The sequence below is a fragment of the Erwinia typographi genome (assembly GCF_000773975.1).
Lineage (GTDB): Bacteria > Pseudomonadota > Gammaproteobacteria > Enterobacterales > Enterobacteriaceae > Erwinia > Erwinia typographi.
The window spans coordinates 57,672-162,437 of the sequence record NZ_JRUQ01000051.1 but is presented as its reverse complement, the minus strand read 5'-3'; the positions used below and the strand labels follow the sequence as shown (position 1 = coordinate 162,437).

The 104,766-nt window shown below is 54.1% G+C and carries 105 protein-coding genes and 10 tRNA genes (1 of these 115 cut by a window edge); 58 read left to right on the top strand and 57 right to left on the bottom strand.

Going from position 1 to position 104,766, the window contains the following annotated elements; translation table 11 throughout:
* Positions 1-47 precede the first annotated feature (47 nt).
* The 22 genes from NG99_RS18780 to sdhC all read right to left on the bottom strand — a co-directional run bounded on the left by NG99_RS18780 (position 48) and on the right by sdhC (position 19,900).
* Positions 48-123: transfer RNA gene (locus NG99_RS18780), tRNA-Lys, on the bottom strand.
* A gap of 148 nt (positions 124-271) precedes the next feature.
* Positions 272-347, bottom strand: a tRNA-Lys gene (locus NG99_RS18775).
* A gap of 92 nt (positions 348-439) precedes the next feature.
* Positions 440-515, bottom strand: a tRNA-Lys gene (locus NG99_RS18770).
* 164 nt (positions 516-679) lie between these two features.
* Positions 680-1,498, bottom strand: a complete 819-nt coding sequence (cpoB, locus tag NG99_RS18765; protein WP_034896225.1) for a cell division protein CpoB — start codon at positions 1,496-1,498, stop codon at positions 680-682.
* Between the two features lie 9 nt (positions 1,499-1,507).
* A complete protein-coding gene (gene pal / locus NG99_RS18760; RefSeq protein WP_034896222.1) occupies positions 1,508-2,026 on the bottom strand; it encodes a peptidoglycan-associated lipoprotein Pal in 519 nt (172 codons plus the stop codon).
* Between the two features lie 44 nt (positions 2,027-2,070).
* Positions 2,071-3,363, bottom strand: coding sequence for a Tol-Pal system beta propeller repeat protein TolB (gene tolB / locus NG99_RS18755; RefSeq protein WP_034896220.1), 1,293 nt, complete (start codon positions 3,361-3,363; stop codon positions 2,071-2,073).
* A gap of 121 nt (positions 3,364-3,484) precedes the next feature.
* The gene (gene tolA, locus NG99_RS18750; protein ID WP_034896217.1) at positions 3,485-4,690 is read right to left on the bottom strand and encodes a cell envelope integrity protein TolA; all 1,206 of its coding nucleotides are present in this window, start codon (positions 4,688-4,690) and stop codon (positions 3,485-3,487) included.
* A 28-nt stretch (positions 4,691-4,718) separates the two neighbouring features.
* Complete coding sequence (tolR, locus tag NG99_RS18745; protein ID WP_034896214.1) at positions 4,719-5,150, bottom strand: colicin uptake protein TolR; 432 nt, start codon at positions 5,148-5,150, stop codon at positions 4,719-4,721.
* A 14-nt stretch (positions 5,151-5,164) separates the two neighbouring features.
* Positions 5,165-5,851, bottom strand: coding sequence for a Tol-Pal system protein TolQ (tolQ, locus tag NG99_RS18740; RefSeq protein WP_034896212.1), 687 nt, complete (start codon positions 5,849-5,851; stop codon positions 5,165-5,167).
* Positions 5,848-6,252 carry a tol-pal system-associated acyl-CoA thioesterase gene (gene ybgC / locus NG99_RS18735; protein ID WP_034896208.1) on the bottom strand — a complete coding sequence of 135 codons (405 nt, stop codon included), beginning with the start codon at positions 6,250-6,252 and terminating at the stop codon, positions 5,848-5,850. Before ybgC ends, tolQ begins: the two co-directional genes overlap by 4 nt.
* 214 nt (positions 6,253-6,466) lie before the next feature.
* On the bottom strand, positions 6,467-6,760 hold the full coding sequence (gene ybgE / locus NG99_RS18730) for a cyd operon protein YbgE (protein ID WP_034896204.1): 294 nt from the start codon (positions 6,758-6,760) through the stop codon (positions 6,467-6,469).
* Positions 6,760-6,870 carry a cytochrome bd-I oxidase subunit CydX gene (gene cydX / locus NG99_RS28370; protein ID WP_072017617.1) on the bottom strand — a complete coding sequence of 37 codons (111 nt, stop codon included), beginning with the start codon at positions 6,868-6,870 and terminating at the stop codon, positions 6,760-6,762. The genes ybgE and cydX overlap by 1 nt, the downstream gene beginning before the upstream one ends.
* 14 nt (positions 6,871-6,884) lie before the next feature.
* The gene (gene cydB, locus NG99_RS18725; RefSeq protein WP_034896201.1) at positions 6,885-8,024 is read right to left on the bottom strand and encodes a cytochrome d ubiquinol oxidase subunit II; all 1,140 of its coding nucleotides are present in this window, start codon (positions 8,022-8,024) and stop codon (positions 6,885-6,887) included.
* Positions 8,021-9,604, bottom strand: a complete 1,584-nt coding sequence (gene cydA / locus NG99_RS18720) for a cytochrome ubiquinol oxidase subunit I (protein ID WP_034896198.1) — start codon at positions 9,602-9,604, stop codon at positions 8,021-8,023. The genes cydB and cydA overlap by 4 nt, the downstream gene beginning before the upstream one ends.
* Before the next feature lie 620 nt (positions 9,605-10,224).
* The gene (gene sucD / locus NG99_RS18715; protein ID WP_034896195.1) at positions 10,225-11,097 is read right to left on the bottom strand and encodes a succinate--CoA ligase subunit alpha; all 873 of its coding nucleotides are present in this window, start codon (positions 11,095-11,097) and stop codon (positions 10,225-10,227) included.
* Entirely contained in the window at positions 11,097-12,263 is a 1,167-nt protein-coding gene (sucC, locus tag NG99_RS18710; RefSeq protein ID WP_034896192.1) for an ADP-forming succinate--CoA ligase subunit beta, read from the bottom strand. The genes sucD and sucC overlap by 1 nt, the downstream gene beginning before the upstream one ends.
* A 105-nt stretch (positions 12,264-12,368) precedes the next feature.
* On the bottom strand, positions 12,369-13,592 hold the full coding sequence (gene odhB / locus NG99_RS18705; RefSeq protein WP_034896189.1) for a 2-oxoglutarate dehydrogenase complex dihydrolipoyllysine-residue succinyltransferase: 1,224 nt from the start codon (positions 13,590-13,592) through the stop codon (positions 12,369-12,371).
* Between the two features lie 14 nt (positions 13,593-13,606).
* A complete protein-coding gene (sucA, locus tag NG99_RS18700) occupies positions 13,607-16,414 on the bottom strand; it encodes a 2-oxoglutarate dehydrogenase E1 component (protein ID WP_034896186.1) in 2,808 nt (935 codons plus the stop codon).
* A gap of 268 nt (positions 16,415-16,682) precedes the next feature.
* Complete coding sequence (locus NG99_RS18695) at positions 16,683-17,399, bottom strand: succinate dehydrogenase iron-sulfur subunit (protein ID WP_034896183.1); 717 nt, start codon at positions 17,397-17,399, stop codon at positions 16,683-16,685.
* A 16-nt stretch (positions 17,400-17,415) separates the two neighbouring features.
* Positions 17,416-19,182, bottom strand: coding sequence for a succinate dehydrogenase flavoprotein subunit (gene sdhA / locus NG99_RS18690; protein WP_034896180.1), 1,767 nt, complete (start codon positions 19,180-19,182; stop codon positions 17,416-17,418).
* A complete protein-coding gene (gene sdhD / locus NG99_RS18685) occupies positions 19,182-19,529 on the bottom strand; it encodes a succinate dehydrogenase membrane anchor subunit (protein WP_034896177.1) in 348 nt (115 codons plus the stop codon). Before sdhD ends, sdhA begins: the two co-directional genes overlap by 1 nt.
* The gene (sdhC, locus tag NG99_RS18680; RefSeq protein ID WP_034896175.1) at positions 19,523-19,900 is read right to left on the bottom strand and encodes a succinate dehydrogenase cytochrome b556 subunit; all 378 of its coding nucleotides are present in this window, start codon (positions 19,898-19,900) and stop codon (positions 19,523-19,525) included. Before sdhC ends, sdhD begins: the two co-directional genes overlap by 7 nt.
* Positions 19,901-20,536: 636 nt before the next feature.
* Between sdhC and NG99_RS18675 the strand changes: the two genes are divergently transcribed.
* Positions 20,537-21,817 (top strand): citrate synthase, encoded by a 1,281-nt coding sequence (locus NG99_RS18675; protein WP_034896172.1) that lies wholly within the window; start codon positions 20,537-20,539, stop codon positions 21,815-21,817.
* A gap of 436 nt (positions 21,818-22,253) precedes the next feature.
* Positions 22,254-22,499 (top strand): hypothetical protein, encoded by a 246-nt coding sequence (locus tag NG99_RS18670; protein ID WP_034896169.1) that lies wholly within the window; start codon positions 22,254-22,256, stop codon positions 22,497-22,499.
* A 22-nt stretch (positions 22,500-22,521) separates the two neighbouring features.
* Here the strand turns inward: NG99_RS18670 and nei are convergent, their stop codons facing one another.
* The 11 genes from nei to NG99_RS18615 all read right to left on the bottom strand — a co-directional run bounded on the left by nei (position 22,522) and on the right by NG99_RS18615 (position 31,805).
* Positions 22,522-23,313 carry an endonuclease VIII gene (gene nei, locus NG99_RS18665; RefSeq protein WP_034896166.1) on the bottom strand — a complete coding sequence of 264 codons (792 nt, stop codon included), beginning with the start codon at positions 23,311-23,313 and terminating at the stop codon, positions 22,522-22,524.
* 18 nt (positions 23,314-23,331) lie between these two features.
* Positions 23,332-23,976 carry a pyroglutamyl-peptidase I gene (pcp, locus tag NG99_RS18660; protein ID WP_034896164.1) on the bottom strand — a complete coding sequence of 215 codons (645 nt, stop codon included), beginning with the start codon at positions 23,974-23,976 and terminating at the stop codon, positions 23,332-23,334.
* Positions 23,977-23,983: 7 nt separating this feature from the next.
* Complete coding sequence (locus NG99_RS18655) at positions 23,984-24,973, bottom strand: DUF979 domain-containing protein (RefSeq protein ID WP_034896163.1); 990 nt, start codon at positions 24,971-24,973, stop codon at positions 23,984-23,986.
* On the bottom strand, positions 24,973-25,701 hold the full coding sequence (locus NG99_RS18650) for a DUF969 domain-containing protein (RefSeq protein WP_034896162.1): 729 nt from the start codon (positions 25,699-25,701) through the stop codon (positions 24,973-24,975). The genes NG99_RS18655 and NG99_RS18650 overlap by 1 nt, the downstream gene beginning before the upstream one ends.
* Positions 25,702-25,777: 76 nt before the next feature.
* Positions 25,778-26,515, bottom strand: coding sequence for a 5-oxoprolinase subunit PxpA (pxpA, locus tag NG99_RS18645; RefSeq protein WP_034896160.1), 738 nt, complete (start codon positions 26,513-26,515; stop codon positions 25,778-25,780).
* Positions 26,505-27,437, bottom strand: coding sequence for a 5-oxoprolinase subunit PxpC (gene pxpC / locus NG99_RS18640; protein WP_034896159.1), 933 nt, complete (start codon positions 27,435-27,437; stop codon positions 26,505-26,507). The genes pxpA and pxpC overlap by 11 nt, the downstream gene beginning before the upstream one ends.
* On the bottom strand, positions 27,431-28,087 hold the full coding sequence (pxpB, locus tag NG99_RS18635; protein ID WP_034896158.1) for a 5-oxoprolinase subunit PxpB: 657 nt from the start codon (positions 28,085-28,087) through the stop codon (positions 27,431-27,433). The genes pxpC and pxpB overlap by 7 nt, the downstream gene beginning before the upstream one ends.
* Positions 28,088-28,209: 122 nt before the next feature.
* A complete protein-coding gene (locus tag NG99_RS18630) occupies positions 28,210-28,953 on the bottom strand; it encodes a type 2 GTP cyclohydrolase I (RefSeq protein ID WP_034896156.1) in 744 nt (247 codons plus the stop codon).
* A gap of 126 nt (positions 28,954-29,079) precedes the next feature.
* Entirely contained in the window at positions 29,080-30,501 is a 1,422-nt protein-coding gene (phrB, locus tag NG99_RS18625) for a deoxyribodipyrimidine photo-lyase (protein WP_034896153.1), read from the bottom strand.
* A 20-nt stretch (positions 30,502-30,521) separates the two neighbouring features.
* The gene (locus NG99_RS18620) at positions 30,522-31,478 is read right to left on the bottom strand and encodes a YbgA family protein (protein WP_034896150.1); all 957 of its coding nucleotides are present in this window, start codon (positions 31,476-31,478) and stop codon (positions 30,522-30,524) included.
* Between the two features lie 120 nt (positions 31,479-31,598).
* Positions 31,599-31,805 carry a YbfA family protein gene (locus NG99_RS18615; RefSeq protein ID WP_034896149.1) on the bottom strand — a complete coding sequence of 69 codons (207 nt, stop codon included), beginning with the start codon at positions 31,803-31,805 and terminating at the stop codon, positions 31,599-31,601.
* Positions 31,806-32,136: 331 nt separating this feature from the next.
* Between NG99_RS18615 and kdpE the strand changes: the two genes are divergently transcribed.
* Positions 32,137-32,820, top strand: coding sequence for a two-component system response regulator KdpE (gene kdpE / locus NG99_RS18610; RefSeq protein ID WP_034896146.1), 684 nt, complete (start codon positions 32,137-32,139; stop codon positions 32,818-32,820).
* Positions 32,821-32,915: 95 nt separating this feature from the next.
* Here the strand turns inward: kdpE and pgm are convergent, their stop codons facing one another.
* On the bottom strand, positions 32,916-34,556 hold the full coding sequence (gene pgm, locus NG99_RS18605; protein WP_034896144.1) for a phosphoglucomutase (alpha-D-glucose-1,6-bisphosphate-dependent): 1,641 nt from the start codon (positions 34,554-34,556) through the stop codon (positions 32,916-32,918).
* 30 nt (positions 34,557-34,586) lie between these two features.
* On the bottom strand, positions 34,587-35,141 hold the full coding sequence (seqA, locus tag NG99_RS18600; RefSeq protein WP_034896265.1) for a replication initiation negative regulator SeqA: 555 nt from the start codon (positions 35,139-35,141) through the stop codon (positions 34,587-34,589).
* A 247-nt stretch (positions 35,142-35,388) separates the two neighbouring features.
* Between seqA and ybfF the strand changes: the two genes are divergently transcribed.
* The 4 genes from ybfF to fur all read left to right on the top strand — a co-directional run bounded on the left by ybfF (position 35,389) and on the right by fur (position 38,061).
* Positions 35,389-36,153: an esterase gene (ybfF, locus tag NG99_RS18595; protein WP_034896142.1), complete on the top strand. Its 765-nt coding sequence runs from the start codon at positions 35,389-35,391 to the stop codon at positions 36,151-36,153.
* Between the two features lie 147 nt (positions 36,154-36,300).
* Entirely contained in the window at positions 36,301-36,582 is a 282-nt protein-coding gene (gene ybfE, locus NG99_RS18590) for a LexA regulated protein (protein ID WP_034896141.1), read from the top strand.
* A gap of 161 nt (positions 36,583-36,743) precedes the next feature.
* Positions 36,744-37,274 carry a flavodoxin FldA gene (fldA, locus tag NG99_RS18585; RefSeq protein ID WP_034896139.1) on the top strand — a complete coding sequence of 177 codons (531 nt, stop codon included), beginning with the start codon at positions 36,744-36,746 and terminating at the stop codon, positions 37,272-37,274.
* A gap of 343 nt (positions 37,275-37,617) precedes the next feature.
* Complete coding sequence (fur, locus tag NG99_RS18580) at positions 37,618-38,061, top strand: ferric iron uptake transcriptional regulator (protein WP_034896137.1); 444 nt, start codon at positions 37,618-37,620, stop codon at positions 38,059-38,061.
* Between the two features lie 73 nt (positions 38,062-38,134).
* Here fur and NG99_RS27685 read toward each other — a convergent pair whose 3' ends face one another.
* The 6 genes from NG99_RS27685 to nagE form a co-directional block, all read right to left on the bottom strand.
* Positions 38,135-39,670, bottom strand: coding sequence for an RICIN domain-containing protein (locus NG99_RS27685; RefSeq protein WP_052130778.1), 1,536 nt, complete (start codon positions 39,668-39,670; stop codon positions 38,135-38,137).
* 204 nt (positions 39,671-39,874) lie between these two features.
* On the bottom strand, positions 39,875-42,532 hold the full coding sequence (locus NG99_RS18570) for a beta-N-acetylhexosaminidase (RefSeq protein WP_034896136.1): 2,658 nt from the start codon (positions 42,530-42,532) through the stop codon (positions 39,875-39,877).
* Between the two features lie 24 nt (positions 42,533-42,556).
* Entirely contained in the window at positions 42,557-42,748 is a 192-nt protein-coding gene (chiQ, locus tag NG99_RS18565; protein WP_034896134.1) for a ChiQ/YbfN family lipoprotein, read from the bottom strand.
* A gap of 29 nt (positions 42,749-42,777) precedes the next feature.
* On the bottom strand, positions 42,778-44,193 hold the full coding sequence (chiP, locus tag NG99_RS18560) for a chitoporin ChiP (protein ID WP_052130777.1): 1,416 nt from the start codon (positions 44,191-44,193) through the stop codon (positions 42,778-42,780).
* Positions 44,194-44,660: 467 nt separating this feature from the next.
* Positions 44,661-46,328, bottom strand: a complete 1,668-nt coding sequence (gene glnS / locus NG99_RS18555) for a glutamine--tRNA ligase (RefSeq protein WP_034896132.1) — start codon at positions 46,326-46,328, stop codon at positions 44,661-44,663.
* 154 nt (positions 46,329-46,482) lie between these two features.
* A complete protein-coding gene (nagE, locus tag NG99_RS18550) occupies positions 46,483-48,507 on the bottom strand; it encodes an N-acetylglucosamine-specific PTS transporter subunit IIBC (RefSeq protein WP_034896130.1) in 2,025 nt (674 codons plus the stop codon).
* A gap of 335 nt (positions 48,508-48,842) precedes the next feature.
* Between nagE and nagB the strand changes: the two genes are divergently transcribed.
* The 12 genes from nagB to NG99_RS18490 all read left to right on the top strand — a co-directional run bounded on the left by nagB (position 48,843) and on the right by NG99_RS18490 (position 55,695).
* On the top strand, positions 48,843-49,643 hold the full coding sequence (gene nagB, locus NG99_RS18545) for a glucosamine-6-phosphate deaminase (RefSeq protein ID WP_034896127.1): 801 nt from the start codon (positions 48,843-48,845) through the stop codon (positions 49,641-49,643).
* A gap of 29 nt (positions 49,644-49,672) precedes the next feature.
* Positions 49,673-50,821 carry an N-acetylglucosamine-6-phosphate deacetylase gene (gene nagA, locus NG99_RS18540; protein ID WP_034896125.1) on the top strand — a complete coding sequence of 383 codons (1,149 nt, stop codon included), beginning with the start codon at positions 49,673-49,675 and terminating at the stop codon, positions 50,819-50,821.
* A gap of 7 nt (positions 50,822-50,828) precedes the next feature.
* The gene (gene nagC, locus NG99_RS18535; protein WP_034896122.1) at positions 50,829-52,049 is read left to right on the top strand and encodes a DNA-binding transcriptional regulator NagC; all 1,221 of its coding nucleotides are present in this window, start codon (positions 50,829-50,831) and stop codon (positions 52,047-52,049) included.
* Positions 52,049-52,834, top strand: coding sequence for an HAD-IIA family hydrolase (locus NG99_RS18530; protein ID WP_052130776.1), 786 nt, complete (start codon positions 52,049-52,051; stop codon positions 52,832-52,834). Before nagC ends, NG99_RS18530 begins: the two co-directional genes overlap by 1 nt.
* Positions 52,835-53,116: 282 nt before the next feature.
* Complete coding sequence (asnB, locus tag NG99_RS18525; RefSeq protein ID WP_034896121.1) at positions 53,117-54,784, top strand: asparagine synthase B; 1,668 nt, start codon at positions 53,117-53,119, stop codon at positions 54,782-54,784.
* A 218-nt stretch (positions 54,785-55,002) separates the two neighbouring features.
* Positions 55,003-55,079: transfer RNA gene (locus tag NG99_RS18520), tRNA-Met, on the top strand.
* A gap of 8 nt (positions 55,080-55,087) precedes the next feature.
* Positions 55,088-55,172: transfer RNA gene (locus NG99_RS18515), tRNA-Leu, on the top strand.
* Between the two features lie 24 nt (positions 55,173-55,196).
* Positions 55,197-55,271, top strand: a tRNA-Gln gene (locus tag NG99_RS18510).
* A 36-nt stretch (positions 55,272-55,307) separates the two neighbouring features.
* Positions 55,308-55,382, top strand: a tRNA-Gln gene (locus NG99_RS18505).
* Between the two features lie 39 nt (positions 55,383-55,421).
* Positions 55,422-55,498: transfer RNA gene (locus tag NG99_RS18500), tRNA-Met, on the top strand.
* Positions 55,499-55,505: 7 nt separating this feature from the next.
* Positions 55,506-55,580 (top strand) — tRNA-Gln (locus tag NG99_RS18495).
* 40 nt (positions 55,581-55,620) lie between these two features.
* Positions 55,621-55,695, top strand: a tRNA-Gln gene (locus NG99_RS18490).
* A 207-nt stretch (positions 55,696-55,902) separates the two neighbouring features.
* Here NG99_RS18490 and ubiF read toward each other — a convergent pair.
* Positions 55,903-57,081, bottom strand: a complete 1,179-nt coding sequence (ubiF, locus tag NG99_RS18485; RefSeq protein ID WP_034896119.1) for a 3-demethoxyubiquinol 3-hydroxylase — start codon at positions 57,079-57,081, stop codon at positions 55,903-55,905.
* 114 nt (positions 57,082-57,195) lie between these two features.
* Here ubiF and miaB point away from each other — a divergent pair, with 114 nt between their 5' ends.
* The 9 genes from miaB to NG99_RS29355 all read left to right on the top strand — a co-directional run bounded on the left by miaB (position 57,196) and on the right by NG99_RS29355 (position 66,551).
* Positions 57,196-58,620, top strand: a complete 1,425-nt coding sequence (miaB, locus tag NG99_RS18480; protein ID WP_034896116.1) for a tRNA (N6-isopentenyl adenosine(37)-C2)-methylthiotransferase MiaB — start codon at positions 57,196-57,198, stop codon at positions 58,618-58,620.
* A gap of 211 nt (positions 58,621-58,831) precedes the next feature.
* Positions 58,832-59,893, top strand: a complete 1,062-nt coding sequence (locus tag NG99_RS18475; RefSeq protein WP_034896114.1) for a PhoH family protein — start codon at positions 58,832-58,834, stop codon at positions 59,891-59,893.
* Positions 59,890-60,363, top strand: a complete 474-nt coding sequence (gene ybeY / locus NG99_RS18470) for an rRNA maturation RNase YbeY (RefSeq protein WP_034896112.1) — start codon at positions 59,890-59,892, stop codon at positions 60,361-60,363. Before NG99_RS18475 ends, ybeY begins: the two co-directional genes overlap by 4 nt.
* A gap of 91 nt (positions 60,364-60,454) precedes the next feature.
* A complete protein-coding gene (corC, locus tag NG99_RS18465) occupies positions 60,455-61,333 on the top strand; it encodes a CNNM family magnesium/cobalt transport protein CorC (protein WP_034896110.1) in 879 nt (292 codons plus the stop codon).
* A gap of 7 nt (positions 61,334-61,340) precedes the next feature.
* Complete coding sequence (lnt, locus tag NG99_RS18460) at positions 61,341-62,873, top strand: apolipoprotein N-acyltransferase (protein ID WP_034896108.1); 1,533 nt, start codon at positions 61,341-61,343, stop codon at positions 62,871-62,873.
* Positions 62,874-63,305: 432 nt separating this feature from the next.
* Positions 63,306-64,208: an amino acid ABC transporter substrate-binding protein gene (locus NG99_RS18455; RefSeq protein ID WP_034896105.1), complete on the top strand. Its 903-nt coding sequence runs from the start codon at positions 63,306-63,308 to the stop codon at positions 64,206-64,208.
* Between the two features lie 199 nt (positions 64,209-64,407).
* Complete coding sequence (locus NG99_RS18450; protein WP_034896104.1) at positions 64,408-65,148, top strand: amino acid ABC transporter permease; 741 nt, start codon at positions 64,408-64,410, stop codon at positions 65,146-65,148.
* Positions 65,148-65,825, top strand: a complete 678-nt coding sequence (gene gltK, locus NG99_RS29360) for a glutamate/aspartate ABC transporter permease GltK (protein ID WP_034896102.1) — start codon at positions 65,148-65,150, stop codon at positions 65,823-65,825. The genes NG99_RS18450 and gltK overlap by 1 nt, the downstream gene beginning before the upstream one ends.
* Positions 65,826-66,551 (top strand): amino acid ABC transporter ATP-binding protein, encoded by a 726-nt coding sequence (locus NG99_RS29355; protein ID WP_034896101.1) that lies wholly within the window; start codon positions 65,826-65,828, stop codon positions 66,549-66,551. It begins immediately after the preceding gene.
* 35 nt (positions 66,552-66,586) lie between these two features.
* Here NG99_RS29355 and NG99_RS18435 read toward each other — a convergent pair whose 3' ends face one another.
* Complete coding sequence (locus NG99_RS18435; protein WP_034896099.1) at positions 66,587-67,069, bottom strand: zinc ribbon-containing protein; 483 nt, start codon at positions 67,067-67,069, stop codon at positions 66,587-66,589.
* Positions 67,070-67,281: 212 nt separating this feature from the next.
* On the opposite strand from NG99_RS18435, the gene leuS reads away from it, so the two are divergent.
* The 17 genes from leuS (at position 67,282) to lipA (ending at position 85,188) form a co-directional block, all read left to right on the top strand.
* A complete protein-coding gene (gene leuS / locus NG99_RS18430; RefSeq protein WP_034896098.1) occupies positions 67,282-69,864 on the top strand; it encodes a leucine--tRNA ligase in 2,583 nt (860 codons plus the stop codon).
* Positions 69,865-69,878: 14 nt separating this feature from the next.
* Positions 69,879-70,475, top strand: a complete 597-nt coding sequence (gene lptE / locus NG99_RS18425; protein WP_034896096.1) for an LPS assembly lipoprotein LptE — start codon at positions 69,879-69,881, stop codon at positions 70,473-70,475.
* Entirely contained in the window at positions 70,472-71,503 is a 1,032-nt protein-coding gene (gene holA, locus NG99_RS18420; RefSeq protein WP_034896094.1) for a DNA polymerase III subunit delta, read from the top strand. The genes lptE and holA overlap by 4 nt, the downstream gene beginning before the upstream one ends.
* On the top strand, positions 71,496-72,149 hold the full coding sequence (gene nadD, locus NG99_RS18415) for a nicotinate-nucleotide adenylyltransferase (protein WP_034896092.1): 654 nt from the start codon (positions 71,496-71,498) through the stop codon (positions 72,147-72,149). Before holA ends, nadD begins: the two co-directional genes overlap by 8 nt.
* A gap of 341 nt (positions 72,150-72,490) precedes the next feature.
* A complete protein-coding gene (locus NG99_RS18410) occupies positions 72,491-73,894 on the top strand; it encodes a UbiA family prenyltransferase (RefSeq protein WP_034896090.1) in 1,404 nt (467 codons plus the stop codon).
* A complete protein-coding gene (locus NG99_RS18405) occupies positions 73,895-74,233 on the top strand; it encodes a DMT family transporter (RefSeq protein ID WP_052130774.1) in 339 nt (112 codons plus the stop codon). It begins immediately after the preceding gene.
* Positions 74,234-74,360: 127 nt separating this feature from the next.
* Positions 74,361-75,845 (top strand): hypothetical protein, encoded by a 1,485-nt coding sequence (locus NG99_RS29350; RefSeq protein ID WP_157032653.1) that lies wholly within the window; start codon positions 74,361-74,363, stop codon positions 75,843-75,845.
* A 277-nt stretch (positions 75,846-76,122) separates the two neighbouring features.
* A complete protein-coding gene (locus NG99_RS29345) occupies positions 76,123-76,440 on the top strand; it encodes a site-specific integrase (protein ID WP_157032652.1) in 318 nt (105 codons plus the stop codon).
* A gap of 148 nt (positions 76,441-76,588) precedes the next feature.
* Entirely contained in the window at positions 76,589-76,906 is a 318-nt protein-coding gene (gene rsfS / locus NG99_RS18385; RefSeq protein WP_034896084.1) for a ribosome silencing factor, read from the top strand.
* Positions 76,907-76,909: 3 nt separating this feature from the next.
* Positions 76,910-77,380, top strand: a complete 471-nt coding sequence (rlmH, locus tag NG99_RS18380) for a 23S rRNA (pseudouridine(1915)-N(3))-methyltransferase RlmH (RefSeq protein WP_034896082.1) — start codon at positions 76,910-76,912, stop codon at positions 77,378-77,380.
* A gap of 33 nt (positions 77,381-77,413) precedes the next feature.
* Positions 77,414-79,318, top strand: a complete 1,905-nt coding sequence (gene mrdA, locus NG99_RS18375) for a peptidoglycan DD-transpeptidase MrdA (protein WP_034896081.1) — start codon at positions 77,414-77,416, stop codon at positions 79,316-79,318.
* 2 nt (positions 79,319-79,320) lie between these two features.
* Entirely contained in the window at positions 79,321-80,433 is a 1,113-nt protein-coding gene (gene mrdB / locus NG99_RS18370) for a peptidoglycan glycosyltransferase MrdB (protein WP_034896079.1), read from the top strand.
* Between the two features lie 11 nt (positions 80,434-80,444).
* A complete protein-coding gene (rlpA, locus tag NG99_RS18365; RefSeq protein WP_034896076.1) occupies positions 80,445-81,566 on the top strand; it encodes an endolytic peptidoglycan transglycosylase RlpA in 1,122 nt (373 codons plus the stop codon).
* A 139-nt stretch (positions 81,567-81,705) separates the two neighbouring features.
* Positions 81,706-82,914 (top strand): D-alanyl-D-alanine carboxypeptidase DacA, encoded by a 1,209-nt coding sequence (gene dacA, locus NG99_RS18360; RefSeq protein ID WP_034896075.1) that lies wholly within the window; start codon positions 81,706-81,708, stop codon positions 82,912-82,914.
* Between the two features lie 144 nt (positions 82,915-83,058).
* Positions 83,059-83,322, top strand: coding sequence for a DUF493 family protein YbeD (gene ybeD, locus NG99_RS18355; RefSeq protein WP_013201269.1), 264 nt, complete (start codon positions 83,059-83,061; stop codon positions 83,320-83,322).
* 81 nt (positions 83,323-83,403) lie between these two features.
* On the top strand, positions 83,404-84,063 hold the full coding sequence (gene lipB, locus NG99_RS18350; protein ID WP_034896070.1) for a lipoyl(octanoyl) transferase LipB: 660 nt from the start codon (positions 83,404-83,406) through the stop codon (positions 84,061-84,063).
* Between the two features lie 159 nt (positions 84,064-84,222).
* Positions 84,223-85,188, top strand: a complete 966-nt coding sequence (gene lipA / locus NG99_RS18345; RefSeq protein ID WP_034896067.1) for a lipoyl synthase — start codon at positions 84,223-84,225, stop codon at positions 85,186-85,188.
* 103 nt (positions 85,189-85,291) lie between these two features.
* On the opposite strand, the gene tatE is transcribed toward lipA, so the two are convergent.
* From tatE to NG99_RS18315, 6 genes are all read right to left on the bottom strand, one after another.
* Positions 85,292-85,498, bottom strand: coding sequence for a twin-arginine translocase subunit TatE (gene tatE, locus NG99_RS18340; protein WP_034896065.1), 207 nt, complete (start codon positions 85,496-85,498; stop codon positions 85,292-85,294).
* 132 nt (positions 85,499-85,630) lie between these two features.
* Positions 85,631-86,401: an amino acid ABC transporter ATP-binding protein gene (locus NG99_RS18335; protein WP_034896062.1), complete on the bottom strand. Its 771-nt coding sequence runs from the start codon at positions 86,399-86,401 to the stop codon at positions 85,631-85,633.
* Positions 86,398-87,372, bottom strand: coding sequence for an amino acid ABC transporter permease (locus NG99_RS18330; RefSeq protein WP_034896060.1), 975 nt, complete (start codon positions 87,370-87,372; stop codon positions 86,398-86,400). The genes NG99_RS18335 and NG99_RS18330 overlap by 4 nt, the downstream gene beginning before the upstream one ends.
* On the bottom strand, positions 87,369-88,256 hold the full coding sequence (locus NG99_RS18325) for an ABC transporter substrate-binding protein (protein ID WP_034896058.1): 888 nt from the start codon (positions 88,254-88,256) through the stop codon (positions 87,369-87,371). The genes NG99_RS18330 and NG99_RS18325 overlap by 4 nt, the downstream gene beginning before the upstream one ends.
* Before the next feature lie 20 nt (positions 88,257-88,276).
* On the bottom strand, positions 88,277-89,071 hold the full coding sequence (locus NG99_RS18320; RefSeq protein ID WP_034896055.1) for a deaminated glutathione amidase: 795 nt from the start codon (positions 89,069-89,071) through the stop codon (positions 88,277-88,279).
* A 2-nt stretch (positions 89,072-89,073) separates the two neighbouring features.
* Positions 89,074-90,033: a substrate-binding domain-containing protein gene (locus tag NG99_RS18315; protein ID WP_034896053.1), complete on the bottom strand. Its 960-nt coding sequence runs from the start codon at positions 90,031-90,033 to the stop codon at positions 89,074-89,076.
* 136 nt (positions 90,034-90,169) lie between these two features.
* On the opposite strand from NG99_RS18315, the gene NG99_RS18310 reads away from it, so the two are divergent.
* Positions 90,170-91,519, top strand: coding sequence for an aminotransferase class I/II-fold pyridoxal phosphate-dependent enzyme (locus NG99_RS18310; RefSeq protein WP_034896050.1), 1,350 nt, complete (start codon positions 90,170-90,172; stop codon positions 91,517-91,519).
* On the opposite strand, the gene NG99_RS18305 is transcribed toward NG99_RS18310, so the two are convergent.
* From NG99_RS18305 to NG99_RS30500, 5 genes are all read right to left on the bottom strand, one after another.
* Entirely contained in the window at positions 91,509-91,937 is a 429-nt protein-coding gene (locus NG99_RS18305) for a GNAT family N-acetyltransferase (protein WP_034896045.1), read from the bottom strand. The two genes, NG99_RS18310 and NG99_RS18305, sit on opposite strands and share 11 nt — an antisense overlap.
* 419 nt (positions 91,938-92,356) lie before the next feature.
* Entirely contained in the window at positions 92,357-92,566 is a 210-nt protein-coding gene (gene cspE, locus NG99_RS18300) for a transcription antiterminator/RNA stability regulator CspE (protein ID WP_004156612.1), read from the bottom strand.
* A gap of 150 nt (positions 92,567-92,716) precedes the next feature.
* Positions 92,717-93,289 carry a lipid IV(A) palmitoyltransferase PagP gene (gene pagP, locus NG99_RS18295; RefSeq protein WP_408606416.1) on the bottom strand — a complete coding sequence of 191 codons (573 nt, stop codon included), beginning with the start codon at positions 93,287-93,289 and terminating at the stop codon, positions 92,717-92,719.
* Between the two features lie 378 nt (positions 93,290-93,667).
* A complete protein-coding gene (locus tag NG99_RS29340; RefSeq protein WP_157032651.1) occupies positions 93,668-93,931 on the bottom strand; it encodes a hypothetical protein in 264 nt (87 codons plus the stop codon).
* 24 nt (positions 93,932-93,955) lie between these two features.
* Complete coding sequence (locus NG99_RS30500) at positions 93,956-94,039, bottom strand: small membrane protein YohP (RefSeq protein WP_456297742.1); 84 nt, start codon at positions 94,037-94,039, stop codon at positions 93,956-93,958.
* Between the two features lie 335 nt (positions 94,040-94,374).
* Between NG99_RS30500 and NG99_RS18290 the strand changes: the two genes are divergently transcribed.
* A complete protein-coding gene (locus NG99_RS18290; protein WP_034896040.1) occupies positions 94,375-94,620 on the top strand; it encodes a hypothetical protein in 246 nt (81 codons plus the stop codon).
* A gap of 88 nt (positions 94,621-94,708) precedes the next feature.
* On the opposite strand, the gene NG99_RS27680 is transcribed toward NG99_RS18290, so the two are convergent.
* Positions 94,709-95,443, bottom strand: a complete 735-nt coding sequence (locus NG99_RS27680) for a hypothetical protein (RefSeq protein ID WP_052130773.1) — start codon at positions 95,441-95,443, stop codon at positions 94,709-94,711.
* Positions 95,444-95,878: 435 nt separating this feature from the next.
* Between NG99_RS27680 and NG99_RS18280 the strand changes: the two genes are divergently transcribed.
* The 11 genes from NG99_RS18280 (at position 95,879) to NG99_RS18230 (ending at position 103,072) form a co-directional block, all read left to right on the top strand.
* Complete coding sequence (locus NG99_RS18280; RefSeq protein ID WP_052130772.1) at positions 95,879-96,799, top strand: sigma 54-interacting transcriptional regulator; 921 nt, start codon at positions 95,879-95,881, stop codon at positions 96,797-96,799.
* A 153-nt stretch (positions 96,800-96,952) separates the two neighbouring features.
* Complete coding sequence (locus NG99_RS18275; RefSeq protein ID WP_034896037.1) at positions 96,953-97,183, top strand: hypothetical protein; 231 nt, start codon at positions 96,953-96,955, stop codon at positions 97,181-97,183.
* A gap of 82 nt (positions 97,184-97,265) precedes the next feature.
* The gene (locus NG99_RS18270) at positions 97,266-97,637 is read left to right on the top strand and encodes an EscI/YscI/HrpB family type III secretion system inner rod protein (protein WP_034896035.1); all 372 of its coding nucleotides are present in this window, start codon (positions 97,266-97,268) and stop codon (positions 97,635-97,637) included.
* A gap of 8 nt (positions 97,638-97,645) precedes the next feature.
* A complete protein-coding gene (sctJ, locus tag NG99_RS18265) occupies positions 97,646-98,425 on the top strand; it encodes a type III secretion system inner membrane ring lipoprotein SctJ (RefSeq protein ID WP_034896032.1) in 780 nt (259 codons plus the stop codon).
* Positions 98,426-98,428: 3 nt separating this feature from the next.
* On the top strand, positions 98,429-99,037 hold the full coding sequence (locus tag NG99_RS18260; RefSeq protein ID WP_034896030.1) for a hypothetical protein: 609 nt from the start codon (positions 98,429-98,431) through the stop codon (positions 99,035-99,037).
* Positions 99,003-99,635, top strand: coding sequence for a type III secretion system stator protein SctL (gene sctL / locus NG99_RS18255; protein ID WP_034896028.1), 633 nt, complete (start codon positions 99,003-99,005; stop codon positions 99,633-99,635). Before NG99_RS18260 ends, sctL begins: the two co-directional genes overlap by 35 nt.
* Positions 99,636-99,714: 79 nt before the next feature.
* The gene (locus NG99_RS18250) at positions 99,715-99,942 is read left to right on the top strand and encodes an HrpF protein (RefSeq protein ID WP_034896026.1); all 228 of its coding nucleotides are present in this window, start codon (positions 99,715-99,717) and stop codon (positions 99,940-99,942) included.
* Positions 99,929-100,324, top strand: coding sequence for a type III secretion system chaperone family protein (locus NG99_RS18245; protein WP_052130771.1), 396 nt, complete (start codon positions 99,929-99,931; stop codon positions 100,322-100,324). The genes NG99_RS18250 and NG99_RS18245 overlap by 14 nt, the downstream gene beginning before the upstream one ends.
* A 13-nt stretch (positions 100,325-100,337) precedes the next feature.
* A complete protein-coding gene (gene sctC / locus NG99_RS18240; protein ID WP_072017615.1) occupies positions 100,338-102,455 on the top strand; it encodes a type III secretion system outer membrane ring subunit SctC in 2,118 nt (705 codons plus the stop codon).
* Positions 102,456-102,473: 18 nt separating this feature from the next.
* Positions 102,474-102,752, top strand: a complete 279-nt coding sequence (gene hrpT, locus NG99_RS30010; RefSeq protein ID WP_232298341.1) for an HrpT family type III secretion system protein — start codon at positions 102,474-102,476, stop codon at positions 102,750-102,752.
* Positions 102,749-103,072, top strand: a complete 324-nt coding sequence (locus NG99_RS18230; RefSeq protein WP_034896024.1) for a hypothetical protein — start codon at positions 102,749-102,751, stop codon at positions 103,070-103,072. The genes hrpT and NG99_RS18230 overlap by 4 nt, the downstream gene beginning before the upstream one ends.
* A 68-nt stretch (positions 103,073-103,140) precedes the next feature.
* Here NG99_RS18230 and sctU read toward each other — a convergent pair whose 3' ends face one another.
* The gene (gene sctU, locus NG99_RS18225; protein WP_034896022.1) at positions 103,141-104,226 is read right to left on the bottom strand and encodes a type III secretion system export apparatus subunit SctU; all 1,086 of its coding nucleotides are present in this window, start codon (positions 104,224-104,226) and stop codon (positions 103,141-103,143) included.
* Positions 104,226-104,766 carry the 3' portion of a type III secretion system export apparatus subunit SctT gene (sctT, locus tag NG99_RS18220; protein ID WP_034896020.1) on the bottom strand. The gene runs 263 nt beyond the window's last position, so only the last 541 of its 804 coding nucleotides appear in the window; the start codon falls outside the window, past its right edge — the gene reads right to left on this strand; it ends in the stop codon at positions 104,226-104,228. The genes sctU and sctT overlap by 1 nt, the downstream gene beginning before the upstream one ends.

Sequence of the window (104,766 nt, the reverse complement as noted above, 5' to 3'; positions counted from 1 at the left end):
ACGAATCACAGATAGCAAAAAAGCGCCTTTAGGGCGCTCTTCAACATTGGTGGGTCGTGCAGGATTCGAACCTGCGACCAATTGATTAAAAGTCAACTGCTCTACCAACTGAGCTAACGACCCGCATCAAGCGGTAACTGCTTTTCTGTCTGGATAGTGCTGGAGCGTACTGGCTCAAATCATTCACGCTTAACACTGAATGACGGGTTCATTAATGGGGGCGTACAGGTTCAAATCCTTTACGATTCGCACTGCATGACTGATTCATTAATGGTGGGTCGTGCAGGATTCGAACCTGCGACCAATTGATTAAAAGTCAACTGCTCTACCAACTGAGCTAACGACCCGCATCGAGCGGTAACTGCTTTACTATCTGGTTAGTGGTGGGGCGTGCAGGTTCAAATCCTTTACGCTTAACACTGCTGACTACTTTAGTTAGTGGTGGGTCGTGCAGGATTCGAACCTGCGACCAATTGATTAAAAGTCAACTGCTCTACCAACTGAGCTAACGACCCACTTTTGCGCTGTCAGAACCTTTTCATATATGTCCCGGCAACGGCGGCATATATTACTGATTTACCGATTCAGCGCAACCACTATTTTTAGATAACCCGTTCAACTGTCTACCTTTCGTCCGTCTGGGCCAGAAATGCGACGATATCTGCTCAAAGGCTGCCACTTACAGCGCGGCAGCGCGTTTTGCAGCACTTTTCGCCGCGTCGGTGTTCGGATAAAGTTTGGTCACCTGCTGGTAAACGGCTTTCGCTTTCGCTGTATCGCCCTTCTCCTGCATGATCACGCCCACCTTATACAACGCATCGGCACTCTTCGGGGATTTCGGGTAATTTTTGACCACGGTGGCAAAGTAATACGCCGCGTCGTCCTTTTTGCCTTTGTTGTAATTCAACTGCCCCAGCCAGTAGTTAGCATTCGGCTGATAGGTTGAATCCGGATACTTCTTCACAAAGGCCTGGAAAGCCGTAATAGCCTGTTCGTTCTGCTTTTTCTGCAGAACCAGCGCAACTGCCGCGTTATAATCCGTATTGGCATCCCCGCTTTGCACCGGCGCCGCAGAAGCACCAGAACCTGCGCTGTCGCCGTTCGCGGCATTATCGGCTGCTGCCCCACCTGCAGCCGCTGCGGCATCACCAGATGCCCCCTGAGCCGCCGCGCTGGCATTGCCGCCGCCGCTGCTCAGCGTATCAAGCTGCTGGTAGATGTTTTTCTGACGCTCAGTGACCTGATTCAGCTGATACTGATTTTCCTGAATCTGTCCGCGGAGTGAGTCGATATCGCGCTGCGTGTCGGAGAGCTGCTGCTGGAGTTGCTGAAGAAGCTGTCCCTGAGCATTGGAAATACGCTCAAGAGTGGTGACGCGGTCTTCGACCGAGCCTGAGCCAACGTTACTGATTGACGCCTCGGCATTAGCGGCCCAGGGGGCCGCTACGCCAATCAGTAACGACAGACCCACTGCGTGAAGTCTGAAGTTACTAATCATGTGATTCTCTTAGTATACCAGCACGGCACGACGGTTTTTAGCATAGGCTGATTCGTCGTGACCCAGTACAGCTGGCTTCTCTTTACCGTAAGAAACGATAGAGATCTGGTCAGCAGAAACACCTTTACCCTGCAGGTACATTTTCACAGCAGAAGCACGACGTTCGCCCAGGGCGATGTTGTACTCTGGCGTACCGCGCTCATCCGCATGACCTTCAACAGTCACTTTGTAAGATGGGTTGTTACGCAGGAAAGTTGCGTGAGCATCCAGCATCTGTGCGAACTCAGACTGGATGTCATACTTGTCCAGACCGAAGTAAACGATGTTGTTTTTCTGCAGTTCCTGCATTTGCAGGCGAGCCTGCTCATCAGAGGACATGTTACCGCTGTTCATGCCGCTGTTTGCGCCGTCGCCCATACCGTTACCGCTGGTCTGGTCGTTGTTATTGTTTTTGTGTGAGCTACAAGCAGCCACTGCGATTACTGGCAGTGCCAGCATTAAGCCTTTAAGCACTTTGTTCAGTTGCATTTCTACAATCCTATTATTGTTTGCCATACATATTTACACATGCATCACAGATACGGCGACCAGGCAGGGAATTTGACCTGTCCATCAGTTGCCGGAAGACGCGCTTTGAAACGCCCATCGGTCGAAACCAGCTGCAATATGGATCCCATCCCCTGAGTAGAGCTGTAGATTACCATGGTGCCGTTTGGCGCGAGGCTTGGCGTTTCATCCAGGAACGTGTCCGTTAATTGTTGAACGGCTCCCGTTTCCAGATCCTGTCTGGCGACGTGTTGCGCACCGCCATTGGTGCTAATCATCACCAGTGATTTACCATCAGAGCTTACATCCGCATCCTGATTCTGAGAACCTTCCCAGGTCAGACGCTGTGGCGCACCGCCACCTGCACTGATTTTATAAATTTGTGGACGGCCCGCCTGGTCGGAGGTATAGGCCAGGCTCTGGCTGTCCGGGAACCAGGTCGGTTCAGTACTGTTATAACGCCCGTCGGTCAGTTGACGAATCTGACCAGACCCCAGGTCCATCACGTACAGGTTCAGACTGCCCGTTTTAGACAGCGCGAAGGCCAGCTTGCTGCCGTCCGGGGAGAAAGAAGGCGCACCGTTGTGACGCGGGAAAGAAGCAACCTGTTTGATTGCGCCGTTCGCCAGAGTCTGAATAACCAGCGCCGACTTGCCGCTCTCGAAGGTGACGTAAGCCAGCTTGCTGCCGTCCTTCGACCAGGCCGGAGACATCAGCGGCTGCGGGGAACGGTGAACGGTGTTCTGGTTGTAACCATCGTAGTCAGAGACGCGCAGTTCGTACGGGAACTGGCCGCCGTTGGTCTGCACCACGTACGCAATGCGGGTACGGAACGCGCCTTTAATACCGGTTAGCTTCTCAAACGCTTCGTCACTGGCGGTATGAGCCGCATAGCGTAACCACTGTTTGGTTACTTTATACTGGTTCTGCGCCAAAATAGCACCCGGATTACCGGAGGTATCTACCAGTTGATAAGAAACCAGGTAGCTGCCATCAGCGCCAGGCTGTACCTGCCCAACCACTACAGCATCGATGCCCAGCGCGGTCCAGGCAGCAGGCTGCACTTCGGCGGCGGTTGTTGGCTGCTGCGGCAGACGTGCGCGATCCAGCGGATTGAATTTACCACTGTTACGTAAGTCGGCAGCAACAATGCCGCCAATATCTTCAGGAGCGGCGCCCGGACCATCCCATTTGAATGGCAACACGCCGATAGGACGTGCGGTGTTCACCCCCTGGGTAATTTCAATGCGAACTTCTGCATGTGCCACGGCGACAAACAGCAGTAAAAAACTCATTGCTACACGAAATGCCTGCTTCATCTTTTCTCCCTTATCTGAACGCGACGTCCACGATAATTAGCAGTGTTCGAACGAACCAATAATGCATCTATAGAGTACGGCATGTAGACCTTAGTTCAACATGCCGGATGTTACCGAATTCTTATGGCTTGAATTCTAACGTTGCATCTTTCACCGCCTGATAAATCTCTGCACTAGGTGGTTTCGGAATCCTTGCCATACGGGCGGCGTTGATCGCGGCCTGGCATAGCGCAGGATCGCCACCTGACTGCACGGCGGAGATTAACAGCCCGTCCGGCGCCAGCTTGATGCGAACATCACAGGTTCTGCCTTTAAACGTATCCGAGTCATAAAATTTACTCTGGATCGCGCCCTGAACCTGCCCAAGGTAGCTGTCAATCGCCGCCCCGGAGGCGCCTGATTTCTTCTGGTTTCCCTGCCCTGCTGCTGCGCCACCGGATTTACCCTGCTTAGGCGCGTTCTTGCCAGAGCTGAGGCCTCCCAGTAAATCGTCAACATCGCTGGTTTCTTTAGCGGCATCCGCCGCCGCTTTTTTCTTCGCATCTGCGGCAGCTTTGGCTTTAGCCGCCGCGTCGGCCTTCGCCTTCGCGCTGGCTTCCGCTTTGGCTTTGGCCTCTTCCGCTGCCTTCGCTTTCGCATCGGCGGCAGCCTGCGCCTTCGCTTCCTGCGCCGCTTTCACCTTAGCGGCTTCGGCTGCGGCCTGTTTGGCTTCGGCATCGGCCTGCTTTTTGGCCTCCGCAGCCACTTTTTTAGCCTCGGCTTCGGCTTTTTTCTGCGCATCTGCCGCCGCCTGTTTGGCTTCGGCTTCCGCTTTTTTCTGCGCCTGCGCCGCAGACTTAGCCTGCGCGTCAGCCTCGGCTTTAGCATCGGCCTTGGCCTTAGCGGCGGCGACTTCAGCCTGCTTTTGCTGCTCCTGCGCCTGCTTAGCCGCTTCCTGGGCTTTTTTCTGCTCTGCCGCCTGTTCGGCCGCCTGCTGCTTCGCGTCCTGCTGCGCCTGCAAACGCTCCTTTTCCATCTCTTTCAACTGCTGCTGCTGAGCGGCCTGCTTCTGCTGAAGCTCCTCAGCCTGCTGCTGAGCCTGTTTTTTACGCTGCTGTTCGGCTCGCTTGCTGTCGCTTTGCTGATTTTGCTGTCGGTTATACTGATCGACAACCGCGCCCGGATCGACCATGACGGCATCGATATCACCTCCGCCGCCGCCGCTGCTGGCGTCGATGTGTTCGTCAAACGAGCTCCAGATCAGTAACGCAATCAAAATGATATGCAGGATGACTGAAAAGATAATCGCTCGTTTTAACTTATCGTTTTGCTCGGTTACCTTCGACACTCTCGATTCCCAAAACGGTTCGAATAAATTAAATCGGCTGCGTCATTAATCCGACAGACTTCACGCCGGCCTGATGCAATAAGTTGAGCGCCTTAATGATCTCGTCGTAAGGCACGTCTTTCGCTCCGCCGATCAGGAATACCGTCTTCGGATTCGCTTCAATACGGCGCTGGGCTTCGGCCACGACCTGCTCAGGCGGCAGTTGCTCCATCCGGTCGTGATCGACCACCAGGCTGTACTGACCCACGCCCGCCACTTCGACAATCACCGGCGGATTATCGTCGCTGGATACAGTTTTTGAATCTGTTGCGTCCGGCAAATCCACTTCCACGCTCTGGGTGATAATCGGTGCGGTTGCCATGAAAATCAGCAACAGCACCAGCAGCACGTCAAGCAGGGGAACAATGTTGATCTCGGACTTCATGTCACGGCGCCCGCCGCGACCACGAATTCTGGCCATGCGTACCTCAGCTGTTACTTGGTGTTCTCGCTGGAGAACGCCTGACGATGCAGAATAGCCGTGAACTCTTCCATAAAGTTATCGTAATTCTGTTCCAGCTTATTCACGCGCTGATTCAGGCGGTTGTAAGCCATTACGGCTGGGATAGCGGCGAACAGGCCGATCGCGGTGGCGATCAGCGCTTCGGCGATACCCGGCGCCACCATTTGCAGCGTGGCCTGCTTCACTGCGCCCAGCGCGATAAAGGCGTGCATAATGCCCCATACCGTACCGAACAGGCCGATATAAGGGCTGATGGAGCCGACAGTTCCCAGGAAAGGAATGTGCGTCTCTAATGCTTCCAGCTCACGGTTCATCGAAATGCGCATCGCGCGCGTCGCCCCTTCAACCACCGCTTCCGGCGCGTGGCTGTTAGCGCGGTGCAGCCGGGCAAATTCTTTAAAACCCGCATAGAAAATTTGTTCTGAGCCGCCCAGTTCATCGCGACGGGCCTGGCTTTCCTGATACAGACGAGACAGTTCGATCCCCGACCAGAACTTGTCTTCAAATGCATCAGCTTCACGCCCGGCGGCATTCAGGATGCGCGTGCGTTGAATAATGATTGCCCATGAGGCGATAGAAAAACCAATCAAAATCAACATGATAAGTTTGACCAGAAGGCTAGCCTTCAGGAACAAATCAAGAATGTTCATGTCAGTCACTGCTTGAACTCCGCGACAATAGACTTGGGAAGCGCAATCGGCTTCATTAGATGTGGATTAATGCAGGCAATCAGCACTTCCGCTTCGTTCAGCGTCCGTCCCTCTGCATTCACAATACGTTGTGCGAAAGTCATCGTCGTTCTGGTCATACTGATGACCTCGCTCTGCACTTCCAGAAGATCGTCAAGGCGTGCAGGTGCAAGGTAATCGACCGTGATCCGACGCACGACAAACGCGACCTGCTGTTCCAGCAGCGCCTGTTGCGTAAAATGGTGCTGACGCAGCATTTCAGTTCGTGCCCGTTCATAAAAAGCGACATAGCTGGCGTGATAAACCACACCACCGGCATCGGTGTCTTCGTAATAAACACGAACCGGCCATCGAAACAGCGTTGTACTCACTCTACATCCCGGTAATACTTTTAAACGTTGCTACTATACGCAAGAGCAAACGCCTTTGGAATGGATTGCCAGAGGGTAGAGAAAATAATTATCGTTTGGAAACAACTCGGAAGGTTTAAGGATAATTCTTAGACATTTATTGACACAAACAGACCTTAAAAAGGCTTTCTGTTGGCTTTGTCGGTAAGGCGGAGAGGACCTCCGCCAGGAATAGTCAGAAAAAGAAGAAGTACAGGCCGGCGATCAGCACACACCAGGCAGGAAGCGGAGAGAAAAAAGCCTGCCAGCGCAGCCGATGAGGCCGAAAACCAACGCCGTGGATAACGCCAGTACAGACGGCCCACATCATCAGCAATCCCTGCCAGATCTCCAGCGAGCTGCTGTTAGCCGCGAACCGCTTTGGCTCCCAGAACATACAGCCCGCCAGCAGCAGGGCCATCAGCAAAGAAAGAGCCCTTAACGGGCTCTTGTCCATCCACTGATAGAGGCGTGAAATCCCCTGCCCCATCACGATTTTTCTTTCGCTTCGCTTTCTTCAATATGCTCCAGCGCCAGCGCGGTAATCACGCCAAAGGCGCAGGCCAGCAGCGTGCCGAGGATCCAGGCAAAATACCACATTGTTCAGCTCCTTATTAATAGAGAGAATGGGTGTTGCTTTCAATCTGCTCTTTGGTCAGACGACCGAACATTTTGTAGTAACACCAGGTTGTGTACGCCAGGATAATTGGCACGAATATGATGGCGGCAACGGTCATGATCTTCAGCGTCAGCAGGCTTGAAGTGGAATCCCACATAGTCAGGCTCATGCCTGGCACCGTGCTGGAAGGCATGATGAACGGGAACATAGCCACGCCCGCCGTGAGGATCACGCAGGCCAGCGTCAGCGAAGAGAACACAAACGCCCACGCGCCTTTTTCCATCCGCGAACAAAGGATCGTCAGCAGCGGCAGGACTACGCCCAGTGCCGGGATGGCCCACAGGATTGGCGTCTGGTTAAAGTTGACCAGCCAGGCACCGGCCTCACGGGTAACTTCCTTGCCCAGCGGGTTCGACGCCGCATTGTGATCCAGCACGCTGGTGACAACATAACCATCAATGCCGTAGACCAACCACACGCCAGCCAGCACAAAGCACACCATCATCACCAGCGAAGAGATCTGAGCCGCGGCGCGGGTGCGAACGTGAAGATCGCCTACCGTACGCATTTGCAGGTAGGTCGCTCCCTGGGTCAGAATCATCGTCAGGCTGACAATACCGGCCAGCAGCGCGAACGGGTTCAGCAGCTGGAAGAAGTTGCCGGTGTAGAACAGGCGCAGATATTCATCCATATGGAAAGGCACGCCCTGCAACAGGTTGCCGAAGGCCACGCCGATCACCAGCGGCGAGACAAAGCTGCCGATGAAGATCGCCCAGTCCCACATGCCGCGCCAGCGCATATCTTCAATCTTGGAACGGTAGTCGAAGCCGATCGGACGGAAGAACAGCGAGGCCAGCACCAGCACCATCGCTACATAAAAGCCGGAGAACGCGGCGGCATACACGGTTGGCCACGCAGCAAACAGCGCCCCGCCAGCGGTGATCAGCCATACCTGGTTACCGTCCCAGTGCGGCGCGATGCTGTTGATCATAATACGGCGCTCGGTATCGGTGCGGCCCAGAATACGGGTCAGCATCCCCACGCCCATATCGAATCCGTCGGCCACGGCGAAACCAATCAGCAGCACGCCAATCAGCACCCACCAGACGAAACGCAACAGTTCATAAGTGATCATTGAAGGGCTCCTGTCTTCACGTCGCGAGCAGCAATGCTGGATTGTTCATAGTGATAGCGTCCGGTCTTCAGGCTGCTTGGCCCAAGGCGCGCGAATTTGAACATCAGATACATTTCGGCCACCAGGAACAGCGTGTACAGCCCGCAGATCAGCAGCATTGAGAACAGCAGATCGCCTGCGGTCAGCGAGGAGTTCGCTACCGCCGTTGGCAGCACCTCACCAATCGCCCACGGCTGACGGCCATACTCGGCAACAAACCAGCCGGACTCAATCGCAATCCACGGCAGAGGAATCCCGTACAGCGCGCATTTCAGCAGGAAGGTATTTTTGCCGATGCGGTTGCGAATGACCGTCCAGAACGAACAGCCGATGATCAGTAGCATCAGTACGCCAGCGCCCACCATGATACGGAAGGAGAAATAGAGCGGAGCGACGCGCGGGATCGAGTCTTTCGTTGCCTGCTGGATTTGCGCTTCGCTGGCATCCGCCACGTTTGGCGTGTAGCGCTTAAGCAGCAGTCCGTAGCCGAGGTCCTTTTTAACGCCGTTGAATTCACTACGAAGAGCAGGATCTTTGTTGCCCGAGCGCAGCTGTTCCAGCAGGGTGTAAGCCTTCATGCCGTTGCGGATGCGCACTTCATGCTGGCCCATCAGATCTTTGAGGCCGGTTACCTGCTGATCCACCGAACGGGTGGCGATCAGCCCCAGCGCCCACGGGATCTGGATAGCGTATTTATTTTCCTGCGCTTCCTGATCGGGAATGCCGAACAGCGTAAAGGCCGCCGGTGCCGGCTGAGTTTCCCATTCGGCTTCAATCGCTGCCAGCTTGGTTTTCTGCACGTCGCCGATCTCATAACCAGACTCATCGCCCAGCACAATTACCGAGAGAATAGCCGCCATGCCAAAGCTGGCCGCAATGGCAAACGAGCGTTTAGCAAAGGCCAGATCGCGCCCGCGCAGAAGGTAGTAGGAGCTGATACCGAGGATAAATATTGCGCCGCAGGTATAGCCCGAGGCGACGGTGTGAACGAATTTAACCTGCGCAACCGGGTTGAAGATCAGCTCGGAGAAGCTGACCATTTCCATCCGCATGGTTTCGAAGTTGAAATCCGAGGCGACCGGATTCTGCATCCAGCCGTTCGCCACCAGAATCCACAGCGCGGAGAGGTTTGAGCCCAGCGCCACCAGCCAGGTCACCGCCATGTGCTGAACTTTACCCAGGCGATCCCAGCCAAAGAAGAACAGCCCGACAAAGGTGGATTCGAGGAAGAACGCCATCAGGCCTTCAATGGCCAATGGTGCGCCAAAGATATCCCCGACGTAGTGAGAGTAGTAGGACCAGTTAGTTCCGAACTGGAACTCCATAGTCAGCCCGGTAGCCACGCCCAGCGCAAAGTTAATACCAAATAACTTGCCCCAGAACTTGGTCATATCTTTATAGATTTGCTTGCCGGACAGCACATACACCGTTTCCATGATCGCCAGCAAAAACGCCATACCCAGCGTTAACGGGACAAACAGGAAATGGTACATAGCGGTCAGAGCAAACTGTAAGCGCGACAGTTCGACAATATCCAACATCTTGACTCCTTGCTCCTCACTCGAGGGTGGTGACACAGTAAGAGCGGCCGGAGGGCCGTGAAACAGGTCAGTACCAGTATCTTTTTAGTAAATACAATCCACGTCGACGTCTAAAAACAACAATGACAGTCGAATTAAACGTTAGAAATTAACAAATATAACAAAATATCAAACTTAACCAGCGCATTCGCCATGCCGTTATACACCGTTGAAACACAACAAATTGTGATGCTACATCTGGTTTAATTATTCAGATCAAAATCTTTTGGAATTTGATAGAAACGGCAGTATTGATGTAGAGCAATTTAATCGAAAAACGCTTTTTTTATCCAGCGTTAACAATTGCTATAGATCGCAATTTCTTGATCTAAATTAAAGTTTATTAAGCTACTAATGTGGTAGATGAGTATGTTTGTTAATTTATTGTATTAATCGGAGTTTTGATTGAAATAATAAAGTAATAAATGCTGGTAAAATTTAACTGCGCAGGCTACCCCCTAATCTTAGTCAGGTTTTTCAGCTTTGTCTGGTGGCGTGGCCGATCTGCCTCATTTTTTTTGTTCGACGCATAAAAAAGGCCACCCGAAGGCGGCCAGTAAAGGTCTGTCAGACACAGCTTATTATTGAGGCAAAATCGCTTTTACCGCGTCGCCAATGTCAGCAAGGCTACGAACCGTTTTCACTCCTGCCGCTTCCAGCGCCGCAAACTTCTCGTCTGCCGTACCTTTGCCGCCAGCGATGATCGCGCCAGCGTGACCCATACGCTTGCCTTTCGGCGCGGTCACGCCAGCGATGTAACCCACCACCGGCTTGGTCACATGCTCTTTGATAAAGGCGGCGGCTTCTTCTTCAGCGCTGCCGCCGATTTCGCCGATCATCACGATCGCTTCGGTCTGCGGATCTTCCTGGAACAGCTTCAGGATATCGATAAAGTTAGAGCCAGGGATCGGGTCGCCGCCGATACCCACGCAGGTAGACTGGCCGTAGCCGATGTCGGTGGTCTGCTTAACGGCTTCATAAGTCAGCGTACCGGAACGGGAGACGATGCCGATACGGCCCGGCTGATGAATATGGCCTGGCATGATGCCGATTTTGCATTCGCCCGGGGTGATAACGCCAGGGCAGTTCGGGCCAATCATGCGCACGCCAGCTTCATCCAGCTTCACCTTCACGGTCAGCATATCCAGCGTTGGAATACCTTCGGTGATGGTGATAATCAGTTTGATACCGGCGTCGATCGCTTCCAGAATCCCATCTTTACAGAAAGGAGCCGGAACGTAGATCACCGAGGCGGTCGCGCCTGTCGCTTCTACGGCTTCACGAACGGTATTGAATACCGGCAGACCCAGATGCTCGGTGCCGCCTTTACCCGGAGTGACGCCGCCAACCAGCTGCGTGCCATAGGCCAGCGCCTGTTCGGAGTGGAATGTCCCCTGCCCGCCGGTGAAGCCCTGGCAGATGACTTTGGTGTTTTTATCGATCAAAATAGACATTATTTCCCCTCCGCTGCGGCCACAACGCGCTGCGCTGCGTCACTCAGGCTGGTTGCTGCAATGATATTTAAACCGCTGTCCGCCAGTTTTTTGGCGCCCAACTCGGCATTGTTCCCTTCCAGACGCACCACAACCGGCACGCTGACACCCACTTCTGCCACCGCGCCGATGATGCCATCAGCAATCAGGTCGCAGCGCACGATGCCGCCGAAGATGTTCACAAATACCGCTTTCACCGCGTCATCAGACAGGATGATTTTGAAGGCTTCCGTAACGCGCTCTTTGGTTGCGCCGCCGCCAACGTCGAGGAAGTTGGCAGGCTGTCCGCCGCTCAGCTTCACGATGTCCATGGTGCCCATTGCCAGGCCTGCGCCGTTAACCATACAGCCGATGTTCCCTTCCAGCGCCACATAGTTCAGTTCCCACTGCGCAGCGTGCGCTTCACGGGAGTCTTCCTGGCTTGGGTCGCGCATTTCGCGCAGCTCTGGCTGGCGGAACAGGGCATTGCCATCGGCGCCCAGCTTGCCGTCCAGGCAAATCAGATCGCCCTGTTTGGTGATCACCAGCGGGTTAATCTCAACCAGCGCCAGGTCACGCTCAAGGAACAGATTCGCGAGGCCCATAAAGATTTTGGTGAACTGACCAACCTGCTTGCCGGTCAGGCCCAGCTTAAAGGCCAGCTCGCGGCCCTGATAAGGCTGCGGTCCGGTCAGCGGATCGAGCGCCATTTTATGAATCAGGTGCGGGGTTTCTTCCGCCACTTTTTCAATTTCCACGCCGCCTTCCGTCGAGGCCATAAACACCACGCGGCGAGAAGCACGGTCAACAACCGCGCCCAGGTAAAGCTCTTGATCGATGTCGGTTGCCGCTTCAACCAGAATCTGGTTTACCGGCTGACCGCCTGCGTCAGTCTGATAGGTGACCAGGCGTTTGCCCAGCCAGTGCTCGGCGAAAGCGCGGATATCTTCTTTGCTGTTCACCACTTTCACACCGCCCGCTTTGCCGCGGCCTCCGGCATGAACCTGACATTTCACTACCCACGGGCCGGCGCCAATCTTTGAGGCGGCTTCTTCTGCTTCGCGTGGCGTGGTGCAGGCATAACCGGTTGGTGCCGGTAAACCATACCGCGCGAACAACTGTTTTGCCTGATATTCGTGTAAGTTCATGATGTTCTATCCATTCAGGTCGGAAAAAACTTGGCCCGGTCAGGCGGGTTGCCAGGACCGGCCACACATAGGGTGGATGCGACGCTAAGCCGCATCCAACAGGGATTAAACGTCCAGCAGCAGCCTTGACGGATCTTCCAGCAGATCTTTGATCGCCACCAGATAGCTGACGGATTCTTTACCGTCGATCAGCCGGTGATCGTAAGAGAGCGCCAGATACATCATCGGCTGGATCACTACCTGACCATTGACCGCCATCGGACGATCTTTGATCGCGTGCATACCAAGAATCGCGCTCTGCGGCGGGTTGATGATCGGCGTGGACATCAGCGAGCCAAACACGCCGCCATTGGTAATGGTGAAGTTACCGCCGGTCAGTTCGTCAACGGTCAGCTTGCCGTCGCGGCCTTTTACCGCCAGCTCTTTGATTTTCTTCTCAATGTCGGCCATACCCAGCGCATCGACATCTTTCAGCACTGGCGTTACCAGCCCACGCGGGGTGGAAACGGCGATGCTGACGTCAAAGTAATTGTGGTAGACAACGTCTTCACCGTCGATCGACGCGTTAACTTCAGGGAAGCGTTTCAGCGCTTCAACCACCGCTTTCAGATAGAAGGACATGAAGCCCAGACGCACGCCGTGACGCTTTTCAAACGCTTCGCCATACTGCTTGCGCAGGTTCATGATCGGCTGCATGTTGACTTCGTTAAAGGTAGTCAGCATGGCGGTGCTGTTTTTCGCTTCCAGCAGGCGCTCGGCGATGCGTTTACGCAGGCGGGTCATCGGGACGCGCTTCTCGCTGCGGCCAGCCAGTGCAGGCGCAGGAGAGGCTGAAGCCGCCGCCGGCGCTTTAGCCGCTGCCGCTTCCGGTTTCTTCGCCAGATGCTTTTCCACATCTTCGCGAGTTAACCGTCCGCCGACGCCGGTGCCTTTGATGGCCGCCGCATCGAGATTGTGTTCAGCAATCAGGCGACGAATTGCCGGGCTGAGCGCATCGTTGCTCTCTTCTTCAAGCGAGGCGTTCTGACGCTGAGCCGGAGTTGACTCTTTCTCTTCCGGCTTGGCAGAGCTGACCTTGCCGGTGCTGTTCCCCTCTTTCAGGCGACCCAGCGCCTGACGAGAAGTGACCGTTGCGCCTTCATCTTCCAGGATAGCTTCCAGCACGCCGTCGGCTGAGGCTGGCACTTCCAGGATCACTTTGTCGGTTTCGATCTCTACCAGCACTTCGTCGCGCTGGACAGAGTCACCTGGTTTTTTGTGCCAGGTTGCCACGGTGGCATCGGCAACGGACTCAGGCAGGTCGGGAACGATGATATCTACGCTACTCATTATTTTTCCTTGAATTAATTAACGTTCAGCGCGTCATTTACCAGATCTTGCTGCTGCTGCTGGTGAACGGACATATAGCCAACTGCCGGCGATGCTGAGGCGGGGCGGCCGGCGTAACGTAATGAAGCCCCAAAAGGAACCACTTCGCGGAAGTGGTGCTGACTGCAGTACCATGCGCCCTGATTAAGCGGCTCTTCCTGGCACCAGACAAAATCATGCACATGCGAGTACTGCTGCAATGCATCCTGAACCGCTTTGTGCGGGAACGGATACAGCTGTTCAATACGCACGATAGCGACATCGGTCTGCTCGTTCTTGCGACGTTTTTCCAGCAGGTCGTAATAAACTTTACCGGAGCACAGCACCACACGCTTCACGCCTTTCGGATCAAGCTGGTCGATTTCGCCAATAGCAGGCTGGAAGCCGCCCGTTGCCAGCTCTTCCAGCGTCGAAATAGCCAGCGGGTGACGCAGCAGAGATTTCGGCGACATCACCACCAGCGGACGGCGCATACCGCGCAGCGCCTGACGGCGCAGCATATGGTAAACCTGAGCCGGCGTGGACGGCACGCAAACCTGCATGTTCTGCTCTGCGCAAAGTTGCAGATAGCGTTCCAGGCGCGCGGAAGAATGCTCCGGTCCCTGCCCTTCGTAGCCGTGCGGCAGCAGCATCACCAGGCCGCACATCCGGCCCCATTTCTGCTCGCCAGAGCTGATGAACTGGTCGATAACCACCTGCGCGCCGTTGGCAAAGTCGCCAAACTGCGCTTCCCAGATGGTCAGCGTTCGCGGTTCCGCCGTGGCATAACCATATTCAAACGCCAGCACCGCCTCTTCAGACAGCACGGAGTCCCAGACTTTGAAAGTGCCCTGGCTGTTGTGCACATGCATCAGCGGGGTATAGGTAGAACCGTTGGCCTGATTATGGATAACGGCATGGCGGTGGAAGAAGGTGCCACGGCCCATATCTTCACCGGAAAGACGGCACGGAATGCCTTCATCCACCAGCGTAGCGTAAGCCAGGTTCTCCGCGGCACCCCAGTCGAAGGCTTTTTCGCCCGCGGCCATTTGAGCGCGATCGTTGTAGATCTTCGCCACGCGCGACTGCATTTCAATCTCTTCCGGCACGGTGCTGATGCGCTTAGCCAGCTCCTGCAAACGCTTCAGGTCGAGCGTTTCCTGATAGCTTTCATCCCAGTCATGGTTCAGATACGGCGACCAGGTAAAGGAGTGCAGGCTCATCGGACGCCATTCAGGCACCACGCATTCGCCGGCATCCAGCGCGTCGCGGTACAGGTTGACCATTTCCGTGGCATCTTCCAGGCTGGCTACCTTTTCACTTTCCAGGCGATCAGCATAGATTTTACGCGGCGTTGGGTGCTTCTTGATCTTCTGATACATCACCGGCTGTGTGGCGCTCGGCTCGTCCGCTTCGTTATGGCCATGACGGCGATAGCAGACCAGATCAATGAAGACATCACGCTTGAAGGTGTTACGGAAATCCAACGCCAGGCGGGTAACAAAGGCTACCGCTTCCGGGTCATCAGCGTTGACGTGGAAGATCGGTGCCAGCACCATTTTACCGATATCGGTGCAGTACTCGGTCGAACGGGCATCTTTCGGATTGGAAGTAGTGAAACCAATCTGGTTGTTGATGACGATGCGAACGGTTCCGCCCACTTCATAGCCACGCGCCTGCGACATGTTCAGGGTTTCCTGAACCACGCCCTGACCGGTTACCGCGGCATCACCGTGAATGGTAATAGGCAGCACTTTGTTGCTGCCCGGCTGGTCAAGACGATCCAGACGCGCGCGCACAGACCCCATCACCACCGGGCTGACGATCTCCAGGTGCGACGGGTTAAACGCCAGCGCCAGGTGAACCATGCCGCCTTCGGTTTCCACGTCCGAGGAGAAGCCCATATGGTACTTCACGTCGCCAGTGCCGAGATGCTCTTTGTGCTTGCCGGAGAACTCGTCGAACAGATCCTGCGGCTTTTTACCCAGCACGTTGATCAGCACGTTCAGGCGGCCACGGTGAGCCATGCCCAGAACCACTTCACGCGTGCCGCTCTTGCCAGCATGGCGGATCATTTCGTTCAGCATTGGCACCAGCGCATCGCCACCTTCCAGCGAAAAGCGTTTCGCGCCGGGGAATTTCGCGCCGAGGTAACGCTCAAGCCCTTCCGCTGCGGTCAGCTGCTTGAGGAAACCTTTCTTCTCATCCGTCGAGAAGGAGGCCTGCCCGGCCACCGATTCGATGCGCTGTTGGATCCAGCGCTTCTCTTCGGTGTTGGTGATGTGCATATACTCAGCGCCGATCGAACCGCAGTAGGTCTGCTTCAGCAGGGCGAACAGATCCGCCAGCTTCATGGTGTCTTTGCCAAACGCAAAAGAACCCACGTTGAAGGTTTCCTGGAAATCCGCTTCGGTCAGATCGTGGAAACCAGGGTCAAGATCCGGCACGGATTCCTGCTGCCACAGCCCTAACGGATCGAGGTTGGCCAGCTGATGCCCTCTGAAGCGGAAGGCGTTAATCAGCTGAAGCACCTTAACCTGCTTGGCGTTGGTGTCGGGGTCGCTGACGGAAGAGGCATAGCGAGTGGCATCTTTCGCCAGACGGCGGAAGTACTCGCGAGTGCTCGAGTGGAATTGTTCAGGTCTAACCCCAGTACCAGGAAGCTGCTGAAACAGCGATTTCCAGGCAACGTCAACAGAGTCAGGATCGGTTAGAAAGTCCTCATAGAGCTGCTCTATGTAGGTCTGGTTCGCGCCGGCCAGCCAGGAGGAGTCTAGCCAGGGTTTCATCGCGCTGTTCTGCATTGTGAGCCCTTAAGCATTTTGTGCTTTTTTTTCGCCGTGATTATTTACCAGGACCTTTACAGATCCTGCGCCGCCTGGGCGGCTTGCCCTCGGCTGTGTTCCGCAAACAACGCGGGACGCAGCCTGAAAGTTCATCGATACGAGCGCTGTGCGCGACTGCTGGCGCCCGGGCCCGTAAGGGAACCTTGCAAAGCTAACCCGAAGATAAGCTTGGCAGGGTTTCCTGGTAAAACAACCGGGAACCTGACGGTTCCCGGAAGAAGTACGCCTATGCGCCTCTTTGCAGCAGCATCGACTTGATATGGCCGATGGCGCGCGTAGGGTTTAATCCTTTAGGGCACACGCTCACACAGTTCATAATGCTATGACAGCGGAATACGCTGAAAGCATCGTTCAGATTGTCCAGGCGCGCCTCGGTTTCAGTGTCGCGATCGTCAATCAGGAAGCGATAAGCCGCCAGCAACCCAGCCGGACCAATAAATTTGTCCGGGTTCCACCAGAATGATGGACAGGAGGTTGAACAACACGCGCAGAGAATACATTCATACAGGCCGTCCAGTTTTTCACGCTGTTCTGGCTGCTGAAGGTGCTCGCGAGCGGGCGGATTTTCTCCATTATTCAACAGGTAAGGCTTAATCTTCTCATACTGAGTGTAGAATTGCCCCATGTCTACCACCAAATCGCGGATCACCGGCAAACCGGGCAGCGGACGGATAACAATTTTTTTGCTGCCGCCGCCTAAAGCGGACACCGGCGTGATACACGCCAGGCCGTTTTTACCGTTCATGTTGATGCCATCAGAGCCGCAAACGCCCTCGCGGCAGGAGCGACGAAATGCCAGCGTCGGGTCCTTTTCTTTCAGGCGGATTAGCGCATCCAGCAGCATCATATCGCGCCCATCTTCGGATTCCAGGCTGTACTCCTGCATACGCGGAGCATCGTCAACATCCGGGTTGTAACGATAAATAGAAAATTCGAGTCTCATCGCTTATCTCCGCAAACTAGTAAGTACGTGCTTTCGGCGGGAAGGCCGCGCGCAGTTTCGGCTGCATGTTCACCTCGCGGCGGGTCATGCTTTCGCTTTGCGGCAGATACACGCTGTGACATAACCAGTTTGCATCGTCACGTTCCGGGTAATCGAAGCGGCTGTGCGCCCCACGGCTTTCCGTGCGGTAGTTCGCGGCGACGGCCGTGGCGTAGGCCGTTTCCATCAGGTTATCCAGCTCCAGGCACTCAATGCGCTGGGTATTGAAGTCGCTTGAGCGATCGTCCAGCCGGGCCCCTTTCAGGCGCTCGCGCAGTACCTTCAGCTCTTCCAGACCTTTCGCCATCGCATCGCCTTCACGGAAGACCGAGAAGTTATTCTGCATACACGTTTGCAGCGCTTTACGCAGTTCGGCAGGATCTTCGCCGCTGGTGTTGTTGTTCCAGCGGTTCAGGCGGGCCAGCGAAGCTTCGATCTCTTCCTCTGTCGCATCCTTCAGCTCGCCCTGCTCCCTGATCGATTCCTGCAAATGCAGACCTGCCGCACGGCCAAACACCACCAGGTCCAGCAGCGAATTGCCGCCAAGGCGGTTGGAACCGTGCACCGACACGCAGGCAATCTCGCCTACGGCGAACAGACCCGCGACCAGCACATCCTCACCCTGCTCATTCACCGTCAGCGCCTGACCGGTCACCCGGGTCGGGATGCCGCCCATCATATAGTGGCAGGTTGGGATCACCGGGATTGGCTCTTTAACCGGATCGATGTGCGCGAAGGTACGCGACAGTTCAAGGATACCCGGCAGGCGCGCTTCCAGCACTTCATGCCCCAGGTGATCCAACTTAAGCTTAATGTGCGGGCCCCATGGACCATCACAACCACGGCCTTCACGGATTTCGATCATCATCGAACGGGCTACCACGTCACGCCCGGCAAGGTCCTTGGCGTTTGGCGCATAGCGCTCCATAAAGCGCTCACCGTGTTTGTTCAGCAGGTATCCGCCTTCACCACGACAGCCCTCGGTGACCAGCACCCCCGCTCCGGCAATCCCGGTTGGGTGGAACTGCCACATTTCCATATCCTGTACCGGCACGCCGGCACGCAGCGCCATACCAACGCCGTCGCCAGTATTGATATGCGCATTGGTGGTGGACTGATAAATACGGCCTGCGCCGCCGGTAGCCAGCACCGTAGCGCGAGCTTTGAAGTAAACCACTTCGCCGTCTTCAATATTCAGCGCGGTGCAGCCAACGATAGCGCCATCGGCATTTTTCACCAGGTCCAGCGCGTACCACTCCGAGAAGATGGTGGTTTTGTTCTTCAGGTTCTGCTGATAGAGAGTATGCAGTAACGCATGACCGGTACGGTCAGCCGCAGCAGCGGTACGTGCCGCCTGCTCGCCGCCGAAGTTTTTTGACTGACCGCCAAACGGACGCTGATAAATGCGGCCATCATCCAGACGGGAGAAAGGCAGGCCCATATGTTCCAGCTCCAGAATCGCTTCCGGGCCGGTTTTACACATATATTCAATGGCGTCCTGGTCACCGATGTAATCGGAGCCTTTCACCGTGTCGTACATATGCCATTCCCAGTTATCCTCATGGGAATTACCCAGCGCAACGGTGATGCCGCCCTGCGCAGACACGGTATGGGAACGGGTTGGGAAAACTTTGGACAACAGGGCGCAGGACTGGCCCGATTGGGAAATTTGCAGCGCGGCACGCATGCCTGCACCACCAGCGCCGATAACCACGGCGTCAAACTCTCTGACTGGCAAACTCATTACGCACCCCACACAACAACAGTTCCATAAATGGCATAAACCGCCAGCGCAACCACCACGACCAGTTGCAACATCAAACGCACAGCGACCGGTTTGATGTAATCCGTCAGTACCTGCCACATCCCAATCCAGCCGTGCACCAGAATGGAGAACAGCGTCAGAAGGGTGAAGACTTTCGTAAAGTTGGAGGCGAAGAAGCCACGCCAGATGTCGTACGTCAGCGTCCCTGACATCACTACGAAACCGAGGATATAAAGCACATAAAGGGTCATGATCATCGCTGCGGCACGCAGCAGCAACCAGTCATGAACGCCATTGCGCCCCAGTGCAGAAGCATTGCTTACCATACGAGGACTCCAGCCAGAATTGAAAGCACGACGGTGATACCAAAAGAAATTTGCGCAGAACGCGTCCCGATTTGCAGCGTTTCACCCAGATAGCCGAAGTCCATCAGCATGTGACGAATCCCACCGACGATGTGATACGCCAGTGCGGTCAGGATGCCCCAAACGATGAATTTGACAAAAAAACTGTCCATAACGGCGGAAGCCTGCAGGAAGCCTTCGGGTGAAGAGAGTGACAGGCCCAGTAACCAGAGCAGTATGCCAACGGCCACAAACGTGATGACGCCGGATACGCGGTGGAGAATAGACGCAATTGCAGTAACGGGAAACCGGATCGTGGAGAGATCCAAGTTGACAGGTCTTTGTTTTTTCACGGTTTAGCCCACACAGCCTTTCTTATTTTGCTTCCTCCGGTCCTGAGGGCGGGTCAGACAGCGTCAATACAAGCACTGCGCCAGGCACTAAAACTACAACGTCCAGTGTCAAAACGACGCGTATGAAACGCTGGGTGGCTCCTACTGCAGGGTGTACCGGAGACCTGGCCGCAGTATAGGGGGTTCACAAACTCATTACAATTCCCCTACAAACTTCTTGGTGATATTTAGGTGGAACAGTGATCGCACTCACATTTTTCATAATTTATACAAATTTAATTAACTGATTTGACATAACTTCAACATTCCTGTTACAAACGGACCATTAAAAGTTCTATGATGCACAAAAGTTATGGGGATACACTTTCCCCTAAGCACAAGTTATGTAACATTGATGATATAAACACACAAAGTATCAGGTAACGGTTACCAACTAATTACGACCAGACCGGATCTTTAACAACCGCGAAACGCAGTATTGTTGTGCCCACCCGGCCTGCGCACGCCTCGCCACTCTGTACCCTGCACGATAAAAGATGCCACAGAGTCGATAATCTGCTTTTCCACAGCAGGCGCGGACACAATGAGCTTTTCTGGTGTCGAAGATCTATAGATAAGGCGCAAAGGAGACAGTAAATGGCTGATAAAAAAGCAACGCTAACCCTACCAGGCGAAGCTCCTATTGAACTTGACGTGCTGGAAGGCACGTTAGGCCAGGATGAAATTGATGTCCGCACTCTCGGCTCTAAAGGGTATTTTACCTTTGACCCCGGCTTCACTTCTACTGCGTCCTGTGAGTCCAAAATCACCTATATCGACGGTGATGAAGGTATCCTGCTTCACCGTGGTTTTCCTATCGATCAACTTGCCGTGCACTCCAACTATCTTGAAGTGTGCTACATCCTGCTGAACGGCGAAGCGCCGACCAAAGAGCAGTTTGAAGAGTTCAAAACCATCGTAACCCGCCACACCATGATCCATGAGCAGATCCACCATCTGTTCCGTGGTTTCCGCCGTGACTCCCACCCGATGGCGGTGATGTGCGGCGTAACCGGCGCGCTGGCAGCATTCTACCATGACGCAATGGACGTAAACGTTGAGCGTCATCGTGAAATCGCTGCATTCCGTCTGCTGTCCAAAATGCCTACCGTCGCCGCAATGTGCTACAAGTACTCAATTGGCCAGCCGTTTGTTTATCCACGTAACGATCTCTCCTACGCTGGCAATTTCCTGCACATGATGTTCTCCACGCCGTGTGAAGAGTACGTGGTGAACCCGATTCTGGAACGCGCGATGGATCGTATTTTGATTCTGCACGCGGACCACGAGCAGAATGCCTCCACCTCTACCGTGCGTACCGCTGGCTCTTCCGGCGCTAACCCGTTTGCCTGTATCGCGGCAGGGATTGCTTCCCTGTGGGGACCGGCTCACGGTGGCGCCAACGAAGCCACCCTGCGTATGCTGGAAGAGATCAGCACCGTCGACCACATTCCTGAGTTCGTTAAGCGCGCGAAAGATAAGAATGACTCTTTCCGCCTGATGGGCTTTGGTCACCGCGTATATAAAAACCATGACCCACGCGCTACCGTAATGCGTGAAACCTGTCACGAAGTGCTGAACGAACTGGGCATGAAGGACGATCTGCTGGAAGTGGCGATGCAGCTTGAAGATATTGCTCTTAACGATCCGTACTTTATCGAGCGCAAACTCTATCCAAACGTCGACTTCTACTCTGGCATCATTCTGAAAGCGATGGGCATCCCTTCCTCTATGTTTACCGTCATCTTTGCCATGGCGCGTACCGTCGGCTGGATTGCCCACTGGAAAGAGATGCACGACGACGGCATCAAAATCGCCCGTCCTCGCCAGCTTTATACCGGCTACGGCCAGCGTGACTTTAAGTCTGCGACCAAGTAAATCGTTCAGCTGTAAATTATAACAGTTAAAGTAACGTGACTGAGAAACGCATAAAGAACCCCACTATTTTAGCGGGGTTCTTTTTTTCAAACCCCATCGCTTTTTTTTAATTACTCCCCCCATCTATTTCCGACATTATACATTCAGCCTGTTATTGTAATAATGAAGTAAACGCATACTGGATTGAACCTACAGTGGCATTATTTTTCTGACAGACATGCAAGCGATAAATGAATGCGAACTTTGATCTAAATCATGTTTTAATGACTCTTTAAGACCATGAAAATATTTTTATTTAAATTCAACGAATGAGACATTTAACTTGTTGTTTTTATTTTAATTGTTTTATCTTTCCCCAGTTGTATATTTATTTAACAACATTACAGTGATAATTATTTGATTGAACCATGAAGGTTCTTTTAAACAAGGAATGGAAATGAAAACGTTAAACAAATTAATAAATTTTGAAAGGAAATCCATCTTCTTTTCAAAACCCTCTCTCAATATAGCCGTAACCAGTATTGCATCTTTCCTGTTTATGATTGGGGCCGTAAATCTTCCCGACAAAAACTGGTTGGTCATTTTTACTGGAGTGTTAATCGTTTGGGAGAGAGTACTTATCATAAAAATTGATAGCATACTTAATAAAGTAAATAAAATGATAGATGCGCAAACTCCTTGAAAAGAAAAAATTCACGTACCGTTTATTGCTGGCAACACGGACACCAGTAGAATGGCCGCGAGGAGAGCGAGGTTCTTTCAATTACCCCACCACAGCGTTCACACTTCTCCCCTGCCCGATGAAACACCCTGAAGCTGAACACCGCGCCGTGGTTTTTGTTCTCCGCACTGACGCCGCGCGTCTGATAAGAGAGACGCGGAACGTCCAGCAGCGCACGGGCCAGCTTCTGCAACTGATGATGATTAAGATCCTGCGCCTTATGCTGCGGAGCCAGCCCAGCCAGCCAGAGGATCTCCACCCGCAAATAGTTACCCAGGCCAGCGAGAAAAGCCTGATCCAGCAGCAGCGCGCTAAGCTGTCGCCGCCGGAAACGGGGTGAAAGCAGCCTTTCCGTCACCTTCTCCACGGTCAGCGTCATATCCAGCACGTCCGGACCAACCCTCAGCAAAAAAGGGTGTGCCGCCAGCATATCGCTATCCAGCAGCTCAATCTCTGAGGCGCTGTAAAGCAGGATAGTTTTGTCCGCCGCCGCCAGACGAACGCGAAGAACCCGACTGGAATCAGGCTCAGCGCCGGTGTTCACCACCCGCCAGACGCCATAGAGCTGGTTGTGGCTGTAAAGGGTCAGGCCGTTGGAAAAGTGGGTCAGCATCGCCTTCCCTCGCGTTTCCACCGCCTCTATGCGCTCGCCGATCAGCGCCGGTTGATAGGTTTTCAACTGAGGAAAGGCAAACCAGACCTCAGTCAGCGTTTTCCCTTTGATGGCTTTTTCCAGCTTATCCGCCGCGCGGCGGATTTCAGGTCCCTCTGGCATGTTGTCGCTCCTGGTGAATTAGTGGGTGGCGCCGCCCTCAGAGCGGATATCCTGTTCTACGGTCAGCGCAATACTTAGCGCCATTTCCAGCGCCAGGATCACCGTCGTCGCAGGCATACTGGCCGCTCCCGGATGCTTTACCGCCTGCTCAGGCAGATACGGGATATGAATAAAGCCGCCGCGGATTTTTTTGTGCTTTGCCAGATAGTGCATCAGGCCATACATTACGTGATTACAGACGTAGGTTCCCGCCGTCTGGGAAACGGAAGCCGGGATGCCAGCCTCGCGTATCCCTTCGACTATCGCCTTAATCGGCAGCGTGGAAAAATAAGCAACCGGACCACCTTCGACAATGGCCTTATCGATTGGCTGATTGCCGAGATTATCCGGGATGCGCGCGTCGTCCACGTTGATCCCTACGCGCTCAATAGTGACATCGGGGCGGCCGCCAGCCTGGCCGACGGCAATCACCAGCGCAGGCTGTAGTTCATCAATGGCGGCATACAGCGCCTGCAATGAGTCGCCGAACACGCAGGGTAGCTGCTTCGCCACCACTTTTGCACCGCAAATCATTCGCTCATGCAGATGGCTGACGGCCTCCCACGAGGGGTTCACCAGCTCGCCGTCGAACGGTTCGAAAGCGGTAATCAAAACGGTTTTCATCGCGGCCTCACAGGAACATCAGAAAATAGAGCAGGAAAGTGTTCGCTATTAACAATAGCACGCCGGTGGGCACCTGAACCTTGATCACCGCATTGCGGTCCGGCAGCTCCAGCAGCTTTGCGGGGACGATATTGAAGTTGGCCGCCATCGGCGTCATCAGCGTGCCGCAGTAGCCGGAGAACATGCCAATTGCCGCCATTACCGCCGGATTGCCGTGATGCTGCAACACCAGAATCGGGATGCCAATACCCGCCGTCACTATGGGGAAAGCGGCAAAGGCATTGCCCATCACCATGGTCAGCAGCGCCATACCAAGGGTATAGGTCACCACGGCGATGAAGCGGTTATCAACGGCCAGCCAGGCTTCGGTAAGATGGGAAATGGCGGTGCCCACCCCGGCGCTGGTAAACAGCAGGCCAAGCGTGGCGAGGATCTGCGGCAGAATAAACGCCCAGCCAATCGCATCCAGCAGGCGGCGGGCTTCCTGTACCGACTGCGCCGGGCCTTCATGGGTCATCTTCAGCGCAATCAGCCAGCCAACAATGCAGCCCAGCATCATCGAAAACAGCGTCACCAGCGTGGAGGTATTGCCTGAGCCAAACAGCCCTTGCTGCAGGCCAGGAATATTATTAATGAGCAGTACGCCAATCACCGTCACCACTGGAATGGCTAAGGCAGGCAGGAACAATCTGTTGCCCAGGCGCTTCGCGCTCTCTTCTCTCTGCTCGCTGGTACGCTGGTGATAAGAACCCAGCTTCACCCCGCCCAGACCGGCAATCAGCGCCATCACCACCACCATCGCGCCTGTCACCATATGCAACGAGTGTGCGCCCACCAACGCGACGGTCCAGTCCCCGACAAAGAATACCAGGCCGTAAAGTGCCCAGAACAATCCGGTGGTAATACGGCGCGGGTTAGCCTTATCGCGCCAGGACATCACGGCGACCACCAGCAGGATCACGCCAGCCAGCCAGAACAGATATTGCTGTTGAAACATTAGCGGCCTCCCTTCGCTTTTAACGCATCGTTGTTAAGCGCAGTCAGCTCTGCGGCGAGGATTTTATCCAGCCGACGCAGACGCACGGCCTGGATCAGAAACGCGCAGAGCGCGGTTGGGATGCCCCAGACGGCGATATGCAGCGGCTCGGTCTGGATGCCAGCGGACTCCTGCATAAAGTTGTGCATAAAGATAATTGCGCCAAAGGCGACAAAAATATCTTCGCCAAAAAACAGACCGACGTTATCGGTTGCCGCCGCCATGGCGCGCAGGCGATGACGGACTTCAGGCGGCAATTCGCCATAGCGGTTTTCCGTTGCCCCTTCAGCCATGGGCGCCAGCAGCGGACGCACAATCTGCGGATGTCCGCCAAGGCTGGTCAATCCCAGCGCTGCCGTCACTTCGCGCACAAAGAGATAAACGATCAGCAGGCGGCCAGCGGTGGCGCTTTTAATCTGTGCAATCCATGCCTGCGAGCGCTCTTTCAGACCGTGACGCTCCAGCAGGCCAATAACCGCCAGCGGCAGCAGCAGGATCACCGGCAAATTGCGGGTGCTGAGGAAGCCCGCACCCAGCTTTTCCAGGATCTCACCAGGCGACATATGAGCAGCCAGCCCGGTGATCAGCCCGGACACCACCACCACCAGCACGGGGTTAAACCTGAGTAAAAAACCGATAATGATCGCCGCGATTCCAGCCAGAGGCCATAAATTTACCGCACTTTCCATTATTCCTCCCGGATATGCATAAAAATTCCCGACGCCAGCCGGAGAACTGAACGCGTTTGTGCGCGCTTAAGGTGATTTAAAGACTGGTAACCTGAATCTGCTGTTGGCTGAACGCCTGCCGCAGCTGAGCCGCAAACGCCAGCGCGTGAGCGCCATCGCCGTGCAGGCAAACCGTCTGCGCGTTGACGTTCACCCACTCGCCGCTGAGGCTTTGTACCTGCCCCTTATGGATCATACTTAACGTCTGGGCGATCGCCTGCTCGTCACTGTCGACCAGCGCTCCCGGTTGCGAACGGGGGACCAGCGAGCCGTCCGCCTGATAGCCGCGATCGGCAAAGACCTCTTCACGCGTGGTCAGACCAAGTGCCTGACCAGCACGAATCGATTCGCTGTTTGCCAATCCGACCAGTACCAGCTGAGGATCAACCGCATTCACCGCGCGTGCGATAACCTCAGCCAGCTCAGGCTCCCGGGCAGACTGGTTGTAGAGCATCCCGTGCGGTTTAACGTGCACCAGCCTGCCGCCTTCGCTGCGGGCGATCGCCTGCAACGCGCCAATTTGGTATATCAGCTGCGCATACACGGTTTCCGGCGGCAGCTGCATCGGCGTACGGCCAAAATTTTCCCGGTCGGGAAAGCTGGGGTGCGCGCCAATCGCCACGCCAGACTCCAGCGCCCACAGCACGCTTTGCCGCATTGTTTGCGCGTCACCGGCGTGGAATCCACAGGCAATATTGGCTGAAGAAACAAGCTTTAGCAGCGCACGATCGTTGTCGCATCCCTCGCCCAGATCGGCATTTAAATCAACCTTCATGTTCCACTCCCCAGGCTATCTGCTCCAGTGCCAGCTGCTGATCGTGTTTCGCCTTCAGCGCCTGTTCTAAGTTGCACCAGACAAAATGAATCGGTTCACCAAGGCGGATCTGCGCCAGATGGTACAGATCGGCTTCGATCACGCAGCCAATGCGCGGGTAGCCGCCGGTAGTTTGCGCATCCGCCATCAGCACGATCGGCTGGCCGTTTGGCGGCACCTGAATAACGCCGGGGATCAGCCCGTGCGACAGCATCTCGCGCTTAACGATCCGCTGTAGCGGCCTGCCCTGTAAGCGGTAGCCCATCCGGTTACTCTGCGGATTCAGCTTCCACGAGGTGCGCCAGAACGCCTCGTGGCTTTCATGGCTGAACTCGTGAAACTCCGGCCCCGCCATCACGCGGATGCGGTTGCCAAACAGCAGTTGGCGTACGCCAACCGGCTTTTTGAAAGCCTTTTGAGGATCGCGCTGAGGAAGGCGATCGCCATCCTGGATCGGACGGCCACTAAAGCCACCAAAGCCGGCTTTAGCATCAGTACTGCACGAGCCGAGTACCGATTCAACGGCAAATCCGCCGTCCAGCGCCAGGTAACTACGCATCCCGCGCGGCGGCATTTTCAACGTCAGCCGCTGCCCTTTCCTGACGGCCGTTCGCCAGCCGGTCCATACGGGCTTGCTGTCCAGCTTTGCGTCACAGCCTGCGCCGGTTAATGCGATCCAGCCGTCACGGGTAAATTCGGCGCAAAACTGACCGAGAGTGATCTCCAGCACGGCGCTGTTTCTGGCGTTGCCCACCAGCAGGTTGGCGGTCACCATCGCCGGGTGGTCCAGCACGCCACTCTGGCTCACGCCGTACTGACGCCAGCCGGTTCTTCCGGCATCCTGAAGCGTGGTCGCCATCCCGGCGCGAATAATTTTCAGCATATCCCCCCCTTTTGCGGCACAAAGCGCACGCTGTCGCCAGGCCTTAAGAAGGTCGGTGGCTGGTCTTGCGGGTTGAACAAGGTGAGATCCGTCTGACCAATAAGCTGCCAGCCTCCCGGCGAGGTAAAGGGATACACGCCGGTCTGGCTGCCTCCGATACCGACGGAGCCTGCGGGCACAGCGACCCTTGGCTCAGCGCGGCGCGGGGTATACAGCCGCTCGTCAAGCCCTGCCATATAGGGGAAACCAGGCTGGAAGCCAATAAAATAAACCACGTACTGCGCCGAGGCGTGCGCTTCAACCACCTGCTGCTGCGTCAGGCCACTTTGGCTGGCAACCACGGCCAGATCGGGCCCGGCGCTGCCGCCATAAACCACCGGGATCGCTACCTCGCGCGAGACCACCTCCAGCGATTCGCTCTCTTCCCACCAGGACTGAAGCCACTCAATAGCATCCAGCGCCGTCTGCTGCGGATCGCTGAGCAGCACGGTGATATTGTTCATCCCCGGCACCACTTCAATCACTTCCGGTCGCGTCATCAACCGGGCCGACAGGCCCCAAATCCGCTGCTGAGCGGCAAGCGTGATCGGCGGCTCCAGCTCAAGCACCACCGCGCGTTCGCCTAACAGGTAACAACGAGCTCGTTGCAAAACGCCCCTCCTGACCCGCGATAAAGGCCATCTGAAATCTATATAAGGCAAATAGTTATGCGTAAATGTCAGGGAGGTGTCAACAGGGAAGCTGGCGGACAGGACGACCGCCAGCGATAAAATCAGGCAGGATTAGGGATATCAATAAAGGTGACGTCCAGATCATAGCGCTCAGCAAGCCACGCTCCCAGCGCCTGAATGCCGCAGCGTTCGGTGGCGTGATGACCGGCGGCAAAGAAGTGCAGCCCCTGCTCACGGGCGCTGTGAATGGTCTGCTCGGAGACTTCACCGGAGAAGAAAGCGTCCACGCCGAAGGCGGCTGCCGCATCAATAAACCCCTGGCCGCCGCCGGAGCACCAGGCAATCCTTCGGATCAGCCTCGGTGCGTTGTCGCCGCAGTGCAGCGGCTCCCGTCCCAGAACCTGGCCGATCCGCTGGGCAAACTGCTCGCCGGTCAGCGGCTCGGACAGTTCTCCCCACGGCAGCAGCTCCTCCACTTCACCACGAATATCAATTCCCAGCAGCTTTGCCAACTGGGCGTTATTCCCCAGCTGTGGATGGGCATCCAGCGGCAGGTGCCAGCCGTACATATTGATATCGTTAGCCAGCAGGGTTTTCAGGCGGTTGCGCTTCATGCCCTTGATGACCGACGGCTCGTTTTTCCAGAAGTAGCCGTGATGCACCAGCACCGCATCCGCCTTCAGCCTGACGGCTTCATCCAGCAGGGCCTGGCAGGCCGTGACGCCGGTGACAATTTTTTTTACCTCGCAGCGCCCTTCAACCTGCAACCCGTTGGGGCCGTAATCCTTAAAGGCCGCGCTGTTCAGCTGTTGGTTCACAATATGTTCAAGTTCTGTATTACGCATAACAATTCCTGAAGTGCTCCAGACCCGGCCAGGCCGAATAAAGAGGAAGGCAATAATGCCGCCGTAAGTGATACGGCAACAATAGCAGAGCGGCGAAGTGATGAGAACGGCCTCGCCCTGAGATCGCTACTCTCTTGCGGCCTCGAACGCCGCCAGCGTGCGTTTACGCGCTTCTTTATGGTCAACAACAGGTGGCGGATAATCCAGTGAGACCCCATTTTTTTCCGCCCAGTGGTGCGGCTGATGGATAAACTTATCCGGCACGGCTTTAAGCTCTGGCAACCATTTACGGATAAACTCGCCCTCCTTGTCGAAGCGCTCTCCCTGAGTGGTGGGATTGAAGATGCGAAAGTAAGGCGCGGCATCGTTGCCGCTGGAGGCCGCCCACTGCCAGCCGCCGTTGTTCGCCGCCAGGTCGCCGTCAATCAGCTGCGACATAAAGTAGCGCTCTCCTTCCCGCCAGTCGATAAGCAGGTCTTTAACCAGGAAGCTGGCGACAATCATCCGCAGGCGGTTGTGCATCCAGCCCAGCGTGTTGAGCTGACGCATGGCGGCATCGACAATCGGGTAGCCCGTATTACCCTGCTGCCACGCCTGTAACTGTTGCCGATTCTGCTGCCATTTAACGCTGTCCGTCCAGCTGATAAACGGCTGATGACGGCACAGCTTCGGCCAGGCAACGAGCAGATGACGGTAAAACTCGCGCCAGATAAGCTCATTCAGCCAGACAAAGACCTTCCCTTCCTCCAGCCCGCCAGGATGCTCTTTGAGCAGGCGATGCAGACACTGCCTCGGCGACAGTACGCCGGTAGCCAGATAGACGGATAATCGACTGGTGCCGTCAACCGCCGGGATATCGCGGTATTCTGCATATTTCGTCACCGGTTGCTGGCTGAACTGCCTGAGCTGTTGCAGCGCCGCCCTTTCACCGACGGCGAAAAGCTGCTGGTCAAACTCCTCTAATGGGTAGGCAAAAGGTTTTATTTCGGGAAGTTTTTTTAACGGTGCTCCCCGGCGGGGTTCGGGAGAAGGCACACACTCCGGCAGCCCCTCATGCAGGCGTTTAACAAAAGCCCGGCTGAACGGCGTGAAAACTTTGTACATCTCGCGATTGCCGGTCAGAACGCTGCCCGGTGGCAGCAGCAGGCTGTCGTCAAATCCTTGAGAAACGATCGCCATATCGAACAGTTCCCGCTCTGCAACCGCATCCCTGTCGCGCTCGTTAACTTCGTACTGATAATTATAAAAAAGACGATCGACCTGATGCTGCTGGCAAAAATCTTTCAACACGTTCACCGAGGCGCTGAAATCATCGCCGTGCAGAACGTGCAGCGGGATGCCCTTCTCCGCCAGCGATCGCTGAACATCCAGCAGGTTTTGATAGATAAAAGCCGCCTGTTTAGGCGACATCGTATGCGCTTTCCACTGTCCTGGCGTGGCAATAAACAGAGCCACTACCGTCGCATCAGCGTCCCGGCAGGCGGCGTGTAAAGCATAATTATCGTGGATACGCAGATCGTTGCGCAGCCAGACCAGATGGGTTGCCATAAGACTCCCTGTTAGAAAAGCTAGTGGCCGTAGCGCAGGCGCAGCGCTTCCGGATAGGGTTCGAAGTAGCGCTGCTGCTGCAAATAGGGTTCCGGGTACTCTGAGAGGTAGTGCTTCAGCATCGCAATCGGGACCAGCAAGGGCTGAAGCCCCTGGCGGTAATGCTCAATCAGCGCAGCCAGTTCCTGACGCTGTTTTGAGGTTAGCTGCGGGCGGAAGTAGCCCTGCACATGCATCAGCACGTTAGTATGATTACCGCGCGTCGCCAGATTTTTCAGCAGATCCATCAGCCGCTGGCGGTACTCGAAGGCAAATGCCTCCAGAGAGGACCAGTCGGCCATTGCCGCGACAAAGCGCCCCATCTCGCGATAGTCTGGCTGAGAGTGAGCCAGCAGAGAGAGCTTGTAGCGACTGTGAAACGCCATCAGTTTGCCGGGCGTGAGTCCTCCACGCCACATCTGGTTAAATTCATGCAGGGTATACACCCGCTCAACAAAATTTTCGCGTAGCGCGGCATCGTGCAGCCGCCCATCTTCTTCTACCGGCAGCCAGGGCATCTGTGCCATCAGTTCGCGGGTGAAGATACCCACGCCCTCTTTACGATTATTGTTGTTATCAGGCTGATAAACCCTGACCCGCTCCATGCCGCAACTTGGGGATTTAGCGCAAACGATGTAGCCACAGAGATGATGCAATGCGGCAATGCGTTTTTCAGCATACGTTTGCATCTCATCGGTGACCGGCTCGCCCTGACCATTGCTAAAACAGAGCGCCGTCTTACCCACGGCGATTTCCGTCAACCGCAGCGCCGGGCGTGGCGTAGGCAGGCCGATAGCCATCTCCGGACAGGAGGGCTCATAGCGCAGGTAGGGGGCGAGTTGTTCCGCTGCAAAAGCACAGCGCTTGTGTCCGCCGTCGAAACGGACCTTATCGCCTAACAGACAGGCACTAATACCGACAGGGATTTTCTCGCTCATACTTGTACAACCTCCAACTTACTGTATAAGTTAAAGTGTAGACGAAAGCAGAACGATTAGCGCGTTGAAGAGAGAAAAAGGCGATTAACAGATAAAAAAAACCCGCCGGAGCGGGAGATTTTAGTAGAAGTCACAGCCTGCGGCCTCTGACTGCGCCAGCCATACCGGCTGGGTGCTGGTCTTAGACCAGACGCGGTGCAGGTAGCTGTAGAATTTCGCCCGGTCATGGCGAAACAGCATCACCGGTAAAGCCAGCACACCCATGATGATGACGCCCGCGCGGCGCAGTACGATCCGCTGTACAGAATAGTGTTGATAAAGACTCATACGCCCTCCAGAAAGTAAAAAATGTTCAGATGTAATCTGAGCAAAATAATAGCGCCTTAACTGTAATTTTACTACTCATCCGACCACTATTTTGCTGAAAAAATCGGCATTATTTTCTTATGACCGTAACTGAGTTACGAAATAGTTAATTTTAACGCTTTTATTTAACAAAAAAGACACACAATCGCGAACCTGCCCCGCGAGCTGAAAACCCCTTCTGGTGGACCTGCTGATAAGTCCTGGAGCAAAGGAGGAGCTAATTTGGTAAATTAGGCTGCGTTTGAGGATAATTCGTTAATTACCCCATGGATTTAAGAGTTAAGGAGCGATCTTGACCACGGTGCTGATCGTTGAGGATGAAAAAGAGATCCGCCGCTTTCTGCGCATCGCGCTGGAGGGCGAATCTCTTCGGGTATACGACGCGGATACGCTGCAACGCGGGCTGATTGAAGCGGCAACGCGCAAGCCAGATCTGACGATCCTCGATCTGGGGCTGCCGGACGGCGACGGGAACCGGTTTATTCGTGAAGTGCGCCAGTGGAGCGCGATGCCCATTATCGTTCTGTCCGCCCGTAGCGACGAACAGGATAAAATTGCCGCGCTGGACGCTGGCGCAGATGACTTCCTCAGCAAACCTTTCGGCGTTGGCGAACTGCTGGCCAGGGTACGCGTTGCGCTGCGACATCGTGCAGGCACCGCCGACAGCAGCCCTTCAGCAGAGATCGGCTTTAGTGACGTTTGCGTCAATATTGCCGAACGGCGCGTCACCCGCGGCGGCACTGCACTGCACCTGACGCCGATTGAGTTTCGTTTGCTGGTGAGCTTACTTAACCATCCCGGTAAAGTGATGACCCAGCGCCAGCTACTGAACCAGGTGTGGGGGCCCAATGCGGTCGAGCACAGCCACTATTTGCGGATTTATATGGGGCATCTGCGGCAAAAGCTGGAGACGGACCCCGCTCAGCCCCGACATTTAATTACCGAGACCGGCGTAGGCTACCGGTTTATGCCCTGATGCAGAGAGCGGTTCTCTCTCCCTCTCGGGAGCCAGATACTGTCATCCATTAAAAAAGGCGCTGAAATCAGCGCCTTCTGTTTTTTGCCTTGCGATTAAGCGTTTTTCAGCACTTCGCTAACAATCTCTACCGCTTCTTTCTCGATTTTCTCGCGGTGCTCCGCACCCAGGAAGCTCTCACAGTAGATTTTGTAGGCATCTTCGGTGCCGGACGGACGGGCTGCAAACCAGCCATTCTCAGTCATCACTTTCAGCCCACCGATAGAAGCCCCGTTGCCCGGTGCCGCCGTCAGGCGCGCGGTGATTGGATCTCCTGCCAGCGTATCCGCGCTGACCATTTCAGGTGACAGCCTGGAGAGCGCCGCTTTTTGTGCGGAGGTAGCCGATGCCTGCAGGCGGTTATAACTTGGCGCGCCGAAACGCTCCGCCAGCTCGTCATAATGCTGCTGCGGGTTTTTACCGGTCACCGCGGTAATTTCTGCCGCCAGCAGGCACATGATAATGCCGTCTTTATCGGTAGACCACGGCGTGCCGTCAAAACGCAGGAAGGAAGCGCCAGCGCTCTCTTCGCCGCCAAAGCCAAAGCTACCGTCGAACAGACCGTCGACAAACCACTTGAAGCCAACCGGCACTTCCACCAGCTTACGGCCAATATCATTCACTACCCGGTCAATCATCGCGCTGGAAACCAGCGTTTTGCCCACGGCGACATCTTTGCCCCACTGCGGACGGTTCTGGAACAGGTAGTTAATCGCAACGGCCAGATAATGGTTTGGGTTCATCAGACCAGCGGGCGTGACGATACCGTGACGGTCATAGTCCGGGTCGTTGGCAAAGGCCAGGTCGAATTTGTCGCGCAGCGCCAGCAGGCCCGCCATGGCGCACTCTGATGAGCAGTCCATGCGGATCGCGCCATCTTTATCAAGGTGCATAAAGCGGAAGGTCTGATCTACGGAGTCATTAACAATGGTCAGATCCAGCTTGTAGAATTCAGCAATGCGCTGCCAGTAGGCAATGCCCGATCCGCCTAACGGATCGACGCCGATCTTCAGGCCCGCTTTCTGAATGGCAGGAATATCGACGATCTGCGCCAGACCTTCGATATACGGCTGGATCAGATCTTTTTCCTGCAGATGACCGCTTTGCCAGGCTTTATCCAGCGCAATGCGCTTCACGCCTTTCAGGCCATCTTTAATCAGGGCGTTAGCACGATCTTCAACCACTTTCGTGACGTTGGTGTCGGCCGGTCCGCCGTTTGGCGGATTGTATTTAATCCCACCGTCTTCCGGTGGGTTATGAGAAGGGGTGATCACAATCCCATCGGCCTGAGCGCCGCCGGCTTTATTGTGTTCAAGGATGGCGTTTGAAATCGCTGGCGTCGGCGTGTAGCCGTTATCCAGCTGGACAATCACATCCACACCGTTAGCCGCAAGCACTTCCAGCACGGAAACGATCGCTGGCTCGGAGAGCGCGTGAGTATCTTTACCAACGTAGCAAGGACCGGTAATGCCGTTTTTCTTGCGCTCTTCCGCAATTGCCTGAGCAATTGCCAGAATGTGCGTCTCGTTAAAGCTATGACGCCCTGCACTGCCGCGATGGCCAGATGTGCCGAATTTCACCGCATGTTCTGCATTACCCAGATCGGGCTGCAGGACATAGTACTGCGAAGTTAATTGTGCAACGTTAATCAAATCACTCTGCTGGGCTGGCTGCCCGGCACGGGGGTGATTGGCCATTGGCGATTCTCCCTGACGCTTCTTTATCAGTTAGAGGGTGCCGCAAACCTTGTCAGCGAGTTCCGCAGGGAACTGCATTGACAGCATGATGTGTTCAACCATGCTCCGTTTGCGACCTGTGTTGGTGTTGGTGATCACCCAATACGGCGTGCCGGGAATATGCTGCGGCTTGGTATGGGTGCCATTCTGTACCAGGGTCTGTTGATTGCCCGCAAAGTAGACGCGCGTCCGGCCGAGAAGCGACTCGGTGGCGGCGGCAAAGGCTTTGGGATCCTGATTATATAAAGTCGACAGAATCAGCATAAAACGATTGACCGCTTTTTTCTGCTCGGCATATTCGTCTGACAGCAGCAGCTCGCGCACCGCGCGAACGCGATCCTGCGGGCGTGACTCCACCTTCACCGGCGCGGCCTCTGTTGCCACGCTCGCGGCAGAAGAGGCTGTTGATGTCGCGGCTACAGGCGCACTTTGACCGGCAGTAAATTTCAGCATCCGCCGTAAAATGTCCGAGGCGCTTTCACCAATATGCTGAGTGTGGCTGGCGATATAACGGTATAGCTCTTCGTCGACTTCAATAGTTTTCATCTTGATCCAGTACAATTTTTGCTGATGAGAGCCGGTCTGCACGCGGTAAGCAGGTCGTACGCGATCCTTCCAGCTCTAACACGAGGATTATAAAGTTAAATCCTGCCGGGGTGTAGCGCCAGCCCCTGATACCAGTAAAAGTCAGAATATGCCGCAAAAAGATTGGCGAACCGCTTCTGGCCGTTACGGCAGGAAAAAGTGAATCTATGATACCCTAACCCCTCGTTTCAACAGTAAGAACTTTGCCATGAAATTGAATGCCCGCTTGCAATCTGAACAATCCGCTGCCGCCGACTCACCCGTGGTCTTCATTCACGGTCTTTTTGGCAGCCTTGATAATCTGTCCGTGCTGGCCAGGGGCCTGAAGGACGATCGCCCCCTGCTCCAGCTCGATCTGAGAAACCATGGCTTATCCCCGCGCGCTGACGAGATGGATTATCAGGCAATGGCTGAAGATGTGCTTGAGACGCTGGATGAGGCGGGCATCGATCGCTGCTCGGTGGTTGGCCACTCGATGGGCGGGAAAGTGGCAATGGCGCTGACTGCGCTGGCGCCAGAGCGTATTGAGCAGCTGGTGGTGATTGATATGGCCCCCGTTGCCTACCCTACTCGCCATCATGACGCTATTTTTGCGGCGCTGAAGGCGGTAACCGCCGCGGGGATTACCGTGCGCAGCGAAGCGGCCGCGCTAATGCGTGAGACGCTGGAAGAGGAAGGGGTGATTCAGTTTCTACTGAAATCCTTCCATCAGGGAGAGTGGCGGTTTAATGTGCCGGTACTTTGGCAGTGCTACGATCGGCTCATTGGCTGGGCCCCTGTTCCCGCGTGGCCTCATCCGGCGCTGTTTATCCGGGGCGAGCGCTCTCCTTATCTCGCTGATGAGTATCGCGACGCGCTGCTGAAACAGTTTCCACAGGCGCGGGCGCATGTGGTGGCGGGAGCAGGTCACTGGGTTCATGCCGAAAAACCTGATGCCGTTTTGCGCGCAATCCGCCGTTTTTTTGCGCTGTAAAAACAAATGCTTCCTGAACCAGCTAAATCATTGTCGTCATGACTTTCACTGAGGTATGATGGCGCGCTTAAAATCTGTCGCTGCACGAATTTCAGTCGACATCAGACCTGAATCATCAGAACTCCAGCCCTTCAGTATCACGATTCTATGGCAAAAGAAAACATGGACCGCACCACGATCGATCTGTTCGCAGATGACCGTCGTCCGGGACGACCAAAAACCAATCCGCTGACGCGTGATGAGCAGCTGCGGATCAATAAACGCAACCAGCTTAAGCGCGACAAAGTGCGCGGGCTGAAGCGCGTTGAACTGAAAATGAACGGTGACGCGGTGGACGCCCTGAACCAGCTAGCCGAGCAGCGTAATATCAGCCGCAGCGAACTGATTGAAGAAATGGTTATGGCGCAGTTAGCCGACCAAAACCGCTGAACGGGGACAGTTTACTGGTTAATCAGCCACCTCCGGTGAAGCACAAAGCGACAAAAGCAGGCGGATTACTCATTTATCCCCCTGGGGCTGTCTGCTATTATTAGCGGAATATAGTTCAGCAGCCTTAACCCTATCATTACGTTTCAAGAGGTTAGTAAGTCATGGCAATCGTAGGCATTTTCTTTGGTAGCGATACGGGCAATACGGAAAATATTGCAAAAATGATCCAAAAGCAGCTTGGTAAAGAGGTGGCTGAGGTTCATGATATCGCTAAAAGCAGCAAAGAAGACCTTGAAGCCTTTGATATCCTGCTACTCGGTATCCCGACGTGGTATTACGGCGAAGCGCAGTGCGACTGGGATGATTTCTTCCCTACCCTGGAAGAGATCGATTTCAATGGTAAGCTGGTCGCGCTGTTTGGCTGCGGCGATCAGGAAGATTACGCAGAGTACTTCTGCGACGCGATGGGCACCATTCGCGATATTATCGAGCCAGCTGGCGCCGTCATCGTCGGGCACTGGCCAACGGAAGGCTATCATTTTGAAGCCTCAAAAGGGCTGGCGGATGATAAGCATTTCCTCGGTCTGGCCATTGACGAAGACCGCCAGCCGGAGCTGACCGCAGAGCGAACCGATAAGTGGGTCAAACAAATTTTTGATGAGCTGCAGCTGAAAGAAATTCTGGAAGCATAAGTAGAGGGCCTGTAGTGGGAGGTATCTCACATCAGGCCAGCATTTTTTCCTATAGAAGTAATAGGTACTTTTTTGTAACTTTCATCTGCAAAACTGTAGAATATCGCCATCGGTCACCCTGCTTTCTTTGTGCCTTTGCCCTGGTGGCATGGCAAAGCGAAATGTTTACCCAGCGCCTGCTTTCTGGACGTAACGACTTCATCATTACCTCCCATTACAGATACAGCAACGCCAGAGGTGTTCATTTCGAAGCATCAGTACTATAATGAGGCGTTTTGCGTCGACCGATGTTCAGGGCTTTTCAGCCACACAGTGACTAGCAAAGTAACAGGACAATATCCGCATGACTGACAACAACACCGCATTAAAGAAGGCCGGCCTGAAAGTCACGCTTCCACGACTTAAAATTCTGGAAGTGCTTCAGGAACCAGAGGGCCATCACGTCAGTGCGGAAGACTTGTACAAGCGCCTGATCGATATGGGCGAAGAGATCGGCCTGGCGACGGTTTACCGCGTTCTGAACCAGTTCGATGATGCGGGGATCGTTACCCGTCATAATTTCGAAGGTGGCAAATCCGTTTTCGAACTGACTCAGCAGCATCACCACGATCACCTGATCTGTCTGGACTGCGGAAAAGTGATTGAATTCAGTGATGAATCCATCGAATCTCGCCAGCGTGATATCGCCACGCGGCATGGCATTAAGCTAAGCAACCACAGCCTGTACCTTTACGGTCACTGTTCTGCTGGCGATTGCCGCGAAGACGACACGCTGCACGACAAGTAATCTGCACTTACGCTGAACTAAAAAAAACCGGTGATATCACCGGTTTTTTCCTTTTATGATTGCAGTCGTGGTGTCAGTCTTTAAATTTTGACGAACTCACGGTTACCACCGCCCCCCTGGCATTCACCGTCTCAACAGAGATGATTCTTCCGGATAACTCATCATAGAAAGACTTGCCTGGCATCAACTGGGCGTCCAGCGTATCCTTCGCGACACTCTGGCTGCCGGGAGTCATATCAATGATGGTATTGCTGACCTGTTGTTTATCATTCACCTTATAACTACGGACCGTAACGCCCCTGACGACTGAATCCTCCTTCGACCAGTCTTCATAACCCGGCTGTGGCTGACGGTATTCAAGGACTAAATAGCTGCCGTCCTTGCGTGCTATACGCAGTGCCTGAAGACCGTTGGTCTGCTGCCAGAGTGGCGCCAACGTGTATCTGGCTGCGGTTTTGCCGGCTAGAGGCACGCTGTCTGAATCCAGCCATCCCAGTAAATATTGATAATTGGCCGGATAAAGATGGCCGCCACCGCCCCCCATAGTGTCGGTCTTATCTGTTGCATTACTTGAGGTTCGTGTACAGGAACCGTCGATTTGCACCAGATTCTTACTGGCACTACAACTCTTCAACGCATCAATATGACCAAATCCCAGATTGTGCCCAAACTCATGGGTCCACATCCAGTATTTGTGTCCCTGCCCGTTTGATAAAATAAAGTTTCCAGGCAGTGCCGCTATGGCAGCATTGGTACATTTTGGATTGGCCGACATTTCAGTGAAAACAGAATCGTATTTGCTTAAATCAATTCCCTTTTCAGCCGCTTTCTTTGCGATCAGCGCACGAAGTCGAGGTGTATCACAATGATTAGGCATCGGCCCAAGGTTAATATCGCTAAACGTATCGCCGCTCAAGGTAAGTTTGCCGCGAGAGGACAGGCTGACGTGCTGACGTAGCGAGGTAAAATCATTTTTATCGCCAAATACCGCCTGTTTAATCACGTCGGAATTTGCCGGTTTCTTCCCATCAAAATGGGTAATCAGCAGCGCGATTTTTTTATTCCCAACGGCTTTAGTGAGTTTTTTTTCCGGGAGGGGGGCATCCGTTTGCCATTCAGGCGCCTCATCCAGATTCTTTCTATCTAAAGAGAGCTGTCCATTATCATTGAATAGATAATGACCAACCTTACCCATATCACCAATATATTTATTCCTCAACAAAGAATTTCCGTTAAGTAACGTTTGGTGTTGCCATGTACGACTGGCGGTATAACCTGCACCCTGGCAGCTGTCCATTTTTATCAAAGAAGTCTTGAAAGCCCGCAGACACCACGTACTTCCTTTCTCTTTGTTCTTCAGGAAAAAATTTGTTCCACTATTACCAACAAAATCATAATACCACTCCTGCGAGTCTGATTTATTACAGGTATTGAAGGTGACATCCAGTTTATTGGACGCTAAATCGAGACATAAATTATTGTCTGAGGCCATTTTCAGGCTGCCTAAGTTTTCCCCGGCATAGGCAGACGTTAATCCGGAAGCGCCCAGAAGGCATGTCGATACCACGACACTCAGCGCCGCCTTACGAAAAGTAATAACATTATTCATTATTTTTTCCCTGGTGTAATTGATTAAACTCTATCTCCATAAAATCTTTATCAGGCTAAAGTTAATCCGGCCCGTGATCAATAGCTCGGCATCCACTAACGCCTTAAGCGGCATCAAATTCCCGACTTAAAACGGACTCACCGTCACAGCATAAAAAAAGCGATAACTATTAAGTTATCGCTTAATGAATTTCTTAGAGAAAAATCACTCCAGCACTTCAGTCCGGCTAAAGCGTTTGCCATCCGGGCTAACCGAACGAATTAACGTTTTCCCCAGCACCTCTGTTTCTGCTGCAGTACCGTAGCGCTGCCAGCTTTGACCGTCATCCGTGCTGTACTGAATGGTCAGCCCAGGTAGCGCCACATTCGCCTCCAGCTTACCGCCAACCTTGCGGGCTCCCGGGACGGGCAGGCGGTAGAGGATGCCGAATTTATCCAGCTTAGCCATTTCACGCTGTCCCAGCAGATTAGCAAAGCGCGTCCAGTCGCTCAGTAGCGTGGCGCGGTCTACATACTGCGTTTTGCCGCCGATATATTCTTTGCCAGCCTGATAATCTTGCTCCCAGTCCGCGCGGTGCCAGGCACGCTCGGCTACCGCAAGCGCGCGAGGGAAGATCATATACTCCATCTGCTCATCGGTACGCGTGGTTTCACTCCACAGCTGTACTGACAGGCCTTTTGCCCCCGGCCAGGCTTTATCTGACTTCGCCGAGAAATGTTTACCGTCGCGATCAACCGAGGTTTCAGCATTTTGCGGCAGGTTATTTGGCGCAAAGCTGAACATTTTCCGCTCGTCACTGAAGCGTGTCCCCCAGTAATAGCCCCGCTCCAGAGGATTCACCTCATACGGGAAATCCATATACACATAGTCAGGGTTAGTGATGATGACTTCGTAGCCCTTGTTAGCCCAGTCGTTTGCCGTATCAAAACCGCCCCAGTACAGCGTATCCCAGAAGTTAACGGCGACTTTTTCCGTACCAAAGGCCCTGGCATTTTTCGCGTCTTTTAATCCATCCTGCCAGGCCTGCATTCTACCGATACCGTGAGCATTGACCTGCCTGCTAACTTTGAGCGCAAAATAACTTGGCAGATGCTCCATATCGGCCACTTTGCCATCGGCGATCATCTTCTGGCAAACCTGCGACTTCGCCCATGGGCGATCTTCTTTACTCATGTCCAGCAGACCGGTGCCCGCTTTCGGCGTGGCGCGATCTGAATAGCCCTCTCCCAGACGAATGTTTTTCGCTTCATCGCCACCAAAGTGCCAGGTTTTCAGCGGCTGCCCCGCTTCGCGGTGCATAGCCTGAATTTCACTAATGATCTTATCGGTAAACCGCAGAGAAGAGGTCAGACAGGGATTGAGATAGCTGGTGCGATCGTAAAGCTGAACAGAGGTGGTATTTGAGTCGTCAGTCGGATCGACCAGCCGGTAGGCCATAGCCTCGCTTTTTTTACCGGCCTTCATTAAGCGATCGTAGCGTGCCTCCATCGACACCACGGCAGCACGGGCGTGAGCAGGCATATCAATTTCAGGAATAACCTGGATGTTGCGGGCATCGGCATATTTTACGATGTCGATATAATCCTGACGGCTGAAATGACCGGTGCCATTGTTATCGGTTTGCGGCCCGGAGCCCAGCTGCGGCAGCAGACAGTGTTTTTCACTGAGGTCATGGCAGCGTTTTCCGCCCACTTCGGTCAGCTCGGGTAAGCCCGGAATTTCAATGCGCCAGGCCTCGTCATCCGTCAGATGGAAATGAAATACGTTAATTTTCCAGGCCGCGAGCCGGTCCAGCATCCGTATTATCGCTTCTTTACTGTGGAAGTTACGCGCAACATCCAGGAACACGCCCCGGTACTGGAAACGCGGCGCATCGCTGGCCTTGAGCGTAGCAATTTTATTGCTGCCATCGGCAGGAAGCAGTGAAAGAATTGACTGTAAACCGTACAGGACCCCGCCCTGGTCGTAACCTACGATCTCAGCCTTGTCCTTACCGATTGTCAACGTGTAGGCCCCTGGCACGGCTCTCTCTTTCCCCTGTGCTTTTTTATCGGTGCGGGTGACGATCCGGTAACCTTCCTTCTGCAGACTGATACCTGACTGAAGGAAGCTTTGCTTAATGGCTCTGGCTTTAGCGGTAGATAAACTGTCCAGCTCCAGCTTCACGCCAACGGACAGATCGGCATCCTCTGCAAACACGTCTACCTTCGCAGGTGTGGGGACAATCTGACCACGGAGCGTTTGTGCATCCAGCGTTTTAACGTCACTGTTTTTATCGAAACGGCTGACCGCGTCCATCAGCACATTCTGGTCATCTGCCGTGCGTTTCCACTGATTGCCAAACGGCTCAACAAAGGTCGTTAAGTCTTCAGTGTCGGTGCTGGCGATAATTTTCGGCGTGGCATTTCCGGAGGTGACATACCAGCGCGGCATGACGTCGGTGATAAACAGCTGCCAGTACTCATTGACGATCGGAATCTCAATAGTGCCGCCAGCAGGGATACCCTGAAACTTGTCGGTAGGTTCCAGGCGGGTTAAGTCCCCAACGATATGCACCATGCGAAACTGATCGCTGTCCACCTTCAGCGTTTCATGAACGTTTGACATATAGATGGCCCAGTCCCGGCTATCAATCGCCTCTCCGGGGTTGCTCAGGGTGATGGTTGCGCGATTACAGGATGCCCAGTCGGCACCCAACGCGGCACAATCGACACCGTGATCTGCCGCCAGATTATCGGTGACCTTGTACTTCACGCCGAACTGGCTAATCCGATCGACAATGTCCTGGTCCGCGCTGGCGGCCCCGCTTGCCAATGCTGACATCAACGCGACTGCAACAAGACTGGCTCTGAACTTATTCATCCCTACTCCTTGTCCGTATCCGTATTAGTGGGTGTGTTCAATTTCCTGCTGAAGCTTGCCGCAGCGAGCTTCAATCGCCTCACCGCCGCCCATTTGCTCGGCATCCAGACAGTGCTGGTAGTCTCCGGCAGGAATGACTTCCTGAGGCTGTCCGCTGTTTTTTTGCGCACAGCCGCTGAGCAACAACGTGGCGACAAGCGGTAAAATGTATTTCATGTTCAGTTCTCCTTTTTCGGCCCGTGATCTTATTTACCAGGCTCAAAGACAGTGAAAGGCGCCATCACGATAAACTTAACGTCCTTCTCATCCTGGAAGATGTTGCCGTAACCGCCGCCCCAGCTTGGGATGTCGGAATGATTGTTGTAGCGGGTGTAATGCAGCTTGAACAACGTGCCTTTAACCGGCCCCTGTTGAACCGTGTAGAGCAGGTCAAGGTTCCATGCTGACTCTGTCAGACGATGATTCTGGTCAGAGAGTGAAGTCGTCGCAGGTCTGGCATCCCAGCCATAAGCGTAGGAGGTGCCGAGCGCCCAGCCCGGAAGCTGCCAGTTTTTCAGGTCATACATCACGCCGGCAAACAGCGCTTTCTCACCGTTAGCGTTAAAGTCCGACCGTAAATCCCACCAGACATCTAACCGGCCGTTGGAGGTGGCATAACCCGGCGTCATACGCTGCAGGAAGAAGCCCTGATTACCCTCGGCTTTTACCCAGGTTCCTTCCAGACGCAGATCGAACGGGCCGGCGGTATAGCCCAGCGTAATGGCCTGTAGCCAGGCGAGCCCGTCATAAACATCGTTCACATTGGCCGCGCCGCCGCGCTCTTTGTCTTTCGCGCCATAAAATTGCCAGCTGGTGGCTAAATCATTTCCGGCCAGTGGTAAGGCATAAGAGACTTTGCTGAAGTATTGATCCATATAATCGGCGGCCTGGCCGAAAGCGCCCTCCAGTACGAGGCTATTTTTAAAATCGTATTTTGCGCCCACTGAATGCAGATAGTTGATACCCGTTACGCCGTCCGCTTTGCGGAAGTTATACATATTCCGGTACCACGGCGCCTTATATTCATCCGTCCACAGATAAGAAAGCGAGAATTCACCGGCATCAGTGAAATCATAAACGGCTCCCGCTTCAACACCGCGATAAGTGCCGGGCAGGAAGCTCCAGTGCGGCGCCAATAAACTTTGCCCCTCAGGTTGTAAATACCCCCCGTGCAGCCAGTAATTCTGGTGTTTTAATTTTAGCGCAGCTTTATAAATACTGGCGCCGTTTTTATCGCCGCCCCATTTTTCATCCCAACGGGTTTTAGCATCGCTGAAGCCGATTTCATTGGGGGCTGCCGGGCCTTTGCCAGAAAGTTCAACTGCGCCAAATGCCGCCAGATCCAGACCAATAAAATCGGCCGCATAGCCGGATGAAAAATCCAGGCTGCCGTTAAACGCGGAGTGGTGAAGATTTTGCTGATACTGACCATATTTATCGCTGCCAGCATCGAGATCTTTGCGTTCACGATGGCGCTGCCAGTAATAAAGGCCGCCGGTTAGCGAAGCGTCATCGACAAAGCCTGAGGCAAGTACTGAAGGTGTAAAGAAGGTTCCTGATAGAGCCGTGCAGCCTACGAGGGTGCTGACCAGCGCAAGACGCGTGGAGGAAAAAAAGTCCATAAAAATTCCCTCTTCCATAAGAGTAATATTGTGCTATTAGGAAAATATCAGTTTTTAAGCGAGTGGTATTAAACATGCCATCTCACAAAGATAGTATTTTTCGCGACGCGAATTATCAATCATTATTTCCCATTATGGTGAAGAAACATGACGAAAGACACATAAAAAGAAAAATTAATAATTAGCACGGAGAGAGGAAAGGAGGACATCACTAATAACCCACGACAATCTTATTAAGAAAATATCATTAATTAACACTCTGACACCACAATAAAACAACATACCATTAACCAATTTTATTGGTAATAATTGAACATCTGAAATTCAGAAAAACTTAATAAGTTGGATTTCCTGTAAATGGCCAGCAGGATGTAGAAAATAAGTTTTCACCCTATCTACATAGCCGGTGACTTTAAATTAAAAAAAACGCAGACCATAGGCTGCGTTTTTACTATAGCGAGTACAAGTTATTCGCCCGCTTTCGCCCAGGTATCACGCAGTCCTACGGTACGGTTAAAGACCAGATGACCAGCGCTGGAGTAAAGGCTGTCCGCGCAGAAGTAGCCTTCACGCTCGAACTGATAAGGACTGCCAGCTTCAGCCTGCTGCAAACCTCGCTCGACAAAGCCCTGACGGATCACCAGCGACTCAGGGTTGATGGTGGTCAGGAAATCCTCCGCCGCGCCTGGGTTCGCCACGCTGAACAAACGATCGTAGAGGCGGAATTCCGCTGGCAGCGCGTGCTCCGCAGAAACCCAGTGAATAACGCCTTTTACTTTGCGGCCATCCGCAGGGTCTTTACTCAGCGTGTCGGTATCGCAGGTACAGAACAGGCAGGTAATATTGCCCTCTTCGTCCTTCGCTACGCGTTCGGCTTTAATGACGTAGGCATTACGCAAACGCACTTCTTTACCCAGTACCAGGCGCTTATATTGTTTGTTCGCTTCCTCACGGAAATCCGCGCGGTCGATATAAATTTCACGGCTGAACGGCACTTCACGCGTGCCCATTTCCGGCTTGTTCGGATGGTTAGGCATGGAAATGATCTCTTCATAGTTAGCCGGCAGGTTTTCAATCACCAGCTTAACCGGGTCCATCACCGCCATCGCGCGCGGGGCATTTTCATTCAGATCGTCACGGATGCAGGACTCCAGAGAGGCCATCTCAACGATGTTATCCTGCTTGGTAACGCCAATGCGGCGGCAAAACTCACGGATAGAGCCTGCGGTGTAGCCGCGGCGACGCAGACCTGAAACGGTCAGCATACGCGGGTCGTCCCACCCTTCCACCACCTTCTCTGTCACCAGCAGGTTAAGCTTGCGCTTGGACATAATGGCGTATTCAAGATTCAGACGAGAGAATTCGTACTGACGCGGATGCGCTGGAATAGTGATGTTATCCAGCACCCAGTCATACAGACGGCGGTTGTCCTGAAACTCCAGCGTACAGAGTGAATGCGTAATGCCTTCCAGCGCATCGGAAATGCAGTGGGTAAAATCATACATTGGATAGATGCACCACTTGTTGCCGGTCTGATGGTGCTCGGCAAATTTGATGCGGTACAGCACCGGATCGCGCATGACGATAAAGCTGGAAGCCATATCAATTTTTGCACGCAGGCAGGCGGTGCCCTCGGCAAACTCTCCGCTGCGCATTTTTTCAAACAGCGCCAGATTCTCTGCAACGCTGCGATCGCGATACGGGCTGTTTCTGCCCGGCGCCGTCAGCGTGCCGCGATATTCACGAATTTGTTCAGGGCTCAGCTCGTCTACATAGGCCAGGCCTTTGTTAATCAGCTCCACGGCATAGTGATGCAGCTGGTCGAAATAGTCAGAAGAGTAGCGGACATTGCCGGTCCACTCGAAGCCCAGCCACTGCACGTCATGCTTAATCGACTCAACATACTCCAGATCTTCTTTGACCGGGTTGGTGTCATCAAAACGCAGGTTACACTGGCCCTGATAATCTTGCGCAATACCAAAGTTGAGGCAAATTGATTTGGCATGGCCAATGTGCAGATAGCCATTCGGTTCCGGCGGGAAGCGGGTATGCACGCTGGCATGTTTACCGGTCGCCAGATCTTCGTCGATGATCTGACGAATAAAGTTAGTTGGGCGGGCTTCTGCCTCACTCATCTTAATTTCCTCAGTAATGCTAAGCATAAGTAGTGCGTTAAATAACGGAGTATGATCCACAAAGCCGGGAAGGGAAACAACCGTTTGTTAGGGGAATTCAATAAAAAAAGGGTGGGAATTGCTTCCCACCCCTGCATTGTAACGCAATCAGACGCTAGCCGTTAATTTCGTACAGGCGGCTTTCACCTGCCACAACGGTTTCACCCGCTACCAGCGTGATACCGCTGAAGTCGTCAATATTACTGACCACGACCGGGCTAATCATTGAGCGGGCATTGGCATTCAGGAACGCCAGATCCATTTCGAGAACGGGCTGACCAGCGGTAACCTGCGCACCTTCTTCCACCAGACGAGTGAAACCTTTTCCGGCAAGCGCCACGGTATCCAGCCCCATGTGCACCACCACCTCCACGCCTTTTTCCGTTTCCAGACAGAAAGCATGGTTGGTATTGAAAATTTTCACTACGGTACCGGCAGCCGGAGAGACGACCGTGCTGCTGGTTGGCTTAATAGCCAGGCCATCGCCGACGGCTTTGCTGGCGAAAGCTTCATCCGGCACCTGATCCAGCGCCACAACCTCACCGCTCACTGGCGCAACTAACGTAGCAATAATGCCTTTAGCCACATTAGGAACAGCCTGAGGAGCTGAGGGTTCTACCGGCACGGAAGAAACGCCTGAGGCCGCCACCGGACCTTTGCCCAGCACCGTTTTCATCGCTGAAGCAATGGTTTCAGCACGAGTGCCGACGATAATCTGCACGCTCTGCTTATTCAGGCGAATCACGCCCGAAGCACCGAGGCGTTTCGCCACCGATTCATTGACCGCGCCGCTGTCCTTCACGTTGAGGCGCAGGCGGGTAATACAGGCATCAATGCTGGTCAGGTTTTCCGAGCCGCCTACCGCGCCGATATAACGACGCGCAAGAGATTCGGTTTCGGACTCTTTGTTGCCAGCGGCGTCAACGTTCACGTCATAACCATCGCTTTCATCACCATCGACGGAAAGCTCGCGGCCCGGCGTCATCAGGTTGAATTTTTTGATGGTGAAGCGGAACACCACGTAGTAGATAACGAAGAATACCAGCCCCTGCGGGATCAGCATGTACCAGTGCGTCGCCAGCGGATTTCGCGTCGAGAGCACCATATCCACCAGCCCGGCGCTGAAGCCGAAGCCAGCAATCCAGTGCATACTTGCCGCGATAAACACCGAGAGCCCGGTCAGTACCGCATGGATGACATACAGAACCGGCGCCACAAACATGAAGGAGAATTCCAGCGGCTCAGTAATCCCGGTAAAGAAGGCGGCAAAGGCGGCGGCCAGCATAATACCACCGACTTTGGCGCGGTTTTCCGGGCGAGCGCAATGGTAAATAGCCAGCGCGGCGCCAGGCAAACCGAACATCATAATCGGGAAGAAGCCAGCCTGATAACGACCGGTAATGCCGACAATGCCTTTACCACTCTGAATCGACTCAGCGCCGCCCAGGAAGTTTGGAATGTCGTTGATGCCCGCCACGTCGAACCAGAATACCGAGTTCAGGGCGTGATGCAGACCAACCGGGATCAGCAAGCGGTTAAAGAAGGCGTAGACGCCAGCGCCAACGGAACCCAGCTTTTGAATGCTTTCACCGAAGCTCACCAGACCACCGAAGATAATCGGCCAGATATACATCAGGATGAAGGCGATCAGGATCATCAGGAAGGAGACCAGAATCGGCACCAGGCGACGACCACTAAAGAAGGAAAGCGCTTTGGGAAGCTCTACGTGACTGAAGCGGTTATACACTTCCGCAGAGATAATCCCCACCAGGATACCCACAAACTGGTTGTTGATTTTGCCGAAAGCCGCCGGCACCTGGTCGACAGGAATTTTCTGGATCATCGAGACCGCCGCCGGTGAACACAGCGTGGTCACCACCAGAAATCCCACAAAACCGGTCAGCGCCGCCGCGCCGTCCTTATCTTTTGACATGCCGTAAGCCACACCGATGGCGAACAGCACGGACATGTTTTCAATGATTGCGGAACCGGATTTAATGAACAGTGCAGCCAGAGCATTGCCTGCACCCCACGCGTCGGGATCCAGCCAGTAACCGATCCCCATCAGGATCGCAGCGGCTGGCAGCGTTGCTACCGGCACCATCAGCGCCCGTCCTACTTTTTGTAAATAACCTAACATTACCTTCCCCCTTGAGACCCGTTAAGGCGCAAATAGCCGTTTTCTGTTTTTATCACGGCTAATTGGTTTCTGAATGACAGTCAAACCACGGTACGGAGTGTAGAAAAAAATTAATTCGCTTCGCAAATTAAAAGCGCTCTGTTTGTGACTTTTATCACCAAAATACGCATTATAGTCGGCGTGAGTCTGGCTATCATCACAAACTTATTTTATGATCCGAATTATCAAGGCGGATTTATCCCTCGCAGAGTGTGGACAGGACGCGTTACGCTTAGCGAGCCTGCACCATAAAGACCGTCTTACCCCCTTTAACATTTACTGAAATGAGGTGATACATGAGACTGATTCCTTTGGCTACCCCGACCCAGGTTGGAAAATGGGCTGCCCGCCACATCGTCAATCGCATTAATGCTTTCAAGCCGACCGCTGAGCGCCCTTTTGTGCTGGGTCTGCCAACCGGCGGCACGCCGCTGGAAGCCTACAAACATTTAATCGATATGCATAAAGCGGGCCAGGTTAGCTTTAAAAATGTCGTCACCTTTAATATGGATGAGTACGTTGGCCTGCCGAAAGAGCATCCTGAAAGCTATCACAGTTTTATGTACCGCAACTTTTTCGATCATGTTGATATTCAACCCGAAAATATCAATCTTCTGAATGGTAATGCCCCCGATATTGACGCAGAATGTCGCCAGTATGAAGAGAAGATCCGCTCTTACGGCAAAATTAATCTGTTTATGGGCGGCGTCGGCAACGACGGCCACATCGCTTTCAATGAGCCAGCCTCTTCACTGGCTTCTCGTACCCGCATCAAAACGCTGACCCATGACACTCGCGTTGCCAATTCACGCTTCTTCGATGGCGATGTGGATCAGGTGCCTAAATACGCCTTAACCGTTGGCGTGGGTACGCTGTTAGATGCCGAAGAAGTGATGATTCTGGTGATTGGTCATGTGAAGGCACAGGCGCTGCAAGCCGCCGTAGAAGGCAACGTCAACCATATGTGGACCATCAGCTGCCTGCAATTGCATGCCAAATCCGTGGTGGTTTGCGATGAGCCGGCCACCATGGAACTGAAGGTCAAAACCGTTAAGTATTTCCGCGAAATGGAAGCGGAAAACGTAAAAAATCTGTAAGCCACCCAGGCAATAGTCAGGAGATCATTATGTACGCTTTAACCCACGGCCGTATCTATACCGGCCACGAAATACTGGATAATTATGCCGTTGTCATTGCTGACGGCCTGATTGAGCGCGTCTGCGCCCTGAGCGATCTTCCTGCCGGCGTGGCAACGCGTGACGTGGGTGGCGCAATCATTGCTCCTGGGTTTATTGACCTACAGCTCAACGGCTGCGGCGGCGTGCAGTTCAATGACGACATTGATGCACTGAGCGTGGAAACGCTGACTATTATGCAGCAGGCGAATGAAAAATCCGGCTGCACCAGCTTCCTGCCCACGCTCATCACCAGCACCGACGAAATGATGAAGCGTGCGGTCGAGGTGATGCGCGCTTATCTGGCGCAGAACGCTAACAAAGCCCTCGGTCTGCACCTTGAAGGTCCGTGGCTGAGCCCGCGCAAGCCAGGCACGCACAATCCAGACTTAATTCGCCTGCCCGATCCGGAGCTGGTAGATTTCCTCTGCGCCAATGCTGATGTTATTAGCAAAATCACCCTGGCCCCTGAGCAGGTTGACAGCGCGGTCATCCGTCAGCTGAGTGACGCCGGAATTGTCATCTCCGCCGGCCACTCGCACGCTACCTATGACGAAGCCCGCCGCGGTATCGCCGCTGGTCTTAGCTTCTCAACACATTTATATAATGCCATGCCGACAATTACCGGCCGCGAACCGGGTCTGATCGGCGCGCTGTTTGATGCGCCAGAAGTGTGGTCCGGCATTATTGCAGATGGTCTGCACGTTCATTACGCTAATATCCGTAATGCCAAACGGATTAAAGGCGACCGGCTGATTCTGGTGACCGATGCGACCGCGCCCGCGGGCGCCGCCATTGACCAGTTCATTTTTGCTGGAAAAACAATATACTATCGTGATGGACTCTGCGTTGATGAGAACGGTACGCTCAGTGGTTCCGCGCTGACTATGATCGAAGCTGTGGCGAACAGCGTCGAACACGTTGGCATCTCACTGGACGAATCGTTGCGAATGGCAACGCTGTACCCGGCGCGGGCTATGGGTGTGGAGAAGAAATTAGGGTCAGTTGAGGCCGGAAAAGTGGCTAACCTGACGGTTTTCACCCGTGACTACAAAATAATCCAGACTATCGTTAATGGTGACGAAGTCTTAAGCGAGTAGATACTGAATGACCACTGGCGGCCAGGCTCAAATAGGAAATGTCGATCTTGTTAAGCAACTCAACAGCGCGGCCGTTTACCGGCTTATCGACCAGCAGGGTCCGATTTCGCGCATTCAGATTGCTGAACACAGCCAGCTAGCCCCCGCCAGCGTCACTAAAATCACCCGCCAGCTCATCGAGCGGGGATTAATCAAAGAAGTGGATCAACAGGCCTCTACCGGAGGCCGTCGCGCTATCTCTATTATTACCGAGACCCGCGGCTTTCACGCCATCGGCGTGCGGCTTGGCCGCAGCGACGCCACCCTGACCCTGTTTGACCTGAGCGGTAAGTCGCTGGCGCAGGAAGACTATGCGCTGCCGGAACGTACCCAGGAAACGCTGGAAAACGCACTTTTTAATGCTATCGCCAGCTTCAGCGAACAGCATCAGCGCAAAGTGCGCGAGCTGATCGCCATCTCGGTGATCCTGCCCGGTCTGGTCGATCCTAATAACGGCGTGATTCGCTATATGCCGCATATCCACGTTCATCACTGGCCGCTGGTGGCAAACTTGCAAAAGCGTTTTAACGTCACCAGCTTTGTCGGCCACGATATCCGCAGCCTGGCCCTGGCGGAGCACTATTTTGGTGCGTCGCGCGACTGCGCAGACTCCATTTTGGTGCGCGTTCATCGGGGAACCGGCGCAGGCATCATCGCTAACGGCCATATTTTCCTCGGCAGCAACGGCAACGTCGGCGAGCTGGGCCATATTCAGGTCGATCCCCTTGGCGAACGCTGTCACTGCGGTAACTTTGGCTGCCTTGAAACGATAGCGGCGAACGGGGCGATTGAGAACCGGGTTCGTCACCTGCTGACCCAGGGATATCCAAGCTCGCTCACCCTTGATGACTGCCATATGCCGCAGATTTGCAAAGCCGCCAACCGCGGCGATGCGCTGGCTGTAGAGGTGATTGACTATGTTGGCCGCCATCTTGGCAAGGCGATAGCCATTGCCATCAACCTGTTTAATCCGCAAAAGGTCGTTATCGCCGGTGAAATCACCGAAGCCGACAAAGTGCTGCTGACCGCCATTGAGGGCTGCATCAACACCCAGGTGCTGAAAGCCTTCCGCAAGAATCTGCCAGTGGTTCGCTCGGAAATCGATCACAATTCAGCCATTGGCGCTTTTGCGCTGGCGAAACGTGCCATGCTTAACGGCATCCTCTTACAACATTTACTGGAAGGTTAATGAGCGCTTTGACCCTGACGGACAGTGAAAAGACCAGCATTAAAAGCGTCATCTGCGATATAGATGGCGTGCTGATGCACGACAACACCGCCGTTCCCGGCGCCAATGAATTCCTGCAGCGGATCATGGAAAAAGGAATGCCTCTGGTGGTGCTCACCAACTACCCTTCCCAGACATCGTTAGATCTCGCCAACCGCTTTGCCTCCGCAGGAATCGAGCTGCCGGACAGCGTCTTTTACACCTCGGCGATGGCAACAGCGGATTTTCTGCGCCGCCAGGAAGGGAAAAAAGCCTACGTCGTCGGAGAAGGCGCGCTCATTCACGAGCTGTATAAGGCTGGATTCACCATTACCGATATCAATCCTGACTTCGTCATCGTCGGTGAAACGCGCTCCTATAACTGGGAGATGATGCATAAAGCCGCCTTTTTCGTCGCCAACGGCGCCCGCTTTATCGCCACTAACCCTGATACCCATGCCCGTGGATTTGTGCCCGGCTGCGGGGCGCTTTGTGCCGGTATAGAGAAGATCTCCGGTCGCCAGCCATTTTACGTGGGCAAGCCCAGTCCGTGGATCATTCGCGCGGCGCTAAATAAGATGCAGGCTCATGCCGATGAAACGGTCATTGTCGGCGATAACCTGCGCACGGATATTCTGGCTGGCTTCCAGGCTGGCCTGGAGACCGTGCTGGTGCTGTCGGGCGTGTCCACGCTCAGTGACGTGGACGCCATGCCTTTCCGACCGAGCTGGATTTATCCTTCGGTGGCGGACATCGACATTATCTGACAGCAGGCCCGGCTCCCACGTCGGGCTTTTTATTGCCTCCTCACCGCTCACTTCTTAACCGCTTTTACCAAAACTTTATCGTTACAACAATAAAAACCCTCATTCACTGTCGATTCATCAATGTTTAATCCAGGTCAACATACTATTTTTCATAAAAAGGCTAAAATACTTGCTCACTTCGATGATATAGAGCATTTTCTTATGCATCGGGCGAACATTGTCGCCACCGTTATTCACGAACCATCATCATCACCGTTCAGGGATGTCGTAAGGGAGTTAGCTATGTGTTCTATATTTGGCGTTTTGGATCTCAAAACCGATCCGGTTGAACTGCGTAAGAAAGCGCTGGAGCTTTCCCGTCTGATGCGCCACCGCGGCCCGGACTGGTCAGGCGTGTATGCCGACGACCACGCAATTCTGGCGCATGAGCGCCTGTCCATTGTTGACGTAAACAACGGCGCTCAGCCGCTGTACAACGCAGCCCGTACCCATGTTCTGGCGGTAAACGGTGAAATCTACAACCACCAGGCGCTGCGCGCGCAGTTGAGCGATCGCTACGAATTCCAGACCGAATCAGACTGTGAAGTGATCCTCGCGCTCTATCAGGAAAAGGGCGTCGACTTCCTCGACGACCTGCAGGGGATGTTTGCGTTTATTCTGTATGACAGCGTGAAAAAAACCTGGCTGATTGGCCGTGACCACATCGGTATTATTCCGCTGTACATGGGCAACGATGAGCATGGCAACCTGTTTGTGGCCTCAGAAATGAAAGCGCTGGTCCCGGTATGCAAATCCATCAAAGAGTTCCCTCCGGGAAGCTACATGTCCAGCACTGACGGGGAAATTCGCCGCTACTGGCAGCGCGACTGGTTCAGCTATGAAGCCGTCGAACACAACAAGACCGATGCGGTTGCCCTGAAGGATGCGCTGGAAGAGGCGGTGAAAAGCCACCTGATGTCTGACGTTCCTTACGGCGTGCTGCTGTCTGGTGGACTGGACTCCTCGATCATCTCCGCCGTGACCAAGAAATATGCCGCCAAGCGTATTGAAGATCAGGACAAGAGCGAAGCCTGGTGGCCTCAGCTGCACTCCTTTGCCGTTGGCCTTGAAGGGTCGCCGGATCTGAAGGCGGCAAAATCCGTTGCGGAACACCTGGGTACCGTGCATCACGAGATCCACTTCACCGTGCAGGAAGGTCTGGACGCTATCCGCGACGTGATTTACCACATTGAGACCTATGACGTGACCACCATCCGCGCCTCCACGCCGATGTATCTGATGTCGCGCAAGATTAAAGCGATGGGCATTAAAATGGTGCTGTCTGGCGAAGGTGCTGACGAGGTGTTTGGCGGCTATCTGTACTTCCATAAAGCGCCGAACGCGAAAGAGTTCCACGAAGAAAACGTGCGTAAACTGCTGGCGCTGCATATGTTCGACTGCGCCCGTGCGAACAAGGCGATGTCTGCCTGGGGCGTGGAAGCTCGCGTGCCGTTCCTGGATAAAAAATTCCTCGACGTGGCCATGCGTATCAACCCGCAGGATAAAATGTGCGGCTCTAACGGCAAGATGGAAAAACACATCCTGCGCGAATGCTTCTCCTCTTATCTGCCGGAAAGCGTGGCGTGGCGCCAGAAAGAGCAGTTCTCTGACGGCGTAGGCTACAGCTGGATTGATACGCTGAAAGAAGTGGCGGCGAAACAGGTTAGCGACCAACAGCTCCAGACCGCCCACTTTCGTTTCCCGTACAACACGCCAACCTCAAAAGAAGGCTATCTGTACCGTGAAATCTTTGAAGAGCTGTTCCCGGTCCCAAGCGCCGCAGAATGCGTACCCGGCGGACCTTCGGTAGCTTGCTCTTCAGCGAAAGCCATTGAGTGGGACGAAGCGTTCAAAACCATGGACGATCCTTCAGGTCGTGCGGTAGGCGTTCATCAGTCTGCCTATCAATAACGAACGATTGAGCAGCACAAAACGGGCCGCCAGCGGCCCGTTATTTTTATGAAATTCATAGGTTACCGGCAGAATTTGTTGATTTATTCGCCAGGCTGGTTATAAGCCAGACAAACGAAACGTTTCGGGGCAAAAACGGGAAAAAACTTGTTGACGCTTACAGGTCAACTCCGCATAATGCGCCCCGCAACGCCGATGAAGGTAACGCGCAAAAAGATGGCTACGTAGCTCAGCTGGTTAGAGCACAGCACTCATAATGCTGGGGTCACAGGTTCGATTCCCGTCGTAGCCACCATCTTTTTTGCGGGAGTGGCGAAATTGGTAGACGCACCAGATTTAGGTTCTGGCGCCGCAAGGTGTGCGAGTTCAAGTCTCGCCTCCCGCACCATTTCCGTAAACGGTTTTGCACGGATGGGGTATCGCCAAGCGGTAAGGCACCGGTTTTTGATACCGGCATTCCCTGGTTCGAATCCAGGTACCCCAGCCAGTTTTTTCTGATGGTTTTGTACTTTGAGACGGACATTGGGATATCGCCAAGCGGTAAGGCACCGGTTTTTGATACCGGCATTCCCTGGTTCGAATCCAGGTATCCCAGCCAGATCGGAAAAAGCAGTATAAGTTGTACGCAGTAAAATTAGGCTACTTAGCTCAGCTGGTTAGAGCACAGCACTCATAATGCTGGGGTCACAGGTTCGATTCCCGTAGTAGCCACCAATTTTATTGGGGTGTCGCCAAGCGGTAAGGCACTGGTTTCTGATACCAGCATTCCGGGGTTCGAATCCCTGCACCCCAGCCATATAAAAGACGATTTGCAGCGCAGATCGCAACCCCATTATTGGGGTGTCGCCAAGCGGTAAGGCACTGGTTTCTGATACCAGCATTCCGGGGTTCGAATCCCTGCACCCCAGCCAATAAGCAAAGAAGCCCGCCTGCGCGGGCTTTTTTGCGTCTGTTGACCCGTCCTGAAAGTTGAGAACGATACTCCGCCCAACCTCTGGGAAATATCAGCGGCGCAACCGCACCGCTGAAGAGGTCGTTCACTTGCCTTAATCTTCGAAACTGTTTTCCAGGCGCCACCAACTGAAAGCGCCCTGTTTTTCTGATTTTATGGCTGGGGACTATAATCCCAGTGCATATTTCAGCGCCTGCCGCTTCAGCACGCCGGAGCGCTCTGCCACGATCAGCCCGAGATTCCGCACCATCTTTAACGGCGCAGCCGGGGTGCTGAAGGCGAAATAGAACAGATCCATGCCGCTCTGCATCAGCAAATTATCCTTCTGTCGCCTGCGCTGATAGCGCTGTAAAACCCCCGCAGAGGCCCAGTCTTCGGCACGCTCCCGCGAGGAGACCAGCGTATCAATCAGCGCATCGACATCCCGGTAACCGAGGTTAACACCCTGCCCCGCTAAGGGGTTGATGGTATGCGCCGCATCGCCAACCAGCGCCAGTCCCGGCAGCACGTAGCGCGTGGCGTGACGGCGCACCAGCGGGAAGGAACCGGCCGTAACCGGCGTCACTTTTCCCAGACGCGCAGGAAAATGGCTGGAAATTTCCTGACCGAGTTGCGCCATCGACATGGCCTGAAGCTGGCGAATTCTTGCCGGGCTGTCATACCAGACCAGCGAGGCCCAGCGGTCAAACAGCGGAAGGAATGCTCTCGGCCCTTCCGGGGTAAATTGCTGCCAGGTGCAGTCACCGGCATCCTGCTCGCACTGCACGCTAATCAACATGCAGGACTGGGCATAATTCCAGCCGCGAATGCCTATCCCCGCCAGCTGCCGCACCTGAGAATTAGCCCCATCAGCGCCAATCACCAGCCTTGCGCTGAGCGTGTCGCCCTGTTCCAGCGTGAGCTGCCAGCCGCCATTAATGGGCTGCAGGGCTTTAAGCCTCGCAGGAGAGATCAGCGCCACCTCCTGCTGCTGCAATCGCTGCCACAACGCGCGTTGCAGCACGCTGTTTTCCACCATATACCCCAGCTCCGGCAGGCCGAGCGACTGCGCGTCAAAGCCAACGCGGGCAGTGTGCCATTCCCAGGTTTCAAGGCGCCGATAGGGCGTACAACGCATCGCCTGCACCAGCGGCCAGACCTCAAGCTGCCTGAGCAGCGCCACCGAAGAGGCGCCAATAGCAGAGATCCTGACATCTGGACGACTGGCGGCGACAAATTCAGCGGGCTCCTGCTGCTCAAGAACGGCGACGCTGAATCCCTGCGCGGCCAGCCCGCTGGCTAGCGCCGCGCCGACCATTCCGCCGCCCACGATAACGACATCCCATTTTTGCGTGGTCCCGGTCATGATTTTTTCCTGTTTTCATGGGCATCCTTGCACCCTATACCTACCCTTTCCAGGGTCAATTCTGTTACCCTTAGTGTACCGGATTTTTGTGGGCCAATTAGCGGTTACAAGCAGATGACAAAAAAACTTCTTATCAAAACCTGGGGCTGTCAGATGAATGAGTATGACTCATCCAAAATGGCAGACCTGTTGAACAGTACGCATGGCTATACTTTGACGGAGAGTGCCGAAGAAGCCGACGTGCTGCTGCTCAACACCTGTTCCATTCGTGAAAAGGCGCAGGAAAAAGTTTTCCACCAGCTTGGCCGTTGGAAACTGTTGAAAGAGAAGAATCCCGACCTGGTGATCGGCGTAGGCGGCTGCGTCGCCTCGCAGGAAGGCGATCTTATTCGCCAGCGCGCGCCCTGCGTCGATATTGTTTTCGGCCCGCAAACGCTGCATCGCCTGCCTGAAATGATCAACACCGTTCGCGGCACGAAAAGTCCGGTGGTCGATATCAGCTTCCCTGAAATTGAGAAGTTCGATCGCCTGCCGGAGCCGCGCGCTGAAGGTCCGTCAGCCTTTGTTTCGATCATGGAAGGATGTAATAAGTACTGCACGTTCTGCGTGGTGCCCTACACGCGCGGCGAAGAAGTCAGCCGCCCGAGTGACGATATCCTGTTCGAGATCGCCCAACTGGCGTCCCAGGGCGTGCGCGAGGTCAACCTGCTTGGTCAGAACGTAAATGCCTATCGTGGAGAGACTTTCGATGGCGAGATCTGTTCATTCGCCGACCTGCTGCGCCTGGTCGCCGCTATCGACGGCATTGACCGTATTCGCTTTACCACCAGCCATCCGATTGAGTTTACCGACGACATTATTGACGTCTATCGCGATACGCCGGAGCTGGTGAGCTTCCTGCACCTGCCGGTGCAGAGCGGTTCCGATCGGATCCTGACCCTGATGAAGCGCTCCCATACCGCCCTTGAGTACAAATCGATTATTCGCAAGCTGCGGGCGGCGCGTCCTGATATTCAGATCAGCTCCGACTTTATTATTGGTTTCCCTGGCGAGACGCAGCAGGACTTCGAGCAGACAATGAAGCTGATTGGCGAAGTGAACTTTGATACCAGCTATAGCTTTATTTACTCCGCCCGCCCGGGAACCCCGGCGGCAGACCTGCCTGATGACGTCAGTGAAGAAGAGAAAAAGCAGCGCCTGTGGATCTTGCAGGATCGTATCCATCAGCAGGCCATGAGCTGGAGCCGCCGCAAGGTGGGCACCGTCCAGCGAATTCTGGTTGAAAGGGTTTCCCGCAAAAACGTGATGGAACTTGCCGGACGGACCGAGTGTAACCGCGTGGTTAACTTTGAAGGGACGCCGGATATCATCGGTAAATTTGTCGATGTAGAAATTGTCGAGGTCAATACCAACTCCCTGCGCGGCGTGGTGGTGCGCAAGGAAGAGGCGATGGCGCTACGTTCAACGGAAGCCCCTTCGGCCGTGATTGCCCGCACCCGCAAAGAAAATGAGCTGGGCGTAGGTCTCTTCCAGCCTTGATCCCCCGAAGAAATGCGGCGAGCCTCGCAGGTTCGCCGTATCAAATCATCGCCTTACCCTTGCTTTCAGCAGGCAGCGCCCAAATATCTTTTTCAGTGCTTGCGCCTTTCGGCTACGCCATAAATAATTTCGTTATGGCCCGCCGCGCAAAGGCGCTGACAGCCGATGAATTGCCATCCACAACTGGCCCTGAGCGACCCAAAGGATTCGTTTGAATATTGAAACACGCGAAATTACGTTAGAGCCCATGGACAACACTCGTCTGCTGAGCCTGTGCGGTCCCTTTGATGACAACATCAAGCAGTTGGAGCGTCGTCTGGGGATTGAGATCAACCGCCGTGACAATGCCTTTAAGTTGGTGGGTAAAGCGCTAATCGTCGATGCGGCCGCAGCTATCCTGCGCGATCTGTATGTGGACACCGCTCCAGTGCGCGGGCATATCCCGGATATCGATCCTGAGCAAATCCACCTGGCCATTAAAGAGAGCCGCGTGCTGGAGCAGAGCGCCGACAGCGTGCCGGAGTTCGGCAAAGTGGTGAACATCAAAACCAAACGCGGCGTGATTAAACCGCGTACGCCAAATCAGGCGCAGTACGTGGCCAACATTCTCGGCCACGACATCACCTTTGGCGTGGGCCCGGCCGGGACGGGGAAAACCTATCTGGCGGTTGCCGCCGCCGTCGATGCGCTTGAGCGTCAGGAAGTGCGCCGCATCCTGCTGACGCGGCCAGCGGTGGAGGCAGGTGAAAAGCTTGGCTTCCTGCCCGGCGATCTGAGCCAGAAAGTCGATCCCTATCTGCGCCCGCTTTACGACGCCCTGTTTGAAATGCTGGGCTTTGAGCGCGTGGAAAAACTGATTGAACGTAACGTCATCGAAGTGGCTCCGCTGGCCTACATGCGCGGCCGTACGCTGAACGATGCGTTTATTATTCTTGATGAAAGCCAGAACACCACCATCGAACAGATGAAGATGTTCCTGACCCGCATTGGCTTCAACTCCAAGGCGGTCATTACCGGCGACGTCACGCAGATCGACCTGCCGCGCAACCTCAAATCTGGCCTGCGTCATGCTATTGAGGTGCTGTCCGGGGTGGAAGAGATCAGCTTCAACTTCTTCCACAGCGAAGACGTGGTGCGCCATCCGGTGGTAGCCCGAGTGGTTATCGCCTATGAAGCCTGGGAAGCCGCCGATCAAAAGCGGCGCGACGCGCAGGCCGAAGAGCGAAAACGAGAAGCGTTAGCCCTGCAACAGGCTACGCAGGAGCCAAAATGAGCAGCGTCATTCTTGATTTACAGCTAGCCTGCGAAAAGACCGAAGGCCTGCCGGCAGAATCTGATTTTCACCGCTGGCTGGAAGCCGTATTGCTCCAGTTCCAGCCAGAGAGTGAAGTCACCATTCGTGTGGTTGACCAGGCCGAAAGCCATGAGCTGAACCACACCTATCGCGGGAAAGATAAGCCGACCAACGTGCTCTCTTTCCCGTTCGAAGCCCCGCCGGGCATCGAGCTTCCGCTGCTGGGTGACCTGATTATCTGTCGCCAGGTGGTGGAAGAAGAAGCCGCCGCGCAGGAGAAGCCGTTGCTGGCCCATTGGGCGCATATGGTGGTGCATGGCAGTCTCCATCTGCTGGGCTACGACCATATAGAAGACGACGAAGCCGAAGAGATGGAATCGATTGAGACCGAGATAATGCTTGCTCTTGGTTATGACGATCCGTACATTTCGGAGAAAGAGTTACCGTAAGCAGGCTAATCGCCTGACAGTGTTCCTGGCCTGCGCAGCTGGCAGGCAGGGATATCCCGACCCACGACAAGAGTGACCAAACCAAAACGCCATGAGCGATGACCATTCACAGAATAATGACAGTCCCAGTAGTAAAAAGGGATTTTTCACCCTTATCCTCAACCAGCTGTTTCACGGTGAGCCTAAAAACCGCGAAGACCTGCTGGAACTGATCCGCGATTCAGAACAGAACGATCTGATCGACCCGGATACCCGCGATATGCTGGAAGGCGTGATGGATATCGCCGAGCAGCGCGTGCGTGACATCATGATCCCCCGCTCGCAGATGATTACGCTGAAGCGAAACCAGCCGCTGGAAGAGTGCCTGGACGTGATCGTGGAGTCAGCCCATTCCCGCTATCCGGTGATCAGCGAAGATAAAGATCATGTTGAAGGCATTCTGATGGCGAAAGATCTGCTGCCGTTTATGAGCAGCGGATCGTCTCCCTTCAGCATGGAAAAAGTGCTGCGCCAGGCCGTCGTGGTGCCGGAAAGCAAGCGCGTTGACCGTATGCTGAAAGAGTTTCGCTCCCAGCGCTATCACATGGCTATTGTGATTGACGAATTCGGTGGTGTTTCCGGCCTGGTCACCATCGAAGATATCCTGGAACTGATCGTCGGTGAAATCGAAGATGAATATGATGATGAAGAGGATCGCGATATTCGTCAGCTGAGCCGCCATACCTATACCATCCGGGCCCTTACCCCGATTGAAGATTTCAACGAGGTGTTTGAAACCAGCTTCAGTGATGAAGAGGTCGACACCATCGGCGGTCTGGTGATGCAGGCATTCGGCCATCTGCCCGCTCGCGGAGAGAGCATTGAGATCGAAGGTTATCAGTTTAAGGTCGCTATGGCCGACAGCCGTCGGATCATCCAGGTCCACGTCAGAATCCCGGAAAACTCGCCGCAACCGATACTGGAAGAATAATTTTCATATGGCTATCGCCTCACTGTACCAGCGTCAGCGGGTTCGCCTGCTTTTAGCGCTGATAACGGGTGCCCTTGGCACCCTTTCGTTTTCGCCCTACGATTTCTGGCCAGCCGCGCTGATTTCACTGGCCGGTCTGCTGGCTCTGACCCTTGAACGCTACACTCGCCAGGCTACCGCCATTGGCTTCGTCTGGGGCATGGGGCTGTTCGGCAGCGGCGTTAACTGGGTCTATGTTAGCATTGCCACCTTTGGCGGTATGCCGGGACCGGTAAACGTGATGCTGGTGGTGTTGCTGGCCGCCTGGCTTTCTCTCTTTACTCTGCTGTTTGCCGCCCTGCTTAATCGGCTGTTTCCCAAAACCTCGCTGCTGCGGCTTGTTGTCGCGGCGCCCGTGCTTTGGCAAATCACCGAATTCCTGCGCGGGTGGGTCCTGACGGGGTTCCCGTGGCTACAGTTTGGCTACAGCCAGATTGACGGCCCGTTGAAAGGACTGGGGCCGATGGTTGGCGTTGAAGGCATTACCTTCGTGCTGACCATCGTGGCTGGCCTGGCTGTCTTCGCAGCGGTGAAACGCCAGTGGATTGCCGGCGTCATCGCCCTTGCCCTGCTGCTGCTGCCGTGGCCGCTGCGTCAGATTAGCTGGACTCAGCCAATGCCCGAGCGCGAAGTTGACGTGGCGCTGGTGCAGGGTAATATTCCGCAGTCGATGAAGTGGGAAGCCGACCAGCTCATTAATACGCTGAAAACCTATACCTCACTCAGTCGGCCTTACGTTGGCAAAGCGCAGATTATTATCTGGCCCGAGTCCGCCATTCCCGATTTAGAGTCAAACCAGCAGCCTTTTCTCAAGTCTGTCGACCAGGAGTTAAGGGCCAGCGGCAGCAGCCTGATTACCGGGATTGTCGATTCACGGCTTGAACACAACCGCTATCACGACTACAACTCGATTATTGTGCTTGGCGGAGATAAGCCCTACGACTACAGCAGTATGAATCGTTACCAGAAAAACCATCTGGTGCCGTTTGGCGAGTTTGTGCCGCTGGAAACGCTGTTGCGTCCTCTTGCCCCTTTCTTTGACCTGCCGATGTCCTCCTTCAGCCGGGGAAGTTATGTCCAGCCACAGCTGAAAGCCGCCGGTTACAATCTGACGGCGGCCATTTGCTACGAGATTGTGCTGGGGCAGCAGGTCCGGGATAATTTCCGCCCGGATACCGACTTCCTGCTGACGATCTCTAACGATGCCTGGTTCGGCCACTCTATCGGGCCCTGGCAGCATTTCCAGATGGCGCGGATGCGCGCGCTGGAGCTAGGCAGACCGCTGCTGCGGGATACCAATAATGGGGTCACGGCGGTGATTAATGCGGATGGCGACGCCGAAGAGATGATCCCACAGTTCCAGCCTGGCGTCCTTTCCAGCAAAATCATCCCGACCCAGGGCCTGACCCCGTATGCCCGCTTTGGCAACTGGCCGGTGTGGATTATTACCCTGCTGTTCGGCCTGGCGGCTGTCGTTACCGGCTGGCGCAACCGGCGTTAACCGACAATCGGCTGCGAGCATCAAAACGCTGAACCTTAACGGTTCGGCGTTTTTTTTTGGAACCCGCGTCTCCCTCCGGCTACTAAGCACATCATGCTGAGAAATGTTTCATTAAAAACATTTTGGCACGATGTTTGCAGAACCTTACGGCGAAATCGCTGAAGAGCCTGCATATTACCGCGGATAAGCGTAAACGCACCATTGTGGCTCAATGAATGCCCCAGGGCGGAGCATTGTTCCGACCAATGCTTTTATTTGGTGCGGCACGCTTCGCAAAAAAGAAACTTTCTTGTTTCATCGCGTTAACATTCCGCTATGTTATGGCTATTCAGGGTGCGGTTACGCCCTGGGATAAAAAGAAAAGCAGCAGGAAATAAACATAACATCACAATCGGCACAATTTTATGACGCCGCACAACGAAGGAGTTGGAGATGAAATTACGGAAACTGGGGCTGTGTCTTGCACTGGCTGGCCTTGCATCCGGTATCGCCCATGCAGAAGATGCAGCACAATCGCCTACCCTCGACAAAATTGCTAAAAATGGCGTGATTGTCGTAGGGCATCGTGAGTCTTCTGTTCCTTTTTCTTACTACGATAATCAGCAAAAAGTTGTCGGCTACTCGCAGGATTACTCCAATGCCATCGTGGCAGCGATCAAGGCCAAACTGAACAAGCCGGATCTGCAGGTCAAAATGCTGCCGATCACCTCTCAAAACCGTATCCCGCTGCTGCAAAACGGGACTTATGATTTCGAGTGCGGCTCAACGACCAACAATCTGGAGCGTCAGCAGCAGGCTGCCTTCTCCAATACGATCTTTGTTATCGGCACCCGTTTACTGGTTAAGAAAGGCAGTCCCATTAAGGATTTCCCTGACCTGAAAGGCAAAACCGTAGTCGTCACTTCAGGGACCACCTCTGAAATTCTGCTGAACAAGCTGAACGACGAGAAGAAAATGAATATGCGTATTATCAGCGCTAAAGATCACGGTGACTCCTTCCGTACGCTGGAAAGCGGTCGCGCCGTGGCCTTTATGATGGATGATGCGCTGCTGGCCGGTGAAAGAGCGAAGGCCAAAAAGCCGGACAACTGGGAAATCGTCGGGACGCCTCAGTCGAAAGAAGCCTACGGCTGTATGCTGCGCAAGGGTGACACCGGCTTTAAACAGCTGCTGGACAGCACTATTGCTCAGGCACAGACCTCTGGCGAGGCGTCTAAGTGGTTTGCCAAATGGTTCAGCCAGCCAATTCCACCGAAGAACCTCAATATGAACTTCTCCCTGTCTGACGATATGAAAGCGACGTTCAAGACGCCAAATGACAAGGCACTGAACTAATAATGAAAATAAGGGCGGCCCGCGGCTGCCCTATGATTGTTGAAAATGGGCTGGACAGACAACAGCCTGAATAATCCGTTCAAAACAGTCCGGGTAGTCAGACGAAGGTGCAAAGTGGCCGTTCCCCATTGCGTACGGCAGAGCCTTTCATCAATCTTCAGGGTAGCTACGCTACCCTTTTTTTCTCCCGGAGTTATTTATGTCAATCGATTGGAACTGGGGTATTTTCCTGCAGGAAGCCCCTTTCGGTAATACCACCTATCTGGGGTGGCTGTGGTCCGGCTTTCAGGTCACCATTGCCGTCTCAGTTTGCGCGTGGGTTATCGCCCTTTTGGTCGGTTCGCTTTTCGGCATTTTGCGTACCGTCCCCAGCCGTCTGCTATCCTCCCTCGGCACCTGCTACGTTGAGTTATTTCGCAACGTTCCGCTGATTGTGCAGTTCTTTATCTGGTATCTGGTGGTGCCGGAACTGCTGCCGGAAAATGTCGGCATGTGGTTCAAGTCCGAACTGGACCCCAATATCCAGTTCTTTATCTGCTCCGTGCTCTGCCTTGGTTTGTTTACCGCAGCTCGCGTCTGTGAACAGGTTCGCGCGGCGATCCAGTCACTGCCCTCAGGCCAGAAAAACGCCGGACTGGCGATGGGCCTGACGCTGCCGCAAACCTATCGCTACGTGCTGTTACCTAACGCCTATCGCGTGATTGTGCCGCCGATGACCTCCGAGATGCTGAACCTGGTAAAGAACTCTGCCATCGCGTCAACGATTGGTCTGGTCGACATGGCCGCGCAGGCGGGCAAGCTGCTGGACTATTCGGCGCACGCTTATGAATCATTCACCGCGATTACCGTTGCCTACGTCGGCATCAACGTGGTGATTATGCTGCTGATGAGCCTGGTTGAACGTAAGGTTCGCCTGCCCGGCGGCATGGGAGGTAAATAATGTACGAATTTGACTGGAGCACCATTGTTCCAAATCTGCCTTACCTGCTGAACGGGATGATTGTTACCCTGAAAATCACCGTCACCGCCATCGTGTTTGGCATCATCTGGGGCACTCTGCTGGCGGTGATGCGTCTGTCGAACTTTAAGCCCCTCAGCTGGTTTGCCCGGCTGTACGTCAACCTGTTTCGCTCCGTGCCGCTGGTGATGGTGCTGCTGTGGTTCTATCTGGTGGTTCCCAGCTTTTTACAGCAGGTTCTTGGCCTGTCCCCCAAAACCGATATCCGCCTGATCTCAGCTATGGTGGCTTTTTCGCTGTTTGAGGCCGCCTACTACTCTGAAATCATCCGTGCCGGTATTTTGAGCATCGCTCGCGGCCAGGGTAACGCGGCGCTGGCGCTAGGCATGACGCACTGGCAGTCCATGCAGCTGATTATCCTGCCGCAGGCGTTCCGCGCCATGGTGCCGCTGCTACTGACTCAGGGTATCGTGCTGTTCCAGGATACGTCGCTGGTGTATGTGCTCAGCCTCGCTGATTTCTTCAGAACCGCAGACACTATCGGCATCAACAATGGGACCGAGATCGAAATGGTGCTGTTTGCCGGTGCGGTTTATTTCGTTATCAGCCTTAGCGCTTCGCTGTTGGTCGGCTATTTAAAGAAAAAAAGGACGGTTTAAATGATTACCCTGAAAAACGTTTCTAAGTGGTATGGTCACTTTCAGGTACTGACCGACTGCTCAACCGAAGTAAAAAAAGGCGAAGTGGTGGTAGTCTGCGGCCCGTCTGGCTCCGGTAAATCCACGCTGATTAAAACGGTCAACGGCCTCGAACCGGTTCAGGAAGGCAAAATTGAAGTTAATGGCACCACGGTTAACGACAAAGGCACTAACCTGGCCCAGCTGCGCTCTAAAGTTGGCATGGTGTTCCAGCACTTTGAGCTGTTTCCCCATCTGACGATCGTTGAGAATCTGACGCTGGCGCAGGTAAAAGTGCTGAAGCGCAATAAAGAAGAGGCGCGCCAGAAGGGCCTGAAGCTGCTGGAGCGCGTCGGTCTTGCCGCCCATGCCAATAAGCATCCCGGACAGCTTTCCGGCGGCCAGCAGCAGCGCGTGGCGATTGCTCGTGCGCTCTGCATGGACCCGATCGCCATGCTGTTTGACGAACCGACTTCCGCCCTGGACCCGGAGATGATCAACGAGGTGCTGGACGTGATGGTGGAGCTGGCCAATGAGGGGATGACCATGATGGTGGTGACCCATGAAATGGGCTTTGCCCGCAAAGTGGCAAATCGGGTGATCTTTATGGATGAAGGGAAGATTGTGGAGGACTCCGCCAAGGATGACTTCTTCAATAATCCGCAGTCCGACCGGGCAAAAGACTTCCTCGCCAAAATTCTGCACTAATTTTTTCACCGGGGCGGGACTCTCCGCCCCGACATTTATGGTTCAAAAGGCTGCCGCTGGAACTGATCGTTACCGCACTCCGGGCAGCGCGTCAGCGTTTCGGGCGTGTAGATAGCGCGCGTAAACTGGCACTGCTCGCAAACCAGATTACCCAGCCCCACCACTTCTCCGCTCTGATACACGCCGTGATGATTGAGATCCTGAAAGACCTCGCGCCACTCCAGCTGGCTTTTATCGGTGATATCAGCCAGCTCTTTCCACACGCTTTCCCTGATGACGCGCATAAATACGCTGTCGCCGCTGTCGTCCTGATGTTCGGTATAGCTGCGCGCAAACTCTTCCAGGTCACGGCGAACCGCCCGCGTAACATCATCAATCTGGCTTCTGGTCAGCTCTCCACGGTTGTTCAGGCGCTGCCTGGCGCTCTCCACCAGAGCATCAATATCATGCTCTCCCCGATTGATTCTCTCCGTCAGCGAAGAGACCAGTTCCCGATAATACTGAGCAACCTTGTTCATTTTTTCTCCAAAGCTAACCAATACGTTACGTTTTAATTCTAGTGCTATTCACATTATTGTAATGTGGCAACGCCCAAAATTGCCTGCTGGATTCCAGCTTACAGAGAAATGCCGTTTGTCAGGCCGGTTACTGTTGTTGCGCCGGGGCTGGATCAGCTATGCTATGCGGATCTGAACGAATTCATAAAGTTTACAAAGGACCACTGGCTGCCATGCAAGAGCAATACCGCCCGGAAGAGATAGAATCCCACGTCCAACAGCACTGGGACGAGAAGCAAACGTTCAAAGTGACCGAAGAGGAAGGTAAAGAGAAGTACTACTGCCTCTCCATGCTGCCCTATCCTTCTGGCCGCCTACATATGGGCCATGTGCGTAACTACACCATCGGTGATGTGATCTCCCGCTATCAGCGTATGCTGGGCAAAAACGTTCTGCAGCCGATTGGCTGGGATGCGTTCGGCCTGCCCGCTGAAGGCGCAGCGGTAAAAAACAACACGGCGCCCGCGCCGTGGACCTACGACAACATCGCCTATATGAAGAACCAGCTGAAGCTGCTGGGCTTTGGCTATGACTGGAGCCGCGAGCTGGCTACCTGCCAGCCGGAATACTACCGCTGGGAACAGTGGTTCTTCACCCGGCTGTACGAGAAAGGCCTGGTTTATAAAAAAACCTCAGCCGTTAACTGGTGCCCGAACGACCAGACCGTGCTGGCGAACGAGCAGGTGATCGACGGCTGCTGCTGGCGCTGCGATACCAAAGTCGAGCGCAAAGAGATCCCGCAGTGGTTTGTCAAAATCACCGATTATGCCGACGAACTGTTAAATGACCTGGACACGCTGGAAAGCTGGCCTGAGCAGGTTAAAACCATGCAGCGCAACTGGATCGGACGTTCAGAAGGGGTTGAAATCACCTTTGACGTAGCTGACAGCAGCGAGAAGCTGAGCGTGTATACCACCCGCCCGGACACCTTTATGGGCGTGACCTATCTGGCCGTGGCGGCAGGCCACCCGCTGGCCGCTCAGGCGGCGGCCGCCAATCCGGCGCTGGCCAATTTTATTGCCGAATGCCGCAATACCAAAGTCGCCGAAGCTGAAATGGCGACGATGGAGAAAAAAGGCATGGCGACCGGCATGTTTGCCGTGCATCCCCTCTCCGGCGAAAAGCTGCCGGTGTGGGTCGCTAACTTCGTACTGATGGAGTATGGCACCGGTGCCGTAATGGCCGTTCCGGGTCACGATCAGCGCGACTGGGAGTTCGCAACCAAATACGATCTGACCGTTAAGCCGGTTATCCTCAACGCCGATGGCAGCGAGCCGGATCTGTCCGCTGCGGCAATGACCGAGAAAGGCACCCTGTTTAACTCGGGCGAGTTTGACGGTCTCACTTATGAAGCGGGCTTCAACGCCATCGCCGACAAGCTGGCGGCTAAAGGCGTAGGCGAACGCAAGGTGAACTATCGCCTGCGCGACTGGGGCGTTTCCCGCCAGCGCTACTGGGGCGCGCCAATCCCAATGGTCACGCTGGAAGACGGCACCGTGATGCCAACGCCGGAAGATCAGCTGCCGGTAATTCTGCCGGAAGACGTGGTCATGGATGGGATCACCAGCCCGATTAAAGCCGATCCCGAGTGGGCAAAAACCACGGTTAACGGCCAGCCTGCGCTGCGCGAAACGGATACCTTCGACACCTTTATGGAGTCCTCCTGGTACTACGCGCGCTATACCTGCCCTGACTTCGATAAGGGTATGCTGGACCCGGCCGCAGCTAACTACTGGCTGCCGGTCGATCAGTACGTAGGCGGTATCGAACACGCCATCATGCATCTGCTCTACTTCCGCTTCTTCCATAAGCTGCTGCGTGATGCCGGTCTGGTGACCTCTAACGAACCGGCAAAACGTTTGCTGTGCCAGGGTATGGTGCTGGCCGATGCCTTCTATTACCTGGGCGCAAGCGGCGAGCGTAACTGGGTTTCTCCCGTTGACGTAACCTTCGACCGCGACGAAAAAGGCCGCATCAGCAATGCAACCGATTCTGCCGGGCACCAGCTGGTTTACGCCGGTATGAGCAAGATGTCGAAGTCTAAAAACAACGGCATCGATCCGCAGATCATGGTTGAGCGTTACGGTGCCGATACCGTGCGCCTGTTTATGATGTTTGCCTCACCGGCGGAGATGACGCTGGAGTGGCAGGAGTCCGGCGTTGAAGGAGCAAACCGCTTCCTGAAGCGCGTGTGGAGACTGGCCTACGAACACAGCGAAAAAGGTCCAACCGTGGCGCTGGATATTGCCAGCCTCAACGACGAGCAGAAGTCGCTGCGTCGCGAGCTGCACAAAACCATTGCTAAAGTTTCCGATGACATTGGTCGTCGTCAGACCTTCAACACCGCCATCGCGGCGATCATGGAGCTGATGAACAAGCTGGCTCGTGCTCCGCAGGAGAGCGAGCAGGATCGCGCCCTGATGCAGGAAGCGCTGCAGTCGGTGGTCCGCCTGCTCTATCCGTTCACCCCACATGCCTGCTTCTCGCTGTGGCAGGCGCTGGGCGGCGAAGGCGACGTTGATAACGCACCGTGGCCGCAGGCCGATGAGCAGGCAATGGTGGAAGATTCTCTGCTGGTGGTGGTGCAGGTTAATGGTAAAGTACGTGGCAAAATTACCGTTCCGGCTGATGCCACTCAGGAACAGGTTCAGGCTCGTGCCGCGCAGGAGCATCTGGTCGCCAAGTACCTTGATGGCGTCACCATTCGTAAAGTGATTTACGTACCGGGCAAGCTGCTTAACCTGGTCGTGGGTTGATGTCAGGAGGAATTGTGCGACATCCGATTTTATCTGTGATGCTGGGTCTTGCGGTGTTAATCACCGCAGGTTGCGGTTTTCATCTGCGTGGCACCACTGCGGTGCCGAAAGAGTTGAAAACCATGATCCTCGATACCTCCGATCCGTACGGCCCGCTAACGCGTACCGTTCGTGAGGAGCTGCGTCTTAACAACGTCACTATCCTGGACAACCCAGGCCTGCGTAAAGACGTCCCTTCCCTGCGCCTGCTGGGTGAGGCTCAGGGCCGCGATACGGCATCGATTTTCCAGGACGGCAAAACCGCAGAGTACTCGATGATGCTGGTGGTGCGTGCTCAGGTGCTGGTGCCGAATAGAGGCATCTATCCGATCAGCGCAACCGTCTATCGCTCATTCTTTGACAACCCGCTGGCGGCGCTGGCGAAGGACTCAGAGCAGAATATCATCATCAGCGAGATGCGTACTCAGGCTGCTCAGCAGCTGGTGCGTAAGCTCCTGACGGTACATGCTGCGGAAAGCGATGCCTCAATCAATACGCTGGATAACTCGCCGGAAGCGATCGATCAGACTTCGCCGCGCTCAGTACTACCCGACAACTCGCTGGCTAGATGATCAGGATCTACCCTGAGCAATTAAGCGCGCAGCTCCATGAGGGGCTGCGCGCTTGTTATATTCTGACCGGCAACGAACCGCTTCTGCTACAAGAATCGCAGGATGCCGTGCGCGCTGCCGCTCAACAGCAGGGCTTTACCGAACATTTCAGCGTAGTTATCGATGCCCATACCGACTGGGACGCCCTGTTTTCTACCTGCCAGGCGCTAAGCCTGTTCGCCAGCCGGCAGACGCTGACCTTGACGCTGGCGGAAAATGGGCCCAACGCCGCTATCTCCGGGCAACTGGTTACCCTTTCCACCCTGCTCCATGCTGATATTCTGCTTATCCTGCGCGCGGCAAAGCTGACGAAAGCGCAGGAGAATAGCGCCTGGTTTAAAGCGCTGAGCGCCAGTGGTGTGGTCGTGCCCTGCCAGACGCCTGAACAGCCCCAGTTGCCTCGCTGGGTGGTCAGCCGGGCAAAAAACCTGAAGCTGAGCATCGACGATGCCGCCATCCAGCTGCTCTGCTATTGTTACGAAGGAAACCTGCTAGCGTTATCGCAGGCGCTTGAACGTTTGTCCCTGCTATGGCCAGACGGTAAGCTGACGCTGCCAAGGGTTGAACAGGCGGTGAACGATGCCGCCCACTTCACCCCTTTCCACTGGGTTGACGCGCTACTGGCGGGCAAAAGCAAACGCGCGCAGCATATTTTACGCCAGATGGAGGCTGAAGACGGCGAGCCGGTAATTCTGCTGCGCACGGTGCAAAGAGAGCTGGTGACGCTGCTTACCCTGCAACGACAGATGGCCAGCACGCCGCTTAGAACGCTGTTTGACCAGCATCGTGTCTGGCAAAACCGTCGTCCACTGTACAGCGAGGCGCTACAGCGTCTCTCTGCCGGACGGCTGGCGCAGGCGATTCACCTGCTGGCCCGCATCGAACTGACGCTGAAGCAGGACTACGGTCAGTCAGTCTGGACTGAGCTTGAGACGCTGTCCCTGCTGCTATGCCAGACCTCTTTCCCAGAGAACTTTTGCGATGTCTGAGACTCATGAACTGCAGGCGCTGTTTGGCGGAACCTTTGATCCCATCCATAACGGTCACCTGACGGTTGGCCAGGAGCTTGCCGCGCAGATTGGGGTGAAAGAGATTATCCTGCTGCCCAATAACGTGCCTCCTCATCGTCCTCAACCCGAAGCTTCCCCGGAACAGCGACTCAAAATGGTATCGCTTGCCATTGCAGGCAACCCCCTTTTCAGGCTCGACTGTCGGGAAATGGCACGGACAATACCGTCATGGACTATTGATACGCTGGAAGACATTCGGGCTGAAAAAGGGCCAGAGCAATCCCTGGGTTTTATTATTGGTCAGGACTCTTTACTCAGCCTGCCTCACTGGCATCGCTGGCAGGAGTTGCTGAATTACTGCCATCTGCTGGTGTGTAAAAGGCCCGGCTATGCGAACCAGATGGAAACGCCCGCGCTGCAAAACTGGCTGGACACACATTTAACCCGAGATATCGCCCACCTGCATAACACCCCGGCGGGCACTGTCTTTCTTGCCGATACGCCGCTGGTTGAAATCTCTGCAAGCGATATTCGTCAACGTCGCCACGCGGGCCTTTCCTGCGCTGACCTGCTGCCGGCGCAGGTCATTAAGTGGATCGATAGCCAGGGGTTATATCTGGCTTAAAAATAGCAACGTTACCTGCATTGACTGCTACTCACGGACTATTAGCCTCCGCAACCATAATTTGCATTATGCAGCCCTGTCAGCGGCAAAATTATCATGAGCCCCAGGTATTTTACGCGGCATATCCGTCAATGAGTTACCCCATCATTTCGACCTGCCAATACCCAATCTCACTTCAAGGATGATCGACATCCGTTCTGGTGCTAAACTCCTGCCACTTAAAAAATACTATTTGTTACACAATTTACGGAAAAACTACCTTTTACTGATCTTGATGTCACTTTAGTGCGAACTTAGTGATAAAATCCTGTCACTTGAAAATATGAGTTGTTACAAAAATCATGAAAACACCCCTTTGCGTTGATCTTGATGGCACTTTAGTGCGAACTGATACGCTTGTTGAATCATTCTTGTTGCTGATAAAGAAAAACCCGCTTTATGTATTCCTGTGCATTTTGTGGCTCTTCCGTGGTAAAGCTGTCCTTAAGGATGAGATAGCCAGTCGGGTGACCCTGAACGTTGCAACCCTTCCGTATAATGAAGAGTTACTCTCCGTAATTAGAGAGGAGCACGCCCAGGGAAGAGAGTTATGGCTATGTACTGCTGCGAACATAAAAATAGCCAAAGCGGTTGCAGATCACTTAGGTATTTTTTCCAGGGTCATAGCCAGCGATAAAACCAGGAATGTTTCTTCCTCAGTTAAAGCTGGCGAAATTTTGGCTTTTACTTCGGCGTTTGATTACGCGGGAAACTCTTCAGATGATATTAAAGTATGGCATAAATCATCCGGAGCTATAGTTGTTGACCTGCCTAAAAAATTACTTGCCAAAGTTTCAGCGCCAATTTTACATAAAATAGACAATAACACCAATATAGAAAAAGCCTGGATAAAAGAAATACGAATCCATCAATGGGCTAAAAACCTCCTTATTTTTGTACCGTTATTAGTCGCCCATGAAATAGATAAGTCATCATTATTTCTTAGCACTGCGCTTGCCGTTTTAGCATTTTGTTTTTGTGCATCAAGCGTTTACCTACTCAACGACCTTGTTGACCTTGAGGCGGACAGAGAGCACAAAACAAAGAGAAACAGACCGATTGCTTCAGGCGATATTACATTAATTCATGGCATCATTGCTGCGGTTGTGTTAATTGTCGCATCGGTGTCAATCTCCATATTTCTACCTGTAGAGTTTGCCTTTGCCCTGGCTTTATACTATGTAATAACCCTGGCTTATTCTTTTGCTCTTAAAAGAAAAGTTGTCATCGATGTCGCTACCCTGGCAATTCTGTATTCGATGCGCCTTATTGCAGGGGCGACGGCAACAGGTATAGAACTGTCTAACTGGCTAATATCTTTCTCGATGTTCATGTTCTTTAGTTTAGCTATCGTAAAAAGAGTTGTTGAGCTTAAATCTGCTGAATCAGATGCGAAAATAAAAGGTCGTGGATATTACCCAACAGATATGCCATTATTATTAGCATCAGGGGTGTCTGCTGGCTATATATCAATTCTCGTATTCACTCTGTACATAGATAGCTATGCAAGTATGCAGATCTACGATAACCCAAACGCACTTTATTTAATAGCACCTATTTTATTCGTTTGGCTTACCAGAGTTTGGTTAATTACGTGGCGTGGGAATATGCATGATGACCCTGTTGCATTCGCTATAAAAGACAGAACCAGTCAGGTAATGGGGCTTATCATGCTGGCATTAATTACTTTTGCAACGGGGGTGTAAATGTTGCAGATTGGATATATTTCTTTATTTTTCAGTGCATTATGTAGTGCTATTGCAAGCGTGCTGCTGAAATATCCCGATAAAGTTGGGATATTAGCCCTGTCCACAAATCCTGTATTGATTAAATTTCCCGCCATAATTTTCTATGGCGCTGGATTTGTACTGTATAGTTTAGGATTAAAAGATATCGATGTTTCAAAAGCCTATCCAGTAATGGTTTCATTTGCCATTTTACAGGTATTATTATTTGGTCTGTTTTTCGGCGAATCAATAACAATAAAAATGATTCTTGGCGCCGCTTTTGTAATTATTGGAATACTACTAATCAGCTTGAAATAGGATTGTGTGCATGTTTAGGTCTATGGCCCCCAAATTACTATTTTTTATTCTATCGTGCGCTGCATTATTCTATATAGCCACAGCCTCCAGTCCTAAGATACATGGGGATGGAAGAGAATATATTTTAATGAGCCAATCATTATTGAATCACGCATCATCCAACCTTAAAGAAAAAGATATTAAGGACACGGTAGATTCGTTTAAGAGAAAATCACATGATTTTAATGACTTTTATCTGAATTGTGAACAACATAAAGACTGCGGAGTTTCTCTATTGATAAACAAAGGTTACTTTCATAGTAATGAAGGTAATCTATACTCATATCATTTTTACTTCTACTCGCTGGTCAACATACCTGCACTACTTATTTCGAATGCAATATCAGCATCACCAACCACAGCTTTTTATTTAACTAATACGATGTTTTTTATTATCTCGTTGTATTTCATTGTATTTTTATTAAGAGATAAGTTTTCGTATAAGATTTTGATTTTACTGTTATTTTCGTCAAAAGTGACGCTGGCATACCTGAAATGGCCTCACCCAGAAGCAATAACTGTTTCATTATTAGTTATTTCACTATGCCTGATAAAACAAAAACAATTATATTGGGCATCTCTTATTTTTGCCTTCGCATCTTTACAGTATCAGCCATTAGGTATCATATCTGCAATCATTCTTATTTATGCTTTTATAAATGACATAAAAGAACATGAAATCAAATCTTTAAATGACTTATTGATTAACAAAAAACTTATAACCAGAAGCATAATCTTTGCAATAGTTAGCGGGATGATAGTCCTCGCACCATCAATGTTCTATTTATATCATTTTTCAACGCCTAATCTTATAGCATCGATCGGCGCTTCAAAATCAGAGCTAATAACATTTTCAAGATTCATATCAATGTATTACGACTTAAACCAGGGCGCGATATTACTCTTCCCTGTCGTATTACTTCTTTCTCCGATATGCTTCATTGCATCGTTTTTTAGCATAAAAAAAGAACGTTCTAAAAATGTAATACTCTTCACTATCATCTCCGCCGCTTCAGTAATACCTTGTTTAACAACCACAAATTGGAATTCCGGCGCAGAAAATGTCATGAGATATGCGTTCTGGGTATCAATTCCATTGATTTTTGCTTTTGTGGAGTTTATCTTCAGCATAAAAAACAACAAACTAAAAACCACAATAATATTGATAACCATTGTCAGCCAAATTGTAATATTCACTATGCAAAAAAAAGAAAAGTATTTTTCAAGCAGCCATACGGTCCCTTCATATATTGCGCTTGCGTTTTATAATCACATACCCCCACTGTATAATCCCGAAGCTGAGATATACATTGAAAGAGCCTTTAACGCCGAGCTACCGCTCAGAGATATAATGAGTGGAAAAAAATATCCAGGATATGTCAAACGCGGTTACCTGAAAAAACTAATAGCCCCGGCGAATATGGATGTATCACTATTAAATCCATGTCATAACGTAACGCCATCAATTAAAGCGACCTCTGATGGATGGGTTTATTATAACTATGGCAATAATTGTCAAGTGGCCGATAAAAGCAAGACTGGAGTGGTCATGTTTTCTCCACGACAGCAGTAACAGGTTATTAACCGGGTCACGGTAGAGCGCTAATCCTCTGGTATTGCGACGAGAAGGGCATTTGGTAACAGGTTTTTGATTATGACCAAATGCCCTGATTTAGTCTCCACCATTGATCTAATTCCTGTTGTTTCAGTCACTAACCCGGTATTGCTTGCGCCAGGTGTCACTGGTGGGGCCGGTAATCCTCAGTTTGTGACAGGTATCCGGCAACCGACTTATCCAACTCAGCCTGCTTCAGGGCAAACAATGGGAGCCGTGGTAACCATAAAATGGCGTGAACTGCCTTAAGATATGCCTGGACAAAACGGGTGCAAAAGCCGACACACCACTGAATATTGGCCTGAACATCATTGACACCGATCTTGAGGCTGTTATCCTTCGCTGCCACGATTTTTATCGCAGTGCAGATACGATCACTGCCCCATCAGAAATGCTCACACTAAGCGTAAAAATGCTGACAAAATACTTCGCTAAAACCCGTGAAGCGACAGGGCTTAAGTGGGACAATACCTCTCCTGGTTTTCATGAAATCCGAAGCTTTTCCGCCCGGTTCTATACTGAACAGCATGGCGATATTTCGCTCAGATGCTGAAGGGGGATAAGTCAGCTGAAGTGGCGGCACGGTAAACAGAGACTCGCGGAACAACACGGTCAATGACAGCGGTTTAAATGATTTTAGGATTATTTTGAGCCGAAATTAATAAATTATTGATATTTATATCAAAAAAAAGGGGAACCTTTTGCAAGGTCAAGCACTCCAAGACTTCGTTATCGATAAAATCGACGACATCAAAGGCCAGGATATTGTTTCGGTGAATGTTGAGGGCAAATCCAGCATTACCGACTGCATGATTATCTGTACCGGCACCTCAACGCGCCATGTGGCTTCGATCGCCGATCACCTGGTGCAGGAAACTCGTGCTGCGGGTATGAAACCGCTTGGCATTGCGGGCAAAGCCACCGCTGACTGGGTAGTTGTCGACCTGGGCGATGTCATTGTTCATGTGATGCAGGAAGAGAGCCGCCAGCTTTACGAACTCGAAAAGCTCTGGAGTTAATGCGTGAAGCTGCAGCTGGTCGCCGTCGGCACCAAAATGCCGGATTGGGTGCAAACTGGTTTTCTGGAGTATTTGCGTCGTTTTCCTAAGGATATGCCGCTGGAGCTGACCGAAGTTCAGGCTGGCAAGCGCGGCAAAAATGCCGATATCAAACGCATTCTTGAAAAAGAGGGCGAAATGATGCTGGCGGCAACCGGCAAAGGCAACCGCATCGTCACGCTGGACATCCCTGGTCAGCCGTGGGAAACGCCCCAGCTGGCTACCCAGCTTGAACGATGGAAGCTGGATGGCCGCGACGTCAGTCTGCTGATCGGTGGGCCGGAAGGCCTGTCGCCCGCCTGCAAAGCGGCGGCGGAGCAAAGCTGGTCTCTCTCCGCGCTAACCCTGCCCCATCCGCTGGTTCGCGTGCTGGTTGCGGAGAGTCTGTATCGCGCATGGAGCGTGACAGCGAATCACCCATACCATCGGGAATAGCCCTGAGATCAACCGGATACACTGAAACAGCGGATGAAATTACAACGTAACTCTTTTCGTGACTACTCTGCCGAACAGACACTCTTTGTCCGTCGGGCGCTGATCGCTTTCATTGGCATTTTACTGCTTTCCGGTATCCTGGTGGTCAATCTGTATCACCTGCAAATTATTCGCTACACCGACTACAGCACCCGCTCCAATGAAAACCGCATCAAGCTGGTGCCGGTTGCGCCCAGCCGCGGCATTATTTTCGATCGTAACGGCCTGCCTCTGGCGCTGAACCGAACGATTTACCAGATTGAGCTGGTGCCGGAAAAGGTCGACGACCTGGAAAAAACCCTGCTTGCGCTGCGGCCGATCGTCGATTTGAGCGACGAAGACCTGGTTGCCTTTGAAAAAGAGCGCAAGCGCTCGCGCCGCTTTACCTCAATCCCGGTGAAAACCGGCCTGAATGACGTGCAGGTCGCCCGTTTTGCGGTCAATCAGTACGCCTTCCCTGGCGTCGAGGTCAAAGGCTATCAGCGGCGCTACTATCCGTACAACTCTGCCCTGACCCATGTGCTGGGCTACGTCTCTAAAATCAACGATCGCGACGTTGACCGCCTTAGCAAAGAGGGCAAATGGCCTAACTACGCGGCGACGCATGATATTGGCAAGCTGGGCATCGAGCGCTATTACGAAGATATGCTGCACGGTAAAACCGGATATGAAGAGGTTGAAGTCAATAACCGTGGCCGGGTTATCCGTCAGCTTCACGAACAGATCCCTCAGGCCGGACAGGACATCTACCTGACCATCGATCTGAAGCTTCAGCAGTATATTGAAACTCTACTGGCTGGCAGCCGCGCCGCCGTGGTCGTCACCGACCCGCGCAATGGCGACATTCTGGCGATGGTATCAATGCCGAGCTACGATCCTAATCTGTTCGTTGATGGCATCACCAGCAAAGACTACAACATGCTGCTAAACGACCCTAACCGCCCGCTGATAAACCGCGCAACGCAGGGCGCCTACCCTCCAGCGTCCACGGTGAAGCCCTATATCGCGGTATCGGCGCTGACCGCCGGGGTTATCAATAAAAATACCAGCCTGTTTGATCCCGGCTGGTGGCAACTGCCGGGCTCCGAAAAGCGCTTCCGCGACTGGAAGCACTGGGGGCACGGTCGCCTGAACGTCACCAAATCACTGGAAGAGTCGGCGGATACCTTTTTCTATCAGGTTGCCTACGACATGGGCATTGACCGCCTCGGCGAGTGGATGAACAAATTTGGCTACGGCAGCCTTACCGGGATCGATCTGGTGGAAGAAACGCCGGGCAATATGCCGACCCGCGAATGGAAAATGAAGCGCTTTAAGAAACCCTGGTATCAGGGGGATACCATTCCGGTGGGCATCGGTCAGGGTTACTGGACCGCCACGCCGATGCAGATGAACAAAGCGATGATGACGCTAATCAATGACGGCATGGTCAAAACGCCGCATCTGCTGCACTCCAACATCGTGAATAACACCCGCGTGCCGTATCGCCAGCCTGACAACCCGCCGATTGCCGATATTCACTCCGGCTATTGGGAAATTGCTAAAGACGGTATGTTTGGCGTAGCAAACCGCCCTAACGGCACAGCAAGGAAAAGCTTTTCCGACGCGCCGTATAAAATCGCCGCTAAATCTGGTACGGCCCAGGTCTATGGCCTGAAAGCCAACGAAACTTACAACGCGCATAAAATTGCTGAACACCTGCGAGATCACAAACTGATGACCGCTTTCGCGCCTTACGACAATCCCCGCGTAGCCGTGACCATGATTCTGGAAAACGGCGGCGCAGGCCCGGCAGTTGGCACCATTATGCGCCAGATTCTGGACCATATTATGCTCGGCGACAACAATACCAACCTGCCTGACGCTGCCCCAGTGCCGCCGGGTTATGAGGGTGAATAGTCATGAATGATCGTCACCAAAAAAGCACCATCTGGACGCGAATTCACGTCGATCCAACCTTTTTCATCCTGATTTTTGCCCTGCTGGTGTATAGCGCCCTGGTGATCTGGAGTGCCAGCGGTCAGGACCCGGGGATGATGGAGCGAAAAATCGGTCAGATTGCGATGGGTATCGTTATCATGCTGGTGATGGCGCAGATCCCCCCGCGAGTCTACGAAGGCTGGGCACCCTACCTCTACATCATCTGCGTGATCCTGCTGATCGCCGTGGATGCGTTTGGTCATATCAGTAAAGGCGCGCAGCGCTGGCTGGACTTAGGGGTTGTTCGCTTCCAGCCCTCGGAGATTGCCAAGATCGCGGTGCCGCTGATGGTGGCGCGTTTTATCAACCGCGACGTCTGTCCGCCTACGCTGAAGAACACGGCTATCGCGCTGGTGCTGATTTTTATGCCGACGCTGCTGGTCGCCGCCCAGCCGGATCTCGGCACCTCCATTCTGATTGCCGCTTCGGGCCTGTTCGTGCTGTTCCTGTCTGGAATGAGCTGGAAACTGATTATCGTCGCTATCCTGATGGTCGCCGCTTTTGTGCCGATCCTGTGGTTCTTCCTGATGCATGACTATCAGCGCGCCCGCGTCATGATGCTGTTGGACCCTGAGAGCGACCCGCTGGGCGCGGGTTACCACATTATTCAGTCTAAAATTGCCATCGGCTCGGGCGGCCTGCGCGGCAAAGGCTGGCTGCACGGCACGCAGTCCCAGCTGGAGTTTCTACCCGAACGCCATACCGACTTTATCTTCGCCGTACTGGCAGAAGAATTAGGGTTGGTCGGCGTGCTGGTGCTGCTGGTACTCTACGTTCTGCTGATTATGCGTGGTCTGACGATGGCGGCGCGAGCACAGACCACCTTTGGCCGCGTGATGGCTGGCGGTCTGATGCTGATCTTCTTTGTGTATGTTTTTGTTAATATTGGTATGGTTAGCGGTATTCTGCCCGTAGTAGGGGTTCCGCTGCCGCTAGTCAGCTACGGCGGATCGGCGCTGATTGTGCTGATGGCCGGATTTGGCATTATTATGTCGATTCACACCCACCGAAAACTGTTGTCGAAGAGCGTTTAAGAGGCGTTAACATGCGTAAGGATTGGCTTTGGATTGCTCTGGCTTCAGCCCTGCTGGCAGCCTGTACTACCACCGAACAGCAGGCTCCCGCGCCACAGCAGCCGGCCTGGAATGGCCCGGTGGTGGAGATTGGCGGGGTTGAACCACGCTATGAACCGCAAAATCCAGGCACCAGCCAGGATTACTCGGTCAACGGCAAGAATTACCGCATTATCAAAGATCCTTCGAATTACAGCGAAACCGGACTGGCCAGCTGGTACGGCGATGAAGCTGCTGGCAGCCGAACGGCAACGGGCGAACCGTTCGACCCGGATGCGCTGACCGCCGCGCATCCCACGCTGCCGCTGCCAGCCTATGTGCGCGTGACTAACCTCGCTAATGGCCGTCAACTGGTAGTGCGCGTGAATGATCGTGGCCCCTATACGCCGGGGCGCATTATCGATCTCTCCCGTGCGGCGGGCGATCGTCTGAATATCTCGAACAATACCCGAGTCAAAATCGATTACATCAAGGTCGCGCCTGATGGCAGCCTTTCCGGACCAGGCACCATCGGAACCACCGTAGCTAAACAAAGCTATGCGCTGCCTCCTCGTCCTGATATCGCTGGCGGCATGGCCGTTATGGGCGGCGGAGCCGTAGCCAGTTCAGCTTCCCAGCCTGCGGCCAGTCAACAGCAGGCGCCAGAGAGCCACCCGATTGATAATGCCAGTCTGAGCAGCGATGACACGCTCGGCGCGCCGGTGCGCAGCAGCGGCTTTTTAGGCGCGTCACAGCCCCTGCGTTCTGGCGTACTGGAAGGCAGTGAGCCTGCGGCATCTGCGGCTGCACCCGCGACTGCAGCCGCTGCCGTTGTTGCCGCTCCAGCTGCCGCCGCTGCCAGCCGTCCGTCAGCCTCAGGCACCACCTATGTGGTACAGGTTGGCGCGTTAAGCGATCCGGCCCGCGCCAGACAGTGGGTAAACTCGTTGAGCAAACAGTTTGGCGTTCCAGGCACTGTTGACAGCCGCGGCAACGTTTACCGGGTTCAACTGGGGCGCTTTACCTCTCGCCAGCAGGCCAGCGCTTTGCAGCAGAGGTTGTCGAGCGAAGCGAATCAGTCCTCTTTTATCACCGTCGCACCTAACGAAATGTAATGCTGACCGGCACCCTGATAAAGCTAACAGACTGATACCTCTGTTAAGCTTCTCGGTAAAGACGGGTGCCGGGCTGAGCTGCTTTTGCTATAGTGAGTCACTTTTTTTAACCTAGCCGATGGATGTTGTAGTCCTAAACATGAACAATCTGACCTCCTCCCCACTGAAACGCCTGACGGCGGGATCGCTGATTGCCCTCAGCCTGACCTCCTTCGCCCACGCTGACGACGTGAATATTAAAACAATGATTCCAGGCGTGCCGGATATTGATGCGGAAGCCTACGTCCTGATCGACTACAACTCCGGTAAAGTGTTGGCAGAGAAAAATGCTGACGCCCGCCGCGACCCCGCCAGCCTGACCAAAATGATGACCAGCTACGTTATCGGTCAGGCGGTCAAGGCCGGAAAAATTAAGCAGGATGACGTGGTTACCGTAGGTAAAGATGCCTGGGCGACCGGCAACCCGGTCTTCAAAGGCTCCTCCCTGATGTTCCTGAAGCCTGGCGACCGCGTCCCCGTTTCGGAACTGACTCGCGGTATCGTACTGCAATCCGGCAATGATGCCTGCGTGGCGATGGCCGATTACGTCGCCGGCAGCCAGGATGCGTTTGTTGGCCTGATGAACAACTACGTCAAGGCGCTGGGCCTGATGAATACCCACTTCCAGACCGTTCACGGCCTGGACGCCGATGGTCAGTACAGCTCGGCGCGGGATATGGCGCTGATTGGCCGTGCGCTGATCCGCGATGTGCCGGACGAGTACGCGGTCTACAAAGAGAAAGAGTTCACCTTTAACAACATCCGCCAGATGAACCGTAACGGCCTGCTGTGGGATACCAGCCTACAGGTCGACGGCATCAAAACCGGCCATACCGAAGCCGCAGGCTATAACCTGGTCGCCTCAGCTACCGAAGGCCAGATGCGTCTGATCTCCGCCGTCATGGGCGGTCACACCTACAAAGGGCGTGAAACCGAAAGCAAAAAGCTGCTGACCTGGGGCTTCCGTTTCTTTGAAACCGTAGCGCCGCTGAAAGCAGGCAAAGAGTTTGCTTCCGAGCCGGTGTGGTTTGGCAACAGCGATCGCGTACAGCTGGGTGTGGAAAAAGACGTTTATCTGACCATCCCGCGCGGCCGCATGAAGGATCTGAAGGCCAGCTACACGCTGAGCAACACGGAACTTCATGCTCCGCTGGCGAAAAATCAGGTAGTGGGCACCATCAACTTCCAGCTGGACGGTAAAACCATTGAGCAGCATCCGCTGGTGGTGCTCAACGATATGCCGGAAGGTGGCTTTATTGGCCGCATCGTGGATTACATTAAGCTGATGTTCCATCACTGGTTTGGTTAATCCCTGCTCGTCCGTCTGCCTTGCTACCCGCTTCGGGTAGCATCGCCCTCTTGATTTCAGCGTGAATGCGCCCCATATTTGACTTATCTGTAGGCTCCTGCATCTGAAGGCAGGAGTCTTTGTTTTGGCGTTACCGGAGCCCTTATGAAAACCAATCTTAAAGAACTGCTCGAATTTCCCACTCCTTTTACTTACAAAGTAATGGGCCTGGCGCAGCCGGAGCTGGTTGATCAAGTGGTGGAAGTGGTTCAGCGCCATGCGCCGGGTGACTATTCTCCGGACGTGAAGCCGAGCAGCAAAGGCAACTACCATTCCGTCTCAATCACCATTACCGCGACCCACATTGAGCAAGTTGAAACGCTGTATGACGAGCTGGGCAAAATCGAAATTGTTCGCATGGTGCTGTAAATTGTTTTCCTGACAGGGGGCATGGGTTTTGCCCTTTGTCAGCGTTATACTCCCCTTCTGTTTCCAACCGGACGATACCTTTTGCCTCAGGATATCCTACTCATTCGCCAGCTGGGCCTGCGGCCCTGGGCGGCCACTTCTCAGGCTATGCATGAATTTACCGACCAGCGCAACGACGCCTCATGCGACGAAATCTGGCTGGTAGAGCATCCTTCAGTCTTTACCCAGGGCCAGGCAGGCAAGGCAGAACATCTGCTGGTACCTGGTGATATCCCGGTGATGCAAAGCGATCGTGGTGGTCAGGTGACCTACCACGGGCCGGGCCAGCAGGTGATGTACGTAATGGTCAACCTCAGGCGTCGGAAAATTGGCGTCAGGCAGCTGGTCACGGCACTTGAAGAGACGGCAATCGCCACCCTCGCCCATTTTGGCATCGAAGCGGCGGCCAGAGCCGATGCGCCAGGGGTTTATGTGCAGAATAAAAAGATCTGCTCGCTGGGGCTACGCATCCGCAACGGCTGCTCGTTCCACGGGCTGGCGCTGAATATCGATATGGATCTGACGCCCTTTTTGCGTATCAATCCCTGCGGCTATGCCGGGCTGGAAATGACGCAGCTCAGCGCGCTGAAGCCGGGCATAACGCTGGAGGATGTCCGCCCTCTACTGATCGAACACTTTAGCAGGCTGCTGAATATCCCAGAAATCCGTTGGGAAACCACCGATGGCGGCGTCAGAAAGTAACCGTCCGTGCGAATTTACAACTCCGTCACATTTTATCTGCCTGGCTGGCTGAAAGTGCGGCGCTGAGATGATATAATTTTTGCGCTTTTATCAAAAAAAGTTGAATGACACTTTGTCTTTTATGCCGATGGCGCATGACAACCTGGAACTGGCAAGATTATGAGTAAACCCATTCAGATGGAACGCGGCGTTAAATACCGCGACGCAGATAAGATGGCCCTGATCCCGGTGAAAACCGTGATGACCGAGCGCACGGAGATTTTACGTAAGCCGGAGTGGATGAAAATCAAGCTCCCCGCTGACTCCAGCCGCATTCAGGGTATCAAAGCTGCCATGCGCAAAAATGGCCTGCACTCCGTCTGTGAAGAGGCTTCCTGTCCTAACCTTGCAGAATGTTTTAACCACGGCACCGCGACCTTTATGATCCTGGGCGCTATTTGTACCCGCCGCTGCCCGTTCTGCGACGTGGCCCATGGTCGCCCCGTCACGCCGGACAGCAATGAGCCGCTGAAGCTGGCTCAGACAATTGCGGATATGGCGCTGCGCTACGTGGTGATCACTTCGGTTGACCGCGACGATCTGCGTGACGGCGGCGCTCAGCACTTTGCCGATTGCATCACCGCCATCCGCGAAAAGAGTCCGTCGATCAAAATCGAAACGCTGGTGCCAGACTTCCGTGGCCGTATGGATCGCGCTCTGGAAATCCTCACCGCCACGCCGCCAGACGTGTTTAACCATAATCTGGAAAACGTCCCGCGCGTTTACCGCCAGGTTCGCCCCGGCGCCAACTACGACTGGTCGCTGAAACTGCTGGAGCGCTTCAAAGAAGCCCACCCGCAGGTGCCGACAAAATCCGGCCTGATGGTCGGCCTGGGTGAAACCAATGCGGAGATCGTTGAGGTGATGCGCGATCTGCGTCGCCATGGCGTAACCATGCTGACGCTGGGACAGTACCTCCAGCCAAGCCGTCACCACCTGCCGGTGCAGCGGTACGTCAGCCCTGCCGAGTTTGATGAGATGAAAGAAGCGGCGATGGACATGGGCTTTACCCATGCTGCCTGCGGACCGTTCGTCCGTTCGTCCTATCACGCGGATATGCAGGCGAAAGGTCTGGAAGTAAAATAAGCGGCCTGGCGGGGCGCTGCCTTGTCACACTTATTTACATTAATAGCGCAGAAACAAAAAACGGATGACTTTGTCATCCGTTTTTGCGTTTACCGACGGGAAATCACTCTTTATGAGCAACCTGTTCGGCAGGCTTTTCTTCAGTGACCGGCGCTTTTTTAGCGGAAGTGTCGTCGTCACTCATAGCCTTTTTAAAGCCTTTAATCGCTGACCCCAGATCGCCACCGAGAGAACGTAACTTATTGGTTCCGAACAGCAATACGATCAGAGCACCGATAATCAGCAGTTTTGCGATACTGATACCTTCCATACACACCTTCTTTTTTTAACCTGACCACTAAAAAGGTCGATAACGTAATCTGTATTAACGCGCAGTTCACCGGTCAATACAACCGCAATCTGTAACAGATTACGCCCTGTACAGAATACCTGCGGGATAATATCAGATAAATCGACTGAGGAAAGCCTGGAAGCGGGGATGTTCAGGATTTGCCAATACCTTGCCGGGCGGCCCCTGCTCAACCACTACGCCGCCATCCATAAACACCACCCGATCCGCCGCCTCGCGAGCAAAGCCAATTTCGTGGGTGACCACGACCATGGTCAGCCCCTGGTCAGCCAGCGTGCGCATCGTAGCCAGTACTTCCCCCACCAGTTCGGGATCCAGCGCTGAGGTTGGCTCATCAAACAGCATCAGCTTAGGCCTGATCGCCAGCGCCCTTGCGATCGCCACGCGCTGCTGCTGTCCGCCGGATAAATGACGAGGCCAGGCATCTGCCTTATCGCTCAGCCCCACCGTAGCCAGCAGCTCGGTGGCGTGGCGGGTAGCCTCTGCACGGGACTCCTTATGCACGCCGATCGGCGCTTCAATGATGTTTTGCAGCACCGTCATATGCGGATAAAGGTTAAACTGCTGAAACACCATGCCGATTTCCTTGCGCTGGCGGGCAATATTACGCGGCGACAAACGCTGTAGCGAACCGTTTTTCAGCTCATAGCCTATCTGCTGATCGCCCACCATAATAGAACCGGCGTTCATGTCTTCCAGATGATTGATACAGCGCAGAAAGGTTGATTTCCCGGAGCCTGACGGCCCCAAAATCACCACGACCTCGCCCGGCATCACGTCCAGATCGATGCCTTTCAGCACGTCGTTATCGCCGTAGCTCTTCTGCACGTTACGCGCACGCACCAGCGGCTTGACCTCGCTCATACATCCTCCTTACGGACGAAAGGACGATTGACCATTGGCGCGACGTTGCTCCCGGCCGTCGATTGACGCCGCTTAGTCGCCGATACGCTGCGACGCACGCCGCGTGAGTAATAACGCTCAATAAATGACTGTCCCACGTTGAGAATCGAGGTGATAAGCAGATACCAGATCACCGCCACCATCAGCATCGGGATCACCTCAAAGGTGCGGTTATAAACCGACTGTACTGAATAAAGCAGATCGCCCATGGCGATAACGCTCACCAGTGAGGTGGCTTTGATCATACTGATCAACTGATTGCCGGTTGGCGGAATAATCGAACGCATCGCCTGAGGAATGATAATGCGGCGCAGGGCGCGGGCGCGGCTCATCCCAAAGGCCTGAGTGGTCTCTACCTGACCGCTGTCAACCGACTGAAGGCCAGCCCGGATGATTTCAGCCATATAGGCCGCTTCATTCAGCGCCAGGCCCGCAATAGCGGCGGTAAGCGGAGTGATTAAGTCGTTGGTGTTCCAGCTGGCAAACACCGGGCCGCCAAAGGGTATGCCCAGGGTAATTTTTGGAAACAGCGTCGACATGTTGTACCAGAAAATCAGCTGTACCAGCAGCGGCGTGCCGCGAAAGAACCAGATATAAAGCCCGGAAAGGCCGCTCAGCAGACGGTTATCCGCCAGACGTGCGACCGCGAGCAGCAGGCCAAGCAGCGTGCCGAGGATCATTGAAACGAGGGTCAGGCCCAGCGTAACCTGTAACCCTTTCAGCACCGAGCCTTCGGTAAACCATTGCAGCACGACATGCCACTCAAAATTGGGATTAGTGGCGACCAGCCAGCTAAAATTGGCCGCAATCACCAGCACCACAATCCAGGAAACCAGGCGTCCATAACGCGGTGCGCTGCGGGCAAAAGCCACGTCGCGCTGCTGCACGTCTGCCCTCTCCCTGGCTCGTGGATCCGTGGCGCTGTTGGTCATTTCGCTGCCCCTTTCGCCAGGTTAACCCCCGGAGCGGTAATCATGTTGCCGTCCAGCTTCCATTTTTTCATGATCGCCGCGTAAGTCCCGTTGGCGAACAGCGCCTTGTAGCCATCAAGCACCACTTTGCCCAGCTCGGAATCTTTCGGCACTACGGTGCCCTGGAAAATATCGCCAAAGCCGTTTTTCTTGCCCTGACCGGTCAGCTCCAGCTGACCGTGCGCCTGGTCAACAAAGTACACCAGCGGTGCCTGAGAGGAGAAGAAGGCGTCAGACCGTTTGGAGCGAACCGCAAGTATGGACGACGGCTGGTCGGTAAACGACTGTACGGTGACCGCTGGCTTGCCTGCGTCGGTACAGACCTGCGACTGCTTGCGAATCACCTGCTCGGCCGAACCGGCGGCCATCACCGCGATCCGTTTGCCGCAGGTATCATCCAGGCTGTTAATTTTTTCCGGGTTGCCTTTCTGCACGGCAAATACCACGAACTCCTGCACGAAATCGATAAAGTCATTGTTCGCCTGACGGTCCGGATAGTCGCCGACCGGACCAATCGCCAGTTGGTAACGACCAGACTTAATGCCAGCCAACACGCCAGATAGCCCACTCACGGTAGCATGTTCAATTTTAATGCCCAGCAATTGGGCCAGCGCTTCGGTCAAATCAGCGGAGGCTCCGCTCATGGTGGTTGGCCCCTCGACGATCTCATAAGGAGGGAATGAACCGTTGTTCACTGAAATCATTTTCCCCGCCGATTTGATATCAGCCGGTAAACGATCGTGTAACGCCTGATCGACTTTCTGAACCGGAATAGCGTCTGCGGCCTGGGCAAAACCCGCACTAAGCCCCAAAGCCAGCACAATGGCGGTTGCTCTCTTTTTCATTCTAACCTTCCCCCGATATCTTATTTATTTTGCAATTCAGGACGAGCAAAACAGCGGTTTTCCAGCACTGGCAGTACGTTACGCGCATGGGCAATCCGTGCCGGATCTAAATCGGCAAAGACCAGCGCCGGGGCTTCGGCCGCTTTCGCAATCGCCACGCCTAACGGATCGACCACCAGGCTGTTGCCGATATTGCGTGGACCACACTCACCCACCGCCACCAGATAACAGGTATTCTCCAGCGCGCGGGCAGTCACCAGCACTTCCCAATGCATCTCTTTCAGCGGACCTTTCACCCAGGCCGCGGGCAGAACCAGCACATCCGCGCCGTCCAGTACCAGACGACGGGCCAGCTCGGGGAAACGGACGTCGTAGCAGGTCATCAGCCCCACTTTCATCCCGGCAACCTCAACCAGCGGCGGCACGTTGTTGCCCGGCCTCACGTTGCGGGATTCCTGCATAGCAAACGCGTCGTAAAGATGCAGCTTGTCGTAGCGCGCCACAATTTCGCCATTGCGCACGGCGATCAGCACGTTCAGCGCCTTGCCATCGTCGGTGGGAACATGAACGGTCATCATGGTCGTCAGATTGTTGCCACGGCTGGCGGCATACACTTCGCTCAGAAACGGACCGTCCAGCGGCTGTGCGGCTTTCAACACTAAATCCGGGTCGGCAATATCGCGCGCGAGAACGCCTTCCGGCAGCACCAGTAAATCTGCGCCACCGGCCAGCGCCTGTGCCATTAACCCGGTACAGGTCACGGCGTTTTCCTGCCATTCGCGGCTGACCGCGAACTGTCCTAATGCAACTTTCATCGTTATGCTCCTTTCAGCACGGACGGGAATAAATCGCCAGCCGTGAGGCATTGAGAAGTAATACCCTGCTCAAAAAGCTCTTTACCGAAGTCGGTAATCATCTTTTTGTTAGCGTCAAAACCATTTGCATTCCAGTCGGCAGGTAAATCCTGCGCGGTGCGTCGCAAATCGTCCAGCAGCCACGGCGTGGTATCGGCGTATTTTTCGCGCTTGTCATGCCACATTTTTACCGACTGCTCGATCAGCTCACTAAGCTGCTGCGGGATCTCCGGATGGGTTTCAGCGAAGGACGATTTAAAGGCCAGAAGATGATGGCCGGGGATGTAGCCCACGCGGTTAAAGTACTCCAGCTCGGCCTGGCGGAAGTCGGTTTGCAGCTGACGCAGACCTGAGCCTTTCAGAAAGAACCCCTGCGGCATAAAGGGGGTGAATACCGCATCCAGCTCGCCGGCTTGCAGCAGCTCAATCATTGGACGTTCACCGGGCGCCACTTCGATGCGACCCGGACGGCCAAATCCGTTCAGGCGATCGACAATGGGATGATCTGCGGTCAGGCGTCCGGCAAACCAGTACGCATCATCAATCTCCACGCCCGCCTCACGCAGCAGGGCACGAGTCCAGGTGTTGCCGGAATCCTGCCAGCCGGTAACGCCAATCTTCTTTCCCTTCAGCTGTGCCAGTGAAACAAGAGGGTTCTCAGCCGTGGTGATAATGCAGCGCTGGCGGAAGCCCCGCATCAGGAAGTGCGGCAGCGCCAGCAATGAGGATTCCCCCTTCGCCCTGCCCTGAGCATAGCGGCTGAACGAGATCTCCGCCGCGTCATAGTCGCTGCTGGTAGCCAGATTGCCCACCAGCGTCCCCACACGATGAACCTCCAGCGCAAACCCCTGCGGTTTGATATCGCCAAGCGCCAGCGGCGTAAAGTAATCCCAGTCTCGTACAGCCAGTCTGATGGTGACCATCTCTTCTCTCTCCCTGCCTTGAACAGCGCGCCGCAATGGGCGCATAAATAGTGTGCAATTACTGCTTGAATTCGATACTAGATCGATAATAATAGCTGTACAATAATTTCTTTGTTACTGAACAAATGGATTTCTTATGACCTCAACGCTGGATTTGAACTGGTTTGCTGAGCGCCTTACCGATGCCTCTGTGAAGGGAATTTCGGGGGTGACGGCTGAGCTTATCCGTGAGGGACAGATTCCAATCGGCACACATTTACCTTCAGTGCGCGATCTGGCAGAGAAATTAGGTGTCAGTCCTGCGACCGTTTCGGCGGCCTGGGGGCAGTTGAAACGTCAGAAAGTGATTGCCGGAAAAGGCCGCGGCGGCGTGTGGGTATGCGGCGATAACGTCACGCCAAGACCGGTACGTTTTGAGAAGATCGGCAATTATGGCGACAATATTCGTGCCGATCTTGCCATGGCGTCCCCTGACCCGGCTCTGCTTCCTGACTTGAAAGAAGCGATGTTGCAGGGCGTGCAGTGTCCCCAGTTGAACAGTTACCAGCGCGATGCTATTGCCCAGCCCCTGCTGGAGGCGATTAAACCCGGCTGGCCCTACGTGGCCGACGCGTGGCTGGCAACCGACGGCGGATTCGATGCCATGAACTGCATTATGCAGACGCTGTTTTTACCCGGCGAGAAGGTGATCATTGAGGACCCGACCGCCACGCGTCTGCTGGATATGCTGGACAATATCGGGGCAGAGATAATGCCGCTAGCCTGCGACGAAGACGGCCCCTTACCTGGCGCGCTGGCGATGTTACTGAACAAAGGCGCCACGGCCTTTATTTATCAGCCCAGAACCCATTCCGCTACCGGGCACACGGTCAGCGAAGCGCGCAGCGAAGCGTTAGCCAGGGTACTGGCCGGCACGCGAACGCTGATCGTGGAAGACGATGGGATTGGGGATCTTTCCGCTCATCCGGTCTGGAGCCTGGGGCGCTACTTCCCGGACAGAACGCTGCACGTACGCTCGTACTCCAAGGCCTACGGACCAGACCTGAGAATGGCCGTGCTCTCTGGCCCGCAGGCGCAGATTAAACGCATTCAGTCATGGCGAAATTTTGGCGCGGGCTGGACCAGCCGTATTCTGCAACAGGCCGTGGCCTGGATGCTGACCGACGCCACCACCCAACAGCAGATCCAACAGGCAAAAGCCATCTATGCCCGGCGGCGTGGTCAGCTGCTTGACGCACTGGCGAAACGGGGGCTGGTCCTGCCCGCCCGTGACGGACTGAGCATTTTTATTCCGGTCCAGTCTGAGCAGTTTGCGATGATCACCCTGGCGGCAAGAGGCATTGCCGTGCTGCCGGGTGAGCGCTGTCGTAGCGGAAGGGTCCAGTTTATCCGCGTCAGCATCTCAATGATTCAGAGCGAGAGTATTGAAAGCATTGCTGATGCCCTGCTGCTGGCCTGCGGTCTGGATAAAAACGCTATTCGCTGAGGCTTTTAATCAGGTAGCGGGGAGATTCGCTGTACCCCTCGCGTGCATAGAAAGCATTGGCTTTCGTTCTGCGCTGGTGACAATGCACTTCCATCCTGTCGCAGCCACGCTGCCGCGCCAGGCTTTCAGCATGTTGCAACAGCTGCTGCCCGGCCCCTTTGCTCCGCTCTCCCTCTGCAATGCAGAAGTAGCTGACGCGGGCAAAATCCCCGTTTAAGGCCAGTTGTGGAATAAAATGCAGGGAAATAAAGCCCAGTACCGTGCTGCCATGCTCGGCAATCAGCAGCTCTTCAGTCCGATCGTCAATCAGTTGGGCAAGCCGACGATCGATAAAGGCCTCGGTATTCTCATAGCCCAGTTCAGTTAACAGCGCGCTCAGGGCAAAACTGTCTTTCGCTTCCGCCAGACGGATTTTCATCGGGTGTTCTCCAGATTTGAGCCTGCCATGCCGGGGCTCTTTTGCCTATGTATATAGCCTGCAAGGCTGAATTAGCAAGCCTCAGAAATGCTGGCGACGTAACAGACCGTCAGATATTTTTTCACCAGAAGGCCTCCAGCAGTATTTTCTCGTCCAAATCAGTTTGATTAATGTTTCCTTAATATTGTTTCGCCACACTCTTTGACTAAACAGCTCAGAGAAACGATAAGATGAACGCCCTCCCTAAAACGTTCAGTGAAGCCGTTGCGGTAGCCATCAGCCTGCTGGCGTTGATCCTGTGGCTTCAGTCTTTTATGTCGCGCTGACCGGGCGGCCTTTATCACCGGTTTCCTTTCGGGGCGAAAAAAAGGCAAAAAAAACCCGCCGTTCGGCGGGTTTTTAGAATTCTGTCTGATAACTTAAATAGCGGCAACGTTAGCAGCAGATGGGCCTTTGGCGCCGTTGGTGATTTCGAACTCTACGCGCTGACCTTCAGCCAGAGTTTTGAAACCATTGCTCTGGATGGCAGAGAAGTGTACGAACACGTCTTTGCTACCATCTTCTGGAGTAATGAAACCGAATCCTTTGGACTCATTAAACCACTTAACGCTACCTTTAATCTTAGACATCTATATTACCTTTACATGAAAAATGGACACTAAACTGTGTCGCCAGTTAGTACAGCAATTGCCGAGGCTTTTGTCCAGTAGCCAGTATCGAAAAAGTGATAAATATCGACTTTTTTGCAGATTCGCCATAATTTCACGCCTTTGCCGCCGCTAAAACTGCCAGCGGAACCAGGCAAAATAGACGTTGCCGTTGTTGTAAGTCCCTGGAATATAAGTCATCTGGAAGGTTGCCTTGCTGTAACCCACTGATGCCAGCGGTAGCACCAGCGGAACAGGGATATACTTCCAGTTATCCCGCGCCGTGACCCCGGCCGTGTAGCCCAAACCCAGGTGGAAATTCTGGTCATTCAGCGGCCGCCAGGTCTTTTCCCAACCATAACCGCCAATCGGTTCCCACTTATTAAACGAATCCTTAAACGCCATCAGGTACAGGCCGTTCCAGTTTCCTTTCTCATCATAGTGGGAGATGCCGCCACCGGCTCCCCACGGACGCTCATTGTATCTGTCCGTTTTTTCTTTGTCATAGGTCAGACGGTTGTGCCAGGTGATGGCCGGGATATACAGGTCATAGCTGTCCGGGTTGTTCCAGGTTTCACTGACGTTATCGCTAAACGCGTGCCAGGTATTAGAGATGCCGGTAGCCAGCGTGATCGCCTGCGCACAGCCGGTAAAGAAGACACTGGTCAGCGCCAGCAGTAAAAGAGGGAGTTTACGTGACTTCACAGAGTTATTTACCGTTTCACCTGATGTTAAAAAGACGTCATTACACAATGGCTATAAAGTGGTGCCTGATGTCATACCGTTACAAAAAACAGCCATTATACCGCCTAAAACTTAACGCCACCTTAACGTACCCGCCATTACTAATAAGATGCGGAGAAAGTCGGAGGTTCACTATGAGAAAAATGTTAACAATAAAGGCGTTAAGATTCTCCAGGACTTATCCTGCTCAGCGCCAAATTTTCGCGAAAACATGCTAAAAAATATCGGAGAATAGCTCTTTTCGGCTGTTTCTGAGAAAAATCCTTAATCGTGAATCACGCCTCATCCCCCCATAATACACAGGCCTGTCCTTTTAATTCAGCTTGTTATGCGAAAATGTTACGAGCGAAAATGATTAATATTATTTATTAATGCGGCGGTTTTTTTTGATAAAATAGGATTTTGCTTAAAACATGGAGGTCTGAGCTCGTGAGGATTTGCTGCAATAAATGCGGTGGGGGCAGAATAATCTTTACCACGAAAGGAGACAGATTTGGTCAGCATCATGGCGCGCGTTGCGCGGCCTGCAACACCCCAATCACCCTGAGCGATCTTTGTTTCAACATAAAGCGGCCGGGCAGTGAAAAAGAGACGGCTCAACAATCTTCACTGCCTCCTGAGACGTAATCAGAACAGGACTTTGAAGACACCGGTGATGGTTAGCAGTCCTACAATAAAAATAATCGCAATAATCCAGAGAATAATCTTCATTCCATTTTCCTCAGCCAGATAAAAAGTCACTACGATGTAGTGGCTTGAGTATAGAAGAAGATTGTTTTCCTTGCCCATTCACCGACTTATTGCACTGCGCCACGTCACCTTCGGCTCAAAGCCAGTAAAATATAAAACATATGTTTTTCAGAAAGTTAAACAAACAGCTCATTTGCGAAGATGCAACTTTTCTATTTCGCGATAGCGATCACGCTCTGGCTTTTCTTTACAAACCAGGCTTACAGCTGTGCGCTGAAGTTGACTAGACTGAGTAATGTCATTTGCTATGGACTCACTTGCTATGACGCATCCAAGACGATTATCAAGGAGATCTTATGAGCACAATTAACAGCAGCATGGGCCGCTACAGCCTGAAGGCCAGGCACGCAGGTGACCACATTAAAGGCTCTATTGCCATCAACGACGAAGGGGGTTCGCAACTCACCCTTCAGGAGTTTAACGAACACTACCTTGACGATGTGGTAAACAACGTGATTTATCCCATTACCGGCGGTAATAAGGCTATCGCCAGCGCGTTCAGGGAACAGATGGTTAAAGCCGGATTTATCCAGCCTCATTAATGCCGTTTCCAGCATTTCAGGCCCCTTTCAGGGGCCGTTTTTCTGTCACCCCGCTTGCCAGTGAAGGGGGCTCTGCCGGACAAAGGATTTATTTGGTGCTGGTGCCTTCACTGCCACCCTGAGCGCCTGTCCCCCCTCCACTCTGCAGAGCGGAAAGGAGTGCGCCAAGCCCCAGCATCTGTAGCGCGCTGCCGAGCTTACCAGCCATACCGCTACCGTCCTGTCCCGCTTCCTGCGAGCCGTTACTGCTTTGCGCAGCGGCCGGTGAGGAGCTGCCGCTGCCAGACTGGCTGCCGGCATCAGAAGTGCCTTCGGAACCGTCAGAAGATTGCTGACCCAGCATTTTCTTAATCATGTCCATCAGTTGGGTCAGAATATCCCCGCTACCAGCCTCCTGCGTACCGCCGCTGCCAGTTCCGCTGCCGTTACCGGCGTCGGTTCCCGTTTTGCTGCCTTCCTCACCGCCCTGCTGTCCCTTCAGCAACTGCACGATGGCGTTCAGCAGTTGAGTAATGCTGTTCATGGTGCTGTTTTCCTCACCGCCTACCCCCTGACCGCCCTCGCTACCGCTGCTGGCGTCCGATACCTGCGAGGGCTTGTTGCCTCCCTGGCTACCGAACTGCACGCCGTGATCGATGATCTTACCCAACGCACTCGAACCGAAGTTCAGCGCCCCGCTGCCGCCATTGCCGGAATTCGTTTTGCCAGAATTGTTGCTGTCGCCGTCGAACTTCTTCCCCAGGTCGGTGAATTTTGAGCCAATGTTGTCCAGACCACCGCCCAACGCGCCGTTAGCACCGCCACCTATTTTCATGCCACTCATGGGAACCTCCATTGATTGAAATGAGACTATCTGTGAGTCGGCTCTGCGCCAGTCCTTAAGGGATCGGCGAGGCTTCTTCTCGCTTACTGGGTGGAGAACAGGCGGACAGGGTTCCATGGCGCTGAAATAAAGCTGTGCTTTCTGCAATTAAAATTACAAATTCCTTACGATTAGCAACCTAAATAATGCGCTTATTTACATTCACTTATCAGTGCGAGGCGATTTTTGTGTAGGGATTTCCCTACATCGCTGCACGGAGATCCTCACATAAAGTTCAGATGAGACTGATAGCCGAGGCGTATAAGGCTAGTAAATAGTAAGTGAAATTGAAGGTTAAAGGCTGGTCACTCAGACAGCAGAAGAGTTCTTTTTCGTCTCATATTTCGCATCATGTCACCAGATGTAAAATTCCTCTGAGGGAAGACAGGAGAAAGTATGCTTATGGGTAGTGATAAAGGCGACAATATCGAGCTGGCTACCGGAGATATCCACGCCAGGCTTCATCCGATGGTCAATACGCTTGCGCCGTTAAAAGTCGATCTGCTGCTGGAAGGCGAAACCGGAACCGGTAAAGACACATTAACCCGCCGAATCTATCATCTGTCGGGCGTCAAGGGCCCGCTGGTGCCGGTTAACTGCGCCGCAATTCCTGAAAATCTCGCCGAGAGCGAGCTGTTTGGCGTTATGGCTGGCGCTTACACCGGAGCCAGCCATTCACGCGCGGGCTATATTGAAGCTGCGGATAAGGGGATTCTCTTTCTGGATGAAATCGACAGTATGCCGCTGATTCTACAGGCAAAGCTGTTAAGGGTTCTGGAAACCCGATCGATTCAGCGGCTGGGTTCCACGCAGGCCGTTCAGCTGGATCTGCGGGTCATTGCCGCCTCCCAGACTCCTTTAGTTGAGCTGGTTGAGCAGGGTCGCTTTCGACGCGATCTCTATTTTCGTCTTTCCACCATCAAAATTGAAACGCCCACCGTGCGTTCGCACGCCGAACTGATCATTCCACTGTTTCGTCGGTTTACTCAGGAAGCGGCTATGCGCCTGCAGCAGGCCGTACCGGCCCGTTCTCTGGCGCTGGATGAAGCGCTGCTGCTGCACAGCTGGCCGGGAAACATCCGCGAGCTGAAGGCGGCGGCCGAACGCCACGTACTTCGCCTGCCCCCACTCAGCACAATTATGAGCGGAGAGGGGGAGGCCACGCTGCTGAAAGACAGACTACGCCGCATTGAGCGCAGCCTGATTAAAGATTGCCTGCACCGCCACGGCCATAAAATTGATGATGTCGTGCATGAGTTGGGCATTCCGCGCCGGACGCTCTATCACCGGATCAAATTGCTGAATATTGTTGCCTGAAGGCGTAGTTGCGTTGGTGAATTATATTTTACTCATTCAATTTACAATCAAAAAAAATAAAAATAATTTTTTGTGGAACCCTTTAACTTCACCACCCACTTAATACACGAATACGCTGATGTTCAAACTCATATATCAATCAGGAGTTACACTATGTCTACAGTCTCTAGTGGTATTTCATCAACAGCTTCAGCCGCGACTAAAATGGAAAGTGCTACTGACGGCGCAAGCTTCATGTCCCAGATGCAGGATGTTCAGGGCCAGATGCAGCAGGATATGGTAGATAAAGCAAAGCTGGATGCACAGAACAACAAAATGAACGGCATTGCGGACAGCGCCAGCAAGGCCGGTTCTGCCGCCGCTCAGGTGAAAATTCAGTACTAGTTTCGCCTTCTGTGCGGGTTCGTGCCCTGGCCCGCACTGTTTCCTACCCTTTCGCCGTCCTCTTCAGTGCGAGTTAACAGCCATGAAAATTTCACCTTCGCAGTCCGGGGTAGCCCCTACCGATCTGGCCGACAAGTCGTCCATTGTTCAGCCCGATCAAAACGACGTTGATTTTTTTTCCGCGCAGTTAAAACAAGAACCTCAGGTAGAAAAAGTCTCGGCGCCGTCTAACGTCACAAACTTTCTTTCCGGCCTGGCCGATACGCTAAATAATAATGAGCGGGAAAGAAAACAGACCTATCAGGATTTACAGAAAGCGTCAAAATCCTCCAATTTATTAGAATTCAGCCAGGCGAACGCCGCGCTGTCTAATTATTACATCGAAAATTTAATGAATGCCAAAATTGTCGCCAAGGGCGTGCAGAGCATCGATAAATTGACCAACCTACAGTAGCCCACCCAATGAAAAAGCTTGTGAACTGGCTGGCGGCTATATCGCTGGTAATGCTGCTGGCTGGCTGCGGTGACCAAACCGTTCTGTTCAGCGGACTGGCCGAAAACGACGCCAACGACATTATTGCTGAGCTGAATCAGCACCAAATCCCGGCGCAAAAGCTGATTGAAAAAACCGGCATTTCCGTATCGGTGGACGCAAAGAATATTGAACGAAGCGTCAATATCCTCGACTCCGCCGGCCTGCCGCGCAAGGCGCGTACCAATCTGGGGGAAGTCTTCCAGAAAAGCGGCGTGATCTCCAGCCCGATGGAGGAACGCGCCCGCTATATTTATGCGCTTTCACAGGAAGTTGAATCCACGCTGGCACAAATCGATGGCGTGGTGGTCGCTCGCGTACACGTCGTTTTACCTGAAAGGTTAGCCCCTGGCGAGCCGGTTCAGCCAGCCTCGGCGTCGGTCTTTATCAAATATCACAGCAACCTCGATCCAGACAGTATTGAGCCGCGCATCCGTCGGCTGGTCGCCACCAGCATTCCGGGCCTGGCAGGAAAAAGCGATAAGGATCTGGCTATTGTCTTTGTGCCCGCACAAACCTATGAAGACCGCGTTGAGGTGGTGCAGATGGGGCCGTTCCAGCTCTCCGCGGATCAATACTCCACGGTGAAATGGGTCTTCTCACTGTTGGCCATTGCGCTGCTGGTCGCCTTCGGCGTACTGATGTTCCGACCAGGGAAAAGAAACAAAAAAGGCAAACCGAAAGATGCTGCCGCGGCGACGGGGAAATAATCGATGAGCTGGGATCAGCGGCAGGCGGAAAGCTGGCTGCACTGGTGGCATCAGGGCTACTGGCAGTTGGCTGACGCCAGCTGGAGCGACAGCGGATTCTATGCGATGCCGGAGGAGCAGCAGCGTTTGCTGGCCTGGCAGTATCCGCAGACCGTTGCCGCCAGCTTCGGCATCCGTCCTGCCCTACCCCCGCAGCCGGAACCCCGCCTGCTGACGTTGATTGCGCTGCAGGGCGAGAGCCGGCAACGGCTGCTGGCGCTGCTGGCGGGCATCTGTGCGCCGCAGTCAGAGCCACCCGGCCTGAGTCCGGCCAACCGCATCTGGTGCCGACGGCTGGCTAAAGCACTGCGCTGCGAGAACTGGCTTTCCGCGGACTGTTTCCAGCCTTATGCCGCAGGGAGCCTGACCCTGCTGCGTAATATCTACCCTGACAGCTGGCCCCGCTTACGCCTGCTGTTTCCCAAATTGTGGGTGACCGGGGCAGAACAGCATCCGCCCGTTAGCCTGCCCGCTTCGCGGCTGGCCGCGCTGTGGGATGCCGCCATCTGGCAAAGTCAGCAACCTGAGAGTGTGCCGCATGTGGATCGCCAAGAAAATCACCCTGCTGAATGACCCTCAGCTACCGACCGGGACGGTGCTGACTCGCGAGACGCTTGCCGAACATCAGCAGGCGCTCGACATTTTGCAGCTTGCCGGGCGCCAGGCGCAGGCCCGCTTAGACGATGCCGAACGTCAGGCTGAAACCCTGCTGGCCGATGCTGAAGCGCGTTTCGCAACCGAGATAGCTGAGCAGAAGGCGAAACAGCAGCAGGATTTCTTAACCGCCAGCGGACAGCTGTTCAGCGACTGGCAGGCTCAGCAGCAGCAGTGGCAGGCCGGACTGCTGCCCCATGCTGAAGCTCTGCTGGCGCAGGCGATGAATCAGCTGCTGGCCGAGCTTCCCCCGCCCGACCGCCTGCGGGCGATGCTTCAGCAACTGCTGAAGGCACAGGGACGCCAGGCCAACGCCACGCTGCTTTGCCCACCGCAGCAGCAGGCCGATGCTGAGGCCTGGCTGGCGCAGCATCCCCATCTGGGATGGGAGCTTTCCTGCGACGCCGCGCTGCCGGACGAAAGCCTGGTGCTGACTACCGAAAAGGGCGAACTGCATCTGAGCTGGACCCAGCTTTGCCAGGCGCTGCTCCCGCCTTCCTCCCCTTCCCTCTCTTAAGCTCTTTTTTTCGTCTCGTTGGGAACCGGTCAGCACCTGCGGCCACATAACTTACAGACCCCCACAGGAGACCGACACGATGAGCTACGACGACTCTATCCAGCGTCGCTTAACCAATCAGGTGGTACATGCGCAGAAGGACATGTACCAGTTTGCCGAGGGCAGCCAGGACCAGCCCTTTAACGTTAGCGATATGTACGCTTTTCAGAATGAGATGCTCGACCTTTCTAATGCCAACTGGGCCAGCTCGCAGTACACCCAGTACAAGCACGGCATTCGCAAGGCGATCATCGATGCCATCAACTGATGTAGCGGCGCTGATTGATCGCTGTCTTGACCAGCCCCAGGGCGAGCTGTCGCTGTGGATTGACGACATACCCGTCAGCCTGCGCCGTCGCCCCGGTGGCTGGTATTACCTTGCTGAATTACAGCTACCGGTCCCGGTCGATATTCAGGTAATGCAGAGCGCGCTGAGGATCACTCGTCCGGCTCTGGCCCATTTTGCCGATGAGTCTGCCGCACTCTGCCTGAACCCGCAGAGCGACACACTGTGCCTGATACTGCGGCTGAAGAACGACCAGACCGATTATGCCGTTACTCTGCTGGAAAGCCTGTGCAACCAGTGTGAGGTGTGGCAGGAAACCCTGCTTAGCCTGCTGACGCGGCAACGCGTTACGACGTCCGTATAACCAGGAGAAAAGCGTGTCCAAACCGCTGCCAGCTTTTTTACCGTTTCGCCCGCTACTGCTAGCGCTGGCGATCGGATTGTCCATCCCCCACGGCTATGCCAACACCCCGGATGAGTGGAAAGACGGCGCCTATGCCTATTCGGCGGATAATACCCCGCTCAGCGTCATCCTGCAGGATTTCGCCAGCAGCCACGGCGTGGATGCTAACGTTACCGGCCTGCCCGACACCTTCGTCACTGCCCGCCTGCGTTCTGACAACGCCGAAGCCTTTCTTAACCGACTGGCGCTGGAGTATCACTTCCAGTGGTTTGTTTATAACAATACTCTTTACGTCAGCCCGCAGTCGGAACAGACCTCTCGCCGGTTGAAAATCAGCCCTGACGCCGCGCCGGATATTAAGCAGGCTCTGCAGGGCGTGGGCCTGCTGGAGCCGCGGTTCGGCTGGGGTGAACTGCCGGATGAAGGCGTGGTGCTGGTGACCGGGCCGCCGAAATATGTCGATCTGATTGCCGAGTCCAGTAAAAAATCTGAGCCGGAAACCAGCGAAGACAAGCAGATGATGGCGTTCCCGCTGAAGTATGCCGACGTGGCCGATCGCACCATTAAATACCGCGATCAGACGCTGATCGTGCCGGGCGTCGCCACTATGCTGAATGAGCTGCTGGGACAAAATGCCAACAGTTCGGCAAACGGCACCACCACCACGCAGAACGGGCGCGGCGGCAACGACAGTCCTTATCAGGCCATGCAAGGCGAGAGCCGCAGCATCATGGAGCAGATGATCGGCCGCAATACTCGCCTGGGGCGCAGCAATGCCCAGGATCAGAGCCAGGGCAAGGCGCTTCAGGGAAAAGTCTCGGCGGACGTGCGCAATAACACCCTGCTGGTGCGTGATAACAAAAAGCTGCGCAGCGAATATCAACAGCTGGTGCAGATGATTGATGTTCCACAGAAGCTGGTCGAGATCGATGCGGTCATCGTAGACATTGATCGTAATGAGCTGGCCCGCCTCTCGACCAACTGGTCAGGACAGTTTGGCAACGTAACGGCTGGCGCTTCGATGATGAGCGGGGCCAGCACGCTGTTCGTCACCGACTTCAACCGCTTCTTTGCCGATATCCAGGCGCTGGAGGGCGAGGGCACCGCGTCGATTATCGCTAACCCTTCCGTGCTAACCCTGGAGAATCAGCCAGCGGTGATCGACTTCAGCAACACCGCCTTTATTACCGCCATCGGCGAGCGGGTGGCTGATATCCGCGAAGTTACTGCGGGCACCAGCCTGCGCGTCACGCCGCGTTCGATTGGGGATAATCCGGGCAAATCTGCGGTGCAGCTGGTTGTCGACGTGGAAGACGGCAAGCTGAATAAAAACGAGGACGGCGGCGCAGAGGGCACCGAAAACGGCGTGATCAGCACCCAGGCGCTGGTGCAGGAAAAACGCTCGCTGGTGATGGGCGGTTTCCATACCAAACAAAGTGGTGATGACGAGCAGCGTGTGCCGATCCTCGGCAAAATCCCGCTGATTGGTAAACTTTTCACCTCAAATAACCACACGACTTCGCAGCGCGAGCGGCTGTTTATCATTACGCCGCATCTGATTGGCGATCAGGTCGATCCTTCACGCTATGTCGACGCCGAAAACCGCGATCAGGTCAATGACACCATACGCGATATCAGCCGCCGTCATCAGTTTGGCGACATGAAACGCACCATTGAAAGCGCGATGCAGGATTTGGCAGAGAACCGCCTGCCGGGCGGCCTGCAGGCCAGCCAGAACGGTCTGTCGCTCAGCTCGCTGTGCAATATTCCGCTGACCTTCCGCACCAGCGCCCGCCATCAGTGGTACGGCAACAGCTCGATGCAGATAGCGGTGGGCGTGGTCACCAACACCAGCGGCAGCGAGGCGAGGTTTGATGAATCCGCCTGTCGCAGCGACCGCACGCTGGCGGTTTCCGCCTGGCCATATACCCGCCTCAAAGCAGGCGAATCTACAGAAGTCTACGTGGCTTATGACACGCAGATCCCTGCGCGACCGGCCAGGGTTTCGTTGCTCAAAACTCAGGATGGCTATGTACCGGCCGCGCCGACATCCCCAGTCAGCGGGTCCACCAGCCGAATGCTGTCGCGATAAGGTAAGGGAGAAAAACAGATGAGAATTCTGCCGTTAACCAGCGGTCTGAAAGCTGGCAAAGAATCTGTAAACAGCAAGAGAAAACCTCTGCTGTTAAAGACGCTGAACCGAGTGAAAAAGCCGGTGCTTCTACTAGGGCTGGCGGTGATGCTAACCGCCTGCGCCAAGCCGAAGTTTGTCGGCTGCAATGACATATCCTGTCGTCCGGTTTCCAACGACCATGCGATGACCATCTGGTGGCAACCGGATATGCGCAACGGTCCGTTCGATTTTACTCAGGCTTCGGTCAACGAATGATCGAGGTCACGGCGATGGCGGCCTTTCTCGACGCCTGGCACAATAACGACGCCTGCTGCTGGGCGTCGCACCCCGGCAGTGAGCTAACCTTCCGCCCGTTCCCCTCACCCACGTTAACGCTACGGATCTCCCCCGGTTTACTGCGGGACTCATTGTTACGCCAGGTGCTTAGCTGGCGATTCCAGCATCCTGACCGCTATGACGGCTGCTATATCAGCATGGAAGCCGACGGATCGCTAAGCCTGATGTGTCAGCCCGCGCCCGAAATATCACCGCATGATGCGATCAATACCCTTTTCTCTCTGGCGAACCTTAGCTGATTTGCCCGCCGGTCTTTGCCCTGATGCGTAAATACGCCCGGCAAAGTTTTCTGTCCTGCTGAGCCTCATCACTCCTCAATCTCCAGTACCCGATCGATGTGCTGATCCTCAATCTCTTTCAGCAGACGATAGACCTGCGCCACCGCCTTAAGGGTTTCTCTGGGAATGTACTCTCCCTCTGCGACGGTGCGAAACAGGGTACGGGTCAGCCAGACGAAGCGGATCACCGGCATCTTCAGATTTTGTGCTTCCTCAATAATTTCCTGAGCCTCATAGCCCTCGGCCTTATAAAGCAGGCGCGGCAACGGCGTTTCTCCCGGGCGATAGTACAGACCGACGGCAAAATGCGTGGGGTTGATCAGCACCATATCGGCCTCTTCTACCGTCACTTCTCGCCGCGGCTTCGGCGCTTCATTGAGGATCTGGTGCGACATTGATTTACGGTGCCCCTTCATATGCGGATCGCCTTCGCTCTGCTTGAACTCATTGCGGATATCTTCATGGCTCATCCGCTGCTGCTTGAGGAAGAAGTACTTTTGCAGGCCAAAATCCAGCGAGCTCATCACCAGCAGCAGCGCCAGCGTTTCCCTGACGATCTTCTTAAACAAGGCCAGCACCGACAGCCAGAAGCCGTTCAGATCGTCACCGTAAGCCAGCTGCGCCAGCGGTCCAAGGTCCGGCTCGACCGCCAGATAGAACACCACGCCGATGGCGATCGCTTTCAGTACGCTGGTCAGCAGCGTGGTCAGCTGCTTAGCCGAAAACATATTCTTGAGGTGCCCCACCGGATTGATGGCATCAAACTTTGGCGCCAGCGCCTCGGTGGCAAAAAGCGGCCCAAACTGAATCCAGCCGCCGAGGATGCGCAGCAAAAAAATCAGCGAGCAGACAATGCCGCAGAAGTAGAGCAGCACCATCAGCCCATCCAGAACCACTTCCTGCATGGCATGGCCAAAGGGGTCGTTAAGGCGACCCAGCGGCAGCATTACCATCGCCTCCATCCGCTGCATCCCGCCCTCTACCAGGGCGAAAATGGTCTCCATGACGCCCAGGCTGATCAACAGCTTGGGAATATCCGGCGTCTGGCCGACCTGCCCTTTTTTGCGGGACTCCTTGAGCTTTTGCGGCGTTGCGTCTTCGGTTTTTTCTGCCATTACCCGGCTCCTTTCCCCAGCATATCGGACAGATGGTGGATTAAATCTTTCAGTTCAAACAGCCGCTGGCCGCCAACATAGTTCAGGATCGGCAGATAGAGGACAAAGAACAGCATACCCAGCAGGCATTTCATCGGCATCGACAGCACCGTGGCCTGCAATTGCGGGCTGTAGATGCTCAAAATGCCGACGCTGAAATCCACCAGCAGCAGCAGAGCGACCAGCGGTCCGGCGTAGAGGATCATATGTATAAACACGCTGCTCAGCAGATCCAGATAGACCTTAAAACCGGCCTCGCTGGGAAACGGCAGCCACTGCATGGCTGGCCACAGGCGGTAGCTGTCCCAGATAATTTGCGTCAGCGTCGACAGCCCAAGCCCGACGACCAGCAGCAAAATGATTGACTGCTGCATCAAAAACCCCAGCGGCGTGGCATCCGGCCCCAGCTGGGGGTTGAGCTGGCCGCCCATCAGCGCGCCGCGCTGGTTATCGAACAGAGCGCCAACCGACTCGAACAGCCAGAACGGCATCGCCATCAGC

What these genes read in the sequence shown, in the direction of transcription:
- cpoB (WP_034896225.1), bottom strand. Translation starts at nt 1,498, where the DNA reads ATGATTAGTAACTTCAGACTTCACGCAGTGGGTCTGTCGTTACTGATT.
- pal (WP_034896222.1), bottom strand. Translation starts at nt 2,026, where the DNA reads ATGCAACTGAACAAAGTGCTTAAAGGCTTAATGCTGGCACTGCCAGTA.
- tolB (WP_034896220.1), bottom strand. Translation starts at nt 3,363, where the DNA reads ATGAAGCAGGCATTTCGTGTAGCAATGAGTTTTTTACTGCTGTTTGTC.
- tolR (WP_034896214.1), bottom strand. Translation starts at nt 5,150, where the DNA reads ATGGCCAGAATTCGTGGTCGCGGCGGGCGCCGTGACATGAAGTCCGAG.
- ybgE (WP_034896204.1), bottom strand. Translation starts at nt 6,760, where the DNA reads ATGGGGCAGGGGATTTCACGCCTCTATCAGTGGATGGACAAGAGCCCG.
- cydX (WP_072017617.1), bottom strand. Translation starts at nt 6,870, where the DNA reads ATGTGGTATTTTGCCTGGATCCTCGGCACGCTGCTGGCCTGCGCCTTT.
- cydB (WP_034896201.1), bottom strand. Translation starts at nt 8,024, where the DNA reads ATGATCACTTATGAACTGTTGCGTTTCGTCTGGTGGGTGCTGATTGGC.
- cydA (WP_034896198.1), bottom strand. Translation starts at nt 9,604, where the DNA reads ATGTTGGATATTGTCGAACTGTCGCGCTTACAGTTTGCTCTGACCGCT.
- sucD (WP_034896195.1), bottom strand. Translation starts at nt 11,097, where the DNA reads ATGTCTATTTTGATCGATAAAAACACCAAAGTCATCTGCCAGGGCTTC.
- sucC (WP_034896192.1), bottom strand. Translation starts at nt 12,263, where the DNA reads ATGAACTTACACGAATATCAGGCAAAACAGTTGTTCGCGCGGTATGGT.
- odhB (WP_034896189.1), bottom strand. Translation starts at nt 13,592, where the DNA reads ATGAGTAGCGTAGATATCATCGTTCCCGACCTGCCTGAGTCCGTTGCC.
- sucA (WP_034896186.1), bottom strand. Translation starts at nt 16,414, where the DNA reads ATGCAGAACAGCGCGATGAAACCCTGGCTAGACTCCTCCTGGCTGGCC.
- NG99_RS18695 (WP_034896183.1), bottom strand. Translation starts at nt 17,399, where the DNA reads ATGAGACTCGAATTTTCTATTTATCGTTACAACCCGGATGTTGACGAT.
- sdhA (WP_034896180.1), bottom strand. Translation starts at nt 19,182, where the DNA reads ATGAGTTTGCCAGTCAGAGAGTTTGACGCCGTGGTTATCGGCGCTGGT.
- sdhD (WP_034896177.1), bottom strand. Translation starts at nt 19,529, where the DNA reads ATGGTAAGCAATGCTTCTGCACTGGGGCGCAATGGCGTTCATGACTGG.
- NG99_RS18675 (WP_034896172.1), top strand. Translation starts at nt 20,537, where the DNA reads ATGGCTGATAAAAAAGCAACGCTAACCCTACCAGGCGAAGCTCCTATT.
- NG99_RS18670 (WP_034896169.1), top strand. Translation starts at nt 22,254, where the DNA reads ATGAAAACGTTAAACAAATTAATAAATTTTGAAAGGAAATCCATCTTC.
- nei (WP_034896166.1), bottom strand. Translation starts at nt 23,313, where the DNA reads ATGCCAGAGGGACCTGAAATCCGCCGCGCGGCGGATAAGCTGGAAAAA.
- pcp (WP_034896164.1), bottom strand. Translation starts at nt 23,976, where the DNA reads ATGAAAACCGTTTTGATTACCGCTTTCGAACCGTTCGACGGCGAGCTG.
- NG99_RS18655 (WP_034896163.1), bottom strand. Translation starts at nt 24,973, where the DNA reads ATGTTTCAACAGCAATATCTGTTCTGGCTGGCTGGCGTGATCCTGCTG.
- NG99_RS18650 (WP_034896162.1), bottom strand. Translation starts at nt 25,701, where the DNA reads ATGGAAAGTGCGGTAAATTTATGGCCTCTGGCTGGAATCGCGGCGATC.
- pxpA (WP_034896160.1), bottom strand. Translation starts at nt 26,515, where the DNA reads ATGAAGGTTGATTTAAATGCCGATCTGGGCGAGGGATGCGACAACGAT.
- pxpC (WP_034896159.1), bottom strand. Translation starts at nt 27,437, where the DNA reads ATGCTGAAAATTATTCGCGCCGGGATGGCGACCACGCTTCAGGATGCC.
- NG99_RS18630 (WP_034896156.1), bottom strand. Translation starts at nt 28,953, where the DNA reads ATGCGTAATACAGAACTTGAACATATTGTGAACCAACAGCTGAACAGC.
- phrB (WP_034896153.1), bottom strand. Translation starts at nt 30,501, where the DNA reads ATGGCAACCCATCTGGTCTGGCTGCGCAACGATCTGCGTATCCACGAT.
- NG99_RS18620 (WP_034896150.1), bottom strand. Translation starts at nt 31,478, where the DNA reads ATGAGCGAGAAAATCCCTGTCGGTATTAGTGCCTGTCTGTTAGGCGAT.
- NG99_RS18615 (WP_034896149.1), bottom strand. Translation starts at nt 31,805, where the DNA reads ATGAGTCTTTATCAACACTATTCTGTACAGCGGATCGTACTGCGCCGC.
- pgm (WP_034896144.1), bottom strand. Translation starts at nt 34,556, where the DNA reads ATGGCCAATCACCCCCGTGCCGGGCAGCCAGCCCAGCAGAGTGATTTG.
- seqA (WP_034896265.1), bottom strand. Translation starts at nt 35,141, where the DNA reads ATGAAAACTATTGAAGTCGACGAAGAGCTATACCGTTATATCGCCAGC.
- ybfF (WP_034896142.1), top strand. Translation starts at nt 35,389, where the DNA reads ATGAAATTGAATGCCCGCTTGCAATCTGAACAATCCGCTGCCGCCGAC.
- ybfE (WP_034896141.1), top strand. Translation starts at nt 36,301, where the DNA reads ATGGCAAAAGAAAACATGGACCGCACCACGATCGATCTGTTCGCAGAT.
- fldA (WP_034896139.1), top strand. Translation starts at nt 36,744, where the DNA reads ATGGCAATCGTAGGCATTTTCTTTGGTAGCGATACGGGCAATACGGAA.
- fur (WP_034896137.1), top strand. Translation starts at nt 37,618, where the DNA reads ATGACTGACAACAACACCGCATTAAAGAAGGCCGGCCTGAAAGTCACG.
- NG99_RS27685 (WP_052130778.1), bottom strand. Translation starts at nt 39,670, where the DNA reads ATGAATAATGTTATTACTTTTCGTAAGGCGGCGCTGAGTGTCGTGGTA.
- NG99_RS18570 (WP_034896136.1), bottom strand. Translation starts at nt 42,532, where the DNA reads ATGAATAAGTTCAGAGCCAGTCTTGTTGCAGTCGCGTTGATGTCAGCA.
- chiQ (WP_034896134.1), bottom strand. Translation starts at nt 42,748, where the DNA reads ATGAAATACATTTTACCGCTTGTCGCCACGTTGTTGCTCAGCGGCTGT.
- chiP (WP_052130777.1), bottom strand. Translation starts at nt 44,193, where the DNA reads ATGGACTTTTTTTCCTCCACGCGTCTTGCGCTGGTCAGCACCCTCGTA.
- glnS (WP_034896132.1), bottom strand. Translation starts at nt 46,328, where the DNA reads ATGAGTGAGGCAGAAGCCCGCCCAACTAACTTTATTCGTCAGATCATC.
- nagE (WP_034896130.1), bottom strand. Translation starts at nt 48,507, where the DNA reads ATGTTAGGTTATTTACAAAAAGTAGGACGGGCGCTGATGGTGCCGGTA.
- nagB (WP_034896127.1), top strand. Translation starts at nt 48,843, where the DNA reads ATGAGACTGATTCCTTTGGCTACCCCGACCCAGGTTGGAAAATGGGCT.
- nagA (WP_034896125.1), top strand. Translation starts at nt 49,673, where the DNA reads ATGTACGCTTTAACCCACGGCCGTATCTATACCGGCCACGAAATACTG.
- nagC (WP_034896122.1), top strand. Translation starts at nt 50,829, where the DNA reads ATGACCACTGGCGGCCAGGCTCAAATAGGAAATGTCGATCTTGTTAAG.
- NG99_RS18530 (WP_052130776.1), top strand. Translation starts at nt 52,049, where the DNA reads ATGAGCGCTTTGACCCTGACGGACAGTGAAAAGACCAGCATTAAAAGC.
- asnB (WP_034896121.1), top strand. Translation starts at nt 53,117, where the DNA reads ATGTGTTCTATATTTGGCGTTTTGGATCTCAAAACCGATCCGGTTGAA.
- ubiF (WP_034896119.1), bottom strand. Translation starts at nt 57,081, where the DNA reads ATGACCGGGACCACGCAAAAATGGGATGTCGTTATCGTGGGCGGCGGA.
- miaB (WP_034896116.1), top strand. Translation starts at nt 57,196, where the DNA reads ATGACAAAAAAACTTCTTATCAAAACCTGGGGCTGTCAGATGAATGAG.
- ybeY (WP_034896112.1), top strand. Translation starts at nt 59,890, where the DNA reads ATGAGCAGCGTCATTCTTGATTTACAGCTAGCCTGCGAAAAGACCGAA.
- corC (WP_034896110.1), top strand. Translation starts at nt 60,455, where the DNA reads ATGAGCGATGACCATTCACAGAATAATGACAGTCCCAGTAGTAAAAAG.
- lnt (WP_034896108.1), top strand. Translation starts at nt 61,341, where the DNA reads ATGGCTATCGCCTCACTGTACCAGCGTCAGCGGGTTCGCCTGCTTTTA.
- NG99_RS18455 (WP_034896105.1), top strand. Translation starts at nt 63,306, where the DNA reads ATGAAATTACGGAAACTGGGGCTGTGTCTTGCACTGGCTGGCCTTGCA.
- NG99_RS18450 (WP_034896104.1), top strand. Translation starts at nt 64,408, where the DNA reads ATGTCAATCGATTGGAACTGGGGTATTTTCCTGCAGGAAGCCCCTTTC.
- gltK (WP_034896102.1), top strand. Translation starts at nt 65,148, where the DNA reads ATGTACGAATTTGACTGGAGCACCATTGTTCCAAATCTGCCTTACCTG.
- NG99_RS29355 (WP_034896101.1), top strand. Translation starts at nt 65,826, where the DNA reads ATGATTACCCTGAAAAACGTTTCTAAGTGGTATGGTCACTTTCAGGTA.
- NG99_RS18435 (WP_034896099.1), bottom strand. Translation starts at nt 67,069, where the DNA reads ATGAACAAGGTTGCTCAGTATTATCGGGAACTGGTCTCTTCGCTGACG.
- leuS (WP_034896098.1), top strand. Translation starts at nt 67,282, where the DNA reads ATGCAAGAGCAATACCGCCCGGAAGAGATAGAATCCCACGTCCAACAG.
- holA (WP_034896094.1), top strand. Translation starts at nt 70,472, where the DNA reads ATGATCAGGATCTACCCTGAGCAATTAAGCGCGCAGCTCCATGAGGGG.
- nadD (WP_034896092.1), top strand. Translation starts at nt 71,496, where the DNA reads ATGTCTGAGACTCATGAACTGCAGGCGCTGTTTGGCGGAACCTTTGAT.
- NG99_RS18410 (WP_034896090.1), top strand. Translation starts at nt 72,491, where the DNA reads ATGAAAACACCCCTTTGCGTTGATCTTGATGGCACTTTAGTGCGAACT.
- NG99_RS18405 (WP_052130774.1), top strand. Translation starts at nt 73,895, where the DNA reads ATGTTGCAGATTGGATATATTTCTTTATTTTTCAGTGCATTATGTAGT.
- NG99_RS29350 (WP_157032653.1), top strand. Translation starts at nt 74,361, where the DNA reads ATGAGCCAATCATTATTGAATCACGCATCATCCAACCTTAAAGAAAAA.
- mrdA (WP_034896081.1), top strand. Translation starts at nt 77,414, where the DNA reads ATGAAATTACAACGTAACTCTTTTCGTGACTACTCTGCCGAACAGACA.
- mrdB (WP_034896079.1), top strand. Translation starts at nt 79,321, where the DNA reads ATGAATGATCGTCACCAAAAAAGCACCATCTGGACGCGAATTCACGTC.
- rlpA (WP_034896076.1), top strand. Translation starts at nt 80,445, where the DNA reads ATGCGTAAGGATTGGCTTTGGATTGCTCTGGCTTCAGCCCTGCTGGCA.
- dacA (WP_034896075.1), top strand. Translation starts at nt 81,706, where the DNA reads ATGAACAATCTGACCTCCTCCCCACTGAAACGCCTGACGGCGGGATCG.
- ybeD (WP_013201269.1), top strand. Translation starts at nt 83,059, where the DNA reads ATGAAAACCAATCTTAAAGAACTGCTCGAATTTCCCACTCCTTTTACT.
- lipA (WP_034896067.1), top strand. Translation starts at nt 84,223, where the DNA reads ATGAGTAAACCCATTCAGATGGAACGCGGCGTTAAATACCGCGACGCA.
- tatE (WP_034896065.1), bottom strand. Translation starts at nt 85,498, where the DNA reads ATGGAAGGTATCAGTATCGCAAAACTGCTGATTATCGGTGCTCTGATC.
- NG99_RS18335 (WP_034896062.1), bottom strand. Translation starts at nt 86,401, where the DNA reads ATGAGCGAGGTCAAGCCGCTGGTGCGTGCGCGTAACGTGCAGAAGAGC.
- NG99_RS18330 (WP_034896060.1), bottom strand. Translation starts at nt 87,372, where the DNA reads ATGACCAACAGCGCCACGGATCCACGAGCCAGGGAGAGGGCAGACGTG.
- NG99_RS18325 (WP_034896058.1), bottom strand. Translation starts at nt 88,256, where the DNA reads ATGAAAAAGAGAGCAACCGCCATTGTGCTGGCTTTGGGGCTTAGTGCG.
- NG99_RS18320 (WP_034896055.1), bottom strand. Translation starts at nt 89,071, where the DNA reads ATGAAAGTTGCATTAGGACAGTTCGCGGTCAGCCGCGAATGGCAGGAA.
- NG99_RS18315 (WP_034896053.1), bottom strand. Translation starts at nt 90,033, where the DNA reads ATGGTCACCATCAGACTGGCTGTACGAGACTGGGATTACTTTACGCCG.
- NG99_RS18310 (WP_034896050.1), top strand. Translation starts at nt 90,170, where the DNA reads ATGACCTCAACGCTGGATTTGAACTGGTTTGCTGAGCGCCTTACCGAT.
- NG99_RS18305 (WP_034896045.1), bottom strand. Translation starts at nt 91,937, where the DNA reads ATGAAAATCCGTCTGGCGGAAGCGAAAGACAGTTTTGCCCTGAGCGCG.
- cspE (WP_004156612.1), bottom strand. Translation starts at nt 92,566, where the DNA reads ATGTCTAAGATTAAAGGTAGCGTTAAGTGGTTTAATGAGTCCAAAGGA.
- NG99_RS30500 (WP_456297742.1), bottom strand. Translation starts at nt 94,039, where the DNA reads ATGAAGATTATTCTCTGGATTATTGCGATTATTTTTATTGTAGGACTG.
- NG99_RS18290 (WP_034896040.1), top strand. Translation starts at nt 94,375, where the DNA reads ATGAGCACAATTAACAGCAGCATGGGCCGCTACAGCCTGAAGGCCAGG.
- NG99_RS27680 (WP_052130773.1), bottom strand. Translation starts at nt 95,443, where the DNA reads ATGAGTGGCATGAAAATAGGTGGCGGTGCTAACGGCGCGTTGGGCGGT.
- NG99_RS18280 (WP_052130772.1), top strand. Translation starts at nt 95,879, where the DNA reads ATGCTTATGGGTAGTGATAAAGGCGACAATATCGAGCTGGCTACCGGA.
- NG99_RS18275 (WP_034896037.1), top strand. Translation starts at nt 96,953, where the DNA reads ATGTCTACAGTCTCTAGTGGTATTTCATCAACAGCTTCAGCCGCGACT.
- NG99_RS18270 (WP_034896035.1), top strand. Translation starts at nt 97,266, where the DNA reads ATGAAAATTTCACCTTCGCAGTCCGGGGTAGCCCCTACCGATCTGGCC.
- sctJ (WP_034896032.1), top strand. Translation starts at nt 97,646, where the DNA reads ATGAAAAAGCTTGTGAACTGGCTGGCGGCTATATCGCTGGTAATGCTG.
- NG99_RS18260 (WP_034896030.1), top strand. Translation starts at nt 98,429, where the DNA reads ATGAGCTGGGATCAGCGGCAGGCGGAAAGCTGGCTGCACTGGTGGCAT.
- sctL (WP_034896028.1), top strand. Translation starts at nt 99,003, where the DNA reads ATGTGGATCGCCAAGAAAATCACCCTGCTGAATGACCCTCAGCTACCG.
- NG99_RS18250 (WP_034896026.1), top strand. Translation starts at nt 99,715, where the DNA reads ATGAGCTACGACGACTCTATCCAGCGTCGCTTAACCAATCAGGTGGTA.
- NG99_RS18245 (WP_052130771.1), top strand. Translation starts at nt 99,929, where the DNA reads ATGCCATCAACTGATGTAGCGGCGCTGATTGATCGCTGTCTTGACCAG.
- hrpT (WP_232298341.1), top strand. Translation starts at nt 102,474, where the DNA reads ATGAGAATTCTGCCGTTAACCAGCGGTCTGAAAGCTGGCAAAGAATCT.
- NG99_RS18230 (WP_034896024.1), top strand. Translation starts at nt 102,749, where the DNA reads ATGATCGAGGTCACGGCGATGGCGGCCTTTCTCGACGCCTGGCACAAT.
- sctU (WP_034896022.1), bottom strand. Translation starts at nt 104,226, where the DNA reads ATGGCAGAAAAAACCGAAGACGCAACGCCGCAAAAGCTCAAGGAGTCC.